122 protein-coding genes and 2 tRNA genes are annotated in these 105,879 nt (G+C 30.7%); 56 read left to right on the top strand and 68 right to left on the bottom strand.

What is annotated here, in order from left to right:
* Both JJ842_09480 and JJ842_09475 read right to left on the bottom strand, forming a co-directional pair.
* Positions 1-204: cell surface protein (locus JJ842_09480; protein ID MBO6972143.1), on the bottom strand; the 204-nt coding region annotated here is incomplete at its 3' end.
* A 47-nt stretch (positions 205-251) separates the two neighbouring features.
* Positions 252-644 carry a hypothetical protein gene (locus tag JJ842_09475; protein MBO6972142.1) on the bottom strand — a complete coding sequence of 131 codons (393 nt, stop codon included), beginning with the start codon at positions 642-644 and terminating at the stop codon, positions 252-254.
* Positions 645-809: 165 nt separating this feature from the next.
* Between JJ842_09475 and dusB the strand changes: the two genes are divergently transcribed.
* Positions 810-1,817, top strand: a complete 1,008-nt coding sequence (dusB, locus tag JJ842_09470) for a tRNA dihydrouridine synthase DusB (protein ID MBO6972141.1) — start codon at positions 810-812, stop codon at positions 1,815-1,817.
* 17 nt (positions 1,818-1,834) lie between these two features.
* A complete protein-coding gene (locus tag JJ842_09465) occupies positions 1,835-2,092 on the top strand; it encodes a DUF2470 domain-containing protein (GenBank protein ID MBO6972140.1) in 258 nt (85 codons plus the stop codon).
* Between the two features lie 18 nt (positions 2,093-2,110).
* Here the strand turns inward: JJ842_09465 and JJ842_09460 are convergent, their stop codons facing one another.
* Both JJ842_09460 and JJ842_09455 read right to left on the bottom strand, forming a co-directional pair.
* Positions 2,111-2,275 carry a translation initiation factor IF-2 N-terminal domain-containing protein gene (locus JJ842_09460; protein MBO6972139.1) on the bottom strand — a complete coding sequence of 55 codons (165 nt, stop codon included), beginning with the start codon at positions 2,273-2,275 and terminating at the stop codon, positions 2,111-2,113.
* A gap of 42 nt (positions 2,276-2,317) precedes the next feature.
* Positions 2,318-2,554 carry a hypothetical protein gene (locus JJ842_09455; GenBank protein ID MBO6972138.1) on the bottom strand — a complete coding sequence of 79 codons (237 nt, stop codon included), beginning with the start codon at positions 2,552-2,554 and terminating at the stop codon, positions 2,318-2,320.
* A gap of 441 nt (positions 2,555-2,995) precedes the next feature.
* Between JJ842_09455 and JJ842_09450 the strand changes: the two genes are divergently transcribed.
* The 4 genes from JJ842_09450 to JJ842_09435 are packed head-to-tail and all read left to right on the top strand — an operon-like array spanning position 2,996 to position 4,830.
* Complete coding sequence (locus JJ842_09450; GenBank protein MBO6972137.1) at positions 2,996-3,415, top strand: acyl-CoA thioesterase; 420 nt, start codon at positions 2,996-2,998, stop codon at positions 3,413-3,415.
* A gap of 42 nt (positions 3,416-3,457) precedes the next feature.
* Positions 3,458-3,655: a hypothetical protein gene (locus JJ842_09445; GenBank protein MBO6972136.1), complete on the top strand. Its 198-nt coding sequence runs from the start codon at positions 3,458-3,460 to the stop codon at positions 3,653-3,655.
* A gap of 40 nt (positions 3,656-3,695) precedes the next feature.
* Positions 3,696-3,947, top strand: coding sequence for a hypothetical protein (locus JJ842_09440; GenBank protein ID MBO6972135.1), 252 nt, complete (start codon positions 3,696-3,698; stop codon positions 3,945-3,947).
* Between the two features lie 13 nt (positions 3,948-3,960).
* Positions 3,961-4,830, top strand: coding sequence for a restriction endonuclease (locus tag JJ842_09435; GenBank protein MBO6972134.1), 870 nt, complete (start codon positions 3,961-3,963; stop codon positions 4,828-4,830).
* A 5-nt stretch (positions 4,831-4,835) separates the two neighbouring features.
* Here the strand turns inward: JJ842_09435 and JJ842_09430 are convergent, their stop codons facing one another.
* Positions 4,836-5,240, bottom strand: a complete 405-nt coding sequence (locus JJ842_09430) for an MAPEG family protein (GenBank protein ID MBO6972133.1) — start codon at positions 5,238-5,240, stop codon at positions 4,836-4,838.
* 677 nt (positions 5,241-5,917) lie between these two features.
* On the bottom strand, positions 5,918-6,460 hold the full coding sequence (locus tag JJ842_09425; protein ID MBO6972132.1) for a hypothetical protein: 543 nt from the start codon (positions 6,458-6,460) through the stop codon (positions 5,918-5,920).
* A 79-nt stretch (positions 6,461-6,539) separates the two neighbouring features.
* Between JJ842_09425 and JJ842_09420 the strand changes: the two genes are divergently transcribed.
* Both JJ842_09420 and JJ842_09415 read left to right on the top strand, forming a co-directional pair.
* Positions 6,540-6,824, top strand: coding sequence for a DUF1330 domain-containing protein (locus tag JJ842_09420; protein MBO6972131.1), 285 nt, complete (start codon positions 6,540-6,542; stop codon positions 6,822-6,824).
* Positions 6,825-6,960: 136 nt separating this feature from the next.
* The gene (locus JJ842_09415; protein ID MBO6972130.1) at positions 6,961-7,140 is read left to right on the top strand and encodes a hypothetical protein; all 180 of its coding nucleotides are present in this window, start codon (positions 6,961-6,963) and stop codon (positions 7,138-7,140) included.
* A gap of 4 nt (positions 7,141-7,144) precedes the next feature.
* Here JJ842_09415 and JJ842_09410 read toward each other — a convergent pair whose 3' ends face one another.
* The 4 genes from JJ842_09410 to JJ842_09395 all read right to left on the bottom strand — a co-directional run bounded on the left by JJ842_09410 (position 7,145) and on the right by JJ842_09395 (position 8,384).
* Positions 7,145-7,324, bottom strand: a complete 180-nt coding sequence (locus JJ842_09410) for a hypothetical protein (protein ID MBO6972129.1) — start codon at positions 7,322-7,324, stop codon at positions 7,145-7,147.
* Positions 7,325-7,630: 306 nt separating this feature from the next.
* Positions 7,631-7,933 (bottom strand): hypothetical protein, encoded by a 303-nt coding sequence (locus JJ842_09405; protein ID MBO6972128.1) that lies wholly within the window; start codon positions 7,931-7,933, stop codon positions 7,631-7,633.
* Complete coding sequence (locus JJ842_09400) at positions 7,934-8,155, bottom strand: hypothetical protein (GenBank protein ID MBO6972127.1); 222 nt, start codon at positions 8,153-8,155, stop codon at positions 7,934-7,936.
* Positions 8,156-8,204: 49 nt separating this feature from the next.
* Complete coding sequence (locus JJ842_09395; GenBank protein MBO6972126.1) at positions 8,205-8,384, bottom strand: hypothetical protein; 180 nt, start codon at positions 8,382-8,384, stop codon at positions 8,205-8,207.
* A 237-nt stretch (positions 8,385-8,621) separates the two neighbouring features.
* Between JJ842_09395 and JJ842_09390 the strand changes: the two genes are divergently transcribed.
* The 3 genes from JJ842_09390 to JJ842_09380 all read left to right on the top strand — a co-directional run bounded on the left by JJ842_09390 (position 8,622) and on the right by JJ842_09380 (position 10,106).
* Positions 8,622-8,804: a Nif11 family protein gene (locus JJ842_09390; GenBank protein ID MBO6972125.1), complete on the top strand. Its 183-nt coding sequence runs from the start codon at positions 8,622-8,624 to the stop codon at positions 8,802-8,804.
* Between the two features lie 85 nt (positions 8,805-8,889).
* Positions 8,890-9,660 carry a pilus assembly protein gene (locus tag JJ842_09385; protein ID MBO6972124.1) on the top strand — a complete coding sequence of 257 codons (771 nt, stop codon included), beginning with the start codon at positions 8,890-8,892 and terminating at the stop codon, positions 9,658-9,660.
* Positions 9,661-9,791: 131 nt separating this feature from the next.
* Positions 9,792-10,106 (top strand): hypothetical protein, encoded by a 315-nt coding sequence (locus JJ842_09380; protein ID MBO6972123.1) that lies wholly within the window; start codon positions 9,792-9,794, stop codon positions 10,104-10,106.
* Between the two features lie 18 nt (positions 10,107-10,124).
* Here JJ842_09380 and JJ842_09375 read toward each other — a convergent pair whose 3' ends face one another.
* Both JJ842_09375 and JJ842_09370 read right to left on the bottom strand, forming a co-directional pair.
* A complete protein-coding gene (locus JJ842_09375) occupies positions 10,125-10,286 on the bottom strand; it encodes a hypothetical protein (protein ID MBO6972122.1) in 162 nt (53 codons plus the stop codon).
* Positions 10,287-10,382: 96 nt separating this feature from the next.
* Positions 10,383-10,757, bottom strand: coding sequence for a hypothetical protein (locus JJ842_09370; GenBank protein MBO6972121.1), 375 nt, complete (start codon positions 10,755-10,757; stop codon positions 10,383-10,385).
* 183 nt (positions 10,758-10,940) lie between these two features.
* Between JJ842_09370 and JJ842_09365 the strand changes: the two genes are divergently transcribed.
* The 3 genes from JJ842_09365 to JJ842_09355 all read left to right on the top strand — a co-directional run bounded on the left by JJ842_09365 (position 10,941) and on the right by JJ842_09355 (position 12,207).
* Positions 10,941-11,147 (top strand): hypothetical protein, encoded by a 207-nt coding sequence (locus JJ842_09365; protein ID MBO6972120.1) that lies wholly within the window; start codon positions 10,941-10,943, stop codon positions 11,145-11,147.
* A gap of 282 nt (positions 11,148-11,429) precedes the next feature.
* Positions 11,430-11,672: a hypothetical protein gene (locus JJ842_09360; protein ID MBO6972119.1), complete on the top strand. Its 243-nt coding sequence runs from the start codon at positions 11,430-11,432 to the stop codon at positions 11,670-11,672.
* A 127-nt stretch (positions 11,673-11,799) separates the two neighbouring features.
* A complete protein-coding gene (locus tag JJ842_09355; protein ID MBO6972118.1) occupies positions 11,800-12,207 on the top strand; it encodes an OsmC family protein in 408 nt (135 codons plus the stop codon).
* Between the two features lie 639 nt (positions 12,208-12,846).
* Here the strand turns inward: JJ842_09355 and JJ842_09350 are convergent.
* Positions 12,847-13,230: a DUF1499 domain-containing protein gene (locus JJ842_09350; protein MBO6972117.1), complete on the bottom strand. Its 384-nt coding sequence runs from the start codon at positions 13,228-13,230 to the stop codon at positions 12,847-12,849.
* A gap of 858 nt (positions 13,231-14,088) precedes the next feature.
* Between JJ842_09350 and JJ842_09345 the strand changes: the two genes are divergently transcribed.
* Together JJ842_09345 and JJ842_09340 are read left to right on the top strand one after the other, a co-directional pair.
* Positions 14,089-14,337, top strand: a complete 249-nt coding sequence (locus tag JJ842_09345) for a hypothetical protein (protein MBO6972116.1) — start codon at positions 14,089-14,091, stop codon at positions 14,335-14,337.
* An 83-nt stretch (positions 14,338-14,420) separates the two neighbouring features.
* Complete coding sequence (locus JJ842_09340; protein MBO6972115.1) at positions 14,421-14,567, top strand: hypothetical protein; 147 nt, start codon at positions 14,421-14,423, stop codon at positions 14,565-14,567.
* Here the strand turns inward: JJ842_09340 and JJ842_09335 are convergent, their stop codons facing one another.
* Positions 14,568-15,353: a metal ABC transporter permease gene (locus JJ842_09335; GenBank protein ID MBO6972114.1), complete on the bottom strand. Its 786-nt coding sequence runs from the start codon at positions 15,351-15,353 to the stop codon at positions 14,568-14,570. It lies immediately after the preceding gene.
* Positions 15,354-15,370: 17 nt separating this feature from the next.
* Here JJ842_09335 and JJ842_09330 point away from each other — a divergent pair, with 17 nt between their 5' ends.
* Positions 15,371-15,805: a transcriptional repressor gene (locus JJ842_09330; GenBank protein MBO6972113.1), complete on the top strand. Its 435-nt coding sequence runs from the start codon at positions 15,371-15,373 to the stop codon at positions 15,803-15,805.
* A gap of 13 nt (positions 15,806-15,818) precedes the next feature.
* Here the strand turns inward: JJ842_09330 and JJ842_09325 are convergent, their stop codons facing one another.
* Complete coding sequence (locus JJ842_09325) at positions 15,819-16,589, bottom strand: ABC transporter ATP-binding protein (GenBank protein MBO6972112.1); 771 nt, start codon at positions 16,587-16,589, stop codon at positions 15,819-15,821.
* A gap of 137 nt (positions 16,590-16,726) precedes the next feature.
* On the opposite strand from JJ842_09325, the gene JJ842_09320 reads away from it, so the two are divergent.
* From JJ842_09320 to JJ842_09310, 3 genes are all read left to right on the top strand, one after another.
* Complete coding sequence (locus tag JJ842_09320) at positions 16,727-18,268, top strand: zinc ABC transporter substrate-binding protein (protein ID MBO6972111.1); 1,542 nt, start codon at positions 16,727-16,729, stop codon at positions 18,266-18,268.
* A 76-nt stretch (positions 18,269-18,344) separates the two neighbouring features.
* Positions 18,345-19,700, top strand: coding sequence for a GTP-binding protein (locus JJ842_09315; GenBank protein ID MBO6972110.1), 1,356 nt, complete (start codon positions 18,345-18,347; stop codon positions 19,698-19,700).
* The gene (locus JJ842_09310) at positions 19,688-20,746 is read left to right on the top strand and encodes a PQQ-binding-like beta-propeller repeat protein (protein MBO6972109.1); all 1,059 of its coding nucleotides are present in this window, start codon (positions 19,688-19,690) and stop codon (positions 20,744-20,746) included. Before JJ842_09315 ends, JJ842_09310 begins: the two co-directional genes overlap by 13 nt.
* A 33-nt stretch (positions 20,747-20,779) precedes the next feature.
* Here JJ842_09310 and JJ842_09305 read toward each other — a convergent pair whose 3' ends face one another.
* A complete protein-coding gene (locus JJ842_09305; GenBank protein MBO6972108.1) occupies positions 20,780-20,935 on the bottom strand; it encodes a hypothetical protein in 156 nt (51 codons plus the stop codon).
* A gap of 556 nt (positions 20,936-21,491) precedes the next feature.
* On the opposite strand from JJ842_09305, the gene JJ842_09300 reads away from it, so the two are divergent.
* Positions 21,492-21,776: a DNA gyrase gene (locus tag JJ842_09300; protein ID MBO6972107.1), complete on the top strand. Its 285-nt coding sequence runs from the start codon at positions 21,492-21,494 to the stop codon at positions 21,774-21,776.
* Positions 21,777-21,790: 14 nt separating this feature from the next.
* Here the strand turns inward: JJ842_09300 and JJ842_09295 are convergent, their stop codons facing one another.
* Positions 21,791-22,024, bottom strand: coding sequence for a hypothetical protein (locus tag JJ842_09295; GenBank protein MBO6972106.1), 234 nt, complete (start codon positions 22,022-22,024; stop codon positions 21,791-21,793).
* Between the two features lie 30 nt (positions 22,025-22,054).
* Entirely contained in the window at positions 22,055-22,291 is a 237-nt protein-coding gene (locus JJ842_09290) for a hypothetical protein (protein MBO6972105.1), read from the bottom strand.
* Between the two features lie 137 nt (positions 22,292-22,428).
* On the opposite strand from JJ842_09290, the gene JJ842_09285 reads away from it, so the two are divergent.
* From JJ842_09285 to JJ842_09265, 5 genes are all read left to right on the top strand, one after another.
* Positions 22,429-23,862: a circularly permuted type 2 ATP-grasp protein gene (locus tag JJ842_09285; protein MBO6972104.1), complete on the top strand. Its 1,434-nt coding sequence runs from the start codon at positions 22,429-22,431 to the stop codon at positions 23,860-23,862.
* A 1-nt stretch (position 23,863) separates the two neighbouring features.
* Positions 23,864-24,805 carry an alpha-E domain-containing protein gene (locus tag JJ842_09280; protein MBO6972103.1) on the top strand — a complete coding sequence of 314 codons (942 nt, stop codon included), beginning with the start codon at positions 23,864-23,866 and terminating at the stop codon, positions 24,803-24,805.
* Between the two features lie 11 nt (positions 24,806-24,816).
* On the top strand, positions 24,817-25,674 hold the full coding sequence (locus tag JJ842_09275; protein ID MBO6972102.1) for a transglutaminase family protein: 858 nt from the start codon (positions 24,817-24,819) through the stop codon (positions 25,672-25,674).
* A gap of 172 nt (positions 25,675-25,846) precedes the next feature.
* Positions 25,847-26,320, top strand: a complete 474-nt coding sequence (locus JJ842_09270; GenBank protein MBO6972101.1) for an HNH endonuclease — start codon at positions 25,847-25,849, stop codon at positions 26,318-26,320.
* An 83-nt stretch (positions 26,321-26,403) separates the two neighbouring features.
* On the top strand, positions 26,404-26,922 hold the full coding sequence (locus JJ842_09265) for a pentapeptide repeat-containing protein (protein MBO6972100.1): 519 nt from the start codon (positions 26,404-26,406) through the stop codon (positions 26,920-26,922).
* An 8-nt stretch (positions 26,923-26,930) separates the two neighbouring features.
* On the opposite strand, the gene JJ842_09260 is transcribed toward JJ842_09265, so the two are convergent.
* The 3 genes from JJ842_09260 to JJ842_09250 are packed head-to-tail and all read right to left on the bottom strand — an operon-like array spanning position 26,931 to position 28,371.
* Positions 26,931-27,284, bottom strand: a complete 354-nt coding sequence (locus JJ842_09260) for a hypothetical protein (protein MBO6972099.1) — start codon at positions 27,282-27,284, stop codon at positions 26,931-26,933.
* A 3-nt stretch (positions 27,285-27,287) separates the two neighbouring features.
* Positions 27,288-27,485 carry a hypothetical protein gene (locus JJ842_09255; GenBank protein ID MBO6972098.1) on the bottom strand — a complete coding sequence of 66 codons (198 nt, stop codon included), beginning with the start codon at positions 27,483-27,485 and terminating at the stop codon, positions 27,288-27,290.
* Positions 27,486-27,501: 16 nt separating this feature from the next.
* Positions 27,502-28,371, bottom strand: a complete 870-nt coding sequence (locus tag JJ842_09250) for a ribokinase (GenBank protein ID MBO6972097.1) — start codon at positions 28,369-28,371, stop codon at positions 27,502-27,504.
* 41 nt (positions 28,372-28,412) lie between these two features.
* On the opposite strand from JJ842_09250, the gene JJ842_09245 reads away from it, so the two are divergent.
* A complete protein-coding gene (locus JJ842_09245; GenBank protein MBO6972096.1) occupies positions 28,413-28,784 on the top strand; it encodes a DUF2834 domain-containing protein in 372 nt (123 codons plus the stop codon).
* Here JJ842_09245 and JJ842_09240 read toward each other — a convergent pair.
* Positions 28,781-30,010, bottom strand: coding sequence for an MFS transporter (locus JJ842_09240; GenBank protein ID MBO6972095.1), 1,230 nt, complete (start codon positions 30,008-30,010; stop codon positions 28,781-28,783). The genes JJ842_09245 and JJ842_09240 overlap by 4 nt on opposite strands.
* Positions 30,011-30,012: 2 nt before the next feature.
* On the opposite strand from JJ842_09240, the gene JJ842_09235 reads away from it, so the two are divergent.
* Entirely contained in the window at positions 30,013-31,563 is a 1,551-nt protein-coding gene (locus tag JJ842_09235) for an alpha/beta hydrolase (GenBank protein MBO6972094.1), read from the top strand.
* On the opposite strand, the gene JJ842_09230 is transcribed toward JJ842_09235, so the two are convergent.
* The 10 genes from JJ842_09230 to JJ842_09185 form a co-directional block, all read right to left on the bottom strand.
* The gene (locus tag JJ842_09230; GenBank protein ID MBO6972093.1) at positions 31,560-32,582 is read right to left on the bottom strand and encodes an ABC transporter permease; all 1,023 of its coding nucleotides are present in this window, start codon (positions 32,580-32,582) and stop codon (positions 31,560-31,562) included. The two genes, JJ842_09235 and JJ842_09230, sit on opposite strands and share 4 nt — an antisense overlap.
* On the bottom strand, positions 32,575-34,146 hold the full coding sequence (locus JJ842_09225; GenBank protein ID MBO6972092.1) for an ABC transporter substrate-binding protein: 1,572 nt from the start codon (positions 34,144-34,146) through the stop codon (positions 32,575-32,577). The genes JJ842_09230 and JJ842_09225 overlap by 8 nt, the downstream gene beginning before the upstream one ends.
* A 17-nt stretch (positions 34,147-34,163) precedes the next feature.
* Complete coding sequence (locus tag JJ842_09220) at positions 34,164-34,415, bottom strand: hypothetical protein (GenBank protein MBO6972091.1); 252 nt, start codon at positions 34,413-34,415, stop codon at positions 34,164-34,166.
* Positions 34,416-34,485: 70 nt separating this feature from the next.
* Entirely contained in the window at positions 34,486-35,784 is a 1,299-nt protein-coding gene (locus tag JJ842_09215; GenBank protein ID MBO6972090.1) for a homoserine dehydrogenase, read from the bottom strand.
* A gap of 44 nt (positions 35,785-35,828) precedes the next feature.
* Entirely contained in the window at positions 35,829-36,248 is a 420-nt protein-coding gene (locus JJ842_09210; GenBank protein MBO6972089.1) for a SufE family protein, read from the bottom strand.
* Positions 36,249-36,287: 39 nt separating this feature from the next.
* Positions 36,288-36,845 (bottom strand): 5-formyltetrahydrofolate cyclo-ligase, encoded by a 558-nt coding sequence (locus JJ842_09205; protein ID MBO6972088.1) that lies wholly within the window; start codon positions 36,843-36,845, stop codon positions 36,288-36,290.
* A 9-nt stretch (positions 36,846-36,854) separates the two neighbouring features.
* Positions 36,855-37,328, bottom strand: coding sequence for a crossover junction endodeoxyribonuclease RuvC (gene ruvC, locus JJ842_09200; protein MBO6972087.1), 474 nt, complete (start codon positions 37,326-37,328; stop codon positions 36,855-36,857).
* A gap of 5 nt (positions 37,329-37,333) precedes the next feature.
* On the bottom strand, positions 37,334-38,422 hold the full coding sequence (bchI, locus tag JJ842_09195) for a magnesium chelatase ATPase subunit I (GenBank protein ID MBO6972086.1): 1,089 nt from the start codon (positions 38,420-38,422) through the stop codon (positions 37,334-37,336).
* Between the two features lie 119 nt (positions 38,423-38,541).
* Positions 38,542-39,291 carry a TrmJ/YjtD family RNA methyltransferase gene (locus tag JJ842_09190; protein ID MBO6972085.1) on the bottom strand — a complete coding sequence of 250 codons (750 nt, stop codon included), beginning with the start codon at positions 39,289-39,291 and terminating at the stop codon, positions 38,542-38,544.
* Positions 39,288-39,674 (bottom strand): cytochrome c, encoded by a 387-nt coding sequence (locus JJ842_09185; protein MBO6972084.1) that lies wholly within the window; start codon positions 39,672-39,674, stop codon positions 39,288-39,290. The genes JJ842_09190 and JJ842_09185 overlap by 4 nt, the downstream gene beginning before the upstream one ends.
* 56 nt (positions 39,675-39,730) lie before the next feature.
* On the opposite strand from JJ842_09185, the gene petG reads away from it, so the two are divergent.
* On the top strand, positions 39,731-39,850 hold the full coding sequence (gene petG / locus JJ842_09180) for a cytochrome b6-f complex subunit PetG (protein MBO6972083.1): 120 nt from the start codon (positions 39,731-39,733) through the stop codon (positions 39,848-39,850).
* Here petG and rsmD read toward each other — a convergent pair.
* The 4 genes from rsmD to JJ842_09160 all read right to left on the bottom strand — a co-directional run bounded on the left by rsmD (position 39,827) and on the right by JJ842_09160 (position 42,788).
* Positions 39,827-40,426 (bottom strand): 16S rRNA (guanine(966)-N(2))-methyltransferase RsmD, encoded by a 600-nt coding sequence (gene rsmD / locus JJ842_09175; protein MBO6972082.1) that lies wholly within the window; start codon positions 40,424-40,426, stop codon positions 39,827-39,829. The genes petG and rsmD overlap by 24 nt on opposite strands.
* 14 nt (positions 40,427-40,440) lie before the next feature.
* Positions 40,441-41,058 carry an imidazole glycerol phosphate synthase subunit HisH gene (hisH, locus tag JJ842_09170; GenBank protein ID MBO6972081.1) on the bottom strand — a complete coding sequence of 206 codons (618 nt, stop codon included), beginning with the start codon at positions 41,056-41,058 and terminating at the stop codon, positions 40,441-40,443.
* A 10-nt stretch (positions 41,059-41,068) separates the two neighbouring features.
* The gene (trxA, locus tag JJ842_09165) at positions 41,069-41,392 is read right to left on the bottom strand and encodes a thioredoxin (GenBank protein MBO6972080.1); all 324 of its coding nucleotides are present in this window, start codon (positions 41,390-41,392) and stop codon (positions 41,069-41,071) included.
* 232 nt (positions 41,393-41,624) lie between these two features.
* Complete coding sequence (locus JJ842_09160) at positions 41,625-42,788, bottom strand: GuaB3 family IMP dehydrogenase-related protein (protein ID MBO6972079.1); 1,164 nt, start codon at positions 42,786-42,788, stop codon at positions 41,625-41,627.
* A 180-nt stretch (positions 42,789-42,968) separates the two neighbouring features.
* Here JJ842_09160 and gyrA point away from each other — a divergent pair, with 180 nt between their 5' ends.
* Positions 42,969-45,566: a DNA gyrase subunit A gene (gene gyrA / locus JJ842_09155; protein ID MBO6972078.1), complete on the top strand. Its 2,598-nt coding sequence runs from the start codon at positions 42,969-42,971 to the stop codon at positions 45,564-45,566.
* 20 nt (positions 45,567-45,586) lie between these two features.
* Positions 45,587-46,798, top strand: coding sequence for a lycopene cyclase family protein (locus tag JJ842_09150; protein MBO6972077.1), 1,212 nt, complete (start codon positions 45,587-45,589; stop codon positions 46,796-46,798).
* Between the two features lie 5 nt (positions 46,799-46,803).
* On the opposite strand, the gene JJ842_09145 is transcribed toward JJ842_09150, so the two are convergent.
* Positions 46,804-48,387 (bottom strand): DUF1957 domain-containing protein, encoded by a 1,584-nt coding sequence (locus JJ842_09145; protein ID MBO6972076.1) that lies wholly within the window; start codon positions 48,385-48,387, stop codon positions 46,804-46,806.
* 229 nt (positions 48,388-48,616) lie between these two features.
* Here JJ842_09145 and JJ842_09140 point away from each other — a divergent pair, with 229 nt between their 5' ends.
* Together JJ842_09140 and JJ842_09135 are read left to right on the top strand one after the other, a co-directional pair.
* Positions 48,617-50,257 carry a 2-isopropylmalate synthase gene (locus JJ842_09140; protein ID MBO6972075.1) on the top strand — a complete coding sequence of 547 codons (1,641 nt, stop codon included), beginning with the start codon at positions 48,617-48,619 and terminating at the stop codon, positions 50,255-50,257.
* A gap of 80 nt (positions 50,258-50,337) precedes the next feature.
* On the top strand, positions 50,338-50,730 hold the full coding sequence (locus tag JJ842_09135; protein ID MBO6972074.1) for a hypothetical protein: 393 nt from the start codon (positions 50,338-50,340) through the stop codon (positions 50,728-50,730).
* 15 nt (positions 50,731-50,745) lie between these two features.
* On the opposite strand, the gene JJ842_09130 is transcribed toward JJ842_09135, so the two are convergent.
* The gene (locus JJ842_09130; protein ID MBO6972073.1) at positions 50,746-52,218 is read right to left on the bottom strand and encodes an HDIG domain-containing protein; all 1,473 of its coding nucleotides are present in this window, start codon (positions 52,216-52,218) and stop codon (positions 50,746-50,748) included.
* 74 nt (positions 52,219-52,292) lie between these two features.
* Between JJ842_09130 and folD the strand changes: the two genes are divergently transcribed.
* The 3 genes from folD to JJ842_09115 are packed head-to-tail and all read left to right on the top strand — an operon-like array spanning position 52,293 to position 54,620.
* On the top strand, positions 52,293-53,189 hold the full coding sequence (folD, locus tag JJ842_09125) for a bifunctional methylenetetrahydrofolate dehydrogenase/methenyltetrahydrofolate cyclohydrolase FolD (protein MBO6972072.1): 897 nt from the start codon (positions 52,293-52,295) through the stop codon (positions 53,187-53,189).
* Between the two features lie 36 nt (positions 53,190-53,225).
* The gene (locus JJ842_09120; protein ID MBO6972071.1) at positions 53,226-54,128 is read left to right on the top strand and encodes a polyprenyl synthetase family protein; all 903 of its coding nucleotides are present in this window, start codon (positions 53,226-53,228) and stop codon (positions 54,126-54,128) included.
* Positions 54,129-54,140: 12 nt separating this feature from the next.
* Entirely contained in the window at positions 54,141-54,620 is a 480-nt protein-coding gene (locus tag JJ842_09115; protein ID MBO6972070.1) for a divergent PAP2 family protein, read from the top strand.
* Here JJ842_09115 and JJ842_09110 read toward each other — a convergent pair.
* From JJ842_09110 to JJ842_09095, 4 genes are all read right to left on the bottom strand, one after another.
* Positions 54,617-56,008 carry a cobyrinate a,c-diamide synthase gene (locus JJ842_09110; protein ID MBO6972069.1) on the bottom strand — a complete coding sequence of 464 codons (1,392 nt, stop codon included), beginning with the start codon at positions 56,006-56,008 and terminating at the stop codon, positions 54,617-54,619. The genes JJ842_09115 and JJ842_09110 overlap by 4 nt on opposite strands.
* A gap of 3 nt (positions 56,009-56,011) precedes the next feature.
* Positions 56,012-57,313, bottom strand: coding sequence for a glucose-6-phosphate dehydrogenase assembly protein OpcA (locus tag JJ842_09105; protein MBO6972068.1), 1,302 nt, complete (start codon positions 57,311-57,313; stop codon positions 56,012-56,014).
* Positions 57,314-57,315: 2 nt separating this feature from the next.
* A complete protein-coding gene (locus JJ842_09100; GenBank protein ID MBO6972067.1) occupies positions 57,316-58,839 on the bottom strand; it encodes a glucose-6-phosphate dehydrogenase in 1,524 nt (507 codons plus the stop codon).
* Between the two features lie 110 nt (positions 58,840-58,949).
* The gene (locus tag JJ842_09095) at positions 58,950-60,059 is read right to left on the bottom strand and encodes a ferredoxin-NADP reductase (protein ID MBO6972066.1); all 1,110 of its coding nucleotides are present in this window, start codon (positions 60,057-60,059) and stop codon (positions 58,950-58,952) included.
* A gap of 182 nt (positions 60,060-60,241) precedes the next feature.
* On the opposite strand from JJ842_09095, the gene JJ842_09090 reads away from it, so the two are divergent.
* Positions 60,242-60,778 carry an oligoketide cyclase gene (locus JJ842_09090; GenBank protein ID MBO6972065.1) on the top strand — a complete coding sequence of 179 codons (537 nt, stop codon included), beginning with the start codon at positions 60,242-60,244 and terminating at the stop codon, positions 60,776-60,778.
* 17 nt (positions 60,779-60,795) lie between these two features.
* Here the strand turns inward: JJ842_09090 and JJ842_09085 are convergent.
* Together JJ842_09085 and JJ842_09080 are read right to left on the bottom strand one after the other, a co-directional pair.
* Positions 60,796-60,868, bottom strand: a tRNA-Glu gene (locus JJ842_09085).
* Positions 60,869-60,910: 42 nt separating this feature from the next.
* Positions 60,911-62,029, bottom strand: coding sequence for a histidine kinase (locus JJ842_09080; GenBank protein MBO6972064.1), 1,119 nt, complete (start codon positions 62,027-62,029; stop codon positions 60,911-60,913).
* Positions 62,030-62,135: 106 nt separating this feature from the next.
* Here JJ842_09080 and JJ842_09075 point away from each other — a divergent pair, with 106 nt between their 5' ends.
* Both JJ842_09075 and JJ842_09070 read left to right on the top strand, forming a co-directional pair.
* Positions 62,136-62,678 (top strand): hypothetical protein, encoded by a 543-nt coding sequence (locus JJ842_09075; GenBank protein ID MBO6972063.1) that lies wholly within the window; start codon positions 62,136-62,138, stop codon positions 62,676-62,678.
* A 62-nt stretch (positions 62,679-62,740) separates the two neighbouring features.
* A complete protein-coding gene (locus tag JJ842_09070) occupies positions 62,741-63,181 on the top strand; it encodes a Villin headpiece domain-containing protein (GenBank protein MBO6972062.1) in 441 nt (146 codons plus the stop codon).
* A 9-nt stretch (positions 63,182-63,190) separates the two neighbouring features.
* Here JJ842_09070 and JJ842_09065 read toward each other — a convergent pair whose 3' ends face one another.
* The gene (locus tag JJ842_09065) at positions 63,191-64,186 is read right to left on the bottom strand and encodes a ribose-phosphate pyrophosphokinase (protein ID MBO6972061.1); all 996 of its coding nucleotides are present in this window, start codon (positions 64,184-64,186) and stop codon (positions 63,191-63,193) included.
* Between the two features lie 251 nt (positions 64,187-64,437).
* Between JJ842_09065 and malQ the strand changes: the two genes are divergently transcribed.
* Entirely contained in the window at positions 64,438-65,958 is a 1,521-nt protein-coding gene (gene malQ, locus JJ842_09060; protein ID MBO6972060.1) for a 4-alpha-glucanotransferase, read from the top strand.
* Between the two features lie 14 nt (positions 65,959-65,972).
* On the opposite strand, the gene JJ842_09055 is transcribed toward malQ, so the two are convergent.
* Positions 65,973-66,467 carry a helix-turn-helix domain-containing protein gene (locus JJ842_09055; protein MBO6972059.1) on the bottom strand — a complete coding sequence of 165 codons (495 nt, stop codon included), beginning with the start codon at positions 66,465-66,467 and terminating at the stop codon, positions 65,973-65,975.
* Between the two features lie 114 nt (positions 66,468-66,581).
* Positions 66,582-68,240 (bottom strand): AarF/ABC1/UbiB kinase family protein, encoded by a 1,659-nt coding sequence (locus tag JJ842_09050; GenBank protein ID MBO6972058.1) that lies wholly within the window; start codon positions 68,238-68,240, stop codon positions 66,582-66,584.
* A gap of 65 nt (positions 68,241-68,305) precedes the next feature.
* On the opposite strand from JJ842_09050, the gene JJ842_09045 reads away from it, so the two are divergent.
* Complete coding sequence (locus JJ842_09045; GenBank protein MBO6972057.1) at positions 68,306-69,703, top strand: aminotransferase class I/II-fold pyridoxal phosphate-dependent enzyme; 1,398 nt, start codon at positions 68,306-68,308, stop codon at positions 69,701-69,703.
* A 9-nt stretch (positions 69,704-69,712) separates the two neighbouring features.
* Complete coding sequence (locus JJ842_09040; protein ID MBO6972056.1) at positions 69,713-70,570, top strand: phosphatidate cytidylyltransferase; 858 nt, start codon at positions 69,713-69,715, stop codon at positions 70,568-70,570.
* A gap of 11 nt (positions 70,571-70,581) precedes the next feature.
* Here JJ842_09040 and JJ842_09035 read toward each other — a convergent pair whose 3' ends face one another.
* The 4 genes from JJ842_09035 to JJ842_09020 all read right to left on the bottom strand — a co-directional run bounded on the left by JJ842_09035 (position 70,582) and on the right by JJ842_09020 (position 75,736).
* A complete protein-coding gene (locus JJ842_09035; GenBank protein MBO6972055.1) occupies positions 70,582-71,481 on the bottom strand; it encodes an alpha/beta hydrolase in 900 nt (299 codons plus the stop codon).
* Between the two features lie 7 nt (positions 71,482-71,488).
* Positions 71,489-72,580 (bottom strand): iron-containing alcohol dehydrogenase, encoded by a 1,092-nt coding sequence (locus JJ842_09030; GenBank protein ID MBO6972054.1) that lies wholly within the window; start codon positions 72,578-72,580, stop codon positions 71,489-71,491.
* A gap of 9 nt (positions 72,581-72,589) precedes the next feature.
* Entirely contained in the window at positions 72,590-75,118 is a 2,529-nt protein-coding gene (locus JJ842_09025) for an ATP-dependent Clp protease ATP-binding subunit (GenBank protein MBO6972053.1), read from the bottom strand.
* Between the two features lie 177 nt (positions 75,119-75,295).
* A complete protein-coding gene (locus JJ842_09020) occupies positions 75,296-75,736 on the bottom strand; it encodes a GNAT family N-acetyltransferase (GenBank protein ID MBO6972052.1) in 441 nt (146 codons plus the stop codon).
* Positions 75,737-75,817: 81 nt separating this feature from the next.
* Here JJ842_09020 and lysA point away from each other — a divergent pair, with 81 nt between their 5' ends.
* The 6 genes from lysA to JJ842_08990 are packed head-to-tail and all read left to right on the top strand — an operon-like array spanning position 75,818 to position 81,391.
* Positions 75,818-77,191, top strand: a complete 1,374-nt coding sequence (lysA, locus tag JJ842_09015; protein MBO6972051.1) for a diaminopimelate decarboxylase — start codon at positions 75,818-75,820, stop codon at positions 77,189-77,191.
* A gap of 28 nt (positions 77,192-77,219) precedes the next feature.
* Positions 77,220-78,128 (top strand): TIGR00159 family protein, encoded by a 909-nt coding sequence (locus tag JJ842_09010; protein ID MBO6972050.1) that lies wholly within the window; start codon positions 77,220-77,222, stop codon positions 78,126-78,128.
* Between the two features lie 3 nt (positions 78,129-78,131).
* Positions 78,132-78,935, top strand: coding sequence for an isoprenyl transferase (locus JJ842_09005; GenBank protein MBO6972049.1), 804 nt, complete (start codon positions 78,132-78,134; stop codon positions 78,933-78,935).
* Between the two features lie 6 nt (positions 78,936-78,941).
* Complete coding sequence (bioB, locus tag JJ842_09000; GenBank protein ID MBO6972048.1) at positions 78,942-79,949, top strand: biotin synthase BioB; 1,008 nt, start codon at positions 78,942-78,944, stop codon at positions 79,947-79,949.
* A complete protein-coding gene (locus JJ842_08995; GenBank protein ID MBO6972047.1) occupies positions 79,946-80,878 on the top strand; it encodes a rhodanese-related sulfurtransferase in 933 nt (310 codons plus the stop codon). The genes bioB and JJ842_08995 overlap by 4 nt, the downstream gene beginning before the upstream one ends.
* Before the next feature lie 12 nt (positions 80,879-80,890).
* Positions 80,891-81,391, top strand: a complete 501-nt coding sequence (locus JJ842_08990) for a hypothetical protein (protein MBO6972046.1) — start codon at positions 80,891-80,893, stop codon at positions 81,389-81,391.
* Here the strand turns inward: JJ842_08990 and lipA are convergent.
* Both lipA and recR read right to left on the bottom strand, forming a co-directional pair.
* Positions 81,388-82,287 (bottom strand): lipoyl synthase, encoded by a 900-nt coding sequence (lipA, locus tag JJ842_08985; protein MBO6972045.1) that lies wholly within the window; start codon positions 82,285-82,287, stop codon positions 81,388-81,390. The genes JJ842_08990 and lipA overlap by 4 nt on opposite strands.
* 2 nt (positions 82,288-82,289) lie before the next feature.
* Positions 82,290-82,889, bottom strand: coding sequence for a recombination protein RecR (recR, locus tag JJ842_08980; protein ID MBO6972044.1), 600 nt, complete (start codon positions 82,887-82,889; stop codon positions 82,290-82,292).
* 103 nt (positions 82,890-82,992) lie between these two features.
* Between recR and JJ842_08975 the strand changes: the two genes are divergently transcribed.
* Positions 82,993-83,550, top strand: coding sequence for a photosystem II reaction center PsbP family protein (locus tag JJ842_08975; protein ID MBO6972043.1), 558 nt, complete (start codon positions 82,993-82,995; stop codon positions 83,548-83,550).
* Positions 83,551-83,565: 15 nt separating this feature from the next.
* Here JJ842_08975 and JJ842_08970 read toward each other — a convergent pair whose 3' ends face one another.
* The 9 genes from JJ842_08970 to JJ842_08930 all read right to left on the bottom strand — a co-directional run bounded on the left by JJ842_08970 (position 83,566) and on the right by JJ842_08930 (position 97,638).
* On the bottom strand, positions 83,566-85,338 hold the full coding sequence (locus JJ842_08970; protein ID MBO6972042.1) for an ABC transporter ATP-binding protein: 1,773 nt from the start codon (positions 85,336-85,338) through the stop codon (positions 83,566-83,568).
* Between the two features lie 10 nt (positions 85,339-85,348).
* Positions 85,349-85,642 (bottom strand): hypothetical protein, encoded by a 294-nt coding sequence (locus tag JJ842_08965; GenBank protein ID MBO6972041.1) that lies wholly within the window; start codon positions 85,640-85,642, stop codon positions 85,349-85,351.
* A 9-nt stretch (positions 85,643-85,651) separates the two neighbouring features.
* Complete coding sequence (locus JJ842_08960) at positions 85,652-87,433, bottom strand: DEAD/DEAH box helicase (GenBank protein MBO6972040.1); 1,782 nt, start codon at positions 87,431-87,433, stop codon at positions 85,652-85,654.
* A gap of 138 nt (positions 87,434-87,571) precedes the next feature.
* Positions 87,572-89,275 carry an AAA family ATPase gene (locus JJ842_08955; protein ID MBO6972039.1) on the bottom strand — a complete coding sequence of 568 codons (1,704 nt, stop codon included), beginning with the start codon at positions 89,273-89,275 and terminating at the stop codon, positions 87,572-87,574.
* A gap of 1 nt (position 89,276) precedes the next feature.
* Entirely contained in the window at positions 89,277-92,906 is a 3,630-nt protein-coding gene (locus JJ842_08950; protein MBO6972038.1) for a UvrD-helicase domain-containing protein, read from the bottom strand.
* Positions 92,907-92,918: 12 nt separating this feature from the next.
* Entirely contained in the window at positions 92,919-93,392 is a 474-nt protein-coding gene (locus JJ842_08945; GenBank protein ID MBO6972037.1) for an isoprenylcysteine carboxylmethyltransferase family protein, read from the bottom strand.
* Between the two features lie 3 nt (positions 93,393-93,395).
* Complete coding sequence (locus JJ842_08940; GenBank protein ID MBO6972036.1) at positions 93,396-96,578, bottom strand: exodeoxyribonuclease V subunit gamma; 3,183 nt, start codon at positions 96,576-96,578, stop codon at positions 93,396-93,398.
* A 17-nt stretch (positions 96,579-96,595) separates the two neighbouring features.
* The gene (locus JJ842_08935) at positions 96,596-96,913 is read right to left on the bottom strand and encodes a DUF2488 family protein (protein ID MBO6972035.1); all 318 of its coding nucleotides are present in this window, start codon (positions 96,911-96,913) and stop codon (positions 96,596-96,598) included.
* Positions 96,914-96,921: 8 nt separating this feature from the next.
* Complete coding sequence (locus JJ842_08930) at positions 96,922-97,638, bottom strand: pyridoxine 5'-phosphate synthase (protein MBO6972034.1); 717 nt, start codon at positions 97,636-97,638, stop codon at positions 96,922-96,924.
* A gap of 159 nt (positions 97,639-97,797) precedes the next feature.
* Here JJ842_08930 and JJ842_08925 point away from each other — a divergent pair, with 159 nt between their 5' ends.
* From JJ842_08925 to grxD, 4 genes are read left to right on the top strand one after another with little or no spacing between them, the layout of a single operon-like run.
* Positions 97,798-98,412, top strand: a complete 615-nt coding sequence (locus JJ842_08925; GenBank protein ID MBO6972033.1) for a 1-acyl-sn-glycerol-3-phosphate acyltransferase — start codon at positions 97,798-97,800, stop codon at positions 98,410-98,412.
* Positions 98,413-98,454: 42 nt separating this feature from the next.
* Entirely contained in the window at positions 98,455-98,973 is a 519-nt protein-coding gene (locus JJ842_08920) for a hypothetical protein (GenBank protein MBO6972032.1), read from the top strand.
* A 7-nt stretch (positions 98,974-98,980) separates the two neighbouring features.
* Positions 98,981-99,211 (top strand): BolA family transcriptional regulator, encoded by a 231-nt coding sequence (locus tag JJ842_08915; protein ID MBO6972031.1) that lies wholly within the window; start codon positions 98,981-98,983, stop codon positions 99,209-99,211.
* A gap of 3 nt (positions 99,212-99,214) precedes the next feature.
* Positions 99,215-99,538: a Grx4 family monothiol glutaredoxin gene (gene grxD, locus JJ842_08910; GenBank protein MBO6972030.1), complete on the top strand. Its 324-nt coding sequence runs from the start codon at positions 99,215-99,217 to the stop codon at positions 99,536-99,538.
* Positions 99,539-99,586: 48 nt separating this feature from the next.
* On the opposite strand, the gene JJ842_08905 is transcribed toward grxD, so the two are convergent.
* Positions 99,587-99,856, bottom strand: a complete 270-nt coding sequence (locus tag JJ842_08905; protein ID MBO6972029.1) for a hypothetical protein — start codon at positions 99,854-99,856, stop codon at positions 99,587-99,589.
* A gap of 87 nt (positions 99,857-99,943) precedes the next feature.
* Between JJ842_08905 and JJ842_08900 the strand changes: the two genes are divergently transcribed.
* Positions 99,944-100,681 carry a response regulator transcription factor gene (locus JJ842_08900; GenBank protein ID MBO6972028.1) on the top strand — a complete coding sequence of 246 codons (738 nt, stop codon included), beginning with the start codon at positions 99,944-99,946 and terminating at the stop codon, positions 100,679-100,681.
* Here the strand turns inward: JJ842_08900 and JJ842_08895 are convergent.
* From JJ842_08895 to JJ842_08880, 4 genes are read right to left on the bottom strand one after another with little or no spacing between them, the layout of a single operon-like run.
* On the bottom strand, positions 100,678-101,184 hold the full coding sequence (locus JJ842_08895; protein MBO6972027.1) for a hypothetical protein: 507 nt from the start codon (positions 101,182-101,184) through the stop codon (positions 100,678-100,680). The two genes, JJ842_08900 and JJ842_08895, sit on opposite strands and share 4 nt — an antisense overlap.
* 14 nt (positions 101,185-101,198) lie before the next feature.
* Positions 101,199-102,743 (bottom strand): carotene isomerase, encoded by a 1,545-nt coding sequence (crtH, locus tag JJ842_08890; protein ID MBO6972026.1) that lies wholly within the window; start codon positions 102,741-102,743, stop codon positions 101,199-101,201.
* A gap of 23 nt (positions 102,744-102,766) precedes the next feature.
* On the bottom strand, positions 102,767-104,176 hold the full coding sequence (gene trmFO, locus JJ842_08885) for a methylenetetrahydrofolate--tRNA-(uracil(54)-C(5))-methyltransferase (FADH(2)-oxidizing) TrmFO (protein MBO6972025.1): 1,410 nt from the start codon (positions 104,174-104,176) through the stop codon (positions 102,767-102,769).
* 6 nt (positions 104,177-104,182) lie between these two features.
* The gene (locus JJ842_08880) at positions 104,183-104,299 is read right to left on the bottom strand and encodes a photosystem II protein Y (GenBank protein ID MBO6972024.1); all 117 of its coding nucleotides are present in this window, start codon (positions 104,297-104,299) and stop codon (positions 104,183-104,185) included.
* A 176-nt stretch (positions 104,300-104,475) separates the two neighbouring features.
* Between JJ842_08880 and JJ842_08875 the strand changes: the two genes are divergently transcribed.
* Both JJ842_08875 and JJ842_08870 read left to right on the top strand, forming a co-directional pair.
* Positions 104,476-104,547, top strand: a tRNA-Lys gene (locus tag JJ842_08875).
* A 486-nt stretch (positions 104,548-105,033) separates the two neighbouring features.
* Positions 105,034-105,141 carry a high light inducible protein gene (locus JJ842_08870; GenBank protein MBO6972023.1) on the top strand — a complete coding sequence of 36 codons (108 nt, stop codon included), beginning with the start codon at positions 105,034-105,036 and terminating at the stop codon, positions 105,139-105,141.
* Between the two features lie 340 nt (positions 105,142-105,481).
* On the opposite strand, the gene JJ842_08865 is transcribed toward JJ842_08870, so the two are convergent.
* Positions 105,482-105,640 carry a hypothetical protein gene (locus JJ842_08865; protein ID MBO6972022.1) on the bottom strand — a complete coding sequence of 53 codons (159 nt, stop codon included), beginning with the start codon at positions 105,638-105,640 and terminating at the stop codon, positions 105,482-105,484.
* Positions 105,641-105,879: the final 239 nt, after the last annotated feature.

Raw genomic sequence — 105,879 nt, 5'->3', positions numbered from 1 at the left:
TTCTTCTTTAACTTCAATTTCTTCTGGTTCAGATACTTTTACTTTTGTATTTTCTAAAGTGTGATTTTCTTCATCGCTTAAAAGAAACTTTAATAGTTTTTTGATTAAGGAGAAACCTTTTTCAATTCTTTTTGTACCTAGAATTGAAAGCAAAACGACTAAAATTATGAATATTTCAGGTGAATTTAAACCTAATAGTTTCATAAAATTTCATATTCTAATTATATTTTAGTACATGCTAAAAATTTAATCTAATTATTCTCAAAAGTTGGTAAATAAAGTTCTCTATTTGATGCAATTAAACCCTCTTCTTTAAAAAAAATCTCAAGATCTTTTAAATCATTTATATCTACAAATTCACCACAATTATCTAATATACTATTGTGAGTAAAATCCCATAAATTTTCCAGATATTCGTCATCGTCTGGGAATGCTACAAATTTTAAATATGTATTATTTAAAGCATATTCACTAGCAAAATCAGAATCTAAACCTTCACTTTTAGCATCACAAAAGACTTTAGCAAATCTTTTGCCCACTGAAGTTTGAGCACTTGATAAATCTAAATTACCTTGAATAGCTTTTACATTTATTGGAGCAATAAAAATAATTATTGGAAGAAAAATAGAATAAAATATATACAAGAAAAATTTCCTTTTATAATTTCAATTTAATATAAACTAGCAAAAAAAGTATTGAATTAGGCCTATTTAAATAAAATTACTAATTAAAGATTAAATAAAATAGAAAACATAAAATAAACTCCATACTAGGTTTACAATAAAGAAGTTAAATAAGTTTAATATCATATGTCTTCAAATATAAAGCTAAAAGGAAGAGGCGTTAACAGGATAATTACGAGTAAGGTCATGCTATCCCCATTAGCAGGAGTTACAGATAACATTTTTAGGCGACTTGTACGTAAATGGGCTCCAAACTCTTTACTTTTTACAGAAATGATAAATGCCACAAGTCTTAAAAAAGGGTTTGGAACACAAAAAATCAATCAAATAGATTTAGAAGAGGGTCCAGTTGGAGTACAAATATTTGATAATAGGCCATACGCTGTTTCTGAAGCCGCGAAACAAGCTGAGGACTATGGGGCTTTCTTAATTGATATAAATATGGGATGTCCAGTAAAAAAAATTGCAAAGAAAGGTGGAGGCAGTGCTTTAATTAAAGATCGAAAACTTGCTATAGAATTAGTCAAGAATGTTGTAAAAGCTGTTAGGGTTCCAGTAACAGTAAAAACACGACTCGGATGGGATAGTAAAGAAGAAAATATAGAGGATTTCTTATTTAAACTTCAAGATGCGGGCGCAACTATGATCACACTTCACGGAAGAACAAGAAAACAGGGTTTTTCAGGTAAGTCAGATTGGGAAATGATCGGGAGACTTAAAAAGTTTTTGGAAATTCCAGTAATTGCTAATGGAGATATCAAAAATCCAGATGACGCTCTTAATTGTCTAAAAAAAACAAATGCTGATGGTGTAATGATTGGACGAGGAATTTTAGGATCCCCATGGAAAATAGGAGAAATAGATTATGCCATTAGAGAAAATAAAAATTTTAAAGAACCAAACACAGAAGAAAAACTATATTTAATTATTGAGCATCTTGATGAATTAATAAAAGAAAAAGGAGATCACGGATTGCTAATTGCAAGGAAACATATCTCATGGACATGCAAAGACTTTAAAGGAGCATCAAATTTGAGAAATAACTTAGTAAGAGCTGTTGATAAAAATGAAGTTAAAAATTTAATAATTAAAATGATTAAAACTTTGAATAATGAAAAAAATAGATTAGCTTAAAAGAAATCTATATTTAAATGAAAATTATTAGTAAAGAAACAAGTAAAAGAGTTTGTGATCACATGAATAATGATCACATAGATTCAGTGCACAAATATCTTATTCATTATGGGAAAATTTCAAGATTTGAGAATGCTTATATGGAAGAAATTAATAATAGTTATATAAAAATCAATTACGATGGACAATCAGCAATTATCAATTTTAAAAATGAAATATCTGAAGAAGAAATTCATTCAACTTTAGTATCAATGATTAAAGACATTAAAAAATAAAATAATTTATAAAAAAATCTAATTATTATTTTCATAGTAATCAGTTATCTTTTTACATTCTTCAAATGAAAGCATGCTTAATCTAGATGTGGCTTTTATTTTTAGAATTGCACAAACAGCTAATAAATCAGGGCTATCAACATTAAGTGCTTCAGAAAGTTCTAGGACTCTTAGACCTTTCATTAGTATTAAAAAATCTTTTCTATATTATCAAGAACCTTAAAATCAATGGGCTGCATTTTTCCCTAAACCAGCAACGAATGGAAAAGTTTGTTCATCACCAAATATATCTTCTAACGAAGAATTAGAAATATTAGTTTTTTTATTATCAGGATTAATCTCTTCAATTTCATTAGAAATATTATCTTTAATGTTATTTTCAATTTCTTTTGCTAATAAATTATTCGTATTAGAAAATATTGAAAAAACTAATACAAATAAAAACAAAACAATTCTTTTCATAAAAAACATTTATCTAATACCATTGTTATATGCAAATAGAGTTATTTAAAAAAACTAGAAAATTTTAAAACAAATATATATAAATCAAAATCAAAAATATTTATCTTCCCAACTTATTTCTATTTTTAAATCTAATTAAAAAATAAACCCCTAGTAACAAAAGAATTGCTAAGGAGTATTGATTAAGAAAAACATAAACCATATAGACGAGAAAGGGAAATAAGCACGCCCTCTTAAAATTTAATTTCTGTTCCTTTGACATATTTTTCCAATTTAAATATTCTTCCCATTGAAAAATCTTCTTCATTTTTCTACTTCTATTTTTACGATTAAACATAACTTTATAAATATAGTTTTGATGATTCTTATGTTAATAAACAAAATTAATCTACAATATCAAAATAAGTTTTTTCATTAAAAAAAATATTTTTTAAATAAAAGATGAACTCAAAACCAGTTTGGAAAATAGAAAAAATTGTTTTACCTCAACATGCTGATCATGCAGGCGTAATGTGGCACGGTAAATATTTTAATTGGCTTGAAGAAAGCCGAATAAATGCACTTTCAGAAGTAGGTATAAGTTATTTCGAACTAACTAAAAATGGCTTAGATTTACCTTTAATCAATACTTCAATAAAATATAAATCTCCTTTATTTCTTGGTGAAAAAATAACAATCGAGAGCGAATTCAATATTGATAAAAGTCCTAGGATTAATGTAATTTCAAAATTTTATAACAAGAAAAATGAAATCTTAACTATTGCTGTAGTAAATTTAGTCTTAATAAATAAACTGAATTTTTCTATAATAAGAAAAAGGCCAGATTTCCTATCGGAAGCCTTTAGCAAATTAAACGGTTGAAATTATTTTTCGCCAAATGAACGATTTATTAATTCATTAATTATGAATATATTTCAAGTTATTGATTCTTATCAATATGAAATGGAATCAAGATATCAAGAAAAATCAATGCTCACAAATCTTTTTACAGAGCACAAATTTATAGGATGGTTAGGGTTGTTTATAGTATTTTTCTCTATCTTTGCAATTTTTGTTTTTCAATTTCTTGAGTGGGAAAGTAATGACAATAATAAAAGTTAAGAAGATTTAATGATTATAATTCAAGTGAAAGACTTAAAAAATGGCTATCTACTTAAAAATAACTAACTCTACAGAGGTTGTTAAAAAAAAGACCTCAAAATGGCTTACAGATATTACGCCTGAAAGAATTGATAGAAAATTGGTCGAGGATGAAGTAATAAAAGGGATTATCGAACAATTAACATTAGAAGGCATAAAAGGAGAAATATCAGCAATTAATGGGTTTGAAGTAAATGAATCTTCAGTAATAACAAAAAATAATTTTGTTATTAGAAAAACAAAGACTTTTTAGATAAAAATCTTTAATGAAAATTTTTTTTATTTTAATTATTTTTATCATTTTTTTAATTTTTATAATTGTAAGAGATTATCAAATTAAAAAGAAAAAATTAAAATTAAATAATGCCTTAAATTCCAATTTCTTTATTCAAACAATTAATAATTTAATAGACGAGAACAAATACAATTTGTTAGAGGAAAGGATCAGATTAAGAGAAATAGATGCTTACGGTAACGAAGATTTTAAAAAATGGATTGGCAATCCACCTCTTGATGAAAAAGCCATTGAGAAAAATATATTTAATGGATCTAAGCGATTTAAAGAGGGTATACCATACTTCTGGGAAAAAGTAATTTTAAAAAAATTTGGAAGTATGGAATTATTTTTCGAAAAGTGGAGATCTTATTGTAACGAAAATCCTACTATTGATGATGAGATAGTTGGATCTATTAGAAAGCTCGAGACTGAAGATTGGTTTGTTTTCATAGCAAGTCAAATAGAGAAATCATGCTTAAACTTAATAGAAAAAAACTACTCAAGTAAAAACAAGGGAAACTACAAAAAAGGTATTAGATTTGAAAATCATTGTATGGAAATTCTCAAACAAAATGGTTGGGAAGTAAAAGAAACACCTAATACAGGAGATCAAGGGGTTGACTTAATTGCGTCAATAAATGATTTGAGAATATGTATACAATGCAAAGATCATGAAAAAGCCATTGGAAATAAAGCAGTTCAGGAAATTTCAGCTGGTAAATTATTTTGGAAAGGTACACATGCAATAATAGTGTCAAAATCTGGCTTTACGAAGTCTGCTCATCAACTAGCAAAATCAAATAAAGTGGAACTAATCAATGAATATCAATTAAAAGATTTAGAAAAGTTTATTGTTTAAATAGTTTATATAAATTGAGTTAAGCTCTCTTTGTAAAGCAAAAGTGTTGTAAAAATTCCTGAGGCCCACATTAAACCTCTAGCTGTAGGGATATTAAATACATATGCACCAATATATAAAAAACGAAAAATAGGATGAATCAATGCTGCAATTATTGCAATATTAGAGTCAGTTAAAGTAATCAAACAAAGAAGACATGCGGGCGCATGTAGGGAAATACTTTCCCAACAATTTTGATGACACCAAACTGCTCTTTTTCCAAAAGACGGTAATTCATCAAATAAAGCCCTTGGAGCAGACATATTTTCAACAGAATATCCCGCTTTAACTCTCCCTATAGTTAATGGAATAATTGAAAATAAAACAACACCAACTGATAGACAAAGGCTCCAGGCAAAAGCTACTTGCATATGATTTAAATAATATTATTAGCTTAATAATTGAAGCTCGTTATCGTGATAAATGAAAAATCATTACCATAGATAAAACTTTGTAAAAAATGCTGTAATTTATAAAAAAAAATCATTTATGGATATTTCAAGGTTAGTTTTAATTTTTGGCATAAGTTTACTAATATATTTTGCTTTTCTGTTTTTAGGATTTTTTCTTAAGAATAAAAATCTAAAGGCACAGAATCTAAAAAAAGAAGAATAGATTATTAATGCCACGAAAATTTACTACTTTCTCAATATTTTTATATTTTTTTGAATATATTTAATGGAAATAAAATTTTATTTAAATAATAATAAGGGATATTTGAAATTAAATAAGACCGTTGCTGGTATATGAAAAAATTTTATAAATTTCTTAAAAGTTTTCTATTTATATCACTTTGGCTTATTTTATCCTCATTTTTAACCCAATATTGGAATACCTTTCATTGGGAATATATTTACTTAAACTTCAGAATTATATTTGATAAAGAATTTTGGTTTGTTGTAGAAAAAATTCTTTTAGGATTTGATATTGGTTACTGGTTAGAAGAAGCATTAAAATTTTTTAGTTATGAAATACCCAAAGAATCATTTAAATATTTACCAATTTATTTCGTATTAAAGTCTATTTGGATAAAGAATTAATTTTTATTTTAATAGATTTTAATAAATTCCTTGAAATTCTTGAATAAAGTCGGTGAATTTATTTTTCTTAAAACAAATAAAGTTCCTTTATCACCTCTACAGATTCTAAGTTTATTACTTAAATAAGTTATCTCTAACCACCCTAATTGTTCATTATTTATTTCTTTCATAGCATTTATATTTTTTCTTCCAAATTTAGGGCCTATAACACCAGCATGTGTAAATTTGACCCCAATTTTTTTTTCATTTATGTAATTAAGTCTTATTAAAATACCAGTACCAATAATTGATTTTATTCCTTTAGGTTTAAGTAAATTAAGACCATTTAAATTAAAGGGATCAAGAATTTGAAGGTTATCAATAAAAGGAGAATATTTTAAAAAAGGACTGTTAGAACTACTCCACCTAAGCTCCCAAACACCCTGTAAATCATTTCTATCTTTACTAAAGGAAAAATTATGATCAATTTCAAGTTGTTCGGCAATAGATTGAATCTTATCTGAATTTGGTGATTTAAGAAGTAAATTTAATAAATCATTTTCTGTTTCCATTTAAAAAACGCTGGAATATATAGCTAAGGATAAATACTTACCTCCATGTGCTATATTCTACCCAGAATATGTTGATTTGATGACAAAAAGCTATTGGTTAAAGAAAATTTCAATTCCTAATGCTGATTTATTTCTGGAATATATAAGGACAGTATTGCCTTGGATTAAATCTGTGGGAGGAGTAATAGTAAAAAGAGATTTAATACAAGAATCAACTTCAAATGAATGGGATGGAGGGCAGCTTGGATTAGTAATTGAATTCGAATCAAAATTTGCTGCTAAAAAGGCATTTTATTCTGAAGTATTTCAAAAATATCTGCAGTCCAGAGATTTAATGGAACTAGTTACTATAAGTACTCTTTAAAAAATCAACCAATAACGATTTAACACAAACATTTTATAAGTATTTATTACTATTAAATTATTTATGTAATATTTATAACTTCACTGGCAATAGCATATTTTGCAAAATTTAATTGTAAAAGTAATCCGTTAATGAAATGAACTATTCAACAGAAAAGGACGATTATTTGATGACAACTCCATACACAAAAAAAATTCAACAAAAATTTGAAAAGGTTAAATCTTTTTTAGAGCAAAATGGATTTAATCCTTCATCAGAGAGCTTAATGCAAGATATAGTTAGCTCAGAAGAATATATTGCTAAAAATGGCTTATAAAATATCAGAATATATTCAGAGTCCTTAAATAATAAAAACCGCCTATTAGAAAAGGTAATAATATTCCAATAAATAAAAATATGGATTTCTTTGATTCGCCTTCTGATATGGGGTTAATTTCTGGTTCAATTGCAAAACCATTTTGTCTACCACCGCTTTCGGTTGTATAACCTTTTTTATTCATAAGAAAAATAATCTATGCAGATTATCTCATGTAAAAACTTATTTAAAAAAATTTTTTACATTTAGAATTAAACTAATCTTAAGATCTAATAATTGATTTCAATCTGAGATTTCAATTTGGCAGCTTTTTTTAAAAGACCTACAACTTCCTTACGTCCAGTAGCAAACTCAGCCTTATTAAGTAACTCGCTATATTTTTTTGTGATTTCTCTATGATTCATTTTCAATATTACCTTCTATAAATTATAAAGTTACTAAAAATATTTTTTGTATAAAAGATATCAAAAAAGAGTTTAAGTACCTTTACCTATTTAAACCAACCTTTTTTCTTTGGTTTAATCTCTTCTTTAATAACTTCTTTTTTTCTACCAAATAATCCCTTTTTTTGGACTGTCAAATTCTCTTCAACAGGTTTAGATTTTCTGTTAAATAAACCTTTTTTAGGTTCTTTCTTAATTGATTCTTTTTTGTCGGAAATCTTTGTTTTTTTAGGATTTGATTTTGAATTTTTGGGTTTGCTATCTGCAAATAAAGTTTGATATACAAAAAAACCAAACACAGCAAAGAAGCCTAATGCCTGTACTAGAGCAGTTCCAAGATTATCAAACATTTAGGCCTCAACTTTGTATAGTGATTCTCTTTCTTTCGCTTCTATACATTTTTTATCATCAGACAAGCATTCAATTTCTGCCTTCTTCTCAGTATGAGAACTGCAGCCACCTGCATTTGCATTAGATATTGAAAACAAAGTTAGTACCCCTAAAATTAAGGCGCATGAAGTGTTAATCGGTTTCATGAGTTTTATTTTTATTATGGAAAAATAATTTCGCAATTGCGAAGATAATCTTCTCTTCTTCTAAAGTATCCCCTTTTTTATATATCTATTTGTAGTAATTAACTAAATCGATAATTAATATTGCTAATAATGAAAAACCTAAAATGAAGGGTAAATAAGGATATTTATTTAAAATTTTGTTTAGTTGATTTTTTGATGTTTGTTTTTCCTTTTTCTTTTCTCTAGGTGGTAAGCCTAACTCTTCCCTTCTCTTAGCTTCTCCCATAATTTTTAAACTATTTATGACTATTCTATATACCTAGTAGTAGTAGTGTATTGTTCTAGATTTAAATTATTAACGGTTAAATTAATTTAAATTTTGGATATATTAAAAATATATATAAAAATTACATGATAGAAGTAGTTTGGTCAGTAAATATAATGATTGCAATTCTTATTATTGGTGTTGCCTGGGTTCTTTATTACATATTTACTTATGATCAAAAATTTACTTCCTAGATAAATGTCAGATAAAGATCTAAGTAATTTTCTAAAAAAAATAGAGCAACTTAATCAAATTGCTGAGCTAATAAAAAATAATCCTAGTAAAAAGTTATCCCTTTCAAAATGCAAGAATCATGATGAAGTAATTAAATTAACCACTGAATGGGGTTTTGATATTGGTAAAAGGTGGGGAGAATATTAATTGATTTTATTACCAGCATTATTAAAATTGCCATCAACATCAAATTAAATTCCTAAGATTAATTAGTATTTCTTGTGTTGGAGTTATGAAAGAAATTGGAGAGATAAAGTCAAATATTTATAAAATATCTGCTGTTACAGATAGGGGGCAAAGATTAAATAAATTAATTTCTCCTATGTATGAGGAAAAAGCTAATGAAATGAATGAATTGATTGATGCTCTTAAAGACTTTAGTTTTGAAATATCAGAAAAATTATTGTCTGGAGAGTGGGAATTGATTTTTTCTAATGTTGAATTATTTCGAAGTTCCCCTTTCTTCCTTGCTATTGAAAAGGCATTAAATGATGAATCTAAAAGTAATCTTTTTTTTAAATTACATCAATTGCAAGTAGGATCCTTTGGCATTTCAACTATTGGGAGAATTGCTCAAAAGATTGATTTTGAAAAAAAAGAATTTATATCTACTTTTGACACTACAATATTTGGGCTTACAACTATTCCTATCTTAGGTTGGTTCAAACTATTGCCTACTTTTGGTGGAAGAGTAATAACCCTAGCAAGTGATTTAGTTTTAAGAAATAATTTACTTGATATGAATTTACAAAAGACAAAAGTTTCCAAAGTTGATGGACTTAATAAGATTCCATTATTTAGTGAATTACTTATGGATAGATGGTATCCAGTTAAAGAGGTATGGAATAAGTTACCTTGGAATAAAGAATCGCCAAATTGCCAAGTCTCAATTGTATATCTAGACGATGAAATGAGAATTATGCAGGATATGTATGGGTCTATTTTTATTTATATTAGGCCTTCAATTTCCTTGTTGAATTCAAATACAATCTCTAATGATTAATTAAAACACTGAATAATAATTTTGTAATTTATAGAAAAAACCATTAAAAATTTATTTTAAAGATTAATTAATAAAAACATCTCACATCTTAAATACAAATAGGTTACGTACATAATGAACATTTTTTTATTATGCTTAGAAATCAAGAAAAAAATTCAGTTGTTAGAGGAATATTCCTAATAGGAGGTTGGGGCTTAGGTCTAGACAGATTTTATGAAGGAGATAAAAAAGGTGGATTTTTATCAATCATTGGTTGGAGTATCACATTTTTTAGCTTTATCATTCTTAAATGTTCAGGTTATGAATATGTTGAGGGTGTGAAAAATTATTCAGATTATTCCCCTAACCCTCTAATAGTATTACCTTTACTGGCAGGAGCATATGGTGGCTTTCTAATAATTAAGAAGGCATTTAGATTAGCAAAGCAATTTGAGAATGCTGAATAATAATACCAGCAGGCAAATTCAAGATAATAATCCAGATCCTTTCAAATAAAATTTAAATAAAAGTATTACTAAAAGGTTTACTATTGCTAATGCTACTAAACCATTTCTGTTTTTTACATCTAATTTCTTGACTAAATTAGAAAGATAAACGACTGGATTTTCTGGCTCTTTATTATCCAAATTTTATTTAAATATTAATTTGACAAGAAAATATCACAGTTTCATTTGAAGAATCAAAATTGTAAAGATGATTATCCAAAAAGAAATAAATAATTTCTAACCCATAATTCCAGCATTTCTTAAAAACGCTTTACCCATATTGCCAATTACAAAAAATAGAGACAAATTAATTAAAAGGATTATTAATAATGCCAACATTTTATAGTTTGGATTTGTTGAAATTCCATCAAATCCATTATTAAGAAATCTTTTAAAAAGTGATTTGTCAATTTTTGGATTTTGTTGCTCAGAATCAAGTCTTACTTTTTCTTCTGAAGAATCTTGACTACTTGCTTTCTCTAGAAATTCTGTAAATGCTTTAACATTTTCTTCTTTTTTAATCCCCTCATTAAGATCTTTATTTTCTTCATTCAAATTGGGGGACGATTCGATTGAATTATTTTCCTCAGGATTAAGTTTTGAATCTTCCAAATTAGTATTAAATGCTAGGAGTATATTACACCATAAAAAAAACCCACTCGATCGATTGAAGAGAGGGTTAGCTAAGGTTAAAGTTCTTATTTGAATATAATAATTTATTTTGATTAAGTTTGCGGTTGTAGGATAATGAAGTTTTAAATTAGATTAAATTCAAGGTAATTTTTTTTAGTACATATGTTAGATGCGAATACTAAAAAAGCATGTAAAGATGATCCCTCAATAAGAGAAATTAAAATTAGAAATATAGAACATGCTATTGAACAAGCAGAAATGATGATAAAAGAATCAAAAATGAGCCAAGAAGAATTAATCTTTTTAAAAAGAAAAATATCTGACTCAAGACAGGATTTAGAAATACTTTATTTAATGAAAATTCAATGAATATAAATTTTTTAATCTTTTAAAAGAATTGAATTTTTGCAAAGTAAATTAATTTGTATATTTGAAGACTAATAAAGTTTAAAGAGAATGTAAGAATTTTTATAAAGATTCTTGTTATGTCTAAAAATAATCTATATATACCTTTAAAGGTTGTTCCGTACATCTTCATTTCAATTACTGCTATAGCAATAACAGCAGCTACATATGTAATTACTTAGTTCTATAAGCTATGTAAAGTCTTTAGATATTAAATAAATTAAAATATTTGTAATAACTAATTGTATGAATAAATTCAAAATAGCAATTTTTGCAATATTAATAATCATATTTTCCCTTATTGGGATTAAAAAATTAATTTATATAAATCAAGTTAAAGATTTAAAAAATAAAGAAGAATCATTTTTAAATGAATCTATACGTGTTCTAAATGAATGCTTCGATCTAGAAAATAAAAATAAAAGAACTCTTAATAAATCAATTGAATTAATTAAGTATTGCTTAGAGGAATATGGATATAAAAACTGATTTCAAAACTTGAATGATGAATTTCCTTAATACTCCACTAATATGCAAATAAAAAATTTCTCATCAATAATCTTGTTATGTTCCACAATTTTTTATTAATAATATTTTCCTAATTTAATTTTTTAAAATGACCAAAGTTAAATGTTCTTATTTAGGAAATTTAAACTGTGAGGCTATTCATCTACAATCTGGATGTCTTATTAGAACTGATGCACCTTTAGATCACTGCGGTAAAGGTGAAAGTTTTTCCCCAACTGATTTATTAGCAACATCTCTAGGTACTTGCCTGCTAACCATTATGGCAATCAAAGCTAAATCAAAAGGATTTGATTTGAAAGGTATATACTTAAATATTGAAAAAGTAATGACACAAAATAGCGAGAGGAAGATAAAAGAACTAATAATAGATATTTTTATACCAGTGAGCACTTCTAATGAAACTATTGATTTTTTGAAAAAAGCATCCAAAGAATGTCCAGTTACAAGAAATTTATCTCAAGAAATAGATATTAAAATTAGTTGGCATAATGAATAAATCTCAAACATAGTAATTACATAAAAAATAATGAAATACTTTATTGGAATATTCATTCTTTTATTTGGAATATATGTAATGACAGACTTGGCATTAAAGACTAGGTATACAAGAAAAAGACTTTCAAAAGGAAAAAAATAAATCTTATAAATTTTAATATTGCAGATTAACTAAATAGATTTATTTTTGTACTAAGAATTAAGGCAAATTTTAGTTTTATTTTTTCATTATTTTTTGGTCAATCAAACTAATCAAAGGGATCATGAAATTAACATTTATTCCAATAGTGCACCATGTATAAATAATAAGAAAAAATATTTTTATAAATAAATTAGGGGGTAAGGTGAAAAATATTTTGAAAAACCCTCCAATGAATAATACCAATATTCCAATTTGAAAAAGACCTTTGATTATCCATTTAAGTCCATTTTTTTTTATGTTTATATAAAACCAGAAAAAAACAAAACTAAATAACAATAAATATATAAAATTTATGATCATCTTTTTAGAGAAAATCTAATAAATTTGCCATTATCAAGGCATGATGACAATTATCACTTTTTTATCTGCTAATTTTTTTTTTAAATGGAAAAGTTATACAAAAAACAATAAAAAAATTATTTTTTTTTACTCTTTATTTTAAAACATTTTCGATTTTAGTAAATCAACTCTTTTTTGATTCACGCCCAAATCACTTTCTCCAACTCTTGATTCTGATCTTATTGATAAGATGTTTGATTCAGGTAGAAAGGATACTTCTAAGTCGTCTACGTACTTCATCCATTTACTGGTTGCCTCAGCATGAAGATAATCGCCATCAATTTCAACAATCTCAGTTCTTGGAGTGTTTTCGATAAATGCTTTAATCTCTTCAAAAGGTTTCTCAATATTGTTTACCTCCCATTCTTCTCGTACACAATGAGCAATCTCTACACAAGGTTTTAGTTCTATATGTGAGGCAAATGATGAAGAGGGGAATAAAAAGCTTGAACAAATTAAAATTGCTAAAAAAAGTATTTGCATTAAAAGAAGAATTTAACAACTCGTAATCTAACGAATTAAATTACTAATTTGTAATGACGAGCTAATTATTTTGGAAGAAAGCATATATGTTTTTATAGTCAGAATTTAATATATATTTCTAATAATCCCAAAAAAAAAAGACCTCTCAGAGAGAGATCTTTTAAAATTGATTTATATCAAGTGTTTCCTTGTTTCCACTGAAATAAATCAATTCCTCCTACACACAATACTAATATCACACCTAAATTCAAAATATGTAATGATTAATAGACCTCTATCTTAACTGTCACATGGCAAAAAATATAAAAAGTACTCAAACATCGAGGTCGGAGTACTTTTAAAGTTATCAGAAAAAAGTGTGTGAGGAGTTTCTGATGTATTTAATCTACTCTGAAGGTAATTTAAAAGGCTACAGTATAAATTACTAATTATTTAAATCTTTCAGAAAAATTGCGCGTTGATGAAAAAAATAATCAAAAACATAAAAAATTGATGAAAAGCATTTATAAAAAAATCATTTTTATTATTTCGGCAATTGCTCTTTTTTCAGTAATAGTAGGTGTTGTCAATTATTCGCTTACTTATATTGAAAATAATCCAGAAAAATACTTACCTACACAAAAGTAAGACAAAAATTAAGTATAAATTCACTTCAAAAAATCTATAAAGTGTCTTAAATATGTCTTACATAGACAGTCTTAAGTCATGCAAATCAAAAATACTTCAGTTCTTAATCAGAAGAATATTCATTTAAGTAAATTCAAAAATAAGCATAAATATCAAATACTTGAGAATTACTGGAAGAAAAGAAAGAAAGAATGTGAAAAAAATCTTTCAAAATTTTGCTAAATGATAATTATGAATTTTATTTTTTCTTTTTTATTAGCATCTGTGATGTGGGTACAAGTTCCTCAGTGGGAAGCTGACTGGTCAAAATGTGCTGTAGATGTTCCCGATTCATCATGTCATTGGTACGTAGCTGCTCCCGATAATACTTTTGGGGAAGGATTTAATTGGGAAAACGCTCCTTGGTTTGATGCTAATGGATTACAGGATGTAGCTAAAATTGAAAAAGAATCTGTAGTAGAAAAACTTCAGAATAACTAAAGTTTCTATTTCATCAATTAACTTTTAAAAGTATTTAAATCTAGTTGCTTAGTGGTTAACTTTTAATTAATTAAATAATTTTTATGCGTTTCAAAGTAAGTCTCAAAAAAAATGGAAAGGAATTTGATGAAGTTGTTATAGCTAATAATAAAAAAGAAGCTATGGAAGTAGCTTTAAAAAACAATCCAGAAGCTCAAGCATTAAATTCTGATTGGACATTTAAGATTTAATTATTTGCGAAGCTTAGGAATTAAAAGGGACGCAACACAAATAACGCTAATTGCAGGTCCAGGCGAAAGATTAAAGACAATAGAGAGAATGAATCCAAGAAGTGAGATACATAATCCAAAAAATGAAGACCTCATCATTGCAATTCTTAAACTATGAGCCTTATTTAGCCCTAACAAAGTTGGCGTAGAAAGAAGAGCAATTACAAGAATTACTCCCACTGCTGACATTGAACTAACAATTACTAATGCAGTTGTAAAACTCAAAGCAAGATTTAATAAAGAAACGTTTATACCACTCGCGGATGCACCTTCCGGATCCAATCCCACATAAACAACCTTTTCATATCCAAAAGTCATTAAAAGTATAAATACTAAAAAAGCAATTATTGTTCTAAGTAAATCTCCAAAATTTGCTGTCAATAAATCGCCAAATAATACTGCCTCCAAATCAATCCTTATTCCGAGTAGAGGGATAATAAGGACTCCAAACCCAAGCATTCCAGCAAGAATAGTATTCATAACTGCTTCATAATTTTCACTTTTTCTATTGGTTAAACTTTCCGCAATTACCGAGCCTAAAAGACCACTTATAACACCACCAATTGAAGGGTGAATTCCAAGCGCTAATGCGAGAGCAAGTCCAGGCAACACGCAATGAGAGATTAAATTAACTTGTAATAATCTCTTATGGGTGATTAATACAGTTCCCATCGCTGGGCATAAGATCCCAGAAAATATAGTTATTATTAATGGAACCAACCACCAGTTGTTATTAATAAAAGACATTATTCGAAAGATTCGGTATGATCAAAAATACGAGGCAAAAAAAGATTTTGGAAACAATGGTAACTAAGTCTGACATTACCAAAAGACAAGAGCAACTTCTTGAAGAACTTAATAAATGCGAGGATGAACTGAGCGGTCAAGAGTTGCATAGACAATTGATTGAAAGCGGAAAAGCTATGGGACTGACCACTGTTTACAGGAATCTTCAAGTTCTTATAAAGCATGGTTTAATTCGTTCTAGACATCTCCCAACAGGAGAGGTTCTTTACACTCCCGTAGATAGAGACATTCATCATTTGACCTGCGTTCAATGCGGAGAGACGTCGAAAATGGAAGGTTGTCCTGTTAAAGATATTCATGCCCCTAAAAAAAATCCAAGAAAGTTTCAACTTTTGTTTCATACACTCGAATATTTCGGCCTTTGCCAAAACTGTTATCAAGCTCAAAATTAATAAGGAACATTTTCTAATCACAGAAATTATTTTCCTTTATAGAGCTTATGTTTATCGCATCTAATTTATCTTTTATTTGATCAGGACTACCAACTGCTAAAACACTTTTATCAAGAACGATTACTTGATCGTAGTTATTTAGAGACTCGCCCCAATCATGGCTACTTACTAGCAAAGAAAGTCCCGCATCTGCGAGTTGACGAACAATTTTCAGGAAGTCCTCTTTTGCGGGGGGATCCAATGCCGCACAAGGTTCATCCAGAAGAAATATTTTTGCAGGGGACATAAGAGTTTTTGCTAATAGAGCTCTTTGTTGCTGTCCTCCTGAAAGAGAATCAAGTCTTCTATTAGCCAAATTAGCAATTCCTACTCTTTGCATTGTCGCTTCTAATTCACAACATTTATTAATCCAAGAATTAGGATATTCTAGAAGAGCCTTTATTTGAAAGGGGTTATTACTTCTTGATTTTGAATACTTTATTTGACCAAGAGATACCAATTTTTCAACTGTAATGGGAAACTTCCAATTCATAGAACTTCTTTGAGGCATAAGTGCCACTAGAGCTCTAGATCTATATAAATTTTCACCATCAATTTTTATTTCGCCTTTATCTGGAGTATTTTGTCCTTGCAATATCCTCAAAAGAGTGGATTTACCGGCACCATTTGGGCCTACTAGCGCTGTTAGAGTTCCAGGTTTAATCTCAACCGATACCTTATTTAAAGCTGGCTTACTTTTTTCTGTGTATGCAAATGTTAAATTTTCAGCGACTAAAGTAGCCATTAATTAATCTTCATGAAAAAGTCACTTTACAAGCTTACCAATAATACAAGCTGCGTATTATTTTCATAACATTTGATACCTTTTCTTGTCAGGTGTAATGAAAATGATTATCATTTTTAAGTATTTAATAATTTTTTATGTCAACTTTTAAAAGACTTTTATCAAATAAAACATGTTCAAGTAAGTCAATTATTAAAAATTCCGTAATCGCTGGAACGATTATATTTTCTGGTTTTGGGCAGGATGTAATGGCTAAAGGGAAGTCATACGTAGCAGTAGAACCACTAGTTTGTGATTTAGTTAAATCTATTGCGTTACCATCTGACGAAGTTACATGCTTAGTAGATAGAAAACAGGATGTTCATGACTTAAAGATCAATCCAAGACAAGCTCAATTACTAAATAGCGCAGACAAAGTATTCACTCTTGGCAAAGAAATGACTCCAAGTATGAGAAATTGGGAAAGTAAAAAGAATACTATTGTTGTAGGTGTTAGTGCAATAGACGTAGATGATCATTCTGATCATGAAGGTCACGATGACCACTCAGACCATGGCGGACATGACGATCATGCTGAACATTCAGCTAAGGTAGATGATCATTCTGATCATGGAGGTCATGATGATCATTCAGACCATGGTGGACATGATGATCATGCTGAGGGTGCTTTCGAATGGGCAGGTAAATTCCAGCTTTCTAAGGGTTCATACAAATGGTCATTTGAAAAAGTCGATGGCGAATATGCAGATCCTGCAATGAAGATGGTGATTCTCAAATCTAATGACATAGAAAGGTCTGAAGATTTAGCCAAAGAATTATTAGGATCTAAAGACTCAATAAGCAGAAAAAATGATGGAACTTTGATAGCAAGTAATAAAGCTTTTGTTCTTAACTTTGATCAAAGAAAAGAAAGTACTGTTTTTAACGTGGATATCAAAGAAGATGGTGAATATATATTTTTTACTGAACACATGCCTTTTGAGTTTGAAGCAACTCAACACTTTTTTAAAGACGTTTCAAATAGTGATGTAGAACCAATAGCACAAGTTCCAGACGAAGGAGAGGGGCATCACCATCATGACCATGGAGGTCTAGATCCACATGTATGGCATGATCCACATAACATCATAAAAATGGGAGATCTTATAAGCAAAAGTTTAAAGAAAGATATTTCAGTTTTTAATAGAGGTGACAGAAAACTAATTAATGAAAGATTCGAAAAAACTGATTCTCTCTTAGAAGGCTTAGATAGTTGGATCGTCGAACAAGTAAGCACTATTCCTGAGGAAAACAGAGTAATTGTCTCTAAACACAAAGCAATGGAATACTACGGGGATGCATTTGGTTTTGAAACCATTAGTTTACTTGACTTTCTTGGAGACTCCTCAAGCTTAAGGCCAGACAACATAAGTTCTACTTTAAAAATGTTAGATGAAGAGAAAGTTCAGGCGATATTTCCTGAACAAATTCCAGCATCTAAGTTATTAAGGAACTTAAGTAGACAAAGTTCAGTTCCTTTAGCTTCTAATCAAATATTCGTTGATGGATTGATGATGGATGGTAATACGGTTTCAGTAGCCGTTCACAACACTTGCACAATTGTTGATTCATTAGGTGGAAGCTGTGATAAAGAATCTGGATCCAATCTTGAGTCTGAATGGTACAAACTTTCAGATTAATTTTTCTAATAAAAACGGTTTTCATTTCTTATTATTACTATTATTAAACTATTGTTTATTTGGTAAAAATCATTAAATGAGCATCAAAGATAAAGTTCCAGTTACTATTCTCACTGGATTTCTAGGTTCAGGGAAAACTACTTTACTTAATAGAATACTAAGTGAAGAGCACGGGAAAAGAATAGCCGTAATTGAGAATGAATACGGTGAAGTAGGGATAGATCAAGGGCTCGTAATTAATGCCGATGAAGAAGTTTTTGAGATGTCAAACGGGTGCATTTGTTGTACTGTTCGCGGTGATTTGATAAGAGTCCTTGGCAACCTTATGAAAAGAAGAGATAAGTTTGACTATGTTTTAGTAGAAACGACCGGATTAGCAGATCCTGGGCCAGTCGCGCAGACATTTTTCATGGATGAAGAAATTAGTTCTGAATTTACTCTTGATGGAATTGTAACTTTAGTTGATGCTGCTCATATTGATCAGCAGCTAGGAAGAAGTGATGAAAGTTCAGAACAAGTTGCGTTTGCAGATGTTCTTGTCCTTAATAAAACTGATTTAGTCTCTGATGATGCACTAGATACTCTTGAATCTAGATTGAGAGATATGAACCGAATGACTCGAATCATTAGAGCCGAGAATGCCCAAGTACCAATCGAAACAGTCCTAAATCTAAGTGCATTTGATCTAGATCAAATCCTTAAACGCAGACCAACATTTCTTGAACCAGAATATCCTTTTGAATGGACAGGTGTTTACGACCTTGCTGCAGGTAAATATGAATTAATGCTAGAAGAAGGTCCCGATCCAGAAATGTCATTAGTAGCTTTCGCTAATCAAAGTGAGAGTGAAGAAGAACTTAAAGATGGTGCTGAATCCTGCGTAAGACTTTATGCAGAAAAAGCTAAAAGCTTAGAACCTGGTAATATCATTCCATTTGGAGAACATATAAACCTTAAATTGGAGGATAAAGGAAATAAATCATTCATATTAGATATCGAAAAGGGATCAAAGATAGGTTTATATACACAGCACACTGCTGAAGAATTCAATATGAAAATCATTAAAAGTGAAGACAATAATTCAAAAGAGATCCCATTTAATATTGAAAGATTCTGGCAAGCCGAGCACGAGCATGATGATGAAGTAACGTCCATTGCAATTGAACGATTTGGAGATGTTGATCCGGAAAAACTTAATACTTGGTTGGGCAGACTTCTTTCTGAAAAAGGGGTGGATATATTTAGAACTAAAGGCTTCATTAGCTACTCAGGCAACCCACAGAGAATAGTTTTCCAAGGGGTACATATGTTATTTACAGCGCAACCTGATAAGGAATGGGGTAACGAACCTCGTAGAAACCAACTTGTTTTTATAGGTAGAAATTTGGACGAGAAAGAGATGAAAGAAGGTTTTGAAAAATGCCTGATATAGAATCATTTAGCCCAAGAGGCATGTTCCACGAGGGATGGACAGCTGAAGTTAATGATTATGCCATAGTTTGTGGTTGGGCTAATAAAGGAAAGTTATTCATTGTTGGGGATGTAGCAGGAGGTATTTTTGCCTTTGAAGGAGATACTGGGAAAATTATTTGGAAAAAAGAAAATACACACTCTGCTGGTCTATTAGCAATGTCCATTCATCCAGAAGGAGAGATTTTTGCAACTTCCGGTCAAGATGGAAATATTCAAATATATAATTGTCACGAAGGTAAAGTAATTAAAACTCTCGATCTTGGCAAGGCTTGGGTAGAGCATCTTAAGTGGTCAAATGATGGCTTATTTCTTGCAGCAGCTTCTTCAAAAAAAGTATATGTTTTTAATGAAATTGGGGAAGAAAAATGGGTATCAGATGATCATCCAAGCACAGTGAGTGCAATAAAATGGTCAAATAATAATGAGCTAGCTACAGCCTGCTACGGGAGAGTAACATTCTTTGACATAGTAAATAATAAAACGAATCAAAAGCTCGAGTGGCAAGGATCATTAGTCTCAATGGAATTAAGTCCTGATGGTGATATAGTCGCTTGCGGGAGTCAAGACAATTCAGTTCATTTTTGGAGAAGATCAACCGGAATGGATGCTGAAATGACAGGATACCCAGGAAAACCCAGTCACCTTTCTTTTGACGATAGTGGAAAATTACTGGCAACTAGTGGCAGTGAAAGAATTACAGTGTGGAGCTTTATAGGTGACGGTCCCGAGGGGACTATGCCGGGAGAGCTATGGCACCATACCGAACCTATTTCTAGCCTAGCCTTTTCAAATAAAGGCATGCTTGTAGCTTCCGGATCTAGAGATGGTTCTGTTGTCGCAAGTTTTCTAAAAAAAGACGGTAATGGTGACCCAGTTGGGGCTGCATTCGCAGGCGATTTAGTGGGTGCACTTTCGTGGAGACCTGATGATTGTGCACTAGCTGCAGTTAACGCAAAAGGTGTAGTAAATGTTTGGAAATTTAAAGTTCGTACTAATTCTTTTTGAAGGAATTTAAGCAGGAAAATAAAATAATTCAAACTACCAATAGTTAGCTTTTAAATGTCTTTCCATACAGATGACTTCACAGTCATTATCTATACCTTTTGGGTGAATATCGCAATATGAGAGACATTGAAAATATTCGTCTATAGGATTAGATTGATCAGCTTTAATAACTTCTTTCGAATGATTCATAAAAGAGTTCCTCGATTATTTAAAATTAAGATAGACGAATTAAATATCAAAAGAAATAAGCAAAACTTACTAAAAATATCTCAAAAAATTAGCACGATTGATTACTACTCTCGGACATTTTTAATTAAAAAGCAATGCGTATAAAAACGGATTGTCATTAGAGAAATATTTTCCTAATTTTATATTGTTGAGTTCTAGGGGGTCTTTCAAAATGATCGATAGCCTGCCTGAAATTTCGGAATAAACCGAACTAATTTAATTAACTGCTCCAATTATTTTTTATTAATGTCTAAGCTTCCTTCTTCTGCATCGTTTAGGTGCCCTTTAAGAAACAAGCTTAATTCTAGAGTTTTTGCCCCAGTTAAAGACAATTAGTTAATTTTGGTGAGCATTAGCTTAATAGAAGTTAGCAACAAGGATCCATGATTTAGGTGCGTTATTAACTTCAGTAAAAAATATAAGTAAGAGATAAAAGAGGGCTTAAATAAGCCCTCTTTTTTTTAAGATGACTTTATTCTAGTTTTATAGATAATGATTAAAGAAATAAAATTTAAAAATGGTTCGATATTATTGCCCATATTGCAATCCTAAATATCAATTTCAAAGACAATCCTCAAAAGGAAATTTAATTTGTGGCTTGTGCGGAGAGGATCTTGTAAAAAAACCATTTATTAGGTTGAACCAGATAATTGCTTTAGTTGCAGCGTCATCATTACTTTTACCGTTGATATATACTTTTATTTTTTTAATTAAAAATCAAATAAATCCTCCTAATAAAAATTATCAAGCAAATGTTACTTTAATGATAATTATCAAAGAGACATTTTCAAAAAAAATTTAAAAAATATCGAGAGGTCAACCTCTACAAAGTGATTTATTTAAACAAGAATTTTTACTCTCAATATTTATTTGATCATCAATATTTTTTAATTTGTTTTTATTAATTATTACTTCAACTTTTTGCCCACAATGGTTTTTGCAACCGCCATTAATTAAATTATGTGCATATAAATTAGAAATATTTGAAATTAGTAAAAGAAAAATTATTTTATAAATTTGACGAAAATAAGATTTCATAATTAATATCATTTCCCACAATAAGTAAATAAATAATACCAGTTAATTCCATGGAGTGTTTATCAGTCCCCAGATATCAAAGAAGAAAAATAAAACTGCGATAACAACAAGATCCCATGCTCTTTCCCTAAAAGCCCAAGGCGCAATAAAAACTTCACCAAGTCCGTGAAGTGCTGCCCCTACAGGTAAATGATCAAGAACCAGCAAACTATGAGAGAGAATAAAAAGAAAGCTTGCGAAATATCTAAAAAAAACAAATTGCCAATTACTAGAACTCATACCTTTTAGATTTTTAAGAAATATACTTCAATGATCAAAATAATGATATAGATCGAGTCAAGAGATATTATTTTTGGTAGCCATAAATACGAATAAAGATAAAAAGCTAAAGTAAAAATTATTAAACGATAAAAAATATGTTTTCAAGTTATCAACCTAAAAATAGTTTTGATGAATACTTTAAGGATAATGTTAACTCTGCTAGAGAAATATTGATTCCACTTCTTTCCTCATTAGATAATATGGGTCTTGAAGAATTAAACAGGAATCATTCTGCCGCAAAAAAATTATTACTAAGACATGGTGCAACTTTCAGATTAAATGATACAGGGTTAAAAGGTACTGAGAGAATATTACCTTTTGATCCACTTCCTAGAATAATTAGTAAAGATGATTGGGTAACGTTAGAAAAAGGACTAGAACAAAGGCTTGAGGCAATTGATTTATTCCTAGATGATATTTATAATTCTCAAAAAATAATTAATGATGGAATAATTCCAAGAGAATTAATAGAGAGTTCAGAAGGTTGGAGACCTCAGATGATAGGTTTCAAACCTCCTTTAAATAAATGGTGTCAAATTTCAGGACTTGACTTAATAAGGGATAGGGAAGGAGATTGGCATATTTTAGAAGATAATTTAAGGTGCCCTTCTGGGGTTGCCTATTTTTTAGAAAATAGATTAGTTATGAAAAATATTTTTCCTAATCTTTTCTCAGGAAGAATAGTAAAACCAATTGATGAATATCCATCATATCTTTTAAAAACGCTGCAAGAACTTGCAGTTTGGACAGATACACCCAAGATAGTTCTACTTACTCCTGGAATTTTTAATAGTGCTTATTTTGAACATAGTTATTTAGCTCAAGAAATGGGTATCCAACTAGTCCAGGGTCATGACTTAGTTTGTAATGATGATTATGTATATTTAAAAACCACCTCTGGATTAAAAAGAGTAGATGTCATTTATAGAAGAATTGATGATGATTTCTTAGATCCTCTTAATTTCAGAAAAGATTCCTGCCTTGGTGTTAGCGGATTACTTGATGTTTTTAAAGCAGGTCATGTAGCTTTAGCAAATGCACCTGGGACTGGAATAGCAGATGACAAAATGATTTATTCTTTTGTTCCAAAAATGATTAAATATTATCTTGATGAAGAAATTATTATTAAAAATGTAGAAACGTATATTTGTCATTACCAAAAGGATCGAGAATATGTTCTAGAAAATTTATCAAAACTTGTTGTTAAGTCTGTCGCAGAAGCTGGTGGTTATGGAATGTTAATTGGCCCTCACTCAACAACATCTGAAATAGAAGAATTCGCTAATAAAATTAAAAATAATCCTAGAAATTTCATAGCACAACCAACATTAGAATTATCTACTGTGCCATCGTTATGCGATGGGGAATTATATCCATGTCATGTTGATTTAAGACCGTATATCTTGAGAGGAAAAGATTCATGGGTTAGCCCTGGTGGGCTTACGAGGGTAGCATTAAAAAAAGGCTCATTAGTCGTCAATTCTTCTCAAGGGGGAGGATGCAAAGATACATGGGTCGTAGGTAAATAATATGCTTTTGAGTCGTGTAGCAGAATCCCTTTATTGGATCAATCGTTATTTAGAACGTGCAGAGAACATATCTCGTTTCGTGGAAGTTAGTGAAGCAATGTCATTAGATTGTCCACCAGGGAGTGCAGAACCTTGGCTCCCATTAATTGATGCTTCAAGTGATAGAGAATCTTTTGATAAAAGATTCCCAGAGAAAAAACCTGATGACGTTATTAATTTTTTAATAAGAGATCGTTTAAACCCAAACAGTATAATTTCTTGCATTCAAATGGCAAGAGAAAATGCACGACAAATCAGAGATGTCATGACCACCGAAATGTGGGAACAGATTAATATTTTATATTGGAATATGCAAGAAGGAGAGGCAATATGGAATAAACCAAGACAAGAACAATTAAGTGAAATAAGAAGGGAATGTCAGCTTTTTTATGGAATTACAGATGCAACTCTAAGCAAAGATCTTGCATGGAGATTCAGCATTCTTGGAAGATTAATCGAAAGAGCTGACAAAACATCGAGAATTTTAGATGTTAAATATTATTTACTCTTACCCAGCTTAGATGAACTTGGCGGAGTTCTTGATGAGCTGCAATGGATTGCTCTTTTACGTTCAGCTGGTGCCTATCAAATGTTTAGGAAAGCTGTACAAAATTCTATAAAGCCTAATTCAGTTGCAAAATTTCTTTTACTTGATCCAATTTTTCCCAGATCAGTAAGATACTGTCTTGATGGGATAAGTAATACACTTAAAACGATAGATACCTCTCCATCTACTGAAAATCCTTCAGAATTAGAGTGCATGAGAGGTTTGCTTCAAGCAAAGTGGAGTTATATCAGAATTGAAGATATAATCAATCATGGTTTACATGAAGCAATCGATTCATTGCAAATGGATTTGAATAAACTAAATGTTCTCATTCAAGAAAAATATTTTATTAATTAAATGGTTTATTAATGAGAATTAAATACATTCACAAACTTGAATATAAATACGCAGAACCTGTTCAATTGGGAGAACACAGATTATGTATAAAGCCAAGGTCAAATGGATTTCAAAAGCTAAAGAATTTTGAATTAAAAATAACCCCAGAACCAGAAATTATTTATCCCCTTCTTGCAGCTAGCGGAGAAGAGATTAATAGAATCAGATTTAATGGATTAACAGATAATTTAATTATTGAATCAATTAGCGAAGTTGAAACTATTAAAAATCCAAACATTATTGACGGGGTTAAAAATAGAGATTTAACATTACCTTTTTGTAGAAGTATTATTAACAGAGATTTACAAGGCGCACTAGAGGGGTGGATGCCAAATGGACAACACGATCCCTCTGCAGTGGAACTTGCTCAAGAAGCTTTAGCAGGAAGCATTAATAACGCATTATCATTTACCTACCAGCTAATAGAGATCATTCAAGATCGGGTTAAATATACTAAAAGACACACGGGTCCAGCATGGCCTGCTAGCAGAACACTAAGAGAGCGCATAGGTTCATGTAGAGATTTAGCGATGCTGATGGTTGAAGCTTGTAGGTCTATTGGTATCCCAAGTAGGTTTGTAAGTGGTTATCATTTTGAAGATCCGTTGCCCGCCGAGTTAGATTTACATGCTTGGGCCGAATTATATATTCCAGGTGCTGGTTGGAGAGGTTTTGATCCAAGCGGAAAAGGATTAATAGACGAAAGATATTTAACATTGGTATCATCTTCCAAATCTAATTTGACCTCTGTAATTACTGGGAACTTTATAGGAAAAAATAATTTAGAAAATACTTTATCCTGGGAAATCAAACCTATTGAGATTAAATAAAAGTTAAATCTTTAATCTTTTAAAACCAAAAAAAATAAATGAAAATATTTTTTCTTTTTTAGTGTTAATTGATACGTTCTTAGAGAAATATATCTGTTTTCATTTGTTTAATCTTTGAAGAAAATTGAACTCAAGTTTAGAAATCCCAGTTATCAAATCAAACAAATCAAAAATGTTTGAATTGATAAGTTATGAAAAATTTCGCGATACAAAAGATGTCAGATTTTTTGATATTAGTGTTAATGAATCAAATTACAGAGATCTAGTTATTCACAGTGGTCCTGCGGTTAGCCCTCCAAATGAAGAAGAATTTAATAATTGGCAATTTTACATACATCACAATCAAGAAGATAATCTATTAGCTATCTCTGGGGGTAGAACATTTTTCCTTGTTAATTTTGGTTGGGATTATCCTTTTTATAAAGTTAGATTAGAGTCTTGTGGATATATTTTAAGAATACCTAGAGGAACTTTTCATAGATCAGTATCTGACGGAAACGGTTCCATAGTTTTAAATCAAGCCATTAGAGATGAGGGCGGTACAGTTGAATCTGAATTCAAAGTTACGAATAGCAAAGATAACAAAAAACTTCTTGATTGTATAACCAATCTAGAACCTAGATTTAAAATTTACAGTGTTAAATAATCTTAAAAAGGAGTCCCAAATTTACACATCAATTTAAAAAATTATCTAATTGTTATAAAATAATAATATTGAAATTTTTGGGTATGAAATTTTTTAGTTTTTTAAAATATTTTTTATGTATAACTTTTTCTTTCTTAGTTTTATCCTCTCCAGTTTTTGCTGGGGCAAATGTAGCTGTTAAGGGCGAGGGAGATGAAGTTCCAAGTTATGTTAGAGCTAATATTACAGGATTTGATTTTCATGGAGAGGATCTTCATTTGTCTTCTATAGCTGGAGCTGTTGCACGAGACGCAGATTTTAGTGATGTTGATTTACATGGAACTACCCTAACCCTTTCGGATTTAAAAGGTTCTAATTTAAATGGAATCGACCTGACCGATACTCTTTCTGATCGAGTTAATTTCCAAAAAACAGATCTTAGAAATGCTGTTTTAATAAATATGATCGCATCAGGCAGCAGTTTTGCAGGAGCTCAAATAGAAGGAGCAGATTTTTCTTACGCTATTCTTGACAGCGAAGACCAAAGAAATCTTTGTGAAATTGCGGATGGTATAAATCCAACAACAGGCGTTTCAACTAGAGAAAGTCTTGAGTGTAGTTAGCACTAAAATTATAAGTAAACTTTCTTACCATTATTAAATTTATAAATCCTTTGTTCTTCATCTTGAAATATCATCTCACCATTTAATTTGGATTTCTTATATTTTGAAAGTCTTGCTCTGTGTATATTGGATTTTCTATTTATATTTTCTTCGTTATCATAAATTCCAATATAAATATTTATATTAGGATTTGAAAAGGTTTTTTCTTCCTCTCTTAAAAAAATTCTCTCAATATTTGTTTGCGTGCTCTGCAGTTTATTTTTAAATTTGTCTAATTTTAAGTTCTTTGGATGTTTGGATTTTATTTTTTTGTAGACCAAAAAAATAACTCCAAAAATTAGAAAAACTAAAAATATATTCATTACCTATTTAATTTTTATTTTAATATCTACGCCTAAGTTACTTTTAGTAGTTAATATTTCTTTTTTTAAGATTCCATAAGTAAAGATTCTAGATAAAGTTTTTAAAGATTTAAAAACTAAAAAGACAGTAAATAAGAAGAAAAGAATAAGGTTCTCTACAAGAATATTTTTATTTTTATTTTTATTTTCTAAGTTGCTCATAAAAGTATTAGTTCAATTATCTTTCATCATTATTTGCATATGGGCCGAAAAATTCACTAGCGTCTCTTCCCATTACTTTAGCAAGATTTAAACTTTTATCTATATCCCATTTAGATGCCATCCCATAAAGAATACCAGCAGCAAAAGAATCGCCACATCCATAAGAATCAACCTTTAATTTTTTATTTTTAAGAGCCTCATATCTTCCTCCTGGAAATATTATGCCTCCCTTCTCTCCCTCGGTTTTAAAAGTATATTTGGGTTTTAAAGATAAATCAGAAAAAGAAAAAGCTTCCCCTGGATCAAGATTACTGCCTATTAATCCATCTAAAAGGATATTTGATTTATTAATTGTATTTAAACCCACCCTTGGTGTTGTACACAGTATTGAAGCTGATCTAGCTATTTTAAAAATCTCTGAATCAGATGCGGTAATAAAAATTCCGTCCATTTTTTTTAAAATGTTCCATTCTAAATTGTCTTTATGAGTTGGTGCTAACCTTTCTCCAATAACTGTTATTGCTCTTTCACCTTGAGAATCAATCAAACTAAAACCTCTTCTAGTTGGCTTGTCACGCCAAGCGACATGCAAATTTATTCCCATATTTGAAAGAATCTTGAAACAGTTTTCTCCATAATCATCATTACCTAATGACGTAAAAAAATGAATTTGGTTTAAAGTTAAATCAGAAAGTATTTTTGCGATAATGGAGCCACCACCAGCTGGATACTCAAGAGATTTTTCAGAATGAGAAATAACGCCTGGTTTTGGTAATTGATCGACCTTTAAGAAATTTATCCACTCAACATGACCAACAACAGCAAAATTTAAATTTCCTTTTTTGAATTTATAGTCTTCAACTTTATTATTCTTTTCAACAAACATAAGATTTTAAATACTATTATTAAAAGAAATATTTCTGACAAGTGAATTCATTTAACATTTTAAAAGATAATAAACAGATACTATCTTATCTTTACCTTTTTCTATCAATTTTGGGTGCTGTCCTTCCAATGATGGCAAATTTCGAATTTGCTAGGGAATATGGAAACAGCTTTGATATAAATAACTTCATTTCTTTAGCGAATGCAAACCCCGCAGCTCAGTCAATTTCTAGAGACTTATTAGTAGGTGCAAGCGCTATTTTTATATGGATAGTAAATGAATCAAAAAAACTAAACATGAAGAATATGTGGGTTGTATACATTGGAACTTTTCTTATAGCATTCGCATTCTCTGCACCTTTTTTCTTATTTTTAAGAGAGAGAAGAATTATTGAATTAGAAAAGATTAATTAAAATAATCTCTTAAATAGGATTACAAAAATTATAAAGCAAGCAAATGAAATGGATAGCCAGATTACTGAAGCATAACCAAATAGATCTAATATACGTCCCGAGATAAATGGTCCAAAAAAATAACCCATAGCGAAACATTGTGATAATAGAGCAAGTGCAAAACCTTTTTTGTTTGAAGGAGCTATTCTGAAGACGATATCTGTTGATGTTGGAAGAAATGAAGCAGTTCCTAAACTTACTAATATCAATGAAAAAGAAATTAAATAAAAAGCTGGGATATTTAAATAACTAGAAATAAATAATAAAAATGAAGCGAAAGAGAAATTTATCAAACTAAATTTTAGCCCAAATAATCTCCCTTTTTTTGATATCCAAGATCCAATAGGCCATTGTAAAAACAACAATAAAATTAACTGTATAGAAATTATAAGACTAATAATTTCTTTGCTTAATGCATTACGATATACTCCACCCTTAACAAGATCCAGAGGCAAAGTTACTTGGATCAGAGCTAAAGAGGTAGTAATCAATAAAATAGATAAAATTATTATTGTTGAATTTTTATTCCATTTCAATTGTTCCTGATTAATTGGATCTACTAATTTTTTTTGGGAATTTTCTAAGTTTCTTTTAATAGAAGAACTATTTTTAGATATTAAATATGTGATAGCTAACATGCAAAATATATCATTAATAAAAATTGATTTAGAATACAAAAAATTTGTCATATAACCCCCTAATAATACCCCTAGAAATATTCCTAAAGCCTCCGAACTTCTCACAAGAGCGTAAGCTTTGCGTGTTTCGATAGGATGACAAAAATAGGGTACCCCAAACTCGGCAGCAGGCCAATATATTCCTGCAGCAGCTCCAACAAGTGATTGACCAATTATGTACAAAAAAGTATCTCTTGAAAAAATGAGGCATAAGCTAGCGGCAATACTTAGTATTGAAGATGTAATTATTGGAAATTGTATTTTCTCTGTTTTATTAAGATAATTACCTGTAAAGAGTCTTGTTACAGTTCCAATTATTGCTGAAATGGTAAACCCTAAGCCAATATCTGTTGCCGATAATCCTAGGTTATTAAAAATAAGTGATGTTAAATAAATAACACCTCCTGCTCCAAATGCAGCGAAAAATCTTATCTTAGTTATTAACCTCAAATGATATGGAAATTGAATCCACCAATTTTTGCTAATTTGTAAACTATTTGGACTAATCACTAGTGAAATACATTTTTATAATTTTTTTTAGTTTTTGTGGTTTATTTTTTAATAATGGTTTAAAGGCTGCTGAAAAGATAAATATTAAGTTTGAAGAGATGGAAATCCCTCTTACTATAGAACAATTATCAAAATTAGAAAAATACAAAGATGATTCAACAGAATTACTAGATTGGTTAAAAAAAAATGGATTTATAAGAATTTTTGAATTATCAAAATTTTTAGAATATCCAGTTTTCAAAGAAGAGGGATTAAATAGAGAAATATTAAGGAGTTGGATAGGACGTAAAATTCTTACAGAATTAAGCAAAAGCATAAAAGTTCCTAATGATAATAATGGAACAGAAATATATAACACTATAGAAAATTTATTAGATCAAAAAAAAGAAGTTTCAACTTTAGAAATCATAAAGGCATTACCATCAGAAGAAATTTCACTTGATATTGATAATTTAATTTTAATAATTTCATCTTGGAAAAATGAATTATCAATGCAACAAGAACTTTTATCCAAATTAAATAAACTTGAAAGAACGAACCAAAATGTCTTCAAAAATACTGAAAAAAAATCAACTCAAGATCTTATAAAAATTGAAAAAAAAATTTATGCTTCTCACCGAGTGAAACCTTTTGAAATTGAAATATGGAAAAGCAATAAAACAAATGAAGATAAAGAACTGGTAATTTTTATGCCAGGACTTGGAGGCGAAATTAGTAATTTCAAATGGATAGGAAACGAATTAGCTAAAAGAGGTTGGCCAATATTATTCATAGATCATAGAGGAAGTAATTTGGAGTCATTTATAGAAGTACTCGAAGGTAAGGAAACAATACCAGGAAGTGCAGACTTTTTCTTATATAGAATTAAAGATTTAGATGCCGTATTAAAAGCTCATGAAAATGGAGAATTTGGTTTACCTAATGATTCTTATATTTTAATGGGGCATTCTCTTGGTGCTTTAATTGCACTTTTATATGAAGGCAATAAACCCACTGATGAATTAAATGACAAATGTGATTCGGCATTAAAAGACTTTGCAGTAACTAATTTATCTAAATTACTTCAATGTCAGTTGAGCGAAATACCATTCCCTAAGAAAAATACCTCTAATAAAGCCAGTGCTATTATAGGTTTTAATTCATTTGGTAGTTTAGTATGGCCAAAAGAAAATAGTACAGGAATTAAAACACCAACTCTTCTAATAGGTGGTACGTATGACCTTATTACACCATTAATGAATGAACAATTTAAAGTTTTTTCTGCTTTAAATAATCCATCAAATAGATTTCTAATTATTGAAGGAGCAAGTCATTTCTCTCCAATTAGAATTAATAAAAGCTATGAAGAAAATAATGACGTCTTCAAAATAAATAAATCTTTTATTGGCTCAGAGCCAATATTAGTACAAGATTTATCTACGAAATTTATAGTTGAATTTTTAAAAAATATTAAAGACCAAAAGATCCCTATAGTAATTAAAAATCAGAGAGATTTGGGACTTGATTTCCATATTTTAGATCCTGATACCATAAAAGAATTTTCAAAAAATTAGTAATCTATTCTTGGATCTAAGTATGCGATTAAAATATCCACAAAGAGATTTAAAGAAACTATCAACAAAGAGGTAAAAATTATAATGCCTTGAACCAAAGTATAGTCTCTCTGAGAAATTGCTTCGTGTAATCTTAAAGCAATACCTGGCCACGAAAAAGTTACTTCAAACAATAGAGCACCTCCTGCTAATGAAGCCATAGTTAAGCCAGAAATAGTGACAATTGGCAAAAGCGCATTAGGCAATGCATGGTTAAAAAAGATTTTTTTCCTAGATATTCCTCTTGTTATAGCTGCATTTACATAATCACTTTTTAATGTCTTATCCAAATTTACTCTTAATGAGCGGCTGAATATTCCACTTAAAAGAAAACCAAGTGTAATAGAGGGAAGTGCGAGATGATGAAGAGTACCTTTCAAAGCATTAATATTATTTGAAAGAATACTATCTAAAACCAGAAAACCTGTAATTTGTGGTTGTTGCTGAAATATTGGAAATCTACCTCCAATTGGGGAAATATTAAAAAATACAGAAAATAATAATTGCGCTAACATTGCACCCCAAAAAGGAGGGATCGCATATGTGGCAATTCCTAAAATTCTGGCAATATAATCAGTCTTTTTACCTCTATTTCTCAAGCCAATTAATCCCAATGGGAATCCTATTAATGTGGCACTTAATAATGAAAAGAATCCAAGCTCAAGGCTTGCAGGCAATGACTTAAGAATAATATTTAGGACTGGCTCTTGGGTACTGAGAGATTGGCCAAAATCAAAGTGCAATATATTTTTAATATATGAAAAATATTGACTTATTAAAGGTTCATTTAGCCCTAATTTATTTCTTAGAAATTCCCTTGAAACCTCATCGGCACCAGATCCAAGAATTGCATCGACAGGATCGCCAGGGGCAACTCTCAACAAAATAAATACTAATGAAGAAATTATCCATAACATTATTGGTATTAATGAAATTTTTAATAAGGAATAATTTAGTAGTTTATTTAAATTTCTACTCATCTATTATCTTAAGATCACTCAATGAAATTATTCCTGCCCCATTAAAAATAGGTTTTGAAATTTTGTTTCGTGACCATGCTTTTTGAGAGGAAATCCAAATGGGAATATAAGGGATCGAATTTGCTGCTATTTTTTCAATTTCAACAAGTTTATCTAATCTTTCAATTCCACTTATTTTTTCACTCTCAAGAAATAAACTTTCCACTTTTTTAGATCCCCAAAAACTGCCGCTGTAAACTGATTCACCTTTTTTACATATGCTATCAACTATTTCATTACAACTTAAAAGAGGTGTTAGATAGGCCTCAGGATCTGAATAAGCACCAGTCCAATCGAGAATAACTGCCGTATAAATTCCTAAACTTAGATTCTTGTAAATTGTTGTAGATTCTACCCCATTGAGTTCTATATCAATACAATCTTCCAAAGAACTTTTAATTTCTTCCTGCCATGTCAGGGCAATAAGCTTGTCAGCTGGTACATTCGATCTATAAGTAAGAGGTATTTTCAGAATATTTCCATTACAGTAATTTTCTTTTTGCAATAACCTTCTCGCTTCTAAATAATCATATTTAGGCCACACTTCTTGATTATCTTTTTTCAATATCGGAGGAATAATTGATCTAGATGGCTGCCTTAATCCATAACTTACTTTCTCACTAATTAATTTTCTATTAAGACTTTTTGCCAAAGCCAGTCTTAAATTAAGATTGCTTAAGGGAAAAGAACTGGTTTTGAGGCTTATAAAACTTAATTCAGTGAAAGGACTATTCCCTTCTTTAAACTGTTTATTTTTACTTAAAGTATTAAGACTTTTTCTCTGACTATCATCAATTGAATTTGATAAGAGCACGTCAATTTGTTTACTTTTTAAAGCCCCAAAAAGAGAAGATGAATTTGAGTATCCCACAAATTTAATGCCCTTATTTAATGGCTTGTTACCCCAATAATTCAGATTTGGATCAATTGCTTGTACTTCATTGGAAAAACTAGTCAGTACATACTTGCCAGTACCAACGAATTTTTCATTTAGAAATTTATCAGAATATTCTTTATAAAAAGAAGGAGATATTGGAGTTAAATTTACTGATGTAAGTAAACCATTTAAAGAACTTGATGGTTTATTCAAATTTATTATGAGTGAATATTCACTTGGAGTTTCTATTGATTTAATCTTATTTCCTAAGATATAATTCATTGTTCCAATTCTTTTGAATCTATCAAAAGTAAACTTCATTGCATTTGAGTTAAATGAAGTTCCATCATGAAAAAAAACATTTTTTCTTAAATTGATAATTATTTGAAGTTTATCCTTTGAAATAATTGGCATCCCTGATGCCAATTCAGGTATTAATTCACCATTAGAGTTTAATTCATATAATGTGTCTCCCAGAGAACTGATTAATTGAATTGCTTTAAGAGTATTAGCTCTAGCTGGGTCTAAAGATTCAATTTTTCCGGAACTTGCTACTATGATTTTTTTTGGAATTCTTTTTGAGCCGCAAGAAGTCTGTAAAAAAGAAATTAAAATAATAAATATTGACAAAACAAATTTTTTTTTCATATTTCTTTATAACTTAATTATTCTGAAAAATTATTTGAACAAAAAATTTGTAAGGTTATTTGACTTATATCTAAAGCAAATGTTTTTTTAGAATTACAGGCAAAAGGCCACTCTCTCACCCAACAAACTTTTTTACCTATATTTATACCAATTACTTGAAAAGTCTTATTACTATTTTTAATTTTTACACAAGCACCTTTGTAAAGGTTTTCAAAACAAATTAAATTATTTTTTTCATTTTTGTTGTCTAATAGTTTTGAATGAATCATGAAGGTGCTAAAACCAAACACTTACTTTCTTCGGTTTAACAAGCTATAAAGAAATTTGCAAACTATTTTTTTAAATACAACTTAATTGACTTGCAATAATTTTAACTTCATTTAGCGAATTTATTTCATCTTTCGATTTCTCAAAATCTCCATTATTTACCTCATGAGTAATAACGACAATTTCAGCTTTGTCCTCAGTTGCATCTAGTTGCACGATTGATTCGATAGATACATTATTCTTTCCAAAAATATCTCCAATCTTTCCTATTACACCAGGACTATCAAGACAAATAATCCTAAGGTAATTTTTTTTATTTATTTGTGAAGATTCTATGATATGACAGTCTCTCCAGAAATCAAAAGATAGTAGTGGATCAATTAAATTATTTTTTACTGAAGCAGCATGCAGATTTAATATATCTGAAACTACTGATGCAGCAGTTGGGCCACTCCCTGCACCTGGACCATACAACATGATCTCTCCAAGTGGATCAGCCTCTATCAATAAAGCATTGTTAACTCCCTTAACTGTTGCCAATGGATGGGATTTTGGAATCAAGGAAGGGCCTACCCAAATATTCAAAGCAAGTGAATCATTACTATTTATTTGTCTCCTTTCGGAGAGCGCTAAAAGTTTTATTTCAAATCCTAATTTGTTGGCATATTCGATATCCTTGAGATTAATTTTACTAATGCCCTCAGAATGTATCTCTTCTCTTTTGATTTTCCCTCCAAATGCAAGTTCACTAAGAATTGAAATCTTATCAGCAGCATCATGACCCTCAACATCTGCAGTTGGATCAAATTCTGCAAAACCAAGGCTTTGGGCCAATTTTAAGGTCTCCTTATAATCAGCCTTTTCATTTGTCATCTTTGAAAGAATAAAATTAGTTGTGCCATTTATTATCCCAACCATTTTTTTTATGCTGTTACTTTTTAATGATCTTTTTAAAGGTTCAATTATGGGAATTCCTCCGCAAACTGCCGCCTCTGACAATATATAAACTCCTTCTTTAGATGCAGTTTTGTATATTTCTTCTCCATATCTTGCAATGACTGCTTTATTTGCTGTAACAACAGATTTACCTAATTTTAATGATTTCAGAATAATATCTTTCGCTAAATCAACCCCACCCATTACTTCAACAATTACATCTATAGAGGGGTCATCAATTAATTTAAATGGGTCATCAGTTAATAAATTATCATCTAGTACTATATCCCTTTTTTTATTAAGATCTTTAACTGCTATTTTTGCAATTTCTATTTCTTTTAGAATTGGATGTGAGTCAAATTCAGAACTTAATATTTTATAAATCCCTGAACCTACAGTTCCAAAACCCACAATCCCAATTTTGCATTTTCTCATTTTTTATTTCTTTTAACTTTGAGTTTAATTTTATATTATTAGACCTACAAAAAATCATTTGCTTGCGACTGCATTTTCAATAATATGTTTAAAAAACCATTTGAACGTGAAGGTGTTAAGCTTGCTTTCAAACCAGTTTCTTCAATAAATTTCTTATCTATTTTAACAACCTCATTTGGTGTTAATTCATTTAACCCAGTAATTAAAAATGCTAACAAACCCTTGGTTATTAAGGCATCAGAATATCCTTCCCAAAATAATCTACCGCTTTTAATATTTGCCTTAACAAAAACTTCTGAAACACATCCCTTAACTTTATTTTCTTCAATAAGGATTTCACTACCTGGCTCTTTCAATTTTTTGCCTAACCACAAAATGTATTCATATTTTCTTTTTGGATCTTCTGATTTCTGCAACTTCTCGACTAATTTTGATAAATTATTGTATTTTCTCTGATTTTCCATTTTTTATAACTATGAATTAATCGCCTTATGGGTCTTCTATTATACAAATATTTCTTTTTCTGTGATAAAGCCCGATAAAGGAACATCCCACTCAGCTTTGGTTAATGAAATCGTGCTTACACAATTAGAAGTTAATACTCCAATGCATGGAACACTTCTCCAATCATTATCTCTCCTTAATTTATCAAAATAACCTCCCCCATAACCTAATCTTGTTAAATTTTTATCAACGGAAAGGCATGGTACTAGTATCATGCTTATCTGCAAATGACTTAATGGGGAAGAGTTATTTGGACTTAGTATCCCCTCAGAATCTTTGGTAAGAGGATTTTCATCCCATGGGTAAAATAATAACTCTTTTTTATCCTTACATCTAGGCAAAGCTAGAGTAAAATTTTCTTTGAGACTTCTTATATCTACTTCCTTTTTTAAAGGCCAATATATTGCCAAGTAACCAATATTTTTATCTTCCTTCACAATTGAATCAACATATTTTTTTACATTCTTTTCTACATTTTCCCTTTGATTAATGGAACTCTTATCTCTAAGTTTTCTAAATAAATCCCTCTCTAATTTCTTTTTCTCAGAAATAGTCATATTGAATTTTCAGTTAAAGCCTTCTTCATTTAGTTTTGTGAGTGCTATGGCCAATGCATCTGCAGAATCATCAGGTTTTGGGGCTTTTTTAAGTTCTAAGGCATTCATCACACCATCTAAAACTTCTCCTTTAGATGCCTTTCCAGACCCGGCAATTGTTAACTTTATCTGAGCAGGGGAATATTCACTAATACTAATTTTTTTTGAAGCCAAGACCATCATAATCACGCCCCTAGCTTGCACCACACTAATAGTAGTACTTGATCTATAAAAGAAAAATTTTTCTACAGCAGCTAAATTGGGATTCCAATGATTAATTAATTCATTAAGATCTTTGAATATCTCATAGAGTCTATCTTCTTCTTTATTTTCTTTAGCTGTCTCAATAACGCCACAATCTAATAATGTTTTTTTTTCATTTTCTATTTCAATAACTCCATAACCAACTCTTGCTAATCCAGGATCAATTCCAATTATTCTCACTGTAATTAAGCTTCTGCAGACAATTGAAACTTTGAAAGATTTTCTTTTTCATCTAAATCAAAAACTTTACAAAAAGCTTGAATAACTCTTTCACCTGAATCTACTTGTTCTAAAGGATCTTTTCTTAGCCTATGTCTCAAAGAACAAGAAATAACCCTTGCTATATCATCTTCTTGAACTTCAGTTCTGCCCTCAAATGCTGCAATTGCCCTTGCAGATCGATTTGTAACAATATCACCACGTAAACCATCAACATCTAGTTCTCCGCAGATTGCAGAGATATTCAATCTTAGGTCATCGTCCATTTGGACAGAATTTAAAATTTCTTGTGCTTTAATAACCTTTTGTTGAAGTTCATCCTGTTGTTTTTCAACACTCAAAGAAAACTCATCAGGGTTATCGTCAAAAGAAGTTCTTTGATCAACTACTTGAACTCTTAATTCAGCATCTCTAACTGTCTTAACCTCAACGCTCATTCCGAATCTATCCAATAGTTGAGGCCTTAATTCACCTTCTTCTGGATTGCCTGAACCAATAAGGACAAACCTCGCAGGGTGTCGAACTGAAACCCCCTCCCTTTCAACTGTATTCCATCCGGAAGCAGCCGAATCTAAAAGTACATCAACTAAATGATCATCAAGCAAATTCACTTCATCAACGTATAGTAAACCCCTATTAGCTTTGGCCAACAATCCAGGTTCGAATGCCTTAACACCTTCACTCAAGGCCTTCTCAATATCAATAGTTCCACAAAGCCTGTCTTCAGTAGCTCCTAAAGGCAAGTCAACCATAGGTACTTGTTTTTGAATACTCTCTAGATTTTCTCCTTGAGTAATTTTTTCCAAAACTTCTTTACTTTGTAAATCAGGATCGACTAGAGAACTATTATATGGATCATCTTTAACAACATCGATAGCAGGCAACAAATCAGCTAAGGCTCTGATTGTAGTGGACTTTCCAGTCCCTCTATCACCCATTATCATCACTCCTCCAATTCTTGGATCAATAACATTTAACAAGAGGGCCAATTTCATTTCTTCTTGACCAATTACTGCTGTAAAAGGAAAAACTCTTCTTTTCTTTGTTGTAGGCACAGTTTTAGTTTTCTTAAATATTCAAATAATCAATAGATGCTACTTCAGAAAATGTTTTTAGTAAATATCCCTATCAAATATATATCAAGTAAGTAGTAACTAATCAACTTTATACTTACTTATTTTTTTTTTGAATTGTTCAGAAACCAGTTCATTTGATGGACAATTCCTCTTAAAACATTTATTTCGTGCATTGATGTATTTGCCCTTAAAATAAAATTTTTAAATTTACTAATTTTTGCCTTAGAAGTATGTTTTAAGAGATATCCAATTCTCAAAAGCATTTCCTCAATCTCCACAAATGTATCATGTACTTCTTTGGATGATGCTAAGTTAAAAACTTTTAATTCAATTTTTGAATTCTTTTTAGAAGACTTATTTAATTCATACAAAGCTATTGAAACAGCGTGAGAAAGATTTAATGAAGGATTATTCTGAGAAGTTGGGATACTAAAAGTTTTATTTGCCAGAAGCAATTCACTGTTGGTTAAACCTCTATCTTCTCTTCCAAATATAATTGCTAAATTATTTATTTTTTTAAAGGATAAAGTCCAATCAAATATATCTTCAGAGGATCCAAAAAATGAACCTTTATTTAAATCAATCCTTCCACAAGATGCTAGAACTAAATCACAATCAGAAATAGCTTTTTGAAGATCATCAAAAATCTTACAATGTTCAAGAAATTTTTGACCTTTAAGGGCCATTTTTTTTGCTTCTAGGGAAAATATATCGCATCTCGGAGAAACAATTCTTAATTCATCAACTTCAAAATTACTGCATAATCTAGCAACGCTCCCTACATTTAAAGGGCCATTTGGTTCAACTAATATGACCTTTAAATTAGAAAAACTTTTCTCCAAAATCACTCTAGACTATGTAAATATTTTAATAAATTAGACATATTTACAGGGTCAATTTCAAAACTTGGCATTGGAGGAGTGAGGCCACCCGTAACTTGTTTTATTATCTCTTTATCATTTAAACGTTTAGTTATTGAATGCAAGTCTGGGCCAACTAATCCTCTTGCTGTAATTCCATGACACCCTACACAATTCATCTTAAAAAGAGCATCTCCATCATTAGCAGATCCATTAAGCTCAAGAGTTTCAGTAATATATTTGTTTTTTTCATGATGATTTAAAAAAAATATCAAAAAACCTATTAATGAAACTACAAAAACAATAAAAAACTTTTTCAAAAATTCTGTTTTAAAGTCTTTTTCTACTGCAGATGATGAAGATGTTGACACAAAAAATAGTCTCTATGTAACAATTGTGAATAATAAATTCAAAAAAAGCAAAAAAAATGATTGAGCCTCTTCTATGTGGAATTGTTTTGGGTTTAGTACCCATAACTCTTCTTGGATTATTCGTGAGTGCATGGAATCAATATAGAAGAGGCTCAGGGATGTTGGATATTGATTAAAAATGTTAATCTTGACTGTCCATAGTCTCTTTCATCAATAGTTTCCCATAAAGTACTTTTCTTTATAAATAAATTTGGAGAATGTTCACAAATAACTATTGAAGTTTTTTTTAAGAAATTACAATTAAATATCTGATTTAAAACTAATTCATGGAAATTGAAATCATATGGAGGGTCTAAATAAATAAAATCAAATTTTATTTTGTTTAATTCCATAATTTTAGATGATAGGTTTCTCTCGTAGTTTGGTTTTGTCCAGTTCAATACGTCTTTACAAATAACATCAATATCATTTTTTCTATCTTCTACATCTTTTAAGGAAAGAAGATTTTTTAAACAAATTTTTGAGTTGTTTTTATCTTTTTCAATTGCAATTATTTTTCGTGCCCCATGATTATAAGCTTCACAAGATATGGCCCCTGTACCACTAAATAAATCTAACCAGTTGCTATTTTCAACCTTATTTCTCAATATATTAAATATTGCCTCTCTAACTCTTAAAGTGGTAGGCCTCGTATACCTGTTATTTGGACCTTGGAGTTTTTTACCACCTATTAATCTTAAGTTTGTCTTCATCCGAAAATTTTTAGTTATTGAATATTAGAAATCCATCTTCTTAAAAGTTTTTCTCCAGTTTTACCAGATTTTTCAGGATGAAATTGACAGGCCAACAAATTATCATTTTCAATAATCGCTGTTAATTTTTCAGAACCATAATTAACCTGAGCTGAGATAATATTAGTCTTATCTGGTATTGCATGGTAAGAATGTACAAAATAAACCCAATTATTTAATTCCTTTAGCTCTAGTAAAGTATTTGGCTTTGTAGGTATTAATTGGCACCAACCCATGTGCGGAATTCTTTGGTTAACCATGTAAGGTATTTTTTTTATTTTCCCCTTAAAAATGCCTAGTCCTGGAGCTTTTCCTTCATCACTAGATTCAAAAAGGAGTTGAAGCCCTAAACAAATTCCTAAAAAAGACTTCCCACTATTAATCCAATTTTTCAGATCAGTTATCAAATTTGTATTTGCAAGATTACTCATTGCAGGATCAAAAGATCCAACTCCAGGAAGTATTATCGCCTTACAAGCCTTGGTTTCATTAAAGTTTTTAATTAAAATTATTTCTTCTCCAAGACTTTCTAAAGATTTTGTAACAGAATGAATGTTACCCATCCCATAGTCTATAAGTCCAATTTTATGCAAAGCTTTTTGTTTATAAATGCTTAGTTAATGTGCTCGAAAGAGTTGCTTTTGGTACGGCTCCAACAACAGTATCAACCTTTTGACCACCTTTGAAAATCATTAATGTTGGAATACTTCTAATTCCATATTGACTTGCAACATTTGGGTTCTCATCTGTATTTAATTTAAAAACTTTAATTTTACCTTCAAAGTCTTTTGAGATTTCTTCTACAACTGGTGCAACCATCCTACATGGACCGCACCATGGTGCCCAAAAATCAACCAATACTGGCAGATCACTTTGCAGTACATCCTTGTCAAATGAAGAATCAGTTACGGCTGGAGCTGATGACATAATTTAAGTATTCCTTTAAGAAAATTTAGCAGGCAATTCTTTTAAGTGATGCTTTCATTACAGATAAAATAATATAAGTAACAAAATATCTAAAAAAGCCCGATTAATCGGGCGATTTAGTGTGTGAGGAGTATGGGGTTTCCCCCATTAATTAATAATAACTCCTAAAGCGAAATTTGTTCACTTTAATACTTAATTCACTAAGTTTTTAAGATTTTCTCCATATAAAGAACTATTTACCCATCCCAAGTTGTTGAGCTTTTTGATAAACCTTACCCTCTGTTAGGAGAGATGGTGCAATAACTATTTCAACCTCTTGCATTTCTTTGATATTTCTTGCCCCAAGAGTACTCATTGATGTTCTAATTGCACCTAATAAATTATGAGTCCCATCGTCGAGCAATGCAGGACCTTTAATTATCCTCTCTAAGGATCCTGTACTCCCAACTTCAATTCTTGTACCCCTTGGTAATATAGGACTTGGAGTAGCCATGCCCCAATGAAATCCTTTGCCAGGAGCGTTTGAGGATTTAGCTATCGGCGAACCAATCATTACAGCATCTGCACCGCATGCTAAACATTTACAAATATCCCCGCCAGTCACAATTCCTCCATCCCCGATTATTGGAATATAACGACCGCTTTCTCTAAAAAAATCATCTCTCGCCGAACTACAATCAGCGATTGCGGTTGCTTGAGGTATTCCAATACCTAGTACTCCTCTCGAAGTACATGCAGCTCCAGGGCCTATGCCTACCATTAATCCCGCTACACCTGCCTGCATAAGAAGTTTAGCCACTTCGTAAGTAACACAATTACCAGCAACTACAGGAACTCTCATGGATTTGCAGAGATCTTTAATATTTAAGGATTCCTTGCCTTCCATACCAAGATGTTCAGTTGAAACAACTGTTCCCTGAAGGAAAAATAAATCTATTTTTGAATTATTAAGTGTTTCTCTAAATTTAATAGCAGCTTGAGGGGTTCCACTAAACGCGGCAATACCTCCTCTATCTTTAACTTCATTTATTCTACGTAGTATCAATTCATCCTTGATGGGTTCACTATAAATCTTTTGCATTAAAGGAACAAAATCATTCTTCCCAACTGATGCTATTTGAATTAGTATTTCATCGGGATTTTCATATCGTGTTTGTATGCCTTCCATATTAATGACACCTAGAGCACCTAATTTGGTAAGTTCTACAGCCGTGTCGACATCAACAACGCTGTCCATAGCACTTGCTATGATTGGGACTTCTCTCTTTAAATCACCTATTAACCAAGAAGGATCAGTTAAATCGTAATCAAGGGTTCTTTTCCCAGGGACTAGTGCTATTTCATCAATGCCATAAGCCCTTCTGACTTTTTTGTTTAAACCAAGTTCAATATTCACGGAATTTTTCATTTATTCTGATTAAATTAACAACTAAAGGGGTAATAAGCCAAGGTTTATTCAAAAACAATAGATTTTTTTTTAATTTATGTGTAAATGTGAGTATTTGGGAATTAAATTTATATTTTTTTTTTTTTCATTATGACAAACAACGATTATTATTAAAGAAAGGTTTTTTGTATGTCTGATATTGTAGATTCCGGAAATTCTGGATTAAGTGAAGATAACGATCGAATAATTCAAACCGACTTAAGAAATGAGATGTCTCGCTCTTATCTTGAGTACGCAATGAGCGTTATTGTTGGTCGTGCACTTCCAGATGCGAGAGATGGATTAAAGCCTGTTCATAGAAGAATTCTTTATGCAATGTATGAACTTGGTTTAACTAGTGGAAGACCTTACAGAAAATGTGCAAGAGTTGTCGGAGAGGTACTAGGTAAATACCACCCCCATGGTGATACTGCAGTCTATGATGCTTTAGTGAGGATGGCTCAAGATTTCTCTATGAGGATGCCACTTATAGATGGTCATGGAAACTTTGGTTCTGTAGATAATGATCCTCCAGCAGCAATGAGATATACAGAATCTCGTTTACAGTCTCTTACAGATGAAAGTTTATTAGAAGATATTGAGTCTGAAACTGTAGATTTCGCTGATAACTTTGACGGCTCCCAACAAGAGCCAACAGTATTACCTGCGAGAATACCTCAACTCCTCTTAAATGGATCATCCGGAATAGCAGTGGGAATGGCTACTAATATTCCACCTCATAACTTAGGAGAATTAATCGTTGGTCTTAAATCAATAATCCAAAACCCTTCAATTGAAGATAGAGATCTTTTTGAACTTATTAAGGGTCCTGATTTCCCTACTGGCGGACAAATCTTAGGAAAAGATGGTATTAGAGAAACCTTCAAAACAGGAAAAGGTTCAATAACTATGAGAGGTGTAGCAAATATTGAGCAAATTAAATCAGTTGGGAGGGCAGAAAAAGATGCAGTAATAATTACTGAACTACCTTTTCAAACAAATAAAGCAGCCTTGATCGAGAGAATTGCGGACTTGGTTAATGAGAAAAAATTAGAAGGGATTTCTGATATTAGAGATGAAAGTGATCGAGATGGTATGAGAATTGTTATCGAGCTAAAAAGAGACGCCTACCCCCAAGTAGTTTTAAATAATTTATTTAAGTTGACTCCCCTGCAAAATAATTTCAGTGCAAATATTTTGGCTTTAGTTAAAGGAGAACCTACTACACTTTCACTTCGAAAAATGTTAGATGTATTTCTTGATTTTAGAGTAGCCACAATAAGGCGAAGAACTGGATTTTTATTAAAAAAGGCAGAAGAAAGAGATCACATAATAGAGGGCCTTTTATTAGCTTTGGCTGCTATGGATGAAATTATTAATCTTATAAGATCAGCAAAAGATACAATTTCAGCGCGAGAAAAATTACAAACTGATCATGAGTTAACTTCTATTCAAGCAGAAGCAATCTTGCAAATGCAGTTAAGAAGATTAACAGCCTTAGAAGCCGATAAAATCAAATCAGAACATGATGAATTAACAAAAAAAATCAACCAATATAAACAAATATTGGATAGTAAACAAAGAATTTTTGAGATTATTCTTGAAGAACTTAATAAAATTGATGAGAAATTTTCTTCTCCAAGAAAAACAGAGATACTTGATTTAGGTGGCGGCTTAGATGATATTGATCTTATAGCTAATGACAGATCAGTAGTTTTAATAACTGAAGCAGGATATTTGAAAAGAATGCCTGTTAATGATTTTGAACCTACCAGTCGTGGATCAAGGGGGAAAGCTGGCACAAAGAGTAAAGATGATGATGAGGTGAAATTATCTATAAGCTGTAATGATCATGATACTCTTCTGCTTTTCAGTGATAGAGGGGTAGCTTATGCTTTGCCAGCATATAGAGTTCCTATGAGTAGCAGAACAGCAAAAGGGACTCCATCTGTTCAACTTCTCCCAATACCAAGGGAAGAAAAAATAACTTCACTAGTTGCAGTAGAGTCTTTTGATAACGATTGTTATTTATTAATGCTAACCAAGGCTGGATATATCAAAAGAACTTCACTTTCCGCTTTCTCTAAAATTCGCTCAAATGGCCTAATAGCTATCAATCTTGAGGAGGGAGACGCCTTAACATGGGTCAGATTATCAAAAGAAGGCGATAGTGTTTTAATTGGATCAAGAACTGGAATGGCTATTCATTTCAGATTGGATCTAAACGAATTAAGACCACTTGGAAGGACAGCAAGAGGGGTTAAATCAATGAATCTTAGAGAAGGAGACAATCTTGTATCCATGGATGTCTTAACATCCGATTTAGTGGATCAATTGGCAAAAATTGACGAAGTTAATAAAGAAATTGATGAAAATCTTGAGGTTAACTCTTCAGAAGGACCATGGGTATTGATAGCCAGTGCATTTGGATTAGGGAAGAGAGTACCAGTAACCCAGTTTAGATTACAAAAGAGAGCAGGGATGGGTTTAAGAGCGATAAAATTTAGGATTACAGATGATGTACTAGTTTGTTTGAAAGTCCTGGGTGCGGGAGAAGAATTACTTTTTATTACTGAAAGAGGTGTAATCGTAAGAACAAATGCAGATAAAATTTCTCAGCAATCTAGAGCTGCTACTGGAGTTAAATTACAAAAACTAGACGAGGGGGATCACTTATCAGAAGTAGTACTAGTTCCTCGTGAACAAATAGAGGGAATAGATGAAATAAGCTCAGGGGAAAATAATTAAAAAATAGTTAATTAGATTATATGGAAACTCTTGATATTTTAATTTTAGGTTCAGGTCCTGCAGCATTATGCTTAGCTTCTGAATTAGCCAAGCAGAATCTAAAAATAAAGGGGATATCAACAAAATCTCCAAATGAAAGATGGGAGAATACATATGGGATCTGGGCATCTGAATTGGAAGAATTAGGACTAGAATCTTTGTTATCCCATCGATGGTGCAAAACAGTTAGTTTTTTTGGAAATGGGGAAAATAAAAAGGGGAATATTCCAACAAAACATAATTATGATTATGGTTTAATAAATCAAGAAGCCTTCCAAAGTGAATTATTAAGACAATGCAAAGGAATTGAATGGCTTAATGATACAGCAAAAGATATTAGAGAGAACAATAAATTATCCGAAGTGATTTGTTTTTCTGGTCTTAAAATAAAAGCAAGATTGGTTATTGATGCAAGTGGGCATAAAAGTAATTTTATAAAAAGACCAGTTGAGAATAAAATCGCTCAGCAAGCTGCATATGGAATAGTCGGAAAATTCTCTTCACCGCCAGTTAATAAGGAACAGTTTGTATTAATGGATTTTCGTCCAAATCACTTAAATAAAGAAGAAAAACTTTCCTCTCCCTCCTTTCTTTATGCAATGGATCTAGGGAATGAAACTTTCTTTGTTGAAGAAACTTCATTAGCCAGTTATCCTGCAATATCCCAAGAAAACCTAAAAAAAAGACTTTTACAAAGACTGAATAATAAGGGTATTAAAGTAAGAGAAATTATTCATGAAGAAAATTGTCTTTTTCCAATGAATTTACCTCTTCCATTTAAAAAACAATTTGTATTAGGTTTTGGAGGAGCAGCAAGTATGGTGCACCCTGCATCAGGATATATGATCGGATCTTTATTAAGAAGGGCTCCACTCCTTGCAGAAAAATTGGCAATCTTTTTAAAAGAACCTGATCTAAGTTCTTTTGAGCTGGCAACTCAAGGTTGGGATATCCTATGGCCGTACGAATTAAGACAAAGGCACAAGCTTTATCAATATGGTCTACGACGATTAATGAGTTTTGACGAAAGTAGACTAAGAAGCTTTTTCTCAAATTTCTTTAGATTATCAACCAAGGAATGGGTTGGGTTTTTAACTAATACACTTCCACTTCCAAAATTAATTTACGTAATGAGTAAGATGTTTATAAATTCACCATTAAAAGTAAAACTTGGAATGCTTAACTTAAATTGATTTTTTTATTTTCGCCAGTCATCAATATTAATATTTGAGAAAACCTTATCCTCTTCCTCAATATCCTCAAGAAAATTTATATTAATGGTGGAACTATCTTTTATCATTCCAACTAATTTCCAGAACCTAAATAAATGCCTTTCTATCCTTTCTTTAGCGAGATTAGTTGTAGTTCCAGCTCTAAGGATAAAACTCCAATCAGAGGACTCAGAAAGAAGCAACTCTCTAGCTGCTTGCTTGAAAAGTCTTACAGATAAATCATCATTAAGTTTTTTCGAACATAAATCAACAAAAGCTGAACCTGCTTTTGTAATTTCAGGAACAATCCATGCATTTGAGTCATTAATCCAATAGTTATGGTAACCACCTTGCCCCCAGCTTGAAGGTGATGGATCACATATCTGAATATTTGGCTTTTGAATTAAAAATTCTTTTAAATTTGTTAACTCAATTGAAAATTTAGGAGAGTTCATCAAAATATTCTTAATAAACAAAGGGCCTTCATACCACCAATGTCCAAATAACTCTGCATCAAATGGAGCTACCAACAAAGGCAAAAAAGGGGAAGATAAAGTTAATTTTTCTAATTGTTTAGATCTCTCTAGTAGGTAGTCATTAGCATGATCCGCAGCCTTTTTAATAGCTTCATTTTCAAGGTAAAACTCTTTTTTATCTAGTGATGTTTTTGCATCCGTTATCCTATGATATTTTAATCCCAAAGGTCTTTTACTTGAAATACCTTTCTTTTGGAGCTTAGAGATAGGTAATTCCCATCCCAAATCTTTATGAAATTCTCTATAGACCCCATCTCCAGGAAATCCATCCTTTGCAGACCACACGGGAAGGGTTGACTCACTATCTCTACCGAAGAAAGCAACTCCCTTATTGGAGCAAATTGGAGCATAAACTCCATATCTAGGCCTTGGAGTAGCATTTAAAATGCCATGACCATCTAAAATTGCATATCTAATTCCAGAGTTAAATAGTATTTCATCTAGATTCTCATAATATGCACATTCAGGTAACCAGATACCTAAGGGCTTTGTTCCAAAAATATCTTCATGACTTCTAATTGCTGTATTAATTTGCCCTTTAACCGTTTCAGGATTCTCTCTTAGAATAGGTAAATATCCGTGTGTGGCGGCACAAGTAAGAATATCTAAATTCCCAGATTGATTTAAAACTTTAAACTGCTGAGTTAAATTTCCAGAACATTCCTGCCAATATAAGTATTTTTCATTAAGGTTCTTCAACAAAAATGCAGAGGCATTTTTTTCTTTTTGTGGAAGCTCGCTTAAGAAATCATTTCTTGTTTTAATCCAATATGGGAAGGTTTCCTTAATTTGCTCATTATTTAAAAGTGATAATAATGTTGGAGATAAACTAATAGTAAGTTTTGTATTTTTGGGATTTTCTTTTTTTGAAGATTCTATTGCTTGAAGTAGTGGAATGTAGCATTCCAAGATTGCCTGAAATAACCAATCCTCCTCTAAAGAATTTTTTTCATTTTTTCTAACATAAGGAAGATGAGCATGTAAAACTATCGCTAATTGGCCTAAAACATTTTTTTTTGGGTATTGCCCAACCATATTTTTAATTATTTATGCCTAAAATTCTATAAAAATGAAAATTAACCTTTTATAAAAATAGAAGCTTGAATCTTAAAACAATACTTTAATTAATAAAATTTTTTATATTTTTTTCTCAAATTTTAACCAATATTGTTAAGTCAATACCCAATAGCATTTTTTTATATTGATTAAACATCTAGTCAATTTTTTTTAATTAGCTTAATATAAGTTTAAGTCGTTACTTCTCATGTCCAAAGATCCTGGAAGAATTTTGATCTTTGATACAACTCTTCGAGATGGAGAGCAATCTCCTGGTGCGAGCCTAAATCTTGAGGAAAAGCTTGCTATCGCTCATCAATTAGCAAGATTAGGAGTAGATATTATTGAGGCAGGATTCCCTTTTGCAAGTCCTGGAGATTTTAAAGCTGTTAATAAAATTGCCAATGCTGTAGGAAAAGAAAATGGTCCTACAATATGCGGTTTAGCTAGGGCGTCTAAAGGCGATATAAAGGCATGTTATGAAGCAATAAGTCCAGCCCCCAAGAAAAGAATACATACCTTCATTGCAACAAGCGATATTCACCTTAAACATAAATTAAAAAAATCCAGAAAAGATGTTCTTAACATAGTTCCAGAGATGGTGAATTATGCAAAATCATTTGTCGATGATATTGAGTTCTCTTGTGAAGATGCTTCAAGGAGTGATCCTGAATTTTTATACGAAGTCATTCAACTAGCAATTTCAGCAGGAGCTACAACAATAAATATCCCTGATACTGTTGGATTCACAACCCCTAGTGAATTTGGGAAGTTGGTTGCCGAAATAAATAAAAATGTTCCAAATATTGATGAAGCGGTAATCTCGGTTCACGGTCATAATGATTTAGGTTTAGCGGTTGCCAATTTTCTTGAAGCAGTAAAAAATGGGGCAAGGCAATTAGAGTGTACGATAAATGGGATTGGAGAAAGAGCCGGAAATGCTTCTCTTGAAGAATTAGTAATGGCCTTACATGTTAGGAAAAGTTTTTTTAATAATTTTTTCAAAAGGGATCAAGATTCACCTACTCCACTTACAGCTATAAGGACAGAAGAGATAACAAAAACTTCTAGGCTCGTTTCCAACTTAACTGGAATGACAGTTCAACCCAATAAAGCAATTGTAGGAGCCAACGCCTTTGCCCACGAGTCTGGCATTCATCAAGATGGTGTTTTAAAAAATAGATTAACTTACGAAATTATCGATGCAAAAACTGTTGGCTTAAGCGATAACAAAATATCTTTGGGAAAACTTAGTGGAAGAAGTGCCGTAAGGGCAAGATTAGAGGAGATGGGGTATGACTTGAGTAGGGAAGACTTAAATGATGCTTTTGCTCGTTTTAAAGATTTAGCTGATAGAAAAAGAGAAATTACTGACAGAGATTTAGAAGCAATTGTGAGTGAACAAGTACAGCTTCCAGAAGCTAAATTCCAATTAAGTCTTGTACAAGTAAGTTGTGGTAATGCATCTAAACCTACTGCTACCATAACTCTTCTTAACACTGAAGATAATACTGAGGCTACTGCAGTAGCATTAGGGACTGGACCTGTTGATGCTGTATGCGAAGCTTTAAATAAATTAGCTAAAGTTCCCAATGAATTAATTGAATTCTCTGTAAAGTCGGTAACAGAGGGTATTGATGCTTTGGGCGAAGTAACAATAAGAATAAGAAGGGATAATAAGATATATTCTGGCCATTCGGCTGACACTGATGTAGTTGTTGCAGCTGCGAACGCTTACGTTAATGCTTTAAATAGGTTGGTATTTTCCCAGAAGAAAAATTCAATTCACCCACAATTTGATAACTTAGAAAATCCCAATAAATCATTTCTATCTAATCCTGCAAATTAAATCATTTCTCAGGATTATTAAGCAGCCTTAAAAATATACACAGAATAATGTAGATTAATTTAAGTATAAAGATGTAAATAATGAGAGAAAGATTAATTGGATATTGGGCACTTTCATGGCTTGGATTAATCAGCAATATAATCGCACTTCCAATAATCGCATTGATAATAAGTTTTGGACCGCCATTAAGAGTTGCGAATATAACACTCGCCATAAGCCTTGGCTGGCCTGCTGCAATAGTTGGAATAGTTTCTTCGGCTGCTCTTTTAGCGGAGAGAAAATGGGGAGTAACTTTAACTCTTGTATCCTTGTCAATGGTTATTTCTGGAATGGGCCCTTATTCAGTTGTAAGGCTAATAACTCTTCAAGATATTTTTGGAATTGGTGGTATTACTCTTTTAACAACATTATTAAGCACGTTAGCTCTTTTGTATTGGTGTAATCCAAAACATAGAAGAAGTATAAGGCTATAAATTATTTGGAGAGTTTTATGAAAAAGTATTATTCTTACTAGTTGGATACTGGATTCTTCTATGTCTAATTCTTTTCCATACACTCAAAAACGCCCTTTTGATTAGAAAAATTTCTCCCTTGGATAAATTACTGTCATCTAATTGTCCATCTTCTTGTCGTGAATGAATAATTTTTGATATCGTTTCTAAAGCTTCAATATCTGAAGCATAAATATTCATAGCTCTTAATGCTGCTTCACATCCATCTGCAAGCATTAAAATAGCTGTTTCTTTTGACTGAGGAATAGGCCCTTTGTATCTAAAATTATTTTCATTAATAGCGAGATTTTTTTCTTTGGCTTTTTGAAAAAAATATCCCATTTTCAGAGTGCCTTGATGTTCTGGAATGAAATTAGCAATGGATTGAGGTAATCTGTTTTTTCTAGCATATTTTAATCCTTCATCAACATGAGCCTGTAATACCTCCGCACTTTTGATGGGATCATCTAATTCGTCATGTGGATTCTTTGAGCCATCCTGATTTTCAATAAACCAATTAGGTGCATGCAATTTACCAACATCATGATATAGCGCTCCTGTCTTAATAAGGTCAATGTCACCCCCAATCATCCTTGTAGCTTCCTCTGCTAATCCACAGATTAGTAAGGTATGCTCAAAAGTACCAGGAGCCTCAAGAGACAATCTTCTTATAAGAGGTTTCTCTTTATCAGCTAATTCCAATAATCTTGCTTTAGTTAAAAGTCCAAATAATGATTCAAAAATAGGTATGAATAATATTGTGAAAAGCATTACTATTGCTAATAAAAAGGAATCTGAAAAAATATTACTATTAGCAAAAACAAATTCTTGGTTTTCAATGAGAAATATTTTATCTTTACCTATCAATATCCATTGACTTAAAAAAGCTCCTGTGGGGACAAAAATAGATAATTGGAGCAACTGTGCTCTACTTCTAATTCTTCCTCCAAGTACAGATACTACTGAGGCACAAATTAAAGAAATAAAGAATAAATTATTGTTTATAGTTATTGATGGGTCAGGCCAACTAATGCTGGCTATTGATACCCAAGCCAAAGCCGTGATACTCCCCATCCCTTGAGATATTACTAAAGCAGGTGGAATAAGGATTGATAGTGTACTTATGTTTGAGGCAAAAACTAATTTCGTAGCCTGCACAGTTAAAAGAAGAGTTATGATCAAGATAATTTGTCTTGAAGTAATTTTAGGATTCTCCTTTTTGGAAACTAATATTAAAATTCCAGAACTTATTAGTACTTCAGTAAAAGTCAATAACCAAGAATAGAAGGCTGAAAGGTCTAAAGGTGATGTTAAAAGTAATTTGTAAGAAGAAATTATTGAAATTAAAATGCATATTAGAAAAATTATAAGATTGTCAATTTTTGAAATTGCAATTAATCGTTTTATTGGAACTTGACTTCTCCTCCATAGATAAAACAATTTTTTTAAGGAAGTTGTAATGTTTTGCACAGAATATGAATAAATCTATTTGATTAATTTAAGATTATAGGCATGCTAGGTGTAAAAGGGAGATGTTTTTCTAAATGTCATTAAAATTAGATGGTAAAAAATTATCTCTTGAAATTGAGGAAAAATTAATTAACTATATTTCTAGTAATCAAAAAATTGCAAAAAGAGCTCCCGGTTTAGCCGTAATAAGAATAGGGGAGGACCCAGCAAGTGGTGTTTATGTTAAGAATAAGGAAAAAGCATGTTCAAGAGTTGGAATTAAAAGCTTTATCTTTCACCTAAAAGAAAATGTAGAACAAAAAGAAGTTGAAGAATTAATAAACAAACTTAACTTTGACAATACGATTGATGGAATGTTGCTACAACTGCCCATCGCAAAAAAGTTTGATGAGCAAAGATTAATTAGTTTTATCAATCCAAGCAAAGATGTTGATGGATTAAATGAAAAAAACATTGGTAAATTAGTTAAAAATGAGCCAGCAATGAGATCTTGTACACCTGCAGGAATTATTAATTTACTAAGATCCCAAAATATTTCAATTGAAGGTAAGAAAATTGTTGTTATTGGAAGAAGTTTACTAGTTGGGAAGCCTTTATCACTGATGTTATTAAATCTAAATGGCACTGTAACAATGACTCATTCAAAAACATTAAATTTAAATAAAGTCTGTAAAGAAGCTGACATACTAATCGCTGCTGCAGGAAAACCTAATCTCATTGACTCTAGTTTTGTGAAGGAGGGAGCAGTAATTATTGATGTTGGAATACATAGATTAAAAAGTTCCGACAAAAATAAAACCCGATTATGTGGAGATGTATTATTAGAAGATGTTATTCCTAAAGTATTTGCTTACACACCTGTGCCTGGAGGTGTTGGACCAATGACTGTAACAATGTTACTGGTAAATACTATTTCCAGCTGGCAAAAACAATTTGGTTTATCATCAACTCTTAATGACCTATTGCCATAAATCCAAAGATGAAAAAATTATTACTAAAGATATAAAATGAATGAAGTTATAAAAAATATTCCTGATTTCGAAAAATATCTCCAAGACACAAAAAAGGTCGTAGAAGAAGCACTTGATTTCTCCCTAGGCCCTGAGAATCCAGAAATACTAAGAGAATCAATGAGATATTCACTTTTAGCTGGAGGGAAAAGAATACGTCCAATTTTATGTTTAGCATCTTGTTCACTAGCTGGAGGAGAACCATCGCTAGCTGTTCCTACTGCAGTAGCGATAGAGATGATTCATACCATGTCCTTGATTCATGATGATTTACCAGCGATGGACAATGATGACTTGAGAAGAGGACGGCCAACAAATCATAAAGTTTATGGAGATGCGATAGCTATTCTTGCTGGCGATGCATTATTAACCAGGGCTTTTGAAATGGTTTCTTTAAGAAGCCCTGGAGTCGATCCCACTAGATTATTAAATGTAGTTGGTGAACTATCCTTAGTTGCTGGTGCACCCGGCCTCGTAGGGGGGCAAGTTGTTGATTTAGAGTGTGAAGGCAAAGAAGTTGACCTTGAAACACTCGAATATATACATCTTCATAAAACTGGAGCTTTATTAAAAGCCTGCGTAAGAACAGGTGCGATGATAGCAGGAGCTAATGAAAAATTATTACAAGCTCTAACAATATATGCAGAGGGGATAGGGTTAGCATTTCAAATCATAGATGATATCCTCGATTTGACTTCAAGCAGTGAAACACTTGGGAAAACCGCAGGTAAAGATCTTTTAGCTGACAAAACTACATATCCAAAATTACTTGGAATGGAAGAGTCAAAGAAAAGAGCTATTGATTTAGTAGAAAAAGCAAAAAAGGCAATTGAACCTTGGGGTCCAGATGCAAAGTATTTAATATCCCTAGCTGACTTTATTACGAATAGAGATAGATAAAAAATTAAATTTATGTCTGAGTTTATTTCCTTTTTTAATAATTCTGTTCTTTTCTGGAGTTTATTAGCTTGTTTATTAGCTCAATTTTTTAAGATCATATTTAATTTCTTTTCTACAGGAACGTTAAGATTCGGAATTATGTTTGAAACAGGTGGTATGCCTTCAAGTCATTCCGCCTTAATAACTGGTGCTGCATCTGGTATAGGTTATGAGTTGGGATTTGATAGCTCATTATTCGCATTATCGGTTGCTGTAGCACTAATAGTTATGTATGACGCTAGTGGCGTTCGAAAATCAGCTGGAATACAAGCTGCAGAAATCAATAAAATATCAAAAAAACTAGACCCTCAATCTGAATTATTTTTAAAAGAAACCCTTGGGCATACAAAAGTTGAAGTCATAGTGGGGAGTTTTTTAGGACCATTAATTACTTTGCCTGGAATGTTTTTTTTAGGTTCCCCTCTCAAAATATTTGATTTGATAATGAATTAAGAATCTTTTGAAAAACTAATTTGGGTGGCATCTAAAAAGTTTTTTGCAACTTCTGGAGAACTTGGCAAATGTAAATGAATCCAACTTGCATGTAATTTATCATCAAAAAAGCCTTCATTTTTGTATTCAGTTTTCCAAGATTTAATTTTCCATGGGGAAGAAATTTTCTTCTGATGTTCAGCTTTTCTTAAATCATGTTCAGATAAATAATTTTCAATTTCCCAATAATGAAATTCATGTCCTCTAATTAATTGATTTTGTTTAATGATCGGAGTATCTTTTAAACCCTCAATATATCTATAACCTACTGAAAGTTTACTTTTTTTTGATCTAAAAGGCAGGATACCACTCATTTTATGATTATTACCATTTTCATCTTTTATAAAGTCTCCTAAAATCATCATCCCTCCACACTCTGCATATATAAATCCATTTTTGCGGAATTTCCTTAACGAATTTAAGCTTTTTATTGAGTTACTAATGTGATAAGCGTATTTTTCAGGGAATCCCCCTGGAATAATTAAAGAAGAAGCCTCACTAGGTATTTCTTCATTATCAAAAATACTCCATGAAATCAATGGAATTCCTATTTCACTCAAAAACTCCTTAGTTTCGGGGTATTGAAAATGAAAGATTTTATCTTCTGCAATTGCAATAGGTTTACTTTTATCAATTTTTAAATCTTCAAAACTGACAGAATTAAGTATTTTTTGTTGAGGAGATTTTAGGAATTTAATTAGAGAAAATACATCAAGATTTCTTTCAGCGAAATCCGCAAAATATTCAACATCAATTTCTTTACCATTATCCAATGGAGAAATCAATCCTAAATTAGCTTTGTCTAAAGTTATTTTTGAATCTGATGGTAAAAAACCAAGAATTTCTATATCTTCATTTTTAAAAACTTCTTCGATTAATTTTTTATGTCTATCTGAATTAACGTTGTTAAATATAATTCCTACTATTGACAACTCACTATCGAATTCTCTAAAACCTCGAACAGTCGCTAAAAGAGAAGCAACTTGACCTCTTGCATTAACAATAAAGATTACTGGAACATTGAGAAGTTTAGAGATATTTGCTGTGCTGGAATAGGTCGTTGACCCTAACCCATCAAATAGACCCATTGCTCCTTCAATTAATGAGAATTCATATTGCAAAGAATGTTTTAAAAAACTTTCTTGGACCCATTCCTCACCACTTAAAAAAATATCTAAATTCCTACAAATAGGTTGGCCAATAGAACTAAGCTGTTGTTGATCAAGATAATCTGGGCCTACCTTAAAAGTTTGTATCTTTATCCCTTTAGAGAACGCCCAGCAAGATATCAAAAGCGATAATGTAGTTTTCCCACTATCAGTTGAAGGAGAAGATATTACACAAGGCATTTATTAGTTTTTAAAACCATTAAATATTTGAAGAGCTATTTTAATAGAGTTTTCAAAAAGAGGACTTGTATGACCTCTACTACTTCCCAATAATTTACTAACATCATGCTCTGATGTGGAAAAAGAATTTGGAACAACTTGTTCTATCAATTCCATATTAGCCATTCCCCCTGCTTCAAGTCTCATACATTCCACTGATTCACAACCAAGAATTACACAAGTATTATTTTTTTGAACCTCGCTAATTTTTGAAATCAACCTCAATCCAACAACTTGTCCTGAATGAATACTTGGATTTCCCAAAGATAGGGGTTTAATTGATGCAGAAATTATTTCGCCATTAATCCTTTCAAACTCTATTTTTGTTGATTCTGTATGCCTTTCAACTCTTAGAAAAGACCAACCAAGTTTATCGCAAATCCATGAGATCAAAAACAAAGCTTGAATAACATGATCTCCTGCAATATCAATATCAATATCAGTAATATGATCTAAAATTGGTCTCCTCGAAGGCGGATCAAAAATCATTGCTAATGACTCCCTCCAATTTTTCAACCTAACCCAATTTAAATCATTAATAGCCTTATTTGAATTATTTAATTGATCTAAAACTTTTAGACATCTATTAGGTGATCCAAAAGCACTATCAATTATTAACCTTAGACCATAATCAGTAAAATATTCGAAAATTTCAGGGGATTCATCCAAGCTTCCATTCCACCACAACCAAGAAGGTAATTTATCAATAGATAATTCATCAATTATTTTTAATCCTTTATTGGATATTGAGGCTGAGTCCCCTCTAATTACAACTAAATCACCACATATAGATTGTGTATCTGGAGTATCACTTAATGGACAGTAAGCTGACACAAAAGTTTTGATATCTGGATTCTTATTTAACGTTGGAGCTAGAGTTATTAATCTTCTTGGATTCAATGTACTTATTGATGATTCAAAAAATTGTCCTCTAAAGTCTTCAACGTCTTTATTGGAAAAATTTTCCTTCAATAAATTCAATAATTCTTCACTGTTGAGGGCAGTACTGATAGGAAGTCCTTGATCTAATATAAATTTTTTAGCAATTTCAATTATCTCTGGACTTAAATTTCCAGTAATTGGCCCATTTACTAATCCTTTTTGAACCAAACATTGTTCTAACCAAGAAGGCTGCCAGACCATTAATGTAAAAGTATTAGCTCCAGTATTATCTTTATCTTCTGAAATCCATAATTTGTTAAGATAATTAGAAATTTCCTGATAAGGCAGCTCTAATGGGGTTTGAAGTGTTAATTGAGGTCTCATTTTTAAGGTCTGCGCCAGAAAATATTATCTTTTGAAAGTAATTGATCCGACTCAGGAGGTCCCCAAGTCATAGATTCATAATTATAAATAGGTAACTTCCAAGGGGAATTATCCATCAATTCTATTAATGGCGTATAAAGTTTCCAGGCAGCCTCGACTTCATCACTTCTAGTAAATAAGGTTGGGTCAGAAAGCATTGCATCAGCTAATAATCTTACATAGCCTTCATCTGAGGGTTCACCAAATGATTCATCGTAAGAAAACTCCATCTCAACAGGTCTGGATTTCATTCCAGAGCCAGGAGATTTTACTTCAAACTTGAAAGTAGCACCTTCATTTGGCTGAATTCTAAGGATAAGTTGATTTGGGGCAGGATTAATTATTGTCGATTCAAATAAATGGACAGGAACATCCTTAAAAGTTAGGACTATTTCTCCAAGCCTTTTAGGTAATCTTTTTCCTGTTCTCAAGTAAAAAGGAACCCCTTGCCAACGCCAGTTATCAACGAAAACTTTTGTCGCGATATAAGTTTCTGTTGTGCTATTACAATTAACCCCATCTTCCTGCCTATAACCTTTGAGTCGATTTGAGATGTTTCCTCCTTCTCCATATTGACCTCTTATGCAACAATTCCAAGGTTCATTTTCGTCAGCAAGTTTTGAAGCTTGAAGAACCTTAGCTTTTTCATTTCTTATTGCTTCTGGTTCAAATTTCCCAGGAGGTTCCATAGCAGTAACAGCAAGCATTTGAGTCATATGATTTTGAAGCATATCTCTTAAAGCACCAGAGCTTTCGTAATAACCTGCTCGATCTTCAACACCTACTGTTTCAGATGAAGTAATTTGAATACTTGATATATAATTTCTGTTCCATATTGGTTCAAAAATAGTGTTCGCAAACCTTAAAACAAGAATATTTTGAACCGTCTCTTTACCTAAATAATGATCAATCCTATAAATCTGACTTTCTTCAGCACAACTTTGAACTATCTTATTTAATTTTTTTGCACTTGAATAATCTCTTCCAAAAGGTTTTTCAATCACTAAACGACTTTTCTTAGGGTCATCTAAGAGGCCAGCTGCTTTAAGAGCTTTACATCCACTTGCATAGAAATTAGGAGAAACTGATAAATAAAATGTTCTATTCCCATGAGTAGCTTGTGTTTTATCAATTTCATTTAATCTTTTAGAAAGCCGTACGACATGATCACTTTGTTGTAAATCAACTGGTTCATAGAAAAGATAATTAGAAAATTGTTCCCACTCCCTTTCTTTTCCAGCTATTTGATTAGATAGCTTTACTTTCATCTTTTCTCTAAACTCATTATCAGTCCAAGGTCTTCTCGCACAACCAATGATTCCAAATTCACTAGGAATTCTTCTTTGCAAATAGAGTTCAAATAAGGCTGGTATTAATTTTCTATGAGTAAGGTCTCCACTAGCACCAAATATTACTAAGCATTGAGGAAAAATTACTCTTTCCTGTCGTAAACCTAATCTTAGAGGATTACTTAAAGTTGAGTGCATCTTTTTAGTATTCTTATTTTAAAATCCTATTTTTTTCTAAAATTAGCTACATATTGTGTCTAAACCAAAAAGTATTTAGTAAGTTAAACCTGAATCTAAATAAAAAAATATTAGTAAGTTTCTACATGCCATCTACCCGCTTTTTTAAGTTGAGGTCTTAATTCTGACCAGTTTAATCCTTTTTCTTCAGCCGCCTTTGACATGGCTTCATCTATTCCTGGCTCCATACCTTTTAAACCACAAAGGTATATATGTGTCTTCTCGTCTTCAATCATGTTGAAAAGTTCGTTCGCTGACTCCAAAACTCTGTCTTGAATATACATTCTTCCTCCTTTTGTATTTTGCTGCTCACGGCTAATAGCTTTAGTATATTTGAAATTATCTGGGTAATCAGTAAGATATCTTTGAAGATCTTCCTCGTATAACAAATTAGCTGATTTTGGGGCGCCCATAAATAGCCAAGCTTTACCTTTAAAATTCCATTTATTTTTTTCTTTTTCAGTTGCTTCGAACATTCTTCTCAGGTAGGCTCTCATGGGAGCTATCCCAGTTCCAGTCGCCAACATAACTATATTTGCATCCTCTTCGTCTGGTAGAAGCATCTCTTTACCAACAGGACCTGTAATTTTTACTTTATCTCCTGGCTTAATATCGCATAAGTAAGTGGAACAAACACCGTTTATAGTTTCTCCATCTTTTTCGTACTGTAGCTGTCTAACACAAAGAGAAACAGTATTACCTTTAAAATCATCTCCGTGTCTAGTACTAGCTATTGAGTAAAGTCTTAATTTATGAGGCTTTCCATTTGAATCTTCTCCAGCAGGCATGATACCAATACTTTGACCCTCAACATAATTTAAGAATGGATCACTATCTTTCAGGTCGAAGGTTATGTGATTAACTCTACCAATAGCTCCATCTTTAAGAAGACTATAGTTTTCAATTACTGTGCCTACATAGGGTGTTTTTGGTCTATAGATATTTACTGGTACATCAGCATGTTTCTTCTTAACTACAGTATTACTTTCTACCTTTGCGACAGGGGACGGTTTAGGAGCTGATTTTTGTTCAACAGGTTTTACAGGTGATTTTTTTAGTTCTGTACCTTGCGGGAAGTTTGAGGCTCTTTTACTAAAAAATTTTTGAATAAAAGAAAAAACTCCTATTACTACTGGTATATGAGCTAAGCCACCTGCGATAACTGTTGATTGTGAGTACATTTTTTAGTTTTCTATATATAAAAGATTATCAATTTGTAGTTTAATTTGTTGTTATTTTACAAAAATGGTTACGTTTTGAGATCGGAATAATTTAATAGAATTATTTTTATTTTTCAGTATTTATTGTTTTTATCAGTATAGTTACACAGAAATAATTTTTTATCTAATTAAAAAATTCGTTTATGAATAATCCTCAAGAATCAGTACATCATTCTAAAACTATTGATTACAGGACAATTGAGCAAACGATGGAAAAGCTTTCTGGCGGAACAAGAAGACTTGCAGCTCAACTTACAACTTCTGCAAGTTTTGATTCATTGTGGAATGTTTTAACAGACTATGATCGGCTAAATCTTTACATACCCAATCTATTGTCGAGTAAAAAAATATATCAAAAAAACAATAATGTACATTTAAAACAAGTTGGGGCTCAGGATTTTCTTGGAATGAAATTTTCAGCTGAAGTAACTATCGATTTATTTGAAGATAAGGAGCTTGGCCTTTTAAAATTTGATTTAATTAAAGGAGATTTCAGAAAATTTGAAGGAAGTTGGAAAATTCAAAAAATTAAGGATACTTCAAAAAATTCATTAATTTACGATCTAACTGTTCAAGGGTGTCAGTGGATGCCTATAGGAATGATAGAGAAAAGGCTGAAAAAGGATCTTTCTGAAAATTTAATTGCCGTAGATAGACAAGCTAAATCCTCAAAAAATTAGTTTAAAAATTTTAATAATAGCCCCAAGGGGATTCGAACCCCTGTCGCCTCCGTGAAAGGGAGGTGTCCTAGGCCTCTAGACGATGGGGCCACAGGAATCAGCATAACAGCTTATTAAAAATTAAGAGTAAGCCTAGCCTTTCGTCAAGTATTGTTGCTCTTTGTTTTGTCCTTGCCACACAGGAACAGTAAAATGGAAGCATGAGCCTACACCAATTTCAGATACCACCCATATTCTTCCCCCATGTACTTGCACTATTCTCCTACATACAGATAACCCAATCCCAAATCCTGAAGTACCTTCAGAAGTCTGTGGAAGCCTGACTCTATCAAGAAAAATTCTTTTTTGTTCGCTCAAAGGAATACCTGCACCTTTGTCACAAATTGTTATTTCTACCCATTGATTCGTTTTGTGAATCATTGTAATTTTTATAGACCCTGCGTCTTCAGAAAATTTAATTGCATTTTCAATTAAATTTAAAAATACTTGCCTCATTCTTCTTTGATCTGCGAATACATCTGGCAGGTCTGATGGAATATCAGTATCAATTTCAATATTCCTTATTCTCCAAAATTTCTCTAATTCAAGTATTACTTCAGCACTAATACTACCCAAATCAATTTTCTGAGGATTAAATAACGCTTCCCATTTGGTTGTTCCAACCTCTAAAAGGTCTTGAGATAAGAGTTCAATCTCTTCTAACCGTCTTTTAATGACCTCTTGCAATTTTGCAATATTTATTTGTCCAAGTTTTTGACTCTGAACTGCCAAAGTGGCGGCTGTTAAGGGGGTTCTTAATTCGTGCGCGACCATTCTTAATAATCTCTCTTGCGATTCTATTCTTTTCGTTAAGGTCTCATTTTCTTGTCTTAAAACAAGAAGTTCGTCTTCAAGAAGAAATTCTTTTTGAGTTCTTGTTGAATCAATTTTAGATGGTTGTAAATTAATTCCTAGATTTTTTGTTAAGCCCTCTTGTGTCCACCTCGGCAACCATTTCTGTAGTTGAGAAAAAATATTACTTCCAGCAAATATTTGCTTTGGAGCTGGAGAAACTTTTATAAGAGCCGGAATTGCTACTAATCTATGCAATTCAAGTAATTCAGGCTGCTCTGTAGGTTCTGAAATCTGAAGAGATATTTCAAATTTACAATCATCTGATTCTAAATAAGCTAGTAAAGACTTTATATCAGCGCTAGAAAGTTGATTTCTAGCTGCTATGAGTATTAACTTTAGCTCTTTTTTATCATTCAAATGATTCACCCTGAAGTGTTGAAAAGCTGTTAATCCTTATGAACACATTAAGATATTTATATTTATTCTACAGATAAGCTATGAAATAAAGAGGACATATTTATAAATGGTAGTTATTAATCAAAAGAAAAACCTAAATTTTGGTGAAAATAATTCTCCAGAAATTAATTTAAATAGTAATTTAAAAAGGTGGTTTTCTAGAAATATTGGACTTTGGAAATCTAATAGAACGTATTTTCTTGATGAAGGGAAAAAAACTTATAATTTATGTATGAATATTGAAATTCAAGCTCTCGAGAATAAATCAGAGTGGGAATCTAACTATAAATTTTCTTGGTATCCAGAAAAAAAATATAATTTCTTTGACGAAAATCCGCAATACAAAGAACAAGGGGAAATGCAAGCAGTCTTAAGAGGACATCAACTTGTTAGGGAAAATTTTTATTTAAGTAATGTTGAAGGAATATCAAATATTAAACAAGTCGATGAACACGAAATGATTTTTGAATCTACTTATGAAGATTGGTATATTATTGAACATACAAGACTGGTAGATTCCGACAATTACAGATTTAGGGTTATATATTCATGGAATAAAAACAATTTAAGAATAGTAGAGAATCATCACGAAATAAAAATTATTAAATAAGTTCAATTCATTAATAAATATTAAAATCAGAAATGTTATCTTAAGGTAAATATTGTTATTTAATGGGTATTAATTTTTATTCAAAAAGATTTCTTCTTTTTATAGGAACCAGCATTTTAATACCCTTTACACTTTTTGAGATTAATTTAATTACTCAACCAATTAAAGCTGAAAAAAATTTAGTAGCAGCTACTGAAAAAGATCTTTTCTTATATCGACAAATGGGGGCATCATATCTTTGTATAGCCTCTAAAGCTGAAGTAGATTTTAATAAAGGCCTTGGTATCGCGAGCGCTACTTTTGCGAATGTAATAATTGGCAAGCATGGCGGCGTTATTAAGGAATTAGGAAAAGAAAAAATTAACGAAAAAAGATTATATAATTCAGGAACATTTCAGATAGTTGGGAGTGCTCTAAATATTTGTCCTGAGAGCATTCCAAAGAAAATAAAAAATGATTATGAAAAAAGATTGAAGGAACTAATTAATAAAACTAAAAAATAACCTTTATATTTATCTGAACATTGAACTGACGGAGCTCTCTTCATGAATTCTCCAGATAGCTTCACCTAGCATATTTGCTACAGAAAGGACTTTTAATTGTGGGAAATTATCTTTAACAAGAACCGGAATACTGTTAGTTACAATAACCTGTTCGAATAAATCTTTTGCACTTAATCTTTCATAGGAAGGAGGGGAGAATACAGCGTGTGAGGCACATGCAAATATACTTTTAGCACCCTCTTTCTTTAATAAATTAGCTCCAGAACAAATTGTTCCACCTGTGTCTATCATGTCATCTATGAGAATAGCGGTTTTTCCTTTAACTTCTCCTATGACTGTTAAGCTTTCGGCTGTATTATGAGCTGATCTCCTTTTATCAATTATAGCCAATGGAGCATCTTTCATTAATTTTGCAAATGCTCTCGCTCTAGCTACTCCACCTACGTCTGGAGAGACAACTACAACTTCCTTTAAATTTAAAGTTTCTAAGTAATCAATCAATACAGGAGAGCCATAAATATGATCGCAGGGAATATCAAAATAACCTTGTATTTGAGCTGAATGTAAATCCATAGCAAGGACTCTATCCACTCCTGATTTCTCTAGTAGATTAGCAGTAAGTTTTGCAGTTATAGATTCTCTTCCAGAAGTCTTTCTATCTGCCCTTGCATATCCAAAATAAGGGATTACGGCTGTTATTTGTCTGGCAGAGGCCCTCTTACAAGCATCAACCATAATCATAAGTTCCATCAAACTATCATTCACAGGAGCGCATGTGGGTTGTATGAGAAATACATCACAACCTCTAATGGATTGCTGAATCTGAACATAAAGCTCTCCATCCGCAAATCTTTTGGATATCAGTGGTACATTCTTAATCCCTAAGTAAGCAGCAATTTCATCAGCTAATTTAGGATTTGATGTTCCACTTACCAGCCTTAATCTACTGTTAGTTAGATTAAAATTTGATTCTTTATTCTGCACTGCCGTGATGAAACTTGTCACGAAATTAGCACTATAAAAACTATATCCTTATCGTAGTCGTTTATGTGAATTTCGCAAAAGATAATAACTAGATCTTCTCAAAAGTGACATCTCTTAAGCAAAATTAAAAATAAATTGGAAAAAATCGGATTTATCTTTAATTTTCACAAAACACTCGGATAATTATTTGTCAATTAATAAAAATATGTATATGTTTAGATCTGGAGAATTAATAACAATTTAATTGTAAAGAATCAAAATATTATTAAAAAATGTCAATTCAAAAAGTTCTTCCAAATAAATCATTAGGCGTACTTATGCATCCTTCATGTATACCAGGAGGAAGAGTATGTGGAACTTTTGGTAGAGGAGCTAAAGAGTGGATAAAAAAGCTTCATAAGCATGGGGTCAAATACTGGCAATTTTTACCTCTCACACCAACTGACTCTACTGGGTCTCCATATAGTTCACCTTCAAGTTTTGCTCTAAACCCATGGTTTCTTGATATAGATTACTTAATCGAAAAAGATTTTATCTTCATTTCTAATCTAGAAGAATTAGGAAAGACAAATCATGATAAGAATCATTTTGATTTTGATCTTGCTGATGACTTAACAAAAAAATTAGGTCAACTCCTTTTACAAGGTTGGGATTCCCAACCTGAAAAAAGAAAAATTGATTTTTATAAATGGATTAGAAAGAATTCTTGGGTTGAAGATTATGCATTATTTGTTGTTATCAGAGAGGAATTTAATATGTTGCCTTGGTGGCAATGGCCTAAAAAATTTAAAATTAAAAATAACGAATTTTTAAAATCATGGATTAATACAAAAAGTGAAAAGATACTCGTTAATAAATTAATACAGTGGCATTTAGATGAGCAATGGAGTGCTATTAAAAAATTTGCAAAATCATATGATGTCAAGTTAATTGGAGATCTGCCCTTTTATGTTTCTAGGGACAGCGCAGATGTATGGAGTAATAAATCACTATTTTCAATTTTGAAAAATGGAGATTTAATCTTTCAAAGTGGTGTGCCTCCTGATTATTTTTCATCGACAGGACAGTTATGGGGAACTCCAACTTACTTTTGGTCCAAACATAAGAGTACTAATTTCGATTGGTGGAGAAGAAGATTTAAAAGGCAATTTGAACTTGTTGACTTATTGAGATTAGATCATTTCAGAGGTTTATCTGGTTACTGGCGAGTTAATGGAAATTCTAAAACAGCAATTGCTGGCAGATGGATAAATTCTCCAGGGAAAACACTTTTAAATAAACTAAAAATTGATTTAGGGACTGACTTCTTACCAATAATTGCAGAGGATTTGGGAGTAATAACACCTGATGTAGAAAAATTAAGGGAAAATTTTGAACTTCCAGGAATGAAAATATTACAATTCGCTTTTGATGGGAACGAAGACAACCCTTATTTACCTAGGAATATTGAAGGGGAAAATTGGGTAGTTTATACAGGTACTCATGACAACTCCACTTGCGTCTCATGGTGGGAATGTTTAGAAAATAACGCCAAAAAACGAATAAAAGATGAGTATAAATTCTCTAAAGATCCTTCTTGGAGTTTAATAAAAATAGGCATGGAAACAAAGGCCAATCTCTTTATTGCTCCAATCCAAGATATTTTGTCTCTAGATGACTCAAGCAGATTAAACATACCTGGTACTATTAAAAATAACTGGAAATGGAAGTTAAATCGGCCTTTAGGAGAAATAGAAGACCATCTTAAGAGGTTCAGTGATCTAGGAAATAGTTTTGGGAGAACCAGGAAATAGGAACTTTTTGAAGTTTATTTATCCATGATTTTGTTTTCAATATTTTGAATCTCTATAACATTTACATTCAAAATAAAATATCTCTTCAATATAAACACAGTTAAAACTAATATAAAAAAATACAAAAGGGTTCCCTGCCAAGTATTTATAAGATCGAATTTGTTGACAATAAAATCATTGTTTTCTTTCCTAGAAGTTTCTCCTTCTCTATTTGCTAATTTTTCTAATGTGCTTTTTTTTAATCCTAAGCATTCTTCTAATTTAATTAATATTGATCTTATAAATGGATACTTTGGTCTAGTTTTATTGTTATTTTTTTCAATAGAAATTATTGTTTGTTCAGGAATTTTTGAAATACCTGACAATTCTTGAATTGTTAAATTTTTTTTGATTCTCGCTTCTTTTACTAACCTTGCAATTTCTCCATACTGATCAACAAATCCATGATTTACTTCCTTATCAAGGACAGCTTTTTTTTTTAACGTAAAAAGATTTTTAAAAATATTCATTCCATACCTCCACTTTCATTAATTATTGGAATACTCAATTTAAAGAGAAAGCACTATATCTAATTTTAATGCTTTTAAATTTATAAGTAAATTTATTAGTAGTAAATATAAAAACTAAGCTGGAGAAATAATATTCTGAACTGCACTTTTCGCAATATTCAAAGGGCTAAATGTATCTCTAATTAAACTTAAAAGTTTTTTTGCATCAGTTAACTCTAGTTTGTCATCTTTTATGAGGCTTAAAAGAAGATTCTTCCTAACTTCTGATCCTTTATTACTCACAATTAACTTTAATCCTGCATTCGCAACCGGTATGAGGTCTGAATTAATATTTTCAGAATCTTTAAACAATATATTTAATAAACTTTCTACCTTTTCTAATTGAATTCTACCTTTTTTATCAAAAACAACTTCCAAAAGAATTTCTAAAATCTCCTCAGAATTATCGGTAAGTAATTTTTTAGCTATATAAGGATATGCAATTTTTAAAATTTTAAATTCAGGATCTAGTCTGAGTGCTAAACCCTCCTGACTCACAACTGCTCTTATAATTAATGCAAACCTACTTGGCACTCTAAATGGATATGAATACATTAGTTTTGAGAATTTATCAGTCACATTTTTAAGATTAAAATTTCCAACTTCAGCACCAAATGATCCCCCTAAAACTTCTTTTAATGGTTCAACAAGTTTTTGAAGATCTTGTTCTTTGGTTAAAAAACCTAATTTTTGAAAATCTTTTGCGAGAAGATAATATTCATCATTTATTATGTGAACAATCGCCTTAATTAGAGTAATTCTATCAGTATTTGTAATTGTATCCATCATTCCGAAATCTACATAAGCTAAATTTCCATAATCAGCATTTCCGCCTTTAAGAGCAAACATGTTCCCAGGATGTGGGTCGGCATGAAAATATCCATATTCAAACAATTGCTGAAGACCACTGATTACACAAGTTTTTATAAAAGAGGAAGGTATTAAGTTATTTTCCTCCAATAAAGTCCTATCTCTTAACTTGAATCCATCAATCCAAGAGGTTGTAATAATTCTCTTTGATGAAAATTGCTTTTCAAATTTAGGGATAAAAATATTTGGGTTGTCTTTGAATAAATTTGCAAACTTTAAAGCATTTTCACCCTCTTTTTCATAGTCAATTTCATCAAAAAGTGCCTTGCCAAATTCATCTATTATTTCTCCAATTCCCACACCAATATTTAATGGTAGAAATGGTGATAAAAAAGTTGATAAAAACCTTAATATCACAACATCCCTTCTTATGAGAAAGTGTAAATTTGGTCTTTGTACTTTTACAGCTACATAATTATTGTTTTTTGTTTTTGTTTTATAAACCTGACCTAAGCTTGCAGAAGCAATAGGACTCTCTGGGAAATCATCAAACAATTCATTAGGTGGCGCTCCAAGTTCCTCTTCAATAATTTTTAAAGCAACTTTATGATCAAAGGCTGGGAGATTATCCTGTAAGTTTGTAAGTTCTGTAAGCCAATCTTGTCTAACAAGATCCGGTCTAGTTGAGAGTGCCTGCCCCAATTTTATAAAACAAGGTCCTAAATCTGTTATTACATCAAAAAGATATTTTGAGAGATTTTTTTGTACATTTTTGTTTTTACTGTTACCTTGAAAAAGTATTCTTAAAAAAAGAAAAATAAAAGTTAAAAGGATATATAAAACTCTTGGGATAAAAATCCATGGTCTCAAAATCAACCAAATTAAGTTATTTTTTGCTGAGTATTGCGAATAAGACCTTGTCATTAAAGTTAAAAAATACCGAAGAGGGATTCTTAATTATTCCATTCTATATATGTCAATAATACTTTATGAGCATTTCTTCTTTTCTAACTAAAAAGTTTTCAAAGTCGCTTTTCTTTCCCTCTCATAATAGGGGGGCAGCTTTACCCAAAAAATTAGTGAAATTATTAAAAAACAAACCTGGGTATTGGGACTTACCGGAACTACCAGAAATAGGTTCACCTCTATCCCAGAACGGATTAATTGCCAAAGCCCAAAGAGAATTCTCTGCGAAATTTAGGGCGAAAAGATGTTTTTTTGGAGTTAATGGAGCCTCTGGATTAATACAATCAGCTGTGATTGCAATGGCAAATTCTGGCGAGACTATACTGATGCCTAGAAATGTCCACATAAGTGTTATAAAAATATGTGCGATGCAGAACATACAACCAATGTTCTTTGACCTAGATTTTTCATCAGAAAACGGTCATTACAAACCAATCACAAAAAACTGGTTGAAAAATGTATTTAAAAAAATTAATTTTAGTGAAAAAAATATTGTAGGTGTAATTCTTGTAAGTCCCTCTTATCATGGTTACGCGGGAGATTTAGGGCCTTTAATAGATCTTTGTCATCAAAAAAATTTACCGGTTTTAGTTGATGAAGCTCATGGCTCTCATTTTCTTTTTTGTGAAAACCTTAACCTACCAAAATCCGCTTTAGTTTCAAACGCTGATTTAGTCGTTCACTCATTACATAAGTCTCTAAATGGTTTAACTCAAACTGCTGCACTCTGGTACAAAGGGAATCTAGTAAATGAGCAAAATTTAATCAAAAGTATTAATTTGTTGCAAACTACTAGTCCAAGTTCATTATTACTTTCTTCTTGTGAAGAGTCTATTAAAGACTGGCTTAATAAAAAAAGTTTATCAAAATATCAAAAAAGAATTTCAGAGGCAAAAAGTATCTACAAAAAATTAATCCAAAAGAATATTCCTCTCATAGAAACCCAAGATCCCTTAAAAATAGTATTGAATACGTCCAAGGTTGGAATTGATGGTTTCACTGCTGATAAATTTTTTTATAAAAATGGTCTTATTGCTGAATTACCAGAAATGATGACTCTAACCTTTTGCTTAGGGTTTGCGAATCAAAAAGATTTTCTTAATTTATTTTTAAAGTTGTGGAATAAATTACTATTAAATTCAAAAAAATCAGACACTCTTAAAGTATTAAAATCTCCATTTAACTTAGTTGAAGCTCCCGAAATTCAAATTGGAGTTGCTTGGCAAAGTGAGACTCGGAGTATTCCTTTTTCACAATCATTAAATAAAATATCCGGAGATATTATTTGCCCTTATCCTCCTGGAATACCTCTAATAGTTCCTGGAGAAAAAATTGATCTCGATAAATTTAATTGGATAAATAATCAAAGTTTATTCAACAAAGATCTGTTAAATTTTAATATAAGAGTGATAAAAACATAGAAATTTGATATGAGATTGAGAAGCGGATTACTTATAGGAATATTTGGTTTAATTGTTGTTTTGTTAGGGGGATGGTTTTTTACATTAGCAACAGCATTACTTACTTATTTAGCATTATTAGAATTTTTTAGGATGGCTGAATTTAAAGGAATAAAACCAGCTACTAAAACCACATTATTTTCATCTTTCATTATTATAATTTCTACTTATCTTGAGGCCAAAGGGTTGATTGAAGGAGAAATATCTAATTCAATTTTACCTATCTGTTCAGTCATAATATGCACATGGTTACTATTGCAACCAAAGCCTGGAACAATTTCCGATATTGCAGCTTCAATTTTTGGTTTATTCTATTTAGGTTTTTTGCCTAGTTACTGGATTAAGTTAAGGGAATTAGAGTCAGTGATAATAACTTCAAATCAAGGCTTTATTTCATTTGAAAGCTTGTCCAATACTTCAGGTCTTCATTTAACATTAACCTCTTGTTTCTTAATTGTAGCTAGTGATATTGGTTCTTATTTCGTTGGGAAGTCATTTGGTAAAAAACCTCTTTCTCCAATATCTCCGAGCAAAACAATAGAAGGTTTAATTGGGGGAATATCCTGTTCAATTTTATTAGCGATATTTTTCGCATTTTTACTTAATTGGGAAAATCCACTAGTAGTTGGAATTTTATATGGAATTTTAATTTCCCTTATGGCTTTAGTAGGGGATTTAATTGAATCTATGATGAAGAGAGATGCAAAAATAAAAGATTCGGGAACTTTTTTACCAGGGCATGGAGGCATCCTTGACAGAATTGACAGCTACATTTTTACTCCATCTGTTTTGTATTACATTTTCATAATCCTAAAGTATCTAAATTAATTATGAAATTTTTATTCCAAAAAATAATCTTGAATAATTTTGCTAGACAATGATGGTAAATCGACATGAGGTAGATGACCACAATTTTGCAACCCTATAAAATTTAATTTATCAATTTTTCTTATGTTTTTAATCTCTTTTTTTCCAAGAATGCGATCATTTTCTCCACATACTGCTTTGATTGGGATATTTTGAATATATTTCTGTGTTCCTGCAAACCCTCCACTTTTTGCAAATGATGCAAGTGAACTCCTCCATCCATTGCAACCTAAATGAAGTGAAGCAATTTGCTCTTCCATTTCCCCGACGCATTCATCTGGGAAGGCAAATGCTTGCCTACAAAGACTTTTTCTGACTTGCTGCAATCCTAGAAATGATGCCCCTATTTGGTTAAGAGGGAAAGGTATACTCTTAGGTTCTCCAAACAATCCAGCGGGAGATAAAAGTATAATTTTATCAATAGAGTAAGGGATCTCAAAAGAAAGTTTTAAAGCTGTTGAGCCTCCCATAGATGCACCAATAATTTTTAGATTTTTTGTTATTCGCAAGGTCTCAAGAATATCACTTAAATAAGAAATTATTTTCGAGGGGGTGTATTCATTAGTCGCGCACCTTGGACTAAAACCAAAACCTAAAAGGTCTGGAATAATTACTTTAAAATTTCTTTTTAACGATTGATATATTCTTCTGAACTCTAAAAAACTACTATCAAAGCCATGCAAAAGAAGGATAGGTTGACCTTTTCCTCCAATAACAACTGGAAATTTCAAAGAGTTCCATTTTTGATTGAGCTTTATCCACTTAACATCATTTGCTAAATAAACACCTGATGGGTCCAAGAGTGAATTTTTGGCATTCTCAAAAAATTTAATATTTAAATTACAAAGTTTTTCGAAATGAGTTTTAGACAAAGATAGATTAAATTTTAATTTTTTGTTGTTCGAAATTCGCAATAAGTTCAACGATATCTTGTTTAGTAATATCAAAAGGTAAGAAGTGAATCTCAGATTCATCTCTACAAGTAAACTCTGCAATTTTAAATAAATTTTGATTTTCAAATACATTTATACCTAATTGAGCAATGGAGGTTGGCAAATTCAATTCTTTCATTAATTTCAACAATTGATTAATTGATTGATCTGCTAGTTTATTATTATTTTTCATTTCTTCAAGTCTTAATTGCAATAGCAAACCAACTCCAACAATCTCACCATGAAGAAACTTATTTGGGGTGATTATCTGAGTGATTGCATTATGGATAGCATGTGCCGCAGCCGTTCTACACTTTTGTCCTCCAATACCTCCTATTAATCCTGCTGTAAGTCCACATGCTTCTACAGTATTTCTCCAAGAAGAATTATTCTCAAATTCACCCTTAAATGCTTTCCCTCCATCTATCAATAATTGATCTCTCAATACTCTCGATATCTGGATCGCTTGCTGAACAAGACCATCATCTATTGTAGAACTTGTTATTGAGGATTCGTACCATTTTGCCAAAGCATCTGCTATTCCACTTGCAAGAGTTCTAGATGGAGCTGTTTGAATAAAATTGAGATCGTAGACTAATACTTTTGGACAAGAACCCAACATAACATCCTTAACGAATTTGCCATTTTCAGTGTAAATATTAGATAAAGCTGTCCAACCTGCGCAGGTAGAGGCGCTAAGAGGCACAGTAATACAAGGAATATTTAGACAATCTGCTACAAATTTGCCAGTATCAAGAACTTTGCCTCCACCTGCAGCAATAACTGAATCATGATTATTCTCTAAAATGATACTTTTAACTCTAGAGATATCTTCATAACAACAATCAAATTGTAAATTAGCAGAACTAACATTTAATTTTTGATTTTTCAGATCTCTAAAAATTTTATTTCTCAGATTATGTGTATTGATACTTCTACCTAAGATTAATGGACTTTTTGTGAACCTAGTAATCTGCGATAAAGATTTTTCCCAAGCTTCATTCCCCCTAAAAATAATTTCTGGAGATATTAACTGCATATTTAATAACTAGAAGTTAGCACTTGCTAACTCTTGAGGAGATTCTTCAGAAGAGATGTTGATTGTAACTTTTTTATTTTCATCTATATCAACTAAAGCTTTGTCTCCGCCTTTTATTCTTCCTGATAAAACTTCTTCAGCCAAACTATCCTCTAGTAATCGCATCACAGCCCTTCTTAGTGGTCTTGCACCATAAGAGGGATTGTAGCCTTCTTCGACAAGCCTTTCTTTAAAAGCATCCGTTACATTTAATTTAATGCCTTTATCTTGCAAACGTACAAAAACTTCTTGCAACATAATTTCAGCAATTTCTTTGACTTCGTTTTTGGTGAGTTGTCTGAATACAATTATTTCGTCAAGCCTGTTAAGAAATTCAGGTCTAAAGTATTGCTTTAATTCTTCATTAACTAAAGATTTAATTCTATTATATTGACTATCTTCGACAGAGTCGCCTGAGAACTCAAATCCTAATCCGCCCCCTCCTTTCTCTATTACTTTAGAGCCGATATTTGAAGTCATTATTAGCAAAGTATTCTTAAAATCTACAGTTCTCCCCTTTGAGTCAGTTAATCTACCGTCTTCAAGTAGTTGCAACAATAAATTAAATACATCTGGATGAGCCTTCTCTACTTCATCGAATAATACAACAGTATATGGACGTCTTCTTACAGCTTCAGTAAGTTGACCACCTTCATTAAAACCAACGTACCCAGGAGGAGAACCAATTAGTTTACTAACAGTATGTCTTTCCATGAATTCTGACATATCTAATCTAATCATTGCTTCTTCACTACCGAAGAAGTATGAAGCTAATGATTTAGTCAATTCAGTTTTACCTACACCAGTTGGTCCTGAAAAGATAAAACTTGCAATTGGTCTATTAGGATTTTTTAATCCAACTCTTGCTCTCCTTATAGCTCTAGAAACGGCTTTAACTGCTTCATCTTGTCCAATAAGTCTTTGGTGAAGGGTTTCTTCCATGTTAAGAAGCTTTACTGATTCTGTTTCAGTTAATTTTTGAACAGGCACGCCCGTCCAAGAAGCAACAATATGTGCTACATCCTCTTCACTAACACTAGGATTCTGTAAAAGTTTTGGATCATTACTTGCAGAATTAGTATCAACATCAGATTCTTCTTCAGTTTTAGATTCTTTTTTATTGTCAAGAACCTCTTTTATTTTTGCTGATAATTCCATTTCCTTTTCCCTTAGTTGACCTGCTTGATCAAAGTTTTGGTCTCTTACAGATTCTTCCTTTTGTTTTTGTACTTGCCTTAGTTCTTTATCTATTTGTTTGGCTTCAGGTGGAAGTTTGGAATTTATTAAACGTACTCTACTTCCTGCCTCATCAATTAAATCTATAGCCTTATCGGGTAAAAATCTATCAGAAATATAACGATCACCTAAATGGGCGGCAGCCTCTAAAGCATCATCAGTAATTGTTAGACGATGATGTTGTTCATAGCGTTCTCTTAAACCTTTTAAGATTTCAATAGTATCTTCAATAGATGGCTCACCAACCATGACAGGTTGAAACCTTCTTTCTAGAGCAGCATCTCTCTCGATGTGTTTTCTATATTCGTCGAGTGTCGTTGCTCCTATACATTGAAGTTCTCCACGAGCTAATGCTGGCTTCAAAATATTTGCAGCATCTATAGCCCCTTCTGCAGCTCCAGCGCCAATTAAAGTATGCACTTCATCTATGACTAAAATTACATTACCTGCTGACTTAATTTCTTCCATTATTTTTTTTAATCTTTCTTCGAATTCGCCTCTATATTTTGTTCCAGCTACCAAAAGACCTATATCAAGGGTTAAAACTCTTTTATCTTCAAGTATGTCGGGAATATCTCCTAGTTGAATTCTTTGAGCCAAACCCTCTGCAATAGCAGTTTTACCTACTCCAGGTTCTCCAATAAGGACAGGATTATTTTTAGTCCTTCTACCAAGTATTTGAACTACTCTATCTATTTCTGCATGACGTCCAACTACTGGATCGAGTTTTGATTCACTTGCCAACTTTGTTAAGTTTGTTCCGAATTCGTCGAGAGTAGCAGTTTTTAAATTACTCTTACTTGAATTAGCTCCGGAACCCACCTCAGCTGTTTCACCTAGCATTCTTATAACTTGAGTTCTTACTTTAGTAAGATCGATACTAAGATTTTCAAGCACCCTTGCAGCAACACCCTCACCCTCTCTAATTAATCCGAGTAAAAGATGTTCAGTACCAATATAGTTGTGACCAAGTTGACGAGCTTCTTCAAGGGATAACTCTAAAACTCTTTTTGCCCTTGGAGTAAAGGGTATTTCTACTGCTACAAAACCCGAGCCTCTACCAATTATCTTTTCTACTTCAATTCTTGAATCTTTAAGATTAACACCAAGTGATTTAAGAACTTTAGCAGCAACACCTGTTCCTTCGCCAATTAAACCTAGAAGGATTTGTTCTGTGCCAACAAAATTATGTCCAAGTCTACGAGCTTCCTCTTGGGCAAGCATGATGACTTTTATGGCTTTTTCTGTAAATCTTTCAAACATCAGAAAACTAAATCCTTACATATAACCTACCAGTAATATGTCAATTTTGTGTTCAGAATGAGCTTTTGTGAATACCCAAAAGTATTTTTTATTCTGAAAAATTCACTTTATTTCGCGATATAGCTATAAATTGCAGTAATTTCAATCATTCTGGTTATCCGCACAATAAAAATATAATTACTTCTTTATTAATTTTTTTTCTTTTAAAAGAGCATCTGAACCATCCTTATAATATTGCCTTCTTGTTCCCACGGTAGAAAAATCAAACCGACTATAAAATTTCTCAGCAATAAAATTTCTGTGGGAGACTTCTAATAGTAATCTATTAATTTTTAATTTTTCACACTGTCTAATTACGTGGCCCATAAGGTAAGTTCCAAAACCTCTTTTTCTAAAGTTCTTGTTTACTACAAAATAATTTATTTGAGCTTCATCTAGAACAACTTGAAAAACGCATATTCCTATAATTAAATTTTTCAGCATTAACCCAAAGATTTTTGTATCTTCCTTATTGAATTCCTTAGCCCACTGATTTTTGCTCCATAACGAAATTGTATTTGAATCTAATTCATAACATAAATCAATATCTTTCTCATTTATTTGTTTAATAGATATCATTTAGTAGAAAGAATTCCAAAAGTTCAAATTTAAAGTCATTATAAAACGTGACATTATTTGCATATTCGCATCATTTTTCCTATGGAAGAAAAAAAATCCTTTTTAAAACAAAAGATTGATCACAAAAGTCCTAATAAAAATATCGTACCTATCACTACATCTATTGGAAGTGATGGAAAATTATCAATTGGTGGATGTTCTATCGAAGAATTAATTAAGAAATATGATTCTCCTTTATATATCTTAGATGAACTTACTTTAAGAAACTCATGTAGAGCTTATAAAAAAGCACTAGAAGATTATTACCCAGGCGAATCATTACCGATATATGCCTCCAAAGCAAATAGTTCTATTTTTATGAGTAATCTTGTTGCATCAGAAGGTTTAGGACTTGATGCCGTTTCAGAGGGAGAACTTTTAACTGCCCTCAATGGCGGGGTCCCAAACGAAAAAATTGTTTTTCATGGGAATAATAAATCAGATAAAGAAATAGAGTTTGCAGTTGCAAATAATATTAAAGTTATTGTTGATAATGATTACGACTTAGAAAGGTTAGAAGAAATCTCAAATTCATTGAATCATGACTTAGAAATCATGGTTCGCTTTACTCCTGGAATAGAATGCCACACTCATGAATACATAAGGACAGGATCATTTGACAGTAAATTTGGGTTTGGAATTGAATATTTAAATGTTTTATTTTCAAGGATTAGTAATTCTAAACATCTCAAATTAAAAGGATTACATGCCCATATTGGTTCCCAAATTTTTGAATTAGAACCTCATAAGGACCTAGGCGAAATAATGGTTAATGTTATTTTGGATGCAAAAAAATTTGGCCATGACATTAAAAAATTGAATGTAGGAGGTGGTTTAGGTATCAAATACACTGAAAATGACGATCCACCATCAATTTACGAATGGGTTAAAACAATCTCTACATCAGTTGTTAATGCTTGTGAAAAGCACAACTTAGATTTACCTACATTAATGTGCGAACCTGGAAGATCTATTGTATCTACAGCAGGGGTTACAATTTACAAAATTGGTGCTTTTAAAGAAATTCCTGGGATCAGAACATACTTATCTGTAGATGGTGGCATGAGTGATAATCCAAGACCAATAACATATCAATCAAGTTATTCTGCATGTTTGGTAAAAAATCCTTTTAATATTGATTCCAAAAATAAATATACTATTGCTGGAAAGCACTGCGAATCAGGAGATGTATTATTTAAAGAGATTGAATTAGCAGATTGCAAAACAGGAGATCTAATATGTGTTTTTGGGACAGGTGCATACAATATCTCGATGAGTTCTAACTATAATAGAATCCCAAGACCTGCTGCCCTTGTAGTATTTGATGGGGAAGCAGAGATAATCCAAAAGAGAGAAAGTCCATCAGATCTTTTGAAATATGATGTCTTACCTGATCGCTTTATCAAACAAAATTAGGTACATTTAAATTAATTTTGTTTTTAATGTGAATTTCTGGGGGTTTATAAATTTAAAGCTTTTATTAGATGTCTTATTTGCTCTAGGTTTTGGACTTTTATTGTTTTCTAGAGTAAAAGAACAGAGAACATTATGGCTGTTAAGGGGATATTTACTTTTAGTTTCATCTGCATGGTTTATACAAAGATATGCCTTTCTTCCTTTAACTTCAAAATTAATTGATGCTGTAGTACTAGCTTGCTCTCTCTCTTTAGCAATCCTTTGGCAAGGAGAGCTTAGAAGATTAATGGAATTATTAGGTACTGGGAGGTTAGCTGTACTACTTGGAAATCCACCAAAGGAATTTAGAGCAACCTCTACAACAATTACCCAGTTAGTAGAGACTGCAGGCAGACTTTCTCAGAATAGAAGGGGAGCATTAATCGTTGTCGATTTGGGTAGTGATCTAAGACCTGAAGATTTCTTATACTCAGGGACAAATATTGAGGCTCAACTTTCAACAGACCTTTTAATAAATCTTTTTGCAACAGATACACCATTGCACGATGGAGCAGTTCTTGTTAAAGGTAATAAAATAATATCAGCTGGTGTAATACTTCCTCTCTCGAGACAAGGTATCAGTAGATATGGCACAAGACACTTAGCTGCATTAGGAATTACAGAAAGATTTGATAGGTGTATTTGCATAGTTGTTTCTGAAGAGACAGGTACGTTATCATTAGCAAACCAAGGAAAACTAGAAAGGCCAATTACAAGCAGCAGGTTACAAGAACTTCTTTTAAATTTGATTGGTAATCAAAATTCTATGGGAACAAATAAACCATCTGTAAGTAAAACTGCATTATCCCAAAAAACAAACCCAAGTGATAATATTATCAGTGATATCAGCGAAAAAGAGTCCAATAAATCAGAAATCATCACTCACAAAAAGGATTAACTAATGAGTTTGGAAAAAACAATTCAAAAAAGAAACATTGAATTATCCAAGATGATAGATATGCAAAAAGTCCCTGAACATGTAGCAATAATTATGGATGGGAATGGGAGATGGGCTACAAAAAAAGGTTTGCCACGGTCAATAGGTCATAACAAAGGTGTTAGTGCATTAAAAGAAATCATCAAATCATCAAAACAATTAGGTTGTAGGGTACTTACTGTTTATGCTTTTTCAACTGAGAATTGGACAAGACCAACAAAAGAGGTCAATTTCCTAATAAATCTTTTCGGAGAAGTTTTGAGAAATGAAATTAAAGAGATCCATCGAGAGTCTATAAAAATAAAATTTATCGGAGATTTAACACCTTTCCCAGAAAACTTAAAAAAGGTAATTTACCATTCAGAATCACTCACTAATAATAATGATGATTTTTTACTAAATGTTTGCGTAAATTACGGAGGTAGGCAGGAAATCGTAAAAGTTGCTAAGGAAATAGCATTAAAATCTTTTTCTGGGGAAATAAAACCGGATGAAATTAATGAAGAATTATTTAGTTCTAGGTTATTAACTAAAGGAATTAAGGATCCAGAATTACTTATAAGAACAAGTGGAGAAAAAAGAATAAGTAATTTTCTACTATGGCAATTAGCTTATTCAGAAATTTACATTTCTGATGTGCTTTGGCCAGACTTCAATGAGTTTGAATTTCTTAAAGCAATAATTGATTACCAATCAAGGAATAGACGTTTTGGCGGTATAGAATCATTACCAAATGAATCTTTTGAAGATTCTCAATGTTCCAACTAACCAAAAATGACTAAGTCGAATAATCATTCATACAGTGAAATTAGATTCGATTGGGGTAGAGATGAGATATTGGAAATACTCAATATGCCTCTGATAGATTTAATGTGGGAAGCACAGATTGTTCATAGGAAATTCAACAAATATAAAGTTCAATTGGCATCTTTATTCAGTGTGAAAACTGGAGGATGTGAAGAAAATTGCTCTTATTGTAGTCAATCAATCTATAGTACTAGCGAAATTAAAAGTCATCCTCAATTTGAAGTTGAAGAGGTTTTAGGGAGAGCTCGATTAGCAAAAGATGAGGGTGCAGAAAGGTTCTGTATGGGTTGGGCATGGAGAGAAATTAGAGATGGGAAATCCTTTGATGCAATGTTAAAGATGGTAAGTGGTGTGAGAGATTTAGGAATGGAAGCATGTGTTACAGCAGGCATGCTTACTGATGAACAAGCCGCAAGATTAGCCGAGGCAGGTTTAACCGCATATAATCACAATCTTGATACTAGTCCAGATTATTATAAAAATATTATTACTACTAGAACTTATCAAGACAGATTAGATACTATTGATAGAGTTAGAAAAGCTGGAATAAATGTATGTTGTGGAGGAATAATAGGCTTGGGGGAAACTGATAGTGATAGAGCATCGCTATTGGAAGTGCTTTCAAACATGAATCCACACCCTGAAAGCGTTCCTATAAATTCATTAGTAGCTATCGAAGGTACTGGCTTAGAAGATAATCAAGAAATTGATTCGATTGAGATGATAAGGATGATAGCTACAGCAAGAATTCTTATGCCTAAAAGTAAAATAAGATTAAGCGCAGGGAGAGAAAATCTCTCAAAAGAAGCTCAAATTTTATGTTTTCAATGTGGGGCAAATTCAATTTTTTATGGAGATGAGTTACTCACGACTTCAAATCCATCTTTTCAGTCTGACAGATCACTTTTAAAAGAAGTTGGGGTTCTTTTTAATGAAGATTTTGAAAGTTGTAAAAAAAAATTATCTTCTTTATGAAAAATAAAAATTATAAAATTGTTTCTCTTTATTCTTTCTTTCCATTTCAAGAAAACTCAATTCTTGATCTCAAAAATAAATTATTAGAAATCGAAAATGAAAACGATCTTTCAGGTTTATTAATTTTTGCAAGTGAGGGTATTAATGGAACTATTTGTGCGGAAGAAAATGTAATTGAAATTGTAATGAATTTACTTAATTCATACACAAATAATAAAAATTACAACATCAAAGTAAGTTTCTCAGAAAAGAAAATCTTCAGGAAATTAAAAATAAAAATCAAAAAAGAAATTGTCACAATGGGAGTCCCTGGAATAAGCCCATCTAAAGATGCGGGTAATTATATTAACTCAACTGATTGGAATAAATTAATTGAAGATAAAAATACAATTATTATTGACACAAGAAATCATTATGAGGTTTCCATTGGGACGTTTAAAAATTCGATAAACCCTAAGACAAGAAACTTTAGTGAATTCCCAAATTGGGTAGATGAACATTTAGAAAACCACTTAGAAAATAAAAAGTCAACAAATATAGCCATGTTTTGTACCGGAGGTATCAGATGTGAAAAAGCAACTAGTTTATTGAAAAAGAAAGGTTATAAAAATATCTATCATCTGCAAGGGGGGATTTTGCAATACCTTGATGACATAACAGAAGAAAAAAATTTATTTGAAGGTGAATGTTTCGTTTTTGATAAAAGAGTTGCTTTAGACAATGAATTAAAAAAAGGTTCCTATTCCATTTGTCACGCCTGTGGAATGCCTGTTTCAATTCAAGATCAAAAAAGAAAAGAATTTAGAGAGGGTATTCAATGTCACTTCTGCATAAATCAATTTAGTGATGATGATAGAAAAAGATTTGAAGAAAGACAAAAGCAGATGGATAGATTAAAAGTTGAGAATAATAAAATCTGTCAGGACTAATTTCTAAAAATTATGCAAGTTGAAGAATTAGAAAAATTAGCAGGTACCGTTGGATTATTAATTAAAATTCAAGTTAGGGAAACTCTTGGATTATGTTTTTTTAGAATCGTTATAGCAGAACAGAAAGAAAACATCATAAAGATTTGGGCCGAAATGAAAGGTTGGACTTTTTTGAAAAAGCAGGGTATACAACTCGATACATTAAGAATCCTAAGTAAAGCTCCCGCTTTTGTTTCGGAATTAATATGGGCAACAACTATGGCTTGGGCAGTTGAAAAAAAATCTTGCAACAAAGCAAGGCTTTTAGCTATTTTTGATAGTGAAGGATATAGTAAAAAACTTGTAAGATACTTCAAGTTAATAGGCTTCAATATTGTGAAAGAAGTTGGTTCTAGCCCAGAAGATCTTCTATTAAGATTGGTCTGGGGAGGGGCAGGTACACTTATGAACGGGGAATGTATTTCCATATTAAAAAAACTTGAAAAGAAACTCTCTTTAATTGAAGAAAGTTAACCAGCATGATAACTACTTCTAACTAAGGGTCCAGAAGAGACTTTCTTAAATCCTAATTCTTTGGAGAAGCGATATAAATATTTAAACTCTGATGGATCCCAATATTTCTTAACTGCCAAATGATTTAAGGAGGGTCGTAAATATTGACCTATTGTAATTTGATCACAATTTATTTTTTTTAGATCATAAATTGTATGTTTTATCTCATCCAATGTTTCCCCAAGACCCAACATAATACCTGATTTAGTCTGAATATGAGGAGCAATATCTTTTGACTTTTTTAGTAAACTTAGTGATTTTTCGTAATTTGCACCTCTTCTAACTTCTTTTTGAAGTCTTTCAACAGTTTCAAGATTATGATTAAAGCAAACTGGATCTTTTTCTAAAATCATCTTCAATCTCTCGGTCTGAAGATTATTAGTTTCATTAAAGTCTTTACCCCCTCCCCATAAGTCAGGTGTTAAAACCTCTATTTTTATCGTTGAATCAACTTTTCTAATCTGATTAATAGTGGATATAAATAAAGTTGCGCCATGATCAGGGAGATCATCTCTAGCTACAGAGGTTAAAACAACATATTTTAAATTTAGTACTTTTACTGCTTCAGCTACTTTAATACATTCATCATTATTAATTGAACTAGGTCTACCTTTGTTGACCTGACAGAACGCACAAGAACGAGAACAAATAGATCCGCCCAGCAAGAAAGTGGCTGTTCCTGAGGCGTAACATTCCGCTCTATTGGGGCATCTTGCTTCTTCACAAATAGTATGAATATTTGATTTTTTGATAAGTGTTTGTATTTTTTCGAACTCTGAAGCTTTACTAATAGGAAACTTTATCCAGGAGGGGAGTCTCAAAATATTTTCTTCTTTGATATTGTTGTCTTGAATCATTTCTAATTTAGTTTTGTTCTTCCTTCTAACGCCCTTGCAAGTGTAACTTCATCCACATATTCAAGTTCACTGCCCATTGGAAGGCCATATGCAATCCTCGTAACTTTAGTAAAAGGGGCTAACAATTTTCCAATATAAAGACTTGTTGTATCTCCCTCAACACTGGGGGTCAGTGCCAATATGATTTCATCTATTTCAGACTTACTAACTCTTTCTACCAAGCTTCTTATTTCTAAGAGTTCGGGGCCAACAGAATCCATTGGGGATATTAAACCACCAATAACATGGTAAACACCTTTAAATTCTCTAGCGCGCTCTAAAGCAAGCAAATCTTTAGTTTCTGCTACTACACAAATTAGTTTTTGATTTCTTTCAGTATTTTTACAAATTTCACATTCATCTTCTGAAGTCAAATTAAAACATTTTTTGCAACGACCTACATTACTATGTGCTTCTAAAAGAGCCTTTGAAAAATCTCTTATTGTACTTTCAGGTTGTTTTAAAATGAACAGGGCTAATCGTTGCGCTGTTCTTGGACCAATCCCTGGGAATTTCTCAAAATGACCAATTAATTTTGAAAGCGGTTTGGTATAAGTAATCAAAATCAAACTATTTCTAGGGATAATTTAGACGCAAAATTCTGAATTGCCATAATTGTTTGCTTTTAATGTCTTATTATGTTTTTAGTTAGTAATTTCAAACAAAATGAAAAATATTAAATTTAACCCTTTCAAGTATTTATTTTTGATTTTTTTGTGTTTATCGCTGAGTGCTTGTAGTGGCGGACTAAATGCGGGATTAGAAGCTTATCAAAGTCCAGATGGAAGATACGCCTTTTTGTATCCAACAGGATGGACTAGAGTAAAAGTCGATGGAGGACCTGAAATTATTTATCATGATCTAATAAATAGTAATGAGACCTTAAGTTTAGTTATTTCTGATGTAAATAAAGAGGTTCAATTAGAGCAATTAGGAAGCCCAAGCGAAGTAGGCCAAACATTAATTGATAAAGTCATTGCTCCCGAAGGTTCAGGAAGAGAGGTAAAACTTATAAATGCCAATAAGAGGGAGGCATCCAATCATATTTTCTATGATTTAGAGTATAAATTAAATTTAAATGAAAAGGGCCGGCACGAATTAGCCACTGTAGTAATTGATAGAGGAACACTTTATACTCTCGCTGTGGGTACAAATGAAGAGAGATGGAATAAAGTTGACGGTATGTTTACTAATGTAATTGAATCATTTAACTTTTTAATATAGTTTAGAAATCCTATATTAAATTCCTACTTGAACATTCCATAAATCAGCATATATTTTGTTCTGATCTAATAATTTTTCATGTTTTCCGCTTTCAACTATTTTACCTTTATCAATAACAACAATATTATCAGCATTTTTTATAGTGCTTAATCTATGAGCTATTACTATGGTTGTTCTTTCTTTGGTGATTTTAGATAATGATTTTTGAATTAAAGCCTCTGTTTCATTATCAACTGAGGCTGTAGCTTCATCTAATATTAATATTGGTGCATCCTTCAAAACAGCTCGCGCTAAAGCAATTCTTTGACGTTGTCCGCCTGAGAGCCTTTGGCCCCTCTCCCCCACAATAGTTTTATAACCATCTGGTAATTGTTCAATAAATTTATGAGCTTCCGCAATCTTTGAAGCTTTAATGATATCTTTAAAAGTTGGGTTGATTGATCCATACGCAATATTTTCTTGTACACTGCCATGAAATAAATAAGTTTCTTGACTTACTAAAGAAATACAATTTCTTAAATCCTTTAAATTTATTTCTTTAATAGAAATGCCATCCAAGGTTATTGACCCATTATTACTATCATAAATCCTTAGGAGTAATTTTATTATTGTACTTTTCCCAGAACCTGTTAAACCAACAATTCCTAATGTTGAGTTATTTTCAATTTTGAAATTTATGTTTTTTAAAGTTAAATCGCGTCCAGGATAATTAAAATTTACATTATTAAAAATAATTTCTCCTTTGATATCTTTAGGTTTAATTTTTATTTTTCCATCTTTTATTTTTATAGGCGTATCTATGAGATCAATTACTCTATCTATTGAAGCCATAGATCTCTGAAAATCATCTAAAACATGCCCCAAAGTAGTTAAAGGCCATAATAGCCTCTGTGTAATAAACACTAAAAAACTATAAGTTCCTACATCGAGTGTCTTATTCCAAGTTTGGAAACCTCCAATTAAAAGAATAGCTATAAAAGCAAATAAGATTGCAAATCTTATAAGAGGGATAAAAGCAGAAGATAATTTTATTGCAGCCTTATTACTTCTTTGATAATCAAGACTTTCTTTATTTAATCTATTTAGTTCCCATTTTTCTTTAGTAAAACTTTTTATGGTTAGAATTCCACTTAAATTATTATTAAGTCTTGATGCCAACAATCCAGCTTTATTTCTAACATCTCTATATTTTGGAGCGAGCTTCCTTTGAAATTTAATTGATCCTAAAAATATAATTGGAATAGGAAAGAAAGCAAATAAAGCGATTTTGGGAGCGACAAAAATCATAGTGCCCCCAATTATTAATACAGTTATAAATAACTGAATAATCTGATTAGCCCCTTGGTCTAGAAATCTCTCGAGTTGATTTATATCATCATTCAAAATAGATAAGAGCCTTCCAGTATTATCATTTTCAAAAAAATCCATATCTAATTCCTGAATATGCTCATAAGCTTTTATTCTTAATTTATGCTGCGATAGCTGAGCCAAATTTCTCCACAAAATCGAATATAAATATTCAAAGGAGGATTCACCAGACCAAACTATTCCTGAAGCAAATGCAAGAAAAATCAATTGCGCTGGAACTTCTTTTATACCAAAACCAGCAATCCATGAACTCTGTTCCTTTACAACGATATCAACTGCAAGACCTATTATTACAGGGGGAGCTAAATCTAATATTTTATTAATTATGGAACTAAGAAAAGCAAAAAATAGTAACCTTCTTTCTTCAATCAGATTAAAATAAAGTCTAATTATTGGATTTTGATTTTTCTTAGACCTCATAAAATAACAATTAAATTTTTCTATTATGATTTAAATTTTCTTTAGTTTCTAATTCACATTTTGTTTTTGCTTCTTGATGACTTGCAGTTTGTGTAAATTCTTCGTAGTAACAATCACAAGTTTCATTCGCAATTTTTTCACTATATACCATTTCTGCTTTCATCATCTCCTCTTTGACACTCTGAAGACAAAATAATTTTATGATTGAATTTTGTTTCGTTTGCGCTGAATAATAACTATTTAAACAGTTGAATAGCATTATCAGATTCACAAAAATAAAGAATTTATATTTGCTAGCTTTCATTCTCTATACCTAGTTTCTGACTTTAATTTTTTTTAATTTATTTTTAGTTTCTCTATGCAGATCTCTGGGTAAATCTACCAAACTGTAATCATTAAAAATCTGTATTTTACCTATGGATCTACCATTTATATTAGTTGAATTACAGATTGAGGATATAATATTTGCAACTCTAACCCCATCAAATTTACCAAAGTTAAATTTGTAGGTTTCAAAAGAATCATTTTGATAATTATTTCTTCTATTTGAATTTCTCATACGATTATTAATATTTCTATTTGATCTATTTCGATCAGTATTATTTTGTTTATGAATCCAAGAATCATCTTCATTAACAAAAAATGATTTATTACCTATTACTAAATTAATAGCCGCCATTGCAATATTTGATTCATCCATAGAGTATTTTTCTTTTAAATTATCCAGTACATCAATAATCAAAGCTTTATTTTCTTCATTTTCATCTTTTGCTAAAGAACTCTCATTAACATTCTCTATAAGTTTCTCCATCCTTTTTTCATTTATTATTTTATTACTTGGTATATTGATTTCTTCAATCTTAGTTCTTGTTGAGTTTTCTAAGTTTCTTAGAAAATGTTTTTCTCTTTGATTAACAAATAAAATTGCTTCTCCTGATCTGCCTGCCCTTCCAGTTCTTCCAATTCTATGAGTATATGTTTCCTTGTCAAAAGGAAAATCGTAATTAACAACAAGTTTTATCCTCTCAACATCTAATCCTCTTGCTGCGACATCAGTTGCAACAAGGATATTAATAAACCCTTTTTTTAATCTATCTACAGTATTTTCTCTTTGATTTTGAGGTATATCTCCATTAAGTACTGCCACAGTATGACCTGAATTCTCTAAAGCTTCAGCTATTGAAGTAGTAAGTAGTTTTGTCCTCACAAAAATAATTACTCCCTCTTTATTAAGTTCTAATATTCTTTTTAAAGCATCTAATTTATGATGCCTTTGTACATATAAAAATTTTTGCGAAATCAATTGAGTTTCTTTTTTAACACTTTTGATTAATATTTCGGCAGGATCATTTAGATATTTTTTTGCTATGTTTCTTATCTCACTAGGCATTGTTGCTGAAAACAATACCATCTGCTTATTCTCAGGAAGTTGATCTATTATCCATTCAATATCTTCAAGAAAACCCATGTTTAACATTTCATCTGCTTCATCTAAAACAAGACAATTTATATCTTTAATTTTAAAAGTCCCCTGCCTTATGTGATCCATTATTCGGCCTGGAGTACCCACTACCACGTCAACTTTTCTTTTCAATGCAGAAATTTGATTTCGATAGTCGGTACCTCCATAAATTGCAACAGTCTTAAAATTACTAGATTCAGAACTATAACTTTTAAAAGATTCTGCCACTTGAGTTGCTAATTCTCTTGTAGGAGTCATAACTAAAACCTTGGCATTTAATTCTTTATTATCTGCTAGTTTTTCTATTAATGGTAATGCGAAAGCTGCAGTCTTTCCTGTTCCTGTTTGTGCTTGGCCTAGTAAATCTCTGCCTAACATTAGTTCCGGAATTGCTGCTTTTTGGATGGGAGTTGGATTTTTATATCCTTTATTTCTTAACGAATTTAAGATAGATTGATTAAACCCAAAATCGATGAATCCATTATCATTGTCATTTCCTTTTGATACTTCCCTTGGTTGAGATTCAATTTCTTTTTTGTTCTCCAAATCCTTTAACTCAAGCAAGGAAGTATCTTCATTATGAGATTTCTCTTGCTCACTATCAAGAGAGTTACTATTTTTTTTTAAAGCCATTTTAAATGCCTAATAATCTTCTGATTAGGCATTCAACAAATATCTAAATTGACTTAAGTTGTTGACTAGCCTTACAGAGCCGAGTTATTAATCTAACATCTTGTGGTTAAGATATTATTAATTTCTCAAAAATAAAATTTAATTTAAATAATATATATCTAGAAATTTTTTCGCTCTTGTAACAGCAGTATAAAATAACCTTCTTTCAAAATTGTCTCTGCAAAAGATATTTTCAATATCTTTTTTTTGTTTTACAGGATATTGATTTCTAATATACTTTTGAGACCATAAAATGCTTACTTTCTCAGATTCACTTCCTTGAGATTTATGAATAGTAATGGCTATTGCTGGCACAACATTTTCTAAATTAGATGGATTAATTAATGTGACAATTTCTTCATTATTTTCACTAAATTTTCTAAAAAGATATTTTCTTTTATTTTTTAAACCTATAAGTACTCCGATATCCCCATTTGACAATCCAAGTTCATTGTTATTTTTTGTACACATGATCGGAACACCTTCTTTAAGAGTTTTAAGGTCATAGGGTTTTTTTTGACCAAAAACAACTTCATTCAAATATTCAACACTCCATATTCCCGAATTTTTTTCGCATAAAAACAAGTGACTTTGTAGATCCAGAAATATCTTATCTACTAAATCTTTTTCATGAAGCAATAAATTATCAATATTCTCATCAAATATATATTTTTTTTTACTTAATTTTGAAGTTGAATGATTTAATTGTTTTAGATAACTTGTAATCGAAAAAAATAGATCTTTTGGAATATCTTTTTCTCTACTTTTTTTAATAGTAATTTCTTTTGAATTATTATCTTTTTCTAATTCTTTTATCTTTTGATTAAGTAAAGAAAAATTATTGTTAAATATTAAACTACTAATTAATGCTATATCTCCTACATTTCTATAAGTTTTTTCTAAATTTACTACACAAGATTTAATTGAAATATTTTCAACATATTCAAACAAATAATTCCAGATAGAGCAGTTATTTACTGGAGATAATTGATTTTTATCTCCAACCAAAATAATTTTACAGTCCTTTGCTAGTAAATTTAAAACTGATTCAATTAAGTCGATATTAACCATTGACATTTCATCAATTATGAAAATATCAAGCTCTTTTAGTTTAAATTTCAACTTAAGAGATTTATTTTGAGAATTTAAAATCCATCTGTGTAAAGTTTGAAATTCTATTTGGTCTAGAAATTTATTAAAGGAGATATTTTTTTTATTATTAAGAGCTTCTTTTAGACGAGCTGTAGCTTTACCTGTTGGTGCAGACAACCCAATATTCAAAAAGTTATCAATTCGAAGGAATTCTAGTATTAACTGTATTATTAAAGTGGTTTTACCCGTACCTGGCCCGCCTTGAAGGAAAACCAAGTTTGAATATTTAAATATATTTTTAATTTGATCAATTTTATTATCATCTTTATAAATCATCGAGTTCATTAAATTATCGGCATCTATTTTTTTTAGAAATAAATTAATAACTCTTTCTATCTTTTTTGACCATATTGATAAGGATAATTTTCTATTTACTAATACGAATGGAGAATGAAGGGAACCTATCATTCCTATGTTTTTTAAAACATCTATATGTTTATTAGGCCAGCCATCTTCTAATAATTCAAAGATTATTAAACTATTATCTACATCAATAATAGTTTCACCATTTTTTTCAAACTCTAATAAAATTCTTATTGCATCTTTTACGAAATTTCCATATTTTTTTTCATTAAATTTGAAAATAACTAAGATTAAATTAAATATATGATCATATTGGAACTTTTCAATATCTTTAGTAGTTTTAGTCATTCTAAAAAAGGTTATCTAAATAATTAATTCTCTTTAAAGGTGCTTTGCCAATAAAAATACCTGGAGATATATCTTTCGATTTAGATTTTTCAAATAATTCAAAATCTGGCAATCCCTTTAAAAACAAATAAATATATCCTCCTAAATGTTTATGTGGTTGATAATTTTTAAGTCGCCACTTTAATAATCTATGCAAAGCTAATAAATAAAGATGAGATTGCAATGGATAATGATGTTTAATCATTACATTTCTCATATTTTCGTAGTTATAGTTTCTTGGTAAACAATCACTATTATCACTGCCAGAAATCAAATTACTTTTCCAATCAATTACCCACCATTTACTATCTTCTAATTTATTACCTACTGGGAAAATACAATCAATACATCCTGAATGAAAGCCTTTATTATTAATTTGAAGATCATTTATTTTGTTTGCATATTCTTCACCAAATTCATGTTCTTGATCTAAAAAAAAGCATTTCGATATATCATTAGAATTAATATTTTTACCTTCATAAGATAGAGTTAAATCATATTTGAGTTCCTTAATTATGTGTTCATTTGGAATATCAACTAGTTTCTTATTTTGTAATTCACTTCCTAAAGATATATTTATAATTCTTAAAATCGCATCTTTTACTTTAAAAGCAAAAGAAGTATCGATTTGATGAAAGTTCAATTCCTCAATAATTAAATCAATTAATTCTTGATTATTATCGTTTCTAAATTCAAATCTTTCTATTATTTTGTGCAAGCAAGTCCCAGCAATAGTTCCTTTTGGGAATTCACTTAAGGGATTTGGATATGAAAAATAATTAGGATAATTCTTTAATTTCCTAAGATTAGACTCTTTGATAATTGATATATTATTATCTTCATAATCTTTATATTGATTAATGGTTGCATCAATACTTTTATCTTTACGTATCCAAGAAGAATAACTTGAATAAGAAAAAAATTGATCAGAATTAAATTCTTTAGATATTTTTTTGTTAGCGTTATCGATTTTCCAAAGATTATTATTCAATCTGTTGGTTTGGAACTTAGAAAAAATTTCTTTTATTTTATCCTTTTCTATACTGACTTCAAGTGTAGACTTATAAATACTGATATTTTCCAAATTATTAAGCAAATCATTATTTAAAATATTATTCGTATCTTCTAAATCATTAAAAACTATAAGTTTATATTTGCTCCTTGTAAGTGCTACGTAAATTAACCTCTCACTTTCTTTAAATAAATCTTCTTCTTCTATTAATTTTAATTTTTTTACCTTCGTGTAATTATTAGAAATATTAATGTATATATTTCTATCAAAATTTGATTTCCAGAGAGGTCCTTTAATTTTATTTGACTTATTTGAAATATTCGAGAGATATGGACATAGGACCATTTCAAATTCGAGGCCCTTACTACTATGAATGGTAGAAAGATTTATTCCATTTTGAAGGTTATAATCTTTTGTTAAAAAATCTTCTCCAGTACAATTTCTTAAAATATGATCTAACTGATTTTTATACCAGTTGAAAACTTTATTTAGATTAAAATCATTATTCATTAATTCTATTTCAACAATTTCTGAAAGTTGAAATAAATTTGAATTTAAATCTAAATCTTGAACAATCGAGGATGACTTATAATTTAAAAGGAGTTCATTAACTATATTTAAAAAACCTTTTTCTCTTAGTTCCTGAGACCAATTAATACATTTATTAATTAAAACTTCTAAATTATCACTAATTCGATCATTAAATAATTCTTCTAATTCCATCTCTATAAACTTTGAAGAAGCAAGCAAAGTTATATTTTTTAAAACCCTCGGATTTAATAAACATTCGATGAACAAAAATAGTAGAGAACTTGCTTCAGTGTCAAAAATATTTTGTTTATTTTGAATTTTGCATGGGAGATTAAACTGATTTAATTTTTTTTTTAAATCTAAGCATTGCGAATTATTTAATGTAAGAATCGCAATTTTATTAATATCAATTTTTTTATTATTTAAAATAAAGTTAACCATGTAATGAGTTACAAGATCTTCTATATCAATATCTTTTTTTGAAAATTCTACAATTTCAAATACATCCTTAACATTAAATGAAGAATTAATATTTTCATTTATTCTAGAGGTTAATTTCATATAGTTTAATTTTGATTGTTTAAGTCCATTCTTATAAAGTTTATTAAGAACATCGATTATTTTTTTTGAAGATCTATAGTTATCTGTAAGACTATAAACTTCCATAGCATTAGATCTTGCATCTAAGTAAGTTTCTATATCTCCACCTCTAAATTTATAGATTGCTTGTTTTGGATCACCTACACAAAGTAAAAAATGATTTTTTGTATTAAAGAACTTTTTTATTAAATTCCACTGAGTATTATCTGTATCTTGAAACTCATCTACTAGGACACATTTAAACCTTTTTTGAATTTTAGATAGAGTAATACTATTACTAATTTCTGAATCTAGAAATCTATTTTCTACCGTCTTTATAAGATCATTGAAATTGAATATAGAAAAACTTTTCTTTAATTTAATTAATTTTATGTAAGCTAATTGGGTAAATATTCTTACAAATTCAGTATAGAAACCTTCTTTTATTGTATAAATTTTATCCTGTAATAAATTAAATTTAGAGAAATCTAATTTTAGATTATGTTTATTAATTTCTTTAGATATATTTTCATTATAAAAATATTTATACAAGAGATCATCTTTAGAAATATCATATATAAAATCAATCACATTTTTCGAATTAAGTCTTTTGTTAATCTCTTCAATCCAACAAATTATTTGATCAAACTTATCATTTCTTGGTTTTGATGCATATATTTGACTTTTACCACCACTCTCTTTAATTAATTTTCCCAACTCTATTAGTTGTAAAAATAATTCCTTACCATTCTTATTCCATTCAACACAAAACTCGTTCCAATTTAAATAAAAAAATTCATTAAAATAATTATTTAAATCAATAATCTTATATTTATTATGTATTTGAAATTTACAGATATTTTCTTGATCTATATTTTTTAAAATTTCTACAAAAAATGACTTATTGATCCTACTTCCAAATCTAGAACTTATTTTTTTATTATTGATTGCTGAAATAATCTCAGGATTTAGATTTAGAAAATCGTCAATCCACAAATTATCAATTACATCTTTATATAAATTATCTATATTATTCTCAATATACGGATCTTGAGTTACACCTATTTCAATACTATATTCTTCAATTATATTATTGCAAAAGGCATGGAATGTAGTTACTTGTAACTTATAAATTTCATTAACAAAATTATCAATTTCGGATATAATTTTTTCATTAGATATTTCCTTATCCTTAAATGTTTGATGCCAATCCTTAAGGGCATTATCAACTTTACTTTCATTTTGATTTTGCAAATATAATTTTAAATCCTTAAATCTCAAAAGTATTTTATCTCGTAATTCAGAACATGTATTTTTTGTAAAACTCAATAAGAGAATCTCATCTGGTTTAATTTTTTTCTCCAAAACATTTCTTAGAACTAGGTGAGCCAAAGTGAAACTTTTACCAGTTCCTGCACTTGCTTCCACTAATTTAAATTTATTATCTAATTTAATTTGATTAATATCCATATCTTTATTGAATTAATATTTGACCTCATTTTTATAAAGTAAGTATTTCTTAAATTTATTATTTAAATATTGCTCTTCTAAAGCGATCTTAAATTTAATTATTAAACCCAGACTTATTGTTAAAAATAAATAATATATCGATAGCTTTATTATAAAAACACCAAAGGAGATAAGTATTAAAGAATAGTACATAGGATGACGCATAAATCGATAAATACCTGTAGTAACAAGATTGATATTTTTTTTAGGCCTTGGGAAGGGAGATAAATTACTTCCTAAGTCTTTAATAGCAACAAACAATATTATTAAAGCGATCATTATAAATAAAAACCCCATTAAATAAAAAAAAGGACTAACTTGAATTATTTGTGTTTGTGGAATAATTTCCCATTTAAAAAAATGGAGACTAATAATAAAGAACTGTAAAAAAACAAGGATTAGTTCATAAGCAGCTTTTGAAAAAATTTTTAATTTAAATTTAGTCATTATTTATTTCTTTAATGCTTCAATAAGAGGAGCATATAATCTGAATGATAATTTATCAAAATTATTATTTCCAAAAAAGAAATCTGGTTCTTTTTCATTTCCAAAACATAATTTCATTTCGATATTATCTCTTTCTCCTTTAGAAAAAGTCTTATTACCAATCCATCTATCCGTAAAAGCCTTTTTCTCATTTTTTGATTTAATTTTTGCTTCTACATATTTATAAGTACTTTCTGGAGGTAGAGGTAAACATTTTTCAGAAAAATTTTTAAAAATATTTATGTATTCCTCCAAAATTAAATTTGACTCACTTAATCCGGGGGTTTGAATAATTTTCGATTTATATTGATTTTCTGTTCTGAAAATTACCTTAGTCTTTTTTATATTATTCTTTAAAGAATAAATGAAGAGTGATTTTATCCAAGCCTCTGTCAAACGACTTAAACTTAGTTTCGTATTAATTAATTCAATTACTGTGTCATCAGCGACGAAATATTCTTGTTTATTTGCATTTGACTTAACATAAATTCTATTAATTTTACTATCTTGACTCAAACTTGTAGATAAGCTCTTTAATAAATCTTTTATTTCTTTTTCTTTTATAAAAATACTATTTTTGGGCATAATAATACCATTTTCTAATAATTGATCATTAATATCCAAATTTTTTAAATCATCAATAATATTATGATTATCAATTTCTAATTCCTGAATTATTTTTGTAATTAGAAGCGACTTCTGTAGATTACTTACATGCTCCTCATCTGGATGATGAATAAATATTTCCTTGGGAGAAATATTTTTTTTATTTAGCCAATATTTTTGTGGGGTCTTGAACCAATAAATAAGTTCTGATAATTTGTAATTTTTAATATCTGTCTTTTTTTCATCCCAATCTATATCTTCTACTAAAGAATAATTACTTTTAATTATCTTAGAACTATTAAGACTAATTATTTCTTTTTTATTTAAATCAGAATCTTTAATTATTAGTTCTCTTTGACCTTGGTTTAAAAAAGTTTCAAAAAAAGAAATTAACTCTTTTATAGGAAAAGAAACATCTAATTTTTTATTATTTTTGTCATTTTTTACCCAAGAAACTATAAATTTATCCCTACAGGCAATTAACAACTCAAGAAATAAATATTTCTCTCTTTCAAAAACTGATGGATCACCCAGTTGATATTTATTATTTAATAAATTAATACTTTCATTCTTTAGTAATTTTGGATAATAAACACTATTCATATCTATCAAGAAGATAACCTTATGTGGAATATGCCTTGAATGCTCAATATCACTTACAAGGATCTTGTTGATACGTGATTTGCTTTGATATTTAGCTTTATTTATGCAAGAAATTAATATCTCTCTAAAAACATCTAACAAAATAAGATCATCAGGGATTAAATGTATTGCTTTTTCATCAAGAATTCTAATTATTTCACTTATTTCTAAATTAAAATTTGCATTAGAATCAGAAATGCTTTTTAATATAAACTTTATTTTTTCAACCCAACTTGAGTAAGAAAAAGATCCCCTTAGCAAATTAATATATTTTTTAAAATCAAGAAAGAATTTAACCCATTTATTCAAATCCAAACTTATATTTTTCAAACTAAATGGTTTTAAATTAAAAGTACTTAAATCGACTTCATTTTCATAAATTAAGCCTAAGGTAATTCTATTTATACACCACTCTAGAGTATTTTTTTCTTCGCCTAATCTTTCATGAGCATCTAATCCCCAATGAAAACCAACTTTGTTAAGTAACAAAATAATTTCATCCTTCTCAGTAATATCAAAATCAAAAATTTTCCGAGTTGCTTTTTTCGAGAGAATATAATCTATTTTTTCAAGTGTAATTTTCTCTTTAGCTATTTCAGTAATGTCAATTAGAAATTTATATATATATGAATAATCATCATTTTTCTCATCAATAAAAAAATAAGGTATCTTTTCACCATTAATTAACTCATTATTAAATATATACTTTAAATAAGGTTTAATATTACTAGTCTCTGGAGATAAAACAGCAATATCACTATATTTAATATTCTCGCAAGAATTTATTATGTCTATAATTTTATTTCTTATATATTCTAATTGACTATTCTGATTAAAATGTTCACAAAGTAATATTGAATCATCCCTTTCATTTACTATAAACTCATTGCAATTATTATCAATTAGTCTTTTTTGTATTTGATTAAGGAGAGTAATATCTTTCTTCTCACAAAAATTAGTTGTTGGATCAATATATATTAAATTATTTTTTAAATTTATACCTTCTTTATAAATATTTTCCTCAACTAATTTCTGAAAGTTTGCTCCAAATTTTCCAAATATTTTTTCTATATTTATATTATTTAAATTCAATCTATTTTCAAAATTATCAAAGTCCAAATCACCTTCAAGACAATTTATTCTATTCCACAAATCATCTCCTACAGACAATAAATATAAATTTACCTTTGTAAATTTTGAAAGTTCTGAATAAAAGTTTATATGTAATTTAGATAAGTTATTATCAGAGATAATATAAATTTGATTTGGTACTTTAATTTGAACGTTTTTAATTTTTTTTAAATTCTTTATTAGTTCAATCATGTATAGACAAGAGGGTTTTGCAGATATCTTTTTCTCTAATAATTTATATAAAATAGGTTGCCAAAACTGATCTGAATTTAGATTCTTAAATAGATTAAGTGAATTAATTTCATATCTATTCCATTCAGCAATCATTTCAGGTCTAAAAATTAGATAATCAATAAAATTCTTCGTAATCTTTTTTGTCAAATTATATATATCACTATCAATTGTCTTTTTATTATTCAAATATTTATTAATCCAATTTCTAATCGGAAATGATTCTTTAAAGCTATTTAATTCTTCAAATGAATCGATAATACCCCATTTAATTGACTCAAAATTCCATAAACCCATATCAATTCCTGGAAAAAAATTTGTCAATAATGATTCGGTATAACTTGATATTGTCTTTAATTCATAAAGAACACTTATTTTATTTTTTATAGTTATTTGTTCATTTAACCACATACCCAAAAAATAATTGGGAACAGCTATTTCTAAATTCTCAGTTATAGGAGGAGGACATATTTTTAATTCTTCTGCCAGAAGCTCACTAATAACTTCAATTTTGTTTGACTTATATAGATTGAGCAATTTACTGATTATTTATATTACTCAACTTTAAATGGATCAGTAATTTCTGCATTAGGAAATTCAAATTCCCCAACAGCAACAAACTCTAAACGCAGCTTTAAAAAAGTTATAAATTTTTTATCCGTCGATAAAATAACTGCTGGAGGCGAAGGAATCTTTGCTTTTAGATTGACAAATTGTGAGGTTTGCAAAAATGTTGGATTTTTTAAAAGCCAAAAATCCTTTTCCTTATTATTTTCTTTATAATTTCTCTCCCTTTCTTTTAAAATCTCGTCAAGTGGTTCTTCAACTGTTAAAAACTTTTCACTTGCTGCTACGAAAAAATATGTTGTCATATTGAAATTTAATTTGATGTGATAAGTGACTTCATTTCACGAACAGATTTTTCTAATCCTACCGCTAAAGCCCTTGCAACAATACTATGGCCTATATTTAGCTCGTTCATATTGTTAATTGATGCAATTTCTTTAACATTATTATAGTTAAGTCCATGACCAGCATTAACAACTAGACCTAGATCATTTGCTTCATGTGTTGACTCTATAATCTTTTGAAGCTCTTCATATTGGCTGTATCCAGTTAGTTCAGCATATTTACCAGTATGTAATTCTATAAAATCGAACCCTATTTCTTTAGAATAATTAATCTGTTCAGAAAGAGGATCAATAAATGCGCTTACCTCGATATTTGAATCTTTTAAACTTGCGACATAATTCTTAAGATATTTTTCATTATTTTTTACATCCAACCCTCCTTCAGTAGTGACCTCCTCTCTTTTCTCTGGTACAAGAGTAACGAAATCTGGCATTAGCTTTTTTGAAATTTCTAACATTTCTTCTGTAGCAGCCATTTCTAAATTGAGTTTTGTTTTTATTGTTTCTTTCAAAAGGAATACATCTCTATCTTGTATGTGTCTTCTATCTTCTCTTAAATGAACTGTTATTGAATCTGCCCCTCCTAATTCAGCTAAAAAAGCAAATTGTACTGGGTCAGGCTCAATGGTTTTCCTTGCTTGCCTTACATTTGCAATATGGTCAATGTTTACTCCTAAAGTAGTCATAATTTCAAAAAATTAGTTTCTAGACAATCTAGTAACCGCCCAATAATAGCTAATAAAAAAATACAAACACTTAAATTATTAATATATAAGCAATTTAATTTGAAGAAAAAATCGGTAGATATTTGGCATAAAATCAACCCGATACTGGCATTTATAGCAATGCTAGTTACCCAGGATATTGTTTTGAGATTATTTTTTAGTAAGAAGAAAATAATTAATAATGGGTTTTCAATTCCAACGAAATCCTCAATTATTTTGGCCCCAACCCATAGATCAAGATGGGACGGTTTAGTCCTTACTATGGCAATAGGTAGAAGGGTAACCAAAAAAGATTGCAGGTTCATGGTTACCAAATCCGAAATGAGAGGATTACAAGGGTGGTTTTTAAAAAGACTTGGATGTTTTTCAATAAATCAATTATCACCATCATTCTCAACTCTAAGATATGCAATCGATCTTATAGAAAAAGGCGAGCAGCTTGTTGTTTTCCCTGAAGGAAAAATTAACAAATATGGGAAAAAATTAGTTCTCAAAGAAGGGTTGTTCAGACTAGCGAGATTAGCGACAAAAAAAACAGAATCTATTACTATTATTCCTGTAGGTATTGCTTATAGCAACGTAACTCCAAAATTCAGGAGTAAATTTTGCCTATCCTTTGGACAACCTATAATAATTAATGATCATTTGAAATTTACAATTAAGGAATTTAATCAATATCTATATAAAAAAATGATAACCGCTGAAAAAACAGCTTTAAAAAATGTCGGTAGATGAATCCATCATAAGTTAATATAAAACTTAATATTTATTGAGAAAATGAAATCCTTAAAATTAATCCCTTTTTTATTGATATTTTTTGGAATTTTTACTTATGAAAATTTAGTTCAAGCAAACCCTGAGAACCCAAAAGATTATAAAGTCCTCGCTATTAATAATAAAAAACTCTCAATTGCCAACGTGGAATATTACATAGAACAAGGTGATCGATTGATAGAAAATAGTGATTTTGATAAAGCTAAAAAGGCCTACTTAGATGCGAGAAATTTAGCTACACAGATTGCAAGATTTTATTCTGATCTAAATAAATCTTTTAAAGGAGTGGATGCAAGGATACCAAAAGAAATGCAAAGTAAGGGTAAGAAAACTCTAAAGATTTTGGCAAAATCAAATGGGAGATTAGCAACTCTTTATATTAAAAATAAAGAACCTGAAGTAGCAGTACCTTTACTTGTTGAAAATATTAGAATAATGTCTCCTAACAGTTCAGAAGGTAAAGAAGCTTATAAAAAATTAATACAATTAGGATTCGTAGAAACAACTTACAAGGGTCAATAAATAAATTATGATTACCAAAAAAGAGGTTATTAATTTGATCACTAAAAAATTACCAAATTCTCAAGTTTTAGTAGAAAACATTAAGGGAAATGATCATTTACAAGTAACTGTAATTTCATCTGAATTCAATGGCTTATCATTAGTTAAACAGCATCAGCTAATCTATTCTGCATTAAAGGCAGAATTAGCTTCAGAGGCCATACATGCACTTGCATTAAAAACTGAAACACCAAATTAAATTATGGACAGCTCAACTAAAGACAAGATACAAAAGCTGATTGACGCCAATCAAGTAATGGTATTTATGAAAGGTACTAAATTAATGCCTCAATGCGGTTTTTCTAATAATGTAGTTCAAATACTTAATTCTTTAGGTGTAGAATTTGGAACTTTTGATGTATTAAGCGATTTTCAAATTAGAGAAGGTATCAAAGAATATTCAGATTGGCCAACAATTCCTCAAGTCTACCTAAAGGGAGAATTTCTTGGGGGATCTGACATACTTATCGAAATGTATAATTCAGGATCCTTAAAAGAAAAGATAGAAATTGAATTAGCGTCTTAAGACAATTAGTAAGTATAAATACTATTAAAGTTAATAAAAATTAATATTTTAAATCCTTTTTTTATCAAAAAAACCTTTATTTTCATCTCCTTCTGGATCAATAAAACTTGAGGGATCTAAAATCCATCTCTCTATTAATTTTTCTAATTTCTCTTGATCTCTCTGCTCTAAACTACTGCAATTCCTTAAGGCTTGGAGATAACCATCACTATATAATTTAAGATCAGATGGGGTATGAAAACGTGTCACCAAATCTTGGCAACTATCGCAAATTGATTGAAAATGACGAATTGCTTTAGGGTTTTCAAATGATGTCATAATTCGATAGATTCTGATTTTTATTTTGCATTTGTTATACCTTATTAATGATGTTTAAAAATTGCCCTGGACCAATAGTAATTAAGGATGCAATCAACTGAGCAAATCTTAGCTTCAACTTCCGGCAATTCACAATTGCCTTCGAGCTCTCAAACTCCATCAAGAGTTCTTGTTGTTGAACCTCACCCCACACTAAGAACTGTCCTTGTACAAAGACTTCGTCAAGATGGTCATCTTGCAGCGGCTGTTGGATCAGCAACTGAAGCTGTCGACTTATGCAGAGAACAATCCCCAGATCTTCTAGTAAGTGCAGAAATTCTTGAGCAGAATACTGCAATGAGACTAGCTCAACAATTAGGTTGTGCGGTTATTGTTCTAACAGCCAGATCAGGAGTTGAAGCATTAGTTAATCTACTAGATGAAGGAGCTGATGATGTACTTAGAAAGCCATTTGGATTAGAAGAGTTAGCAGCGAGATGTAGAACACTTCTTAAAAGAGGAAGAATAGGATTACAAGAAAAAGTTGAGGTTGGTCCTCTGGAGGTTCATCTTTTACTAAGACAAGTAACTCTTAGCGAAAAGCCTGTAGAATTAAGCCCAAGAGAGTTTGCACTGCTTTGTGCCTTATTGATGCCTCCTGGGATGGTTAGAAGCCGTCAAGAGCTTCTAAGGATGGCTTGGCCGCCTTTTAGCGGAGGACCAAGATCTGTGGATACTCAGGTCTTGACATTAAGAAGAAAGTTAGAACAGGCAGGATTAGGAGAAGGTGGAGGCATAACAACTGTTAGGCAACAAGGTTACCGATTCAGTATTGATAATATTTAGATTACAAAAGCATAAATTTCACCAATAACCATTAAAACAGATATTGCTGTAAGTAATTTATAGGTCCAAAGAGGAGAAATATAAGATATTTCTCTAACATTAATACATGTATTTTGGGAGACAATTGACAAAAATCTTTCAAAATTTTCTACTCTTTGAGGGATGAGGTAATTATCACCTTTATTAGTATTAAAGTAATAAACCTTACTACCCTGACTGGTAGGTTGAGATTTGATTAACTTAATATCTTTCCAAGAAATCTCCCAATTTTTTCTCCCTAAGGCTTTAGAAATCAAGCTAGTTTTATATGAAATTTTATTATTACAAGTTTCAACATGATCGCTTGTGATATTAATAATTAAATAAAGGCCTATAACAAATATGGAAATTGAGGGAATTTTTAATTTGTCAATGGCAATAAACGGTATGGGGATAGTAAGAGCCAAATATAGAGAAATTAACGAGCTTTTAACAAAAAAAAGAGTTTTAAACTTTTCTATCATTTACTAAGAACCTTTTAATCTGGCAAGTTGAAACTATTTATATTTAATTTTGAACCTATTTTATGAGCACAAGCATATCCACTAAATGCTACTGCATTTAAGCCTTGACCTGGGAAGCATGAATCCCCTACGCAATAAAGGTTTTTAATTTTTGTAGTATTAAAAGGCATTGGTAAAAGTCCTAGTAACTTTTGACTAGGAATAGGTCCATAACTACCTTCATATCTTCCTAGAAACTTTTTATGAGTTTTTGGAGTACCAATTTCTTTGTGATCAATGTTTTGATCTAGATTAGGCAAAAGATTTGAAATCTTTTCCACAAGAAATGAAAAATATTCTTCTTTCTTCTGAAGATATTCTTTCCTTGATAGTCCTTCCCATTCATTAATAGATGAGGGAGTAAATGCATGGATAATATGTTTGCCTTCTGGGGCTAAAGACGAGTCAAGCAAAGTAGGTATAGAAATAAAAATCACACCTTTTTCACTCTCTAATTCATCCCAATTCTCAACAATTATATGATGACAATTAAAGTTATTTCTTATCAACTTTTTTTCTACCCCAAGGTGAATTGAGACAAAAGAAGGAGAAGGTTTATAAGTCTCTGACCACTTATATTCGCTTTTTGGTACATTTTTACTCGCAATTAATCCTTTCTCTTTATCTTGTAGGCCAAATGTGTCCCATCTTGTGGAATTAGATACAATGATATTTGAGTAAATTTCCTCTCCATTTGAAAGCTTAACGCCTACTGCCTTCTCATCCTTTAAAAGTATTTCAGTAACATTGGCTTTGTAGCGAATTTTACTACCTAATTTTTCCATCCCAGAAACTAACTTCTCTGCTATGGTTCCTACCCCACCTTTTGGATAATTTATACCGCCAGCATGCCTATCAGTAAATACCATTCCAGCATTAATCATAGGAGTTTTGAGAGCAGGCATTACTGACCAACAAAAGCATTCGATATCGATAAATTTTAAGAGCATTGGATCCTTAATAAACTTTCTTGCGACATCTCCAGCATTTACAGGTAACCATCTTGCTAAACCTAAGCAAGATAATGGAGATTTAAAGAAAACTTTAAAAAGATAACTTGGATCCTCTATTGATAATAGAGGCATTGAATCTAAACATTTAAAAACACTTGCACAGGTATCATAAAATTTTTTGATACCCACTTTTTCTTTTGGGAAAATTGCTGATAATTTTTTTATAAACTGATCATAATTTTTATCTACAGAAATACTAAAGTTATTTGGAAGGTGATATTCCAGTTGTACCGGATCAGGAATAGTTTCGCACTTTTCATTTACATCTTTTAAAGCACGAGTTAATAAATTGGTATATCCTGAATCTCCAAATCCAAAAATCATTGAGGCGCCAACGTCAAATGTATAACCATTTCTACGGAAAGAGCCGCCACTTCCTCCAGGGATAATATATTTCTCAAGGACTAAAACTTTAGCTCCCTTAGCAGCTAATTGTGATGCTGTCACTAACCCTCCTATTCCAGAGCCAATGATAATTGCGTCGAAATTTCCTTTATTAGATTTCATTTTTAGATATTTTGATTTTTATTTTAGTTAATTTTGACAAGTAAGTGATCATTTTCAGAGCAAGAATCTAATATTTTTTTAAACCCATTTAAAGCTTCTAATGATCTCTTTTGATATGCTTTATATCTTGATCTTTTATCTTTTATCCTTACAGTTAATTCAGGCACCAACCCAAATGAAGCAGGCATTGGCTGAAATTTATTTTTTCGATTAGACAATATTTGGTTTCTATTACTGATGAAATTTATTAAAGAGCCAATCATCGATTCATCAGGGAAGGTTACTGGCTTTTTACCCTTAGCCAATAAGGATGCATTTATTCCTGCAAGCAGGCCGCCTGCTGCTGCGGCCGCATACCCTTCCGTTCCTGTTATCTGACCGGCAGCTAAAAGAGTTTCTCTTTTCTCAAATTGAAGTGTAGGAAGAAGTAATTTGGGAGATTCTAAAAAAGTATTTCTATGCATTACTCCAAAACGAACAAACTCAGCTTTTTCCAGGCCTGGAATCATTCTGAAAATTCTTTTTTGTTCTGACCATTTAAGATTTGTCTGAAAACCCACCATATTAAGTAATTTCCCTTTTAGATCTTCCATCCTTAGTTGGACAATTGCATGAGGCCGATTTTTCAATCTATTTTCTCTATCAAATAAATCTCCCCATTTTGGATTCCACAACCCAATAGATTTCAAAGGGCCGTATCTCATGGTGTCAAGACCTCTTCTCGCAATTTCTTCTATTGGCAAACAAGCTTCAAAGAAATTTGCAGATTCTTTATCAAAGTCCTTTAAGTCTGCTTGCTGTCCTGAAATTAATTCATTCCTAAATTTTGTGTATTCATTCTTATCCATAGGGCAATTCAGATAAGCTGGATCGCCTTTATCGTATCTACTTGCTTTAAAGACTATTTCTTTATCGATAGAGTCACCATATATAATTGGGCTCGCTGCATCAAAAAAATGACAAGTATCAATACCTGTAAAACATTGGATTTTACTGGCCAGTTCATTTGAAGTTAATGGACCAGTAGCGAGTATTGTTATGTCGTCTCTATTAGGAAGGTCTAGTTGTTCTAATCTTTTGATTTCAACTAAAGGATGCTCAGATAAAGTCTCAGTTAAAGAATTACTAAATTTGGACCTATCGACAGCTAAAGCACCTCCAGCAGGGACAGCAAATTTATCTGCAGTTTGTATTATCAAAGAGCGGAAAGTTCTTAATTCTTCTTGTAATAAGCCAGCTGCCCTGTCTGGGCTCAGTGATCCAAAACTATTACTACATACAAGTTCCCCAAAATCACTAGAATGGTGAGCTGGAGTTGAAGTTTGAGGTCTCATTTCAACTAATTTGACTTGTATACCTGAATTAGCTATCTGCCAAGCAGCTTCCGACCCTGCAAGACCTGCTCCTATTACAGTTACTTGTCTTTCAATCAAATTAAATTAATCCTTACCCAAAAAGTCTCTATTAAATTGCTCTCTTGCTGGTTTTTGAATATTGAAGATCACCCAAGCTAGTGCAGCAATAATTGGTGCGAAAACTACAATTGTTCTAAGCATTTTAAAAATTCTGTTGTATAAAGAATATTTTACCTTTCAACTGTGAATATGGAGAGAATTTTTAATTTTTTATCTCATAAGTTAAGAATTGTATTTCTATTGTTCAACTTGAGATAAGGAGTTGTTTTTTTTACCTTAAAAAGGGATAATTTCATATGTACTCGATTTTACATAATGGGTCGCTAGCTCAGCGGTAGAGCATCCGGCTTTTAACCGGCTGGTCCTGAGTTCGAATCTCAGGCGACCCACATTTCTTAATATTGAGTCACTTTTTCGTAAATCATAAAAAGTACTTAACTTTTCAGGTTTTCTCCTAATAATGTTCATATAAAGGTATCAAAGCTTTTTCCTAGAATGCAAAGGATTAATTAGTACCACAACAAGGACTCTATAAACACTAAAAAACAGTCCAAATATTTTAATGGTAAATAGTAATTTAATTTGATTGAAACAAAGTCCATCAATCATATTTAATTTTCAATTATGGAGGGAACCGAATAAAGAAGTTGTAGTATTAAACCTAAAATAACTTATCAAAATCAATAAATTCAGAATATATTTCAAACATTAAAAATAATCAGTAATCAATTTGATGAGCACAAATGAAGCATTTTTGTCGCAAATAAAATCTGCCTAAAACAAACGAAACATTTTATTCCAGAAAAACTCAAAAATACTTTACAAAGCTTCACAAAGCCTGTTACAATAGTTAACATAAATTTCTTTTTTTTATTATGACTCCTGAAGCAGAACGTTTTAATGGTTGGGCAGCAATGTTAGGTTTTGTTGCAGCTGTCGGTGCTTATGTAACCACTGGACAGATTATTCCTGGTTGGTTTTAAGATTTAACTAGAAATTAAATTGAAAGTAGTGCTCCTAAATATATAAAATATTTAACTTCCACTACAATTTACAATTAATTATTAACTCTTTAAAATATTACATTTATCAATTTTTAAGAGTTAATATCAGTTAATTTCACAGGCCAACACAGATAATAATTACAATAATTATCTAATGAATGAAATTATTAGGTAATTACTTTAATTACTAATCCTAATTATCATAATCGGTTATTATGGTTTTGAATTTAAATGAAAGCAAGTTAGCTAATCAGGCCTAAACTTTTTTTATTAATTATCAAATCTATAATTTTACAGCCCCCAATTTGGGGGTTTTTTATTAATTAGATTTTTTTGGAATATGTTTATTACTAAAATTATTTTTATCAATATTATCTAGACATGTTGAACATAGCAAATGTCCTTTTTTTATCCAAAATGTTTTTGTTGATCTTTCTATATCTTTACGACAAATAAGACATTTAAATATTGGAGACATTATTTATATTGAATTAATTAAAAGATTTATTAAACATGTTATTAGAATATCTTATTTATGTAATTTGACCGTTTATTAATACGAACTAATATTAAAAAAATTAGATATTTTTTAAAATAAGTCAAAAAAAAGACCTGCATTTGCAGGTCTTTTTGATGTGTGTAAGATTTCTAAATTAGATTTTAATTTAGAAGCTGAATGATGTTTTAACCATTACACCAGTTTGATCTGGAGTTCCA

Origin of the sequence: Prochlorococcus marinus CUG1433 (genome assembly GCA_017644425.1) — a bacterium.
GTDB classification, from domain to species: domain Bacteria; phylum Cyanobacteriota; class Cyanobacteriia; order PCC-6307; family Cyanobiaceae; genus Prochlorococcus_A; species Prochlorococcus_A marinus_U.
Note: the sequence above shows the minus strand (reverse complement) of the source record. Positions and strands in the feature narration are given on the sequence as shown.

Bases quoted from the DNA above. Each gene is read 5' to 3' on its own strand.
- dusB (MBO6972141.1), top strand. From the start codon at position 810: ATGTCTTCAAATATAAAGCTAAAAGGAAGAGGCGTTAACAGGATAATT.
- JJ842_09465 (MBO6972140.1), top strand. From the start codon at position 1,835: ATGAAAATTATTAGTAAAGAAACAAGTAAAAGAGTTTGTGATCACATG.
- JJ842_09460 (MBO6972139.1), bottom strand. From the start codon at position 2,275: ATGAAAGGTCTAAGAGTCCTAGAACTTTCTGAAGCACTTAATGTTGAT.
- JJ842_09455 (MBO6972138.1), bottom strand. From the start codon at position 2,554: ATGAAAAGAATTGTTTTGTTTTTATTTGTATTAGTTTTTTCAATATTT.
- JJ842_09450 (MBO6972137.1), top strand. From the start codon at position 2,996: ATGAACTCAAAACCAGTTTGGAAAATAGAAAAAATTGTTTTACCTCAA.
- JJ842_09445 (MBO6972136.1), top strand. From the start codon at position 3,458: ATGAATATATTTCAAGTTATTGATTCTTATCAATATGAAATGGAATCA.
- JJ842_09440 (MBO6972135.1), top strand. From the start codon at position 3,696: ATGGCTATCTACTTAAAAATAACTAACTCTACAGAGGTTGTTAAAAAA.
- JJ842_09435 (MBO6972134.1), top strand. From the start codon at position 3,961: ATGAAAATTTTTTTTATTTTAATTATTTTTATCATTTTTTTAATTTTT.
- JJ842_09430 (MBO6972133.1), bottom strand. From the start codon at position 5,240: ATGCAAGTAGCTTTTGCCTGGAGCCTTTGTCTATCAGTTGGTGTTGTT.
- JJ842_09425 (MBO6972132.1), bottom strand. From the start codon at position 6,460: ATGGAAACAGAAAATGATTTATTAAATTTACTTCTTAAATCACCAAAT.
- JJ842_09420 (MBO6972131.1), top strand. From the start codon at position 6,540: ATGACAAAAAGCTATTGGTTAAAGAAAATTTCAATTCCTAATGCTGAT.
- JJ842_09415 (MBO6972130.1), top strand. From the start codon at position 6,961: ATGAACTATTCAACAGAAAAGGACGATTATTTGATGACAACTCCATAC.
- JJ842_09410 (MBO6972129.1), bottom strand. From the start codon at position 7,324: ATGAATAAAAAAGGTTATACAACCGAAAGCGGTGGTAGACAAAATGGT.
- JJ842_09405 (MBO6972128.1), bottom strand. From the start codon at position 7,933: ATGTTTGATAATCTTGGAACTGCTCTAGTACAGGCATTAGGCTTCTTT.
- JJ842_09395 (MBO6972126.1), bottom strand. From the start codon at position 8,384: ATGGGAGAAGCTAAGAGAAGGGAAGAGTTAGGCTTACCACCTAGAGAA.
- JJ842_09390 (MBO6972125.1), top strand. From the start codon at position 8,622: ATGTCAGATAAAGATCTAAGTAATTTTCTAAAAAAAATAGAGCAACTT.
- JJ842_09385 (MBO6972124.1), top strand. From the start codon at position 8,890: ATGAAAGAAATTGGAGAGATAAAGTCAAATATTTATAAAATATCTGCT.
- JJ842_09380 (MBO6972123.1), top strand. From the start codon at position 9,792: ATGCTTAGAAATCAAGAAAAAAATTCAGTTGTTAGAGGAATATTCCTA.
- JJ842_09365 (MBO6972120.1), top strand. From the start codon at position 10,941: ATGTTAGATGCGAATACTAAAAAAGCATGTAAAGATGATCCCTCAATA.
- JJ842_09360 (MBO6972119.1), top strand. From the start codon at position 11,430: ATGAATAAATTCAAAATAGCAATTTTTGCAATATTAATAATCATATTT.
- JJ842_09355 (MBO6972118.1), top strand. From the start codon at position 11,800: ATGACCAAAGTTAAATGTTCTTATTTAGGAAATTTAAACTGTGAGGCT.
- JJ842_09350 (MBO6972117.1), bottom strand. From the start codon at position 13,230: ATGCAAATACTTTTTTTAGCAATTTTAATTTGTTCAAGCTTTTTATTC.
- JJ842_09345 (MBO6972116.1), top strand. From the start codon at position 14,089: ATGAATTTTATTTTTTCTTTTTTATTAGCATCTGTGATGTGGGTACAA.
- JJ842_09340 (MBO6972115.1), top strand. From the start codon at position 14,421: ATGCGTTTCAAAGTAAGTCTCAAAAAAAATGGAAAGGAATTTGATGAA.
- JJ842_09335 (MBO6972114.1), bottom strand. From the start codon at position 15,353: ATGTCTTTTATTAATAACAACTGGTGGTTGGTTCCATTAATAATAACT.
- JJ842_09330 (MBO6972113.1), top strand. From the start codon at position 15,371: ATGATCAAAAATACGAGGCAAAAAAAGATTTTGGAAACAATGGTAACT.
- JJ842_09325 (MBO6972112.1), bottom strand. From the start codon at position 16,589: ATGGCTACTTTAGTCGCTGAAAATTTAACATTTGCATACACAGAAAAA.
- JJ842_09320 (MBO6972111.1), top strand. From the start codon at position 16,727: ATGTCAACTTTTAAAAGACTTTTATCAAATAAAACATGTTCAAGTAAG.
- JJ842_09315 (MBO6972110.1), top strand. From the start codon at position 18,345: ATGAGCATCAAAGATAAAGTTCCAGTTACTATTCTCACTGGATTTCTA.
- JJ842_09310 (MBO6972109.1), top strand. From the start codon at position 19,688: ATGCCTGATATAGAATCATTTAGCCCAAGAGGCATGTTCCACGAGGGA.
- JJ842_09305 (MBO6972108.1), bottom strand. From the start codon at position 20,935: ATGAATCATTCGAAAGAAGTTATTAAAGCTGATCAATCTAATCCTATA.
- JJ842_09300 (MBO6972107.1), top strand. From the start codon at position 21,492: ATGGTTCGATATTATTGCCCATATTGCAATCCTAAATATCAATTTCAA.
- JJ842_09295 (MBO6972106.1), bottom strand. From the start codon at position 22,024: ATGATATTAATTATGAAATCTTATTTTCGTCAAATTTATAAAATAATT.
- JJ842_09290 (MBO6972105.1), bottom strand. From the start codon at position 22,291: ATGAGTTCTAGTAATTGGCAATTTGTTTTTTTTAGATATTTCGCAAGC.
- JJ842_09285 (MBO6972104.1), top strand. From the start codon at position 22,429: ATGTTTTCAAGTTATCAACCTAAAAATAGTTTTGATGAATACTTTAAG.
- JJ842_09280 (MBO6972103.1), top strand. From the start codon at position 23,864: ATGCTTTTGAGTCGTGTAGCAGAATCCCTTTATTGGATCAATCGTTAT.
- JJ842_09275 (MBO6972102.1), top strand. From the start codon at position 24,817: ATGAGAATTAAATACATTCACAAACTTGAATATAAATACGCAGAACCT.
- JJ842_09270 (MBO6972101.1), top strand. From the start codon at position 25,847: ATGTTTGAATTGATAAGTTATGAAAAATTTCGCGATACAAAAGATGTC.
- JJ842_09265 (MBO6972100.1), top strand. From the start codon at position 26,404: ATGAAATTTTTTAGTTTTTTAAAATATTTTTTATGTATAACTTTTTCT.
- JJ842_09260 (MBO6972099.1), bottom strand. From the start codon at position 27,284: ATGAATATATTTTTAGTTTTTCTAATTTTTGGAGTTATTTTTTTGGTC.
- JJ842_09255 (MBO6972098.1), bottom strand. From the start codon at position 27,485: ATGAGCAACTTAGAAAATAAAAATAAAAATAAAAATATTCTTGTAGAG.
- JJ842_09250 (MBO6972097.1), bottom strand. From the start codon at position 28,371: ATGTTTGTTGAAAAGAATAATAAAGTTGAAGACTATAAATTCAAAAAA.
- JJ842_09230 (MBO6972093.1), bottom strand. From the start codon at position 32,582: ATGAGTAGAAATTTAAATAAACTACTAAATTATTCCTTATTAAAAATT.
- JJ842_09225 (MBO6972092.1), bottom strand. From the start codon at position 34,146: ATGAAAAAAAAATTTGTTTTGTCAATATTTATTATTTTAATTTCTTTT.
- JJ842_09220 (MBO6972091.1), bottom strand. From the start codon at position 34,415: ATGATTCATTCAAAACTATTAGACAACAAAAATGAAAAAAATAATTTA.
- JJ842_09215 (MBO6972090.1), bottom strand. From the start codon at position 35,784: ATGAGAAAATGCAAAATTGGGATTGTGGGTTTTGGAACTGTAGGTTCA.
- JJ842_09210 (MBO6972089.1), bottom strand. From the start codon at position 36,248: ATGGAAAATCAGAGAAAATACAATAATTTATCAAAATTAGTCGAGAAG.
- JJ842_09205 (MBO6972088.1), bottom strand. From the start codon at position 36,845: ATGACTATTTCTGAGAAAAAGAAATTAGAGAGGGATTTATTTAGAAAA.
- petG (MBO6972083.1), top strand. From the start codon at position 39,731: ATGATTGAGCCTCTTCTATGTGGAATTGTTTTGGGTTTAGTACCCATA.
- rsmD (MBO6972082.1), bottom strand. From the start codon at position 40,426: ATGAAGACAAACTTAAGATTAATAGGTGGTAAAAAACTCCAAGGTCCA.
- trxA (MBO6972080.1), bottom strand. From the start codon at position 41,392: ATGTCATCAGCTCCAGCCGTAACTGATTCTTCATTTGACAAGGATGTA.
- gyrA (MBO6972078.1), top strand. From the start codon at position 42,969: ATGTCTGATATTGTAGATTCCGGAAATTCTGGATTAAGTGAAGATAAC.
- JJ842_09150 (MBO6972077.1), top strand. From the start codon at position 45,587: ATGGAAACTCTTGATATTTTAATTTTAGGTTCAGGTCCTGCAGCATTA.
- JJ842_09145 (MBO6972076.1), bottom strand. From the start codon at position 48,387: ATGGTTGGGCAATACCCAAAAAAAAATGTTTTAGGCCAATTAGCGATA.
- JJ842_09140 (MBO6972075.1), top strand. From the start codon at position 48,617: ATGTCCAAAGATCCTGGAAGAATTTTGATCTTTGATACAACTCTTCGA.
- JJ842_09135 (MBO6972074.1), top strand. From the start codon at position 50,338: ATGAGAGAAAGATTAATTGGATATTGGGCACTTTCATGGCTTGGATTA.
- folD (MBO6972072.1), top strand. From the start codon at position 52,293: ATGTCATTAAAATTAGATGGTAAAAAATTATCTCTTGAAATTGAGGAA.
- JJ842_09120 (MBO6972071.1), top strand. From the start codon at position 53,226: ATGAATGAAGTTATAAAAAATATTCCTGATTTCGAAAAATATCTCCAA.
- JJ842_09115 (MBO6972070.1), top strand. From the start codon at position 54,141: ATGTCTGAGTTTATTTCCTTTTTTAATAATTCTGTTCTTTTCTGGAGT.
- JJ842_09110 (MBO6972069.1), bottom strand. From the start codon at position 56,008: ATGCCTTGTGTAATATCTTCTCCTTCAACTGATAGTGGGAAAACTACA.
- JJ842_09105 (MBO6972068.1), bottom strand. From the start codon at position 57,313: ATGAGACCTCAATTAACACTTCAAACCCCATTAGAGCTGCCTTATCAG.
- JJ842_09100 (MBO6972067.1), bottom strand. From the start codon at position 58,839: ATGCACTCAACTTTAAGTAATCCTCTAAGATTAGGTTTACGACAGGAA.
- JJ842_09095 (MBO6972066.1), bottom strand. From the start codon at position 60,059: ATGTACTCACAATCAACAGTTATCGCAGGTGGCTTAGCTCATATACCA.
- JJ842_09090 (MBO6972065.1), top strand. From the start codon at position 60,242: ATGAATAATCCTCAAGAATCAGTACATCATTCTAAAACTATTGATTAC.
- JJ842_09075 (MBO6972063.1), top strand. From the start codon at position 62,136: ATGGTAGTTATTAATCAAAAGAAAAACCTAAATTTTGGTGAAAATAAT.
- JJ842_09070 (MBO6972062.1), top strand. From the start codon at position 62,741: ATGGGTATTAATTTTTATTCAAAAAGATTTCTTCTTTTTATAGGAACC.
- malQ (MBO6972060.1), top strand. From the start codon at position 64,438: ATGTCAATTCAAAAAGTTCTTCCAAATAAATCATTAGGCGTACTTATG.
- JJ842_09055 (MBO6972059.1), bottom strand. From the start codon at position 66,467: ATGAATATTTTTAAAAATCTTTTTACGTTAAAAAAAAAAGCTGTCCTT.
- JJ842_09050 (MBO6972058.1), bottom strand. From the start codon at position 68,240: ATGACAAGGTCTTATTCGCAATACTCAGCAAAAAATAACTTAATTTGG.
- JJ842_09045 (MBO6972057.1), top strand. From the start codon at position 68,306: ATGAGCATTTCTTCTTTTCTAACTAAAAAGTTTTCAAAGTCGCTTTTC.
- JJ842_09040 (MBO6972056.1), top strand. From the start codon at position 69,713: ATGAGATTGAGAAGCGGATTACTTATAGGAATATTTGGTTTAATTGTT.
- JJ842_09030 (MBO6972054.1), bottom strand. From the start codon at position 72,580: ATGCAGTTAATATCTCCAGAAATTATTTTTAGGGGGAATGAAGCTTGG.
- JJ842_09025 (MBO6972053.1), bottom strand. From the start codon at position 75,118: ATGTTTGAAAGATTTACAGAAAAAGCCATAAAAGTCATCATGCTTGCC.
- JJ842_09020 (MBO6972052.1), bottom strand. From the start codon at position 75,736: ATGATATCTATTAAACAAATAAATGAGAAAGATATTGATTTATGTTAT.
- lysA (MBO6972051.1), top strand. From the start codon at position 75,818: ATGGAAGAAAAAAAATCCTTTTTAAAACAAAAGATTGATCACAAAAGT.
- JJ842_09005 (MBO6972049.1), top strand. From the start codon at position 78,132: ATGAGTTTGGAAAAAACAATTCAAAAAAGAAACATTGAATTATCCAAG.
- bioB (MBO6972048.1), top strand. From the start codon at position 78,942: ATGACTAAGTCGAATAATCATTCATACAGTGAAATTAGATTCGATTGG.
- JJ842_08995 (MBO6972047.1), top strand. From the start codon at position 79,946: ATGAAAAATAAAAATTATAAAATTGTTTCTCTTTATTCTTTCTTTCCA.
- JJ842_08990 (MBO6972046.1), top strand. From the start codon at position 80,891: ATGCAAGTTGAAGAATTAGAAAAATTAGCAGGTACCGTTGGATTATTA.
- lipA (MBO6972045.1), bottom strand. From the start codon at position 82,287: ATGATTCAAGACAACAATATCAAAGAAGAAAATATTTTGAGACTCCCC.
- JJ842_08975 (MBO6972043.1), top strand. From the start codon at position 82,993: ATGAAAAATATTAAATTTAACCCTTTCAAGTATTTATTTTTGATTTTT.
- JJ842_08970 (MBO6972042.1), bottom strand. From the start codon at position 85,338: ATGAGGTCTAAGAAAAATCAAAATCCAATAATTAGACTTTATTTTAAT.
- JJ842_08965 (MBO6972041.1), bottom strand. From the start codon at position 85,642: ATGAAAGCTAGCAAATATAAATTCTTTATTTTTGTGAATCTGATAATG.
- JJ842_08960 (MBO6972040.1), bottom strand. From the start codon at position 87,433: ATGGCTTTAAAAAAAAATAGTAACTCTCTTGATAGTGAGCAAGAGAAA.
- JJ842_08955 (MBO6972039.1), bottom strand. From the start codon at position 89,275: ATGACTAAAACTACTAAAGATATTGAAAAGTTCCAATATGATCATATA.
- JJ842_08950 (MBO6972038.1), bottom strand. From the start codon at position 92,906: ATGGATATTAATCAAATTAAATTAGATAATAAATTTAAATTAGTGGAA.
- JJ842_08945 (MBO6972037.1), bottom strand. From the start codon at position 93,392: ATGACTAAATTTAAATTAAAAATTTTTTCAAAAGCTGCTTATGAACTA.
- JJ842_08935 (MBO6972035.1), bottom strand. From the start codon at position 96,913: ATGACAACATATTTTTTCGTAGCAGCAAGTGAAAAGTTTTTAACAGTT.
- JJ842_08930 (MBO6972034.1), bottom strand. From the start codon at position 97,638: ATGACTACTTTAGGAGTAAACATTGACCATATTGCAAATGTAAGGCAA.
- JJ842_08925 (MBO6972033.1), top strand. From the start codon at position 97,798: ATGCTAGTTACCCAGGATATTGTTTTGAGATTATTTTTTAGTAAGAAG.
- JJ842_08920 (MBO6972032.1), top strand. From the start codon at position 98,455: ATGAAATCCTTAAAATTAATCCCTTTTTTATTGATATTTTTTGGAATT.
- JJ842_08915 (MBO6972031.1), top strand. From the start codon at position 98,981: ATGATTACCAAAAAAGAGGTTATTAATTTGATCACTAAAAAATTACCA.
- grxD (MBO6972030.1), top strand. From the start codon at position 99,215: ATGGACAGCTCAACTAAAGACAAGATACAAAAGCTGATTGACGCCAAT.
- JJ842_08905 (MBO6972029.1), bottom strand. From the start codon at position 99,856: ATGACATCATTTGAAAACCCTAAAGCAATTCGTCATTTTCAATCAATT.
- JJ842_08900 (MBO6972028.1), top strand. From the start codon at position 99,944: ATGCAATCAACTGAGCAAATCTTAGCTTCAACTTCCGGCAATTCACAA.
- JJ842_08895 (MBO6972027.1), bottom strand. From the start codon at position 101,184: ATGATAGAAAAGTTTAAAACTCTTTTTTTTGTTAAAAGCTCGTTAATT.
- crtH (MBO6972026.1), bottom strand. From the start codon at position 102,743: ATGAAATCTAATAAAGGAAATTTCGACGCAATTATCATTGGCTCTGGA.
- JJ842_08880 (MBO6972024.1), bottom strand. From the start codon at position 104,299: ATGCTTAGAACAATTGTAGTTTTCGCACCAATTATTGCTGCACTAGCT.
- JJ842_08870 (MBO6972023.1), top strand. From the start codon at position 105,034: ATGACTCCTGAAGCAGAACGTTTTAATGGTTGGGCAGCAATGTTAGGT.
- JJ842_08865 (MBO6972022.1), bottom strand. From the start codon at position 105,640: ATGTCTCCAATATTTAAATGTCTTATTTGTCGTAAAGATATAGAAAGA.